This window comes from Streptomyces sp. NPDC056987, assembly GCF_042673865.1.
Lineage (GTDB): Bacteria > Actinomycetota > Actinomycetes > Streptomycetales > Streptomycetaceae > Streptomyces.
Genome location: NZ_JBHURV010000003.1, coordinates 138,998 through 251,000 on the forward strand (window position 1 = coordinate 138,998; position 112,003 = coordinate 251,000).

Genomic DNA, 112,003 nt, shown 5'->3' on the forward strand with positions numbered 1-112,003 from the left:
AGCCAGACCGGCGAGGAGAGCACGACACCGGCCATCAGGGAGACCTTGAGGGCGAGGGTGAAGGGCGTGATCAGGCCGTTGAGGACGATCCGCGCACAGGTGCCGTCCTCCCGCTGGGCGAGGTCGGCGAAGCTCGCGGAGCACCCGACGGACTGCAGCACCGGGTTCGTGAAGAACTCGATGATCTCCTTGTAGGAGAAAGCCGCGACGATGGTCACGATGACGATCCCGATGAGCGCCTTGACGAGCCGGTTACGCAGCTCGCGCAGATGCTCGACCAGAGGCATCCGCCCCTCGGGGTCCGTCTCCTTCTTGCGGGCGGACTTCAGCAACCCACGTCCTCATCTCGTGCGGCGGGCCGCCCCTCGTGGCAGTGCCCGCTAGGTACCAGACGGCAGGCCCTGGGGCCCAGGTGGTGTCAGCGCTTGGTCGAGTCCGTCGGCTCGTTCACCGGGCGCGCGCTCGTCACGTCGCCGGGGGAAGCCTGGATCGTGCGCGGCACGGTCTGGTCCTGCGGGGCGTCGTTCGGCGGATCGGCCGGGGCGGTCTGCTGTCCCTCGGACTTCATCGCCTTGGCCTCGCTCTTGAGGATGCGGGCCGACTTGCCCAGCGAACGCGCCATGTCGGGAAGCTTCTTCGCGCCGAACAGGAGGATGACGACGACGAGGATGAGGATGATCTCGGGGGCACCGATCTTTCCGAACAGCATAAGTCTTTACCTTCTCACCGAGGCGGCACGGAACGGGCCTGCGTGGATAGGCCGGACTTGTGTCCGACAAGTTGCCCAGCGATCGTAACGCGCGGGGGTGAACACAGAGCAATCCCCGTGCGTACTTCCAGCACGTGGCCCGCGCCTCGCTGCCCGGGCCACGTGGTGCAGCGTACCTCTCCGGAACCGCCCTGAGCAGGGGGCGTGTGAACGGGGGCCCGTCGCCGGGGGCCGTCTACCGCAGTGCGTCGCCGGTGGCGGCGAGCCGGGTCGCGGCCCGTTCCAGGTCCTCGGCGGCGAGGTTGATCCGCTCCGTGGTGACGGCGACCTGGCGGGCGAGCCGCTGGGCTTCGAGGAAGACCCGGACGGCCAGGACGCCGAGAACGGCGATCCCGAGGAACCCCAGGGCGACGGCGATCATGGGCCAGAGCATGTGACTAGACCGTCCCGGGGAGTTCCTGGAGCGTGGAGTGCAGGCGCATCGTCCGTACCCCGCCGCCCGTGAGGAGTTCGACGATGCGTTCACCGGCGGGCTTGCGGACCGGGGCCTCGCACTCGGGGCAGACGAAGGAGTAGAAGGTGGTGCGCCGGCTGGCCCCGATCGCCAGGCGCAGCGCGCCCGCCGACAGTTCGAAGGCGGCACGGCACTCGGGGCAGGCCGCCCTGAAGAGGACCGGGACCACCGCCGAAAAACCGGACGACCCAGACATTGCCGACATATTTCCGTTTCTCCTTGTCCTCGTTGCCGTTGCCGTTGCCGTTGCCATTGTGGTTGTCGTTGTAGTTGTTCTCAGTCCTGCGCTTCCGCCCGTTCGGTCGCCGGCCGGGCAGGGCTCAGTCGTGGAGGTCGTACGCCGCCAGCGCCTCGGCCGCGGCCCGCCGCGCGCTGTCCGCCAGCTCCGGCGGGGAGACGATCCGCCCGTCACCGCCGAGCCGGAGCGCGAGCCGTCGCAGCGAGGCGGGCACCGGGGTCCGCAGGGTGATGCGCAGTCCGCCGTCGGGCAGTTCCACCGCGCTGTCGTGCGGGTAGTACTCGGCGACCCACCGGCCGCCGGGGCCCACCTCGACGATCACCTCGGGATCCTCGGCCGACGGCTGTACGAGCCCCTCGGAGAGGTCCCGCAGCTCCAGCTCCGGCGGCGCGGCCGGGGCGTCGAGCAGCCGGATCTCGGCCACCCGGTCGAGCCGGAACGTACGCCGCGCCTCGGAGAGCCGGCACCAGGCCTCCATGTAGGTGTGGCCCACGGCGAAGAGCCGGATCGGGTCGACCTCGCGCTCCGTCAGCTCGTCACGGGCCGGTGAGTAGTAGCGCAGCCAGAGCCGGCGCCGCTCGGAGATGGCCCGGTCGACCTCCGCGAAGACCCCGCCCTCGGACTCGAAGGTCACCGAGAGCCGGGAGCTGGCGCCCGCCGCCTCACCGGCCGCGGCCTCCAGCTTGGCGGTGGCGCGCAGCAGCGCCTGCCGGTCGCCCTCGCGCAGCCCCGGCAGGGTGGCGACCGCGCGGGCCGCGACGAGCAGCGCGGTCGCCTCGTCGGCGGCGAGCCGCAGCGGCTCGGCGACATCGTCCGGGTTGTGCCACCAGATGCGGTCGCCGTCGGTGTCGATGTCCAGCAGGTCCCCGCCGCGGAAGCTCGTCCCGCACATGGGCAGGACGTCGAGATCGGAGATCAGCTCATCCTCGCTGATCCCGAACGCGCGGGCCACGTCCCCGACATGGGCGCCGGGGCGCTCCCGCAGGTAGGTCACCAGCGAGAGCATCCGCCGGGTCTGGTCGATCGCGTTGGCTGCCACGGTGTGTCCCCCTCAGTCCTTGGCCACGGCGCGCAGCCGGTCCAGGACGTCGGCCCGCAGATCCGCGGGCTCCAGTACGACCACGTCCGGACCGAACTCCACCAGCCAGGCGTCCAGGCCGTGTCCGTACGGGATCTCCAGCTCGTCCCAGCCGTCGGCCAGCCGCCGGGTGGCCAGGGCCCGGGAGCGCAGCGGGTATCCGCACCCGGCGCGCAGTCTGATCAGCGCGGAGCGGGTCGCGGTCTCCCCCGCCCAGCTCTCCACGGTCTCGCGGACGGTGACCGCGTCGGGTACGGGCGCGGTGAACGTGCCGACGCGCGAGCGGACCCGGCCGGTGATCCGGGAGAGCCGGAAGACCCGCTCGGCGCCGCGGTCGCGGTCCCAGCCGGCCAGGTACCAGTGACCGCGCCAGCACTCCAGCGTCCAGGGCTCGACCTGGCGCTGTTCGGCGCGGGCGGCGTTGGCCTTGCGGTAGTCGAAGGAGACGGGGCGCCGGTCGCGGCAGGCGAGCATCAGCGGCTCGAAGGCGGCCTCGTGGACGGGGATACGGGGTTCGAGGGCGCCGTGGTGGGCCTCGTAGCTGTCCTCGGCCTCGGGCATCCCGGCGGCGCGCAGCTTCTGGAGGGCGCCGCTCGCCGCGCCGGCGAGGCGCGCCTGCTGCCAGACCTTGGCGGCGAGCCCGAGGGCCGCGGCCTCCTCGGCGTCGAGGGTGATCGGGGGCAGCCGGTTGCTGTCGCGGCGGGCCAGGTAACCGGTCTCGCCGTCGAGGTTCTCCACCGTCTCGATGACCAGGCCGAGTTCGCGGAGGTCGTCCTTGTCCCGCTCGAACATCCGGTTGAAGGCGTCGTCCGTGCCGGCTTCCAGGTACGCCTCGATGGAGCCGCGCAGCTCGCGCTTGCTCAGCGGCCGCCGGGTCCCGAGCAGACACAGCGCCAGATTCATCAGCCGCTCGGCCTTGGCAATGGCCATCGACGCCTCGCACCCCTCGTTGATCGTGCCGCCTCCGCCCGCTGACCGTACCGTCCCGGGGTGTCGCGGCAAAGCCGAGGGTCCGTGCCGTACGGCACGGACCCTCGGTGGTACGCCTCGGAGCGGGACGTCAGACGGAGACGAGGTCGCAGACGAAGATCAGCGTCTCGCCCGGGCCGATGCGGCCGCCCGCGCCGCGGTCACCGTACGCGAGGTGCGGCGGGATGGTGAGCTGGCGGCGTCCGCCGACCTTCATGCCCTGCACACCCTGGTCCCAGCCGGCGATGACCTGACCGGCACCGAGCGTGAACGGAAGCGGACCGCCGCGGTTCCAGGAGGAGTCGAACTCCTCGCCGGTGGAGAAGGCCACACCGACGTAGTGGACCTGGACGTTGGCGCCTGCCGCCGCGACCGGCCCGTCACCCTCCCAGATGTCCTTGATCTCCAGGTCGGCCGGCGGCTCGCCGCCCGGGAAGTCGATCTCGGGCTTCTCGATGCTCACGTGAAACTGCTCCTCAAAATGATGAACGGTGCAACCGGGACAGTCTTACACCTTCGCGAGGATGTCCACGGCGAAGACCAGTGTGGAGTTCTTCGGGATCCCCTGCTGCTCCTGGTCCCCGAATGCCTCGGCCGGCGGGATCACGATCAGGACCCTGCTGCCCACCTTCTTGTCGACGATGCCCGTCTTGAGACCCTTCAGCGTGAGCTGCGGCAGCGGGAAGGTCGTGGTGCGGCCGGTCTTGTACGTGCTGTCGAACTGCTTGGCGTCCTTCCAGAGGTACGCCGAGTAGTTGAGCACGACGGTGTCGCTCTCCTTGACGACGTCGCCCGTGCTCTCCAGCACATAGTTGGAGACGAGCTTCTTCGGCGGGTCGGTCCCCTTCGGGATGGTGACCTTCGGCTCCTTGCCGTCGTCGTTGGTGCCGACCTGCGGCAGCGCCTTGTCGTCCTGCGGGACCACGGTGCCCTTGGCGGAGGCGGGGACCTTGGTGGCCTTCACGATGTCGACGACGAAGACCAGCGTGGAGTTGGGCTTGATCTCGCCCTGGCCCTGGGCTCCGTAACCCAGCTCCGGGGGGATCCCCAACTCGACGCGGCTGCCGACCTTCTGGCCTTCGAGGCCCTGGTCCCAGCCCTTGATGACCATGCCGGCGCCGAGGGTCAGGTCGAACGGCTGCTTCCGGTCGAAGCTGTTGTCGAAGGGCTTGGTCGAGTCCCAGCTCTGCCCCAGGTAGTTGACCTGGATCGCGTCGCCCTTCTCGACCTTCGCGCCGTCGCCCTCGCTGAGGACGTCGACCGTGAGCTTCTTCGGCGGGTCCCCCTCCCCCTTGTCGAGGGTCGGCTTCTCCCCGAACTTGGCGCCCTCGGTGACGGCGGGGAGCCCGTTCTTGGACGAGGTGGATTCGGAGCCTCCGTCGCCACCGCAGGCCACTGTCGACAACAGCAGCAAGGGGACGACGATCAGGCCGGCAAGTCGGCGCACGTGTTCCTCAGATCTCAGACGGCACAGTAGCTGCCCACTGTAGGGCGTGAGAGGGGCCCCGTACGCGCTACGTACGGGGCCCCTGGCCGCATTCCACCTATGCGTGTCAGCTACCGGTTGACTTGGGCGCTCACATACCGGCGATGAGCTTTTCCACCCGTTCGTCCACCGAACGGAACGGGTCTTTGCAGAGCACCGTGCGCTGCGCCTGGTCATTGAGCTTGAGATGGACCCAGTCGACCGTGAAGTCCCTGCGCTGCTCCTGTGCGCGGCGGATGAAATCGCCGCGCAGCCGGGCCCTGGTGGTCTGCGGAGGCACGGACTTGCCTTCGAAGATCTTCATGTCGTTGCAGATCCGGGCGGCCTGGCCCTTCTTCTCCAGCAGGTAGTAGAGCCCGCGGCGACGGTGGATGTCGTGGTAGGCGAGGTCTATCTGCGCGACCCGGGGATGCGACATGGTCATGTTGTGCTTGGCCCGGTACCTCTCGATGAGCTGGTACTTCATGACCCAGTCGATCTCCGTGGCGATCCGGTCGAGGTCCTCGGCCTCGATCGCGTCGAGCGTACGGCCCCACAGTTCGAGGACCTGTTCCACGGTGCCGGTGCGGATGCCGCGGCGGTCCACGAAGTCCACGGCCTTCTCGTAGTACTCCCGCTGGACCTCCAGGGCGGAGGCCTCCCGGCCGCTCGCCAGGCGCACCTTGCGCTGGCCGGTGAGGTCATGGCTGACCTCGCGGATCGCCCGGATCGGGTTCTCCAGGGTGAGGTCGCGCATCACCGTGCCCGCCTCGATCATGCGCAGGACGAGATCGGTGGCGCCGACCTTGAGCAGCATGGTCGTCTCGGACATGTTGGAGTCGCCGACGATGACGTGGAGCCTGCGGTAGCGCTCCGCGTCGGCGTGCGGCTCGTCCCGGGTATTGATGATCGGACGGGAGCGGGTCGTCGCGGAGCTGACGCCCTCCCAGATGTGCTCCGCGCGCTGGCTGACGCAGTAGACGGCACCCCGCGGGGTCTGGAGCACCTTGCCCGCGCCGCACAGGAGCTGCCGGGTGACGAGGAAGGGGATGAGAATGTCCGCGAGCCGGGAGAACTCCCCGTGGCGGGCTACGAGGTAATTCTCGTGGCAACCGTAGGAGTTTCCCGCCGAGTCGGTGTTGTTCTTGAAGAGATAGACGTCGCCCGCGATTCCCTCCTCGTGCAGGCGGCGTTCGGCGTCGACGAGCAGGCCCTCGAGAATGCGCTCGCCGGCCTTGTCATGCGTGACCAGTTCGGTCACGTTGTCGCATTCGGGTGTCGCGTATTCCGGATGCGATCCCACGTCGAGGTAGAGGCGGGCGCCGTTCCGCAGGAAGACATTGCTGCTGCGGCCCCATGACACAACACGGCGGAAGAGGTAGCGCGCCACTTCGTCAGGTGACAGTCGGCGCTGTCCCCTGAACGTGCACGTGACGCCGTACTCGTTCTCCAGCCCGAAAATGCGGCGGTCCATGTCTGAACATTACGCCTGATGACCTGAGCTGAAACCGGGTTCGACCGCACCGCTCGGATCATTTTCCGTCCGTACGGCGTCCTCGGGCGCACCGCCGGGAACTGCGAGGACCCGCCCTGTGGCCAGCAGGACCAGCAGGGCGCAGGCTCCGGCGGCCCCCGCCACCCCGAAGCTCGCGGACGTACCGCCGATCTCGACGACCGGGCCCGCCGCGGCCGTTCCGAGCGCGGCGCCGACGCCGAAGGTCGTCACGAGCCAGGAGAACGCCTCGGTGACGGTGCCGCGCGGCGCGTGCCGGTCCACGACGACGAAGGCGCAGGCGAGCGCGGGCGCGAGGAAGACACCGGCGAGGGCGGCGAGCGCGGTCATCGCGAGGATGCCCGGGGTGAGCATCAGCGGCAGGTAGCAGAGGGCCAGCAGGGCGGTGATGGCGAGCAGCCGGCGCTCGGGGGTGCCGGTCCACCGCCGGGCGCCGTACGCGAGTCCGCCCACCAGCGCGCCCAGGCCCAGGGCGGCCATGAGCCAGCCGTAGACGGACTCGCGGCCCTGGTCGTCGGCGTACGCGACCCCCGCGACCGTGATGGAGCCGAGGGCCATCCCGATGAAGAGGAACGCGCCCAGCAGGGCGAGCAGCCCCGGGGAGCGCAGGGCGCCGAGCCAGTGCGCCTCGCGGGGCACGGAGCGCCAGGCCCGGGAGGGCGCGGACAGGACGACGGAGAGCGCGCCGAGCACCCCGATCGCGTTGATGACGAGCAGCGCGACGGCCGGGGACCAGAGCGCGACCAGCAGGGTGACGAGCAGCGGGCCGACCGTGAACATGACCTCCTGGGCGACCGCGTCCATCGCGTACGCCCGGCGCACCCGCTCCTCGCCGCCCAGGACGCTGGGCCACAGCGCCCGCAGCCCGCCCTCCAGGGGCGGGGTGAACAGCCCGGCGACCGCCACGGCGGTGTACGCGAGGACCGAACCGCCGTCACTGATGTCCGCGACGACGAGGAGGACGGCCCCCAGGGCCGACACGAGGGCGGCGGGGAGCTGGATGCGGGGCTGGCCGTGGAGGTCCACGGCGCGCCCGAGGAGGGGCTGCCCCACGGCGTTGCCGATGGCGTAGACGGCCGCGAGGGCCCCGGCGAGGCTGTAGCTGCCGCCGCCCGCCCGGACGAGCAGGACGATCGCGAGGGGGGCCGTGGCGTTCGGCAGCCGTCCCACGAGTGTGCCGGTGAGCAGCCGCGCGGCGTGCGGCGCCCTGATGATGTCTGCGTACCCGGTGGCTCCCGCGGCCATGGCCCGCCTCTCTCTCCGAGTTTCACGTGTTACGTATAACTGGCTGGCTCATAAGTAGCATGTGCGCAGTGCGCGGGTCTACCGCGATTCCCGCCCGCGTCGGAGAACGGCTGTCATGACAGAGCACTCGGCCAGGCCCACGAGCAGGGACGTGGCCCGGGCAGCGGGCGTCTCCCAGGCCACCGTCTCGCTGGTCCTCGGCGACAAGTGGCGGGGCAGGGTCTCGGAGCGGACCGCCGGGCTTGTCAGGGACGCCGCCCGCACGCTCGGCTACCGCCCCAACCTCGCCGCCCGCAATCTGCGGCTGGGGACGACCAGGACGGCGCTCCTGGTGGTACCCGCGCTGACCGACGAGTTCTTCGCCCGGGTCTACACCGGCGCGGCCGAGATCGCCGCCGAGCACGGCTTCGGGGTGGTCCTGTACCCGTCGCCCGAGGGGGTGGGACCGGCCAGGGACCCGTTCGCCTCGGCGCGGGCCGCGCTGGACGGGGTGATCGCCTCGTCGATGGCGACCGCCGCGCTCGACGCGATCAGCGGCACGGACGGCGCGGATCTGCCACTGGTGATGCTCGACAGCGATCCGGCGGCGCCGGGAGCCGCCGCCCGGGTGAACGTGGACATCGCGGGGGGCATGCGCGGGGTGACGGAGCACCTCCTCGGCCTCGGCCACCGGCGGCTGCTCCATCTCGCCTCGGCAGTCGACTCCTGGACCTTCCGGGTACGGGCCGAGGCCGTGGCGGCTGCGGTGCGGAAGGTCCCGGGCGCGGCCGTACGGTCGGTTCACGCGCCCCTGGAGGTCGACGCGGGGCGGGCGGCCGCGGAGCGCGCCCTCGCGGCGCCGGGGGCCCGTCCCACGGCCCTGGTCTGCGACGGCGACGTGCTGGCCGCGGGGGCCTGCAAGGCGGTACGGCGGCTGGGGCTGCGCGTCCCCGAGGACATCTCCGTCACCGGTTTCGACGATCTGGCCCTGGCGCGGGCGGTGGAGCCGGAGCTGACCACCGTACGGCTGCCCGCGGAGCAGGTGGGGCGGCGCGGCATGGCGGCGCTGCTGAGCGTCCTGGAGGGGCGGCGGCCGGAGACCGGCGAGCTGCCGGTCACGCTGATCGTCCGGGACTCCACGGCCCCTCCGCCACCGGCCGCCGGCGGAGGCTGAGACCGCCGCGGGCGGCGGCGAAGCCTGCGACGCACCCGTGCCCCGGAGCGCGCGGGCGGTCCGGGGCACGGGCGGTGCGGCTACTTCTTGCCGGTGTCCTTCGGCTTGCCGGAGGCGTCCGGCTTGTCCGGGGCATCCGGCTTGCCGGAGGCGTCCGTGGCCGGTGTCCCGGTGTCCGCGGCGTCGTCCGCCGGGACCGGGGTCGCACCGTCGGGCTCCTCGGTGTCGGACGGCGCGTCCGTCGGGGTGGAGGCCGCTCCGTCCGCCTCCAGCAGGCGGGCGAGCTGCCGGCCGACGATCCGCTTGAACTTGCGCTGCTGCGGTCTCGTACGGTCCAGGACGGCCACTTCCAGCCGCTCGGCGGGGATCTCCCGCTCGCCGCCGTTGGTGTCCCGGGACAGCGCCTGTACGGCGAGCTTCAGCGCCTCCGCGAGCGACATGCCGTCGCGGTGCCGCTGGTCGAGGAAGGTGCTGATCTGCTCGGAGCTGCCGCCGACCGCGACCGAGCCGTGCTCGTCCACGATCGAGCCGTCGTGCGGCAGCCGGTAGATCTGGTCCCCGTCCGCCGTGGCGCCCACCTCGGCGACGACCAGCTCGACCTCGTAGGGCTTCTCGGCGGAGCTGGAGAAGATGGTGCCGAGCGTCTGGGCGTAGACGTTGGCGAGACCACGTGCCGTCACATCGTCACGGTCGTAGGTGTATCCGCGCAGGTCGGCGTAGCGGACGCCGCCGATGCGCAGGTTCTCGTACTCGTTGTACTTGCCGGCGGCGGCGAAACCGATCCGGTCGTAGATCTCGCTGAACTTGTGGAGCGCGCGGGACGGGTTCTCACCGACGAAGACAATGCCGTCGGCGTACTGGAGCACTACCAGGCTGCGACCGCGGGCGATGCCCTTGCGGGCGTACTCCGCCCGGTCGGCCATGGCCTGCTGGGGTGAGACATAGAACGGCGTCGACACCGGCTATCCGTCCCTTTCTGTCAGAGGCGTTGTGGTTCGGGAGGGCGGCGTCAGAGCAGCGCGGCACGCGGGCCGTCGGGCTGTTCGAGCCGGCGCTCCAGGATCGACCGGGCGATGTCGGCGGACTCGCCGTCGTCCAGCTTCCGGAAGCCCTCCTCGGTGATGACGGTGACGATCGGATAGATCCGGCGGGCCATGTCGGGACCGCCCGTGGCCGAGTCGTCGTCCGCCGCGTCGTACAGCGCCTGGACGACCAGGGTGCACGCCTGCTGCTCCGTCAGGTCCTCGTGGTAGAGCTTCTTCATCGCCCCGCGCGCGAACACGGAGCCGGAGCCCGTGGACGCGTAACCCGGCTCCTCGGAACGCCCGCCCGTCACGTCGTACGAGAAGATGCGGCCCTTCCCGCGGTCCACGTCCCACCCCGCGAAGAGCGGGACGACGGCCAGGCCCTGCATCGCCATCGCCAGATTGCTGCGGATCATCGTGGAGAGCCGGTTGGCCTTGCCCTCCAGCGAGAGCTGCGCCCCCTCGACCTTCTCGAAGTGCTCCAGTTCGAGCTGGAAGAGCTTGACCATCTCCACGGCGAGCCCGGCGGTGCCCGCGATGCCCACGGCCGAGTACTCGTCGGCCGGGAAGACCTTCTCGATGTCACGCTGCGCGATCATGTTGCCCATGGTCGCCCGCCGGTCACCGGCGAGGACCACACCGCCGGGGAAGCTCACCGCGACGATCGTCGTGCCGTGCGGTGCCTCGACCGTGCCCTGCAAGGGCGGCAGGACGCGCTTGCCGGGCAGCATCTCCGGCGACTGGTGGGAGAGGAAATCCATGAACGAGGACGAGCCGGGCGTCAGGAAGGCTGCCGGCAGACGCCCGGTGTTACGAGGGTTGGCTTCCACACGTTTCCTTCCGGATGGGCGGCGGCCCGCTCGGGCCGGGCCGATCTTAGATCTGTGCACGGACCTTACCCGCGCCGTCGCCGGTCATCCGCCCCGGTGCGCCCGGCTTTCGCCGGTGGCACCGGGGACGGACAACGGCGCCTACTGGCCGCCCTTTTGCACGAAGGACCGCACGAAGTCCTCGGCGTTCTCCTCCAGCACGTCGTCGATCTCGTCGAGGACGGAGTCCACGTCGTCCGACAACTTCTCCTGGCGCTCCTTGAGGTCCTCGGATGCCTGCGCTTCCTGCGCCTGCTCCTCGGTCTCCTCCGTGGAACGCGTCGCCTTCTGCTGTCCGCCGCCGGTGTCCTTGGTCGCCATAACCCTCACCCCGCTCGGTTCGCCCCGCTGGATGTGACCTTCAAGATCCGACCCTACAAGGAGGGCCGGACATCGGCCCCGCACTTTCCACAACGTCCGGGGGCCACCCTGATCATTCCCACGCCGGAACTGTTTCAGCCTCCGGACAGCACCCGGACCAGCTCCTCCGCGGTGCGGCAGCGGTCCAGCAGCTCCTTGACGTGGTTGCGCGTGCCCCGCAGCGGCTCCAGTGTGGGGACCCGCTGGAGCGAGTCACGGCCCGGCAGGTCGAAGATGACCGAATCCCACGAGGCGGCGGCCACGTCGTCCGCGTACTGCTCCAGGCAGCGGCCCCGGAAATACGCCCTGGTGTCCTCAGGAGGCTCGGTCCTGGCCCGCTCGACATCCCGGTCGTCCAGCAGGCGCCGCATCTTCCCGCGGGCCGCCAGACGGTTGTACAGGCCCTTCTCGGGACGTACGTCGGCGTACTGGAGGTCGACGAGGTGCAGCCGCGCCGCGTCCCAGTCCAGGCCGTCCCTGCGGCGGTAGCCCTCCAGGACCTCACGCTTGGTGATCCAGTCCAGCTCGCCGGAGAGGCTCATCGGATCGTTCTCCAGCCGGTTGAGCGTGTCCTCCCACCGGCCCAGGACGTCCTTGGTCTGCTCGTCGGCGTCGGCCCCGTACCGCTCCTCGACGTACTTTCTCGCCAGCTCGTAGTACTCCATCTGGAGCTGGACGGCGGTGAGTGTCCGGCCGCTGCGGAGCGTGACCAGCCGGCCGAGCGTCGGGTCGTGCGAGACCTGGTGCAGTGTACGGACCGGCTGGTCCACGGCCAGGTCGACGTTGATGAAGCCGTCCTCGATCATGGAGAGGACCAGCGCGGTGGTGCCGAGCTTGAGATAGGTGGAAATCTCCGAGAGGTTCGCGTCGCCGATGATCACATGCAGCCGGCGGTACTTCTCCGCGTCCGCGTGCGGCTCGTCCCGGGTGTTGATGATGGGGCGCTTGAGGGTCGTCTCCAGCCCCACCTCGACCTCGAAGTAGTCGGCGCGCTGGCTGATCTGGAAGCCGTGCTCGTGGCCGTCCTGGCCGATCCCGACCCGGCCGGCTCCCGTGACGACCTGCCGGGAGACGAAGAACGGCGTCAGATGGCGCACGATGTCCGAGAAGGGGGTCTCCCGCTTCATCAGGTAGTTCTCGTGCGTGCCGTAGGACGCGCCCTTGTTGTCGGTGTTGTTCTTGTACAGGTGGATGGGCTGGGCGCCGGGCAGCAGCGCCGCCCGTTCGGCGGCCTCCGCCATGATCCGCTCGCCGGCCTTGTCCCACAGGACGGCGTCCCTCGGATTGGTGATCTCGGGAGAGCTGTACTCCGGGTGGGCGTGGTCCACGTAGAGCCGGGCACCGTTCGTGAGGATCACATTGGCCAGACCGATGTCCTCGTCGGTGAGCTGGCTGGAGTCCGCCGTCTCGCGGGCGAGGTCGAAGCCACGGGCGTCCCGGAGCGGATTCTCCTCCTCGAAGTCCCAGCGGGCGCGCCGCGCCCGGTGCATCGCCGCCGCGTAGGCGTTGACGATCTGGGACGAGGTGAGCATGGCATTGGCGTTCGGGTGGCCCGGGACGGAGATGCCGTACTCCGTCTCGATGCCCATTACTCGCCGTACGGTCATGCGGCCCTCCTTGCCCGGCGGCGCTCCCCTCCGGGAGCGGCGCTCAAGTACCGCGGTCTCTCCGGTGCGTGTGCGGTGCCCGGTCCCGCACTGCGCGACGTGGCGGTACGAACGAGCCTAGAGCCCCTCCGCGCCGACGGGGAGATCATTTTCGTCATTGGCCTGGTGTGGTGGTTGGCCCGGTGTGCGGGTGTGGTGGGAGGTGCGGGGAAAGCAGCCGGCTGCGGATGCCCTCCGAGGCATCCGCAGCCGGTCCGCGCTCTACAGGTACTGACCGGTGTTCGCCACCGTGTCGATCGAGCGTCCGGTGTCCGCGCCCTGCTTTCCGGTCACCAGGGTGCGGATGAAGACGATCCGCTCGCCCTTCTTGCCGGAGATACGGGCCCAGTCGTCCGGGTTGGTGGTGTTCGGCAGGTCCTCGTTCTCCTTGAACTCGTCCACGCACGCCTGGAGGAGATGGGAGACCCGGAGGCCCTTCTGGTTGTGGTCGAGGAAGGCCTTGATCGCCATCTTCTTGGCCCGGTCCACGATGTTCTGGATCATCGCGCCGGAGTTGAAGTCCTTGAAATAGAGGACTTCCTTGTCACCGTTGGCGTACGTGACCTCCAGGAAGCGGTTCTCCTCGGACTCCGCGTACATCTGCTCCACGACGGACTGGATCATCCCGTGGGCCGCGGCCTCCTTGGAGCCGTTGTGCTCCGAGATGTCGTCCACGTGCAGCGGCAGGGTAGCTGTCAGGTACTTGGCGAAGATGTCCTTCGCCGCCTCCGCGTCCGGACGCTCGATCTTGATCTTCACATCGAGCCGGCCGGGCCGCAGGATCGCGGGGTCGATCATGTCCTCACGGTTGGAGGCGCCGATGACGATGACGTTCTCCAGGCCCTCCACCCCGTCGATCTCGGCGAGGAGCTGCGGGACGATGGTGTTCTCCACGTCCGAGCTGACACCGGAGCCGCGGGTGCGGAAGAGGGACTCCATCTCGTCGAAGAAGACGATGACGGGGGTGCCCTCGCTCGCCTTCTCCCGGGCACGCTGGAAGACCAGGCGGATGTGGCGCTCGGTCTCACCGACGTACTTGTTGAGCAGCTCGGGACCCTTGATGTTGAGGAAATAGCTCTTCCCCGCCGGACGCCCGGTCACCTCGGCGACCTTCTTGGCGAGGGAATTGGCCACCGCCTTGGCGATCAGCGTCTTGCCGCAGCCGGGCGGGCCGTAGAGCAGGATGCCCTTCGGCGGCCTCAGCTCGTGTTCCTTGAAGAGGTCCGGGTGGAGGTAAGGAAGCTCGACGGCGTCCCTGATCATCTCGATCTGGCCGCCGAGGCCGCCGATCTTGTCGTAATCGACGTCCGGGACCTCTTCGAGGACCAGCTCCTCGACCTCGCTCTTGGGAACCACTTCATAGACATAGCCGGAGCGCGGTTCGAGCAGCAGGGCGTCGCCGGGGCGGATGGTGATGTCCAGGAGTGGCTCCGCGAGCCGCACCACCCGTTCCTCGTCGGTGTGCCCGATGACCAGGGCACGCTCGCCGTCCTCAAGGATCTCCTTGAGGGTGACGATGTCCCCGGCACGCTCGAATTCCATGGCCTCGACCACATTGAGCGCCTCGTTGAGCATGACTTCCTGGCCGCGCCGGAGCTCGTCGAGCTCGACGCCGGGACTGACATTCACCCGGAGCTTGCGGCCCCCGGTGAAAATGTCGGCCGTACCGTCCTCATTGGACTGCAGGAAGACACCGAAGCCGGCCGGCGGCTGGGCGAGCCGGTCGACCTCTTCCTTGAGGGCCACGATCTGGTCGCGGGCCTCACGCAGCGTATTGGCGAGCCGCTCGTTCTGCGCGGATACACCCGCCAGGTTCGTCTGCAACTCGACGATCCGCTCTTCGAGAATTCTCGTGTGCCGCGGAGAGTCGGCGAGCTTACGTCGCAGGACGGCGATTTCCTGCTCGAGATAGGCAACCTGGCCGGCTGGGTCTTCGGACCCCCGCCCGGGCCGGATGCCGCGGTTGATGTCGTCGTCGTGGGCTGCCACGGTCCTCACCTCCTCCAAGGGGAGCTGGACGCTTCCTGACCCTACCTGGGTGGGTGATGATTGAAACCCCTAGATCACAAAGACGGTCGGGGTGTGACCGATCTTCACCCTTGCGCTCTCCCTCACGCCAGGGGAATACCCACCCAGGAACATCGGAAAGCTGCCGGTTGTATCGTCGAAGTGTTCAACACCCGTCAGGGCTGGCGCGACTTACCCCGTCACGCGCCGTCCGGCGCGGACAAACGGCAGGAGAGATGAGCGTGCAGCAGGAGGCTCCCACCGAAGGCGTCACCGGGACCGGTGAACCGCTGGAGGTCTGGATCGACCAGGACCTGTGCACCGGCGACGGAATCTGCGCCCAGTACGCGCCGGACGTCTTCGAGCTGGACATCGACGGCCTGGCCTATGTGAAGAGCGCCGACGACGAACTGCTCCAGTCACCCGGCGCGACCACCCGCGTACCGCTGCCGCTGCTGACCGACGTGGTGGATTCGGCCAGGGAGTGTCCCGGTGACTGCATCCATGTACGCAGGGTGGCGGACCAGGTCGAGGTGTACGGCCCGGACGCGGCCTGACCGGCTCCGTCCGCCGCGGCTCCGTCCGCCGCGTCGCCGGGCGCCGCGTCGCCGGGCGCCCGGAGCGAGCGGTCAGCTACGGCGCGCTTCGGGCAGCTCGGTGCGGACGAAGGCGCCGTTCCTCCACTGCCAGGAGACCCGGTCCTCCTGGTCCGGGCAGCAGCTCGGCACGGAGGGCCCCGAGTAGCCGAAGAGCGTGGCCAGGATCACACCGTCGTGCACGGTGAGCTCGGGCCCGACGGTCCGCTTGTCCGCGGGGTCCACGAGAGTGGCCACGACGCGGGGCGCGCCCCCCTCCGCCGTACGCGTCAGCACGTACACCCCGCTCGGCGGGGTCCCCGAGCCGGCGTCGCAGCGGACCACCGCGACGGTCTCCGGGGTGCCGTCCCCGTCGAGATCCCCGGTGGCCTTCTGCGTGACCACCGTGCCCGCCGGCCCGCACTCCAGCGGGAAGTCGGCGCCTTCGGGGTCGGGGGCGGGCAGCGGTTCCGCCTTGGCGGGCCCAGCCGCCTTTCTCAGACCGTCCGGGCCGGTCTGGGACGCGGTGGCCGGCCCCGGCTGGAGCAGCCCCGCCAGCGCCATGACAGCGGCCATGGCGGTCGCCGTCGCGAGCCAGTGGATGGGGCGGGGCCGGGTGTGCGCGAGGTCCGGAGCGTCGGAGAGCTGCACGCGGGGTGTCTCCTGTGAGGCCGGTGCCGGTGAGTAACCAACGATGTGGGAGGGAGTCAGCATCGTGCCACACGTCACACGGCGACGGAACAGTGGGGTGCGCAAGAGCTCGCAGCCCAATGTGAAGATGCCGCCGCCCAGTTCCCCGTACGGAGCGGGAACCGGGCGGCGGCGGTAGGCGATTGACGGCCCGTGGCGGTCAGCGGGCGGCTCCGCCGCTCGCGCTGCCCGGACCGCTGTAGTCCTCGCCGTACGCCCCCTTGGCGGGACGGCGGCGGCGCAGCGGCGGCTCGACACCGTCCGCGAGGCGGCGCGCGGTCACCAGGAAGCCGGTATGCCCGATCATCCGGTGGTCCGGCCGCACGGCCAGCCCCTCCACGTGCCAGTTGCGGATCATCGACTCCCAGGCGGCAGGCTCGTTGAACGTGCCGAACTCCCTGATCGTCTCGACCGTACGGGCCAGTTGCGTCGTCGTCGCGACATAGGCGCACAGGATGCCGCCGGGAACGAGCGCCTTGGAGACCGCCTCCACGCACTCCCACGGAGCCAGCATGTCCAGAATGACGCGGTCGACGTCCGTGTCCGACAGATTGTCCTGAAGGTCACCGACCGTCAGCGTCCAGGCGGGGTGCGGCTCCCCGAAGTAGCGCTCCACGTTCTGCCGCGCGATATCCGCGAAGTCCTCGCGGCGCTCGTACGAGTGCAGCATGCCCTGATCGCCGATGACCCGCAGCAGAAAACTGCTGAGCGAGCCGGAACCCACACCCGCCTCGACGACACGGGCGCCGGGGAAGATGTCGGCGAAGGCCAGGATCTGGCCGGCGTCCTTCGGATAGACCACGGCGGCACCGCGGGGCATGGACAGGACATAGTCGGGGAGCAGGGGGCGCAGCGCGAGATAGGCGACGTTCCCCGTGGTACGGACAACACTGCCCTCGGGAGCACCGATCAGCTCGTCGTGCGGGAAGGACCCTTTGTGGGTGTGGAAATTCTTCCCGGCTTCGAGCGTGAACGTGTAGTGGCGTCCCTTGGGGTCGGTGAGCTGGACCTGGTCCCCGACCTTGAAGGGGCCGCGTCGTCGGGCGGCACCGGTCGGTTCGGACATGTTCGAAGCTTAGCTGTATTTTTTCGGGGCTCGGTTCGCCTCTCGGCGAAGACCGAGCCCCGAGAACCACCGCCTACTGCGGCCGGGCCATGGCGGAGACGAAGGCCCGTTCCACGTCGGCCGTCGACAGGACGCCGTAGATCTCGCCCGTCTCCTCCAGCACCAGGTACTCCGTCGCCGGGCTCGCCCTGAGGCGTTCCAGGAGCGCCTCCCCCGCGAGGTCCGCCGGGACCTTCATGCCCTCCGTGAGGTCCTGGGCGAGGCCGCTCACCGCGACCCAGGGGCGGCGGTGCTGCGGGACGCCGACGATCGCGGACTCCCGTACGAGGGCCGTCGGGGCGCCCTGGCCGTCCACGACCACCAGGGCGCGGGCGCCCGCCTCGTTGGCGCGGCGGAGCGCCTCGGAGAGGGGGGTGGCGGACTCGACGGGGACCGCGCGGCGGGTGAGGGCGCGGGCCTGGAGCTCGGGGAGGTGTTCGCGGAGCCGGGCCATCCGCAGGCTGTTGCCGGCGCCGGTCCAGATGATCGCGGCGAGGATCGCGGCGAGCAGCGCGTCCGTGACGGTCTCCATGCCGCCGACGTTCGCGGCGGAGGTGCCGAGTGCACCCGTACGGGTGAGGAGCGGGAGGCCGATGAGGACGGTGACCGCGAGCGCGCGGCCGACCCAGGCGGCGGCGACGGTGCCGCTCATGGGCTTGCCGGTGATCTTCCAGACGACCGCGCGCAGCATCCGGCCGCCGTCCAGCGGGAGGCCGGGCAGCAGGTTGAAGACGGCGACGATCAGGTTGGAGATCATCAGTCCCGCGAGCAGGACGCCGGGGACCGTGCGGGGCTCGACGGCGAACAGGCCGAGGTAGAAGACGCCCGCGAGGACCAGGGAGAGGAGCGGTCCGACGAACGCGAGGACGAACTCGCGGCCCGGCGTCTCGGACTCCTTCTCGATCTCGGAGACCCCGCCGAAGAACTGGAGCTGGATCCGGCGCACGGGCAGCTTGAAGCGGAGCGCCGCGACGGTGTGGGCCAGCTCGTGGACGAGTACGGAGGCGTAGAAGGCGACCGCGAAGAACAGGGAGACCAGGTACCTCAGGTTCCCCAGCTCCGGGAGGACGCGTTCGAGCTGGCCGCCGAAGATCCAGGTGATGAGCGCGGCCACCAGGAACCAGCTCGGGGCGACGTAAACAGGCACGCCGAAGGGGCGGCCCATGAGAATGCCACCGCCGGGGTCTTCACGGCGCGGCGGCTTGCCACCGGGGCCCGTGTCCCCCTTGCCGGGCTGCGGCAGCCTGCCTTCGCCGCTCTCGTCGTCCTCTTTCACGGGTTCCCTTCGTCGGCGGCGTCGCTCGCTCCATGTGGTGCGAGTGGCTCTGTAGTCGATGGTATTCGGCTTGCTGTCGGTGGCGGGCCGTAGGGTCTGCGTCATGAGGACGAGCAAGCCGCCCACTTCGCTGTCGCCGTCGCGTGCGAGCGACTTCATGCAGTGCCCGCTGCTGTACAGATTCCGGGTGATCGACAAGCTGCCGGAGAAGCCGAGCGAGGCGGCGACGCGCGGCACCCTGGTGCACGCGGTGCTGGAGCGGCTCTTCGACGCCCCGGCCGGGGAGCGCACGGCGTCGCGGGCCAAGGCGCTGGTGCCGGGTCAGTGGGACCGGCTGCTGACCGCCCGGCCCGAGCTGGGCGAACTGTTCGCGGAGTCCGCCGAGGGCACTGCGGACACTGCGGGCACTGAGGACACTGCGGGCGCCGCAGGCGCCGAGGGCGCCGCGGGAGAGCGGCTGGCGGCGTGGCTGGAGCAGGCGGAGCGGCTGGTGGAGCGCTGGTTCTCGCTGGAGGACCCGACGCGTCTGGAGCCCGCGGAGCGTGAGTTCTTCGTCGAGACGGAGCTGGAGTCGGGGCTGCGGCTGCGCGGGGTGATCGACCGGGTGGACGTCGCGCCCACGGGCGAGGTGCGGATCGTCGACTACAAGACGGGCAAGGCCCCGCGTCCGGAGTACGCGGAGGGCGCGCGGTTCCAGATGACGTTCTACGCCCTGGTGGTGCGGCGGCTGAAGGGCGTGCTGCCGCGCCGGCTCCAGCTGGTCTACCTGGGCAGCGGCGAGATCGTGACGTACGACCCGGTGGAGGCGGATCTGGAGCGGGTGGAGCGCAAGCTGCTGGCGCTCTGGCAGGCGATCCAGCTGGCCACGGAGACCGGCGACTGGCGGCCCCGGCCCTCGAAGCTCTGCGGCTGGTGCGACCACCAGGCGGTATGTCCGGAGTTCGGCGGCACGCCACCGCCCTATCCGCTGACCGTGCCGGCGCCGGCGGTCCCGGTCGAGGCTCCCGCGCCCGGCTGACCCGGGGCGGGGGGCTCAGGGCAGAATGGGGCTGTCTATTGAAGGAGTTCACCCGTGACAGTCCGCGTCCTACTGGTCGACGACCAGCCACTGCTGCGCACCGGCTTCCGGATGATCCTGGAGGCCGAGCAGGACATCGCGGTCGTCGGCGAGGCCGGGGACGGCCTCCAGGCCATCGACCAGGTGCGCGCGCTCCAGCCCGATGTGGTCCTGATGGACATCCGGATGCCGCGGATGGACGGGGTGGAGGCCACCCGCCAGATCACCGGCCCGGGCCGGGACGGTCCGGCGAAGGTGCTGGTGCTGACCACCTTCGACCTCGACGAGTACGTGGTGGAGGCGCTGCGCGCGGGGGCCAGCGGCTTCCTGCTGAAGGACGCGCCCGCCAATGAACTGGTGCAGGCCATCCGGGTGGTGGCGGCGGGCGAGGCGATGCTCGCGCCGAGCATCACGCGCCGGCTGCTCGACAAGTACGCGGACCACCTCCCTTCGGGCGAGGAGCCGGTCCCCGACACGCTGCACACCCTCACCGACCGTGAGGTCGAGGTGCTGAAGCTGGTGGCGCGCGGGCTGTCCAACGCGGAGATCGCGGCGGACCTGTTCGTCAGCGAGACGACCGTCAAGACCCATGTGGGGCACGTGCTGACGAAGCTGAGCCTGCGCGACCGGGTCCAGGCGGCGGTGTACGCGTACGAGAGCGGGCTGGTGCGCCCCGGCGCCCAGTAGCCCGGCAGCGGCCGTGGAGGCGCCTGTCGCGCGCCTCCTGACGGGTGCTTACGACGCAGGAGGGCCCCCGGGGTGTCCCGGGGGCCCTCCTGCGTACGACGTGGTGCGGGTGGATCAGTTTCCGTGGCCGAGCTCCCACAGGTGCAGTTCGGCGGACGAGTTGACCGCCCACTCCACACCGGAGATCTCGCTCTTGGACGCCACGTACTGCTTGCCCTGCCAGAGCGGCAGCACGGGGACGTCCTCGGCGACGAGGTTCTGGATGTCACCGAACGTCTTGGTGGCCGCGCTGCGGTCGGCCTGCTTCCGCGACTCCGGGATGAGTTCGGTGCGGATCTTCAGGTTGTCGTACGGGCTGTTCAGGAAGTTGGGCTTGTCGAAGAAGGGACCGACGTAGGTGTCCGGGTCCGGGAAGTCGGGGAACCAGCCCATCCCGTAGACGGTGTACTCGCCCTTCTGCCCGTTCGGCCGGAACTCGGACCACTCGGTGCCCTTGATGTCGACGTCGAAGAGCTTGCTGGCGTTGAGCTGGTCCCGGAGGGTCTCGAACTCCTTCTGCGTGGCCGAGCCGTAGTGGTCGCTGGTGTAGTCCAGCGTCAGCTTCACCGGCGTGGTGATGCCCGCCTCCTCCAGGAGCTGCGCCGCCTTGGTGACGTCCCCGTCGCCGTACTTGTTGAAGAACGGGTTCGTGTGGGTCGCCACGGTCGACGGGACGAGCGAGTACAGCGGCTCGGCCATGGCGCCGTACGCCTCGGTGATGATCTGACCGCGGTTGACGGTGTACGCCATCGCCTGGCGTACCGCCTTGTTCTTGACGAGCGGCGCCTCGGTGTCGAACACGAGGTAGCGGATCTCCAGCCCGGGCATCTCGGTGAGCTGGATGTCGTCCCGGGGCTTCTCGATCAGCGACTCGACCTGCTCGGGCGACATGGCGCGGGTCATCATGTCGATGTCCCCGGCGTCGAGTGCCTTGCCCATGGCGTCGGGGGTCTTGAAGGGCCGCAGCTCGACCTTGTCGTTCTGGATCTTGACGCTGCCCTTGTAGTCCGGGTTCCTGGTGAAGACGGCCTTGACGACCGCGTTGTCCTTGACCTCGGTCTTCAGGGTGTACGGGCCCGATCCGCTGAGGTCGAAGCCGGTCCTGACCTTCTTCGCCTGGTAGTCCTTGGCGCTGAGGATGCCGGCCACCGGGGTGGTGAGCTTGTACGGGAAGGTCGCGTCCGGCGACTTGAGGTGGAAGACGATCTGGCGGGCGCCGTCGGACTCCATCGTGTCGATGTTGCCCACCAGGGTGGCCACACCGCTCTCGTCCTGGATGTCCAGGGCGCGCTGGATGGAGAACTTCACGTCGTCGGCGGTGATGGGGTCGCCCCCGGGGAACTTCAGCCCCTCGCGCAGCGTGCAGCGGTAGCTCTCGTTCGCGCGGTCCGTGAAGCCGCACTCGGACGCCGCGTCGGGCACCGGCTTGCCGCCGCCGCGCGGGACGGAGACCAGCGTCTGGACGACCTGCCGCAGCACGTTCCAGGTACCGGTGTCGTACGCGAACGCCGGATCCAGGGGTGCGGGGCCGTCCTTCGTGGCGATGTACTGGTCCGTCGTGCCCACGACAATGGCGTCACCGTCGCCGGAGCCACCGTCCGAGCCGCCGCAGCCGGCGAGCACGGGCACAAGCAGGCCGAGCGCGGCCGACAGCGCCAAAGTCTTGCGGTTCATCCTGGACGTACTCCCTCATCCGGCACTGAGATACAGCGGTGTTGACGAGACTCCGCCTCCACCCGGTCGGGGCAGTGCGATCGGGCCGGGATACAGGGCGATCGGTCCTGTGTACATGGCGACTTGGCGGCCGTCGCGGACACGCTCGTTGATACGGCGAAGTGCTCGCGACGAGATTAGTCGGACGCGCCGGTAATGCCGGAACCGGCCTGATCGGCATCGCAATCGGACAGTGATCAGAAATAGCGGCGCGTCGATATCCGGGTGGGGCGGCCTTTCCTCCGGGCCTCCCCAAAGCGGGACACATGGGCACAGGCAGCCCCACCCGTGTCACCCATGGATCAGCACCGGCCGCCCCTGTCGATGAGCACACAGGTGATAAAGGTCACTCCGTCACCCTTTTACGGGGATCATGAATGCGCCAAGTGAAGTGACGGAAAATATCCAGGCCAATGCCGAGAGTTCCCGTCGCGTATTTCGTCGCGACGCTCAGTGCACGGAGCGGTTCCCGTGCGTCATCAGACCGCGCAGGAATACCAGGTCCACCTCTTCGAGGGAGCCCACCACCGTCCGTCCGTCCGCCGGGGCGATCGGTGCCACCGACGGTACCGCGACGACCCGGCACCCGGCCGCCTCGGCGGCGGCCACACCGGTGGCGGTGTCCTCGATGACCGCGCACCGCGCCGGATCGGCGCCCAGACCGCGCGCGGCCAGCAGATACGGGTCCGGGTGCGGCTTCGTACGGGGCACCTCGTCGCCCGCGACGGTGAGCGCGAAGAACTCCGGCCCCAGGGAGGTCAGGACGCGGTCGATGATGCGCCGGTGCGAGGCGGAGACCAGCGCGGTGGGCACCTCGTGCGCGGCCAGCTCGGTGAGCAGCCGGCGCGCCCCGGGCATCAGGGGGACGCCCCGTCCGATCAGGTCCTCGAAGGCGTCGTTGAGCCGGACGGTCAGCTCGGCGAGGGCGATGTCGGCGCCGGTGGCCTCGATGAGGAAGCCCGCGCTGCGGCTCATGGGCCCGCCGACCACCACGTCGCGCCAGGCCTCGTCGAGGACATGACCGAGGTCCTTGAAGACCTCGACCTCCGCGTCCCACCAGAACCCCTCGGTGTCGACCAGAGTGCCGTCCATGTCGAGCAGGACGGCCTGAAGGGCGGACCCTTCGGCCGTTCGGGTCAAGGACGCGGGGACCGTACTGGTCATCCGGCACACCTCCGTGAGGGACGAGAAGGCCGGTCATCCGCCCCACGGGGGATCCCCGCCGGGACAGGCGACCGGCCTGCGCTGGACCGATAAGTGTACGACCCGACCGCGCCCCGCGCCGCCCGGTTTCCTCCGGGTGGGGCGGGGCGCGGCGAACCGGGGGCCGGCCCGTGCGGGCGCGGGCCGGCCCCCGGTCTCAGCGTGCGTTGAAGTACTTCGCCTCGGGGTGGTGGATGACGATGGCGTCGGTGGACTGCTCGGGGTGGAGCTGGAACTCCTCCGAGAGCTGTACGCCGATCCGCTCGGGCTCCAGCAGCTCCGCGATCTTCGCGCGGTCCTCCAGGTCGGGGCAGGCGCCGTAACCGAGCGAGAAGCGCGCGCCCCGGTACTTCAGGGCGAACATGTCTTCGACGTCGGAGGGGTCCTCACCGGCGAAGCCCAGCTCGGAGCGGACCCGGGCGTGCCAGTACTCGGCGAGCGCCTCCGCGAGCTGGACGGAGAGCCCGTGCAGTTCGAGGTAGTCGCGGTAGGAGTTGGCCTCGAACAGCTCCGCGGTCGCCTCGCCGATCTTCGAGCCGACGGTGACGACCTGGAGGCCGACGACGTCCGTCTCGCCGGACTCCTCCGGGCGGAAGAAGTCCGCCAGGCAGAGGCGCCGGCCGCGGCGCTGGCGCGGGAAGGTGAAGCGGGTGCGCTCGGAGCCGTCCTCACCGAGCAGGATGAGGTCGTCGCCCTTGGAGACGCAGGGGAAGTAGCCGTAGACGACGGCCGCCTCCAGCAGGTTCCTGGTCTGCAACTGGTCGAGCCAGCCGCGCAGATGGGGCCGGCCCTCGCTCTCGACCAGTTCCTCGTAGCTGGGGCCGCCCTTGCGGGACTCCTTCAGCCCCCACTGGCCCTTGAAGAGCGCGCCCTCGTCCAGCCAGGAGGCGTACTCCTTGAGCTGGATGCCCTTGACGACGCGGGTGCCCCAGAACGGCGGGGTGGGCACGGGGTTGTCGACGGAGACGTCGGAGCGGGCCGCGCCCTCCACGGGGCGCTCCTCCACCGCGGCGTTCGCGGTCGCCTTGACGCGGCGCTGCTTCAGCTCCGGGAGGGTGGCGCCGGGGACCCCGCGCTTGACGGCGATCAGCGCGTCCATCAGGCGCAGGCCCTCGAACGCGTCGCGGGCGTAGCGGACCTCGCCCTCGTAGATCTCGTGCAGGTCCTGCTCGACATAGGCCCGGGTGAGCGCCGCGCCGCCGAGGATGACCGGGTAGTCGGCGGCCATGCTGCGCTGGTTCAGCTCCTCCAGGTTCTCCTTCATGATCACGGTCGACTTCACGAGCAGCCCGGACATGCCGATGACGTCGGCCCGGTGCTCCTCGGCGGCGTCCAGGATCGCGGCGACGGGCTGCTTGATGCCCAGGTTGACCACGTTGTAGCCGTTGTTGGAGAGGATGATGTCGACGAGGTTCTTGCCGATGTCGTGGACGTCGCCGCGGACGGTGGCGAGCACGATGGTGCCCTTGCCCTCGGCGTCGGACTTCTCCATGTGCGGCTCCAGATAGGCCACCGCGGTCTTCATGACCTCGGCGGACTGGAGGACGAACGGCAGCTGCATCTGGCCGGAGCCGAACAGCTCACCGACGACCTTCATGCCTTCCAGCAGCGTGTCGTTGACGATGTCGAGCGCGGGCCGCGTCTCCAGCGCCGCGTCGAGGTCCGCCTCCAGGCCGTTCTTCTCGCCGTCGATGATGCGGCGCTGGAGGCGCTCCTCCAGCGGCAGCGCGAGGAGTTCCTCGGCGCGGCCGTCCTTCATGGACTTGGTGTTGACGCCCTCGAACAGCTCCATGAGCCGCTGGAGCGGGTCGTACCCCTCGGAGCGCCGGTCGTGGATCAGGTCGTGGGCGACCTTGACCTGCTCCTCGTCCAGCCGGGCGATGGGCAGGATCTTCGAGGCGTGGACGATCGCGGAGTCCAGTCCCGCCTTGACGCACTCGTCCAGGAAGACGGAGTTGAGCACGATACGGGCGGCCGGGTTGAGGCCGAAGGAGATGTTGGACAGGCCCAGGGTGGTCTGGACGTCGGGGTGACGGCTCTTCAGTTCGCGGATGGCCTCGATGGTGGCGATGCCGTCGCGCCGCGACTCCTCCTGCCCGGTGCAGATGGTGAAGGTGAGGCAGTCGATGAGGATGTCCGACTCGTGCACGCCCCAGTTGGTGGTGAGGTCGGTGATCAGGCGCTCGGCGACGGCGACCTTGTGCTCGACGGTACGGGCCTGGCCCTCCTCGTCGATGGTGAGCGCGATCAGCGCGGCGCCGTGCTCGACCGCCAGCTCGGTGACCTGGGTGAAGCGCGACTCGGGGCCGTCGCCGTCCTCGTAGTTGACCGAGTTGATGACGGCGCGCCCGCCGAGCTTCTCCAGGCCGGCCCGGAGCACGGGCAGCTCGGTGGAGTCCAGCACGATCGGCAGGGTGGAGGCGGTGGCGAACCGGCCGGCCAGCTCGGCCATGTCGGCGACGCCGTCCCGGCCGACGTAGTCGACGCAGAGGTCCAGCAGGTGGGCGCCCTCGCGGATCTGGTCGCGGGCCATCTCCACGCAGTCGTCCCAGCGGCCCTCCAGCATGGCCTCGCGGAACTTCTTCGACCCGTTGGCGTTGGTCCGCTCGCCGATGGCGAGGTACGAGGTGTCCTGGCGGAACGGGACGCTCTGGTAGAGCGAGGCGGCGCCCGGCTCGGGGTGCGGGGTGCGCTCGGTGAGGGCGGCGCCCCGTACCCGCTCGACGACCTGGCGCAGGTGCTCCGGTGTCGTACCGCAGCAGCCGCCGACCAGGGACATCCCGTACTCGCGGACGAAGGTCTCCTGCGCGTCGGCCAGCTCCGACGGGGACAGCGGGTAGTGCGCGCCGTCCTTGCCGAGGACCGGGAGGCCCGCGTTGGGCATGCAGGAGAGCGGGATCCGGGAGTGCCGGGCGAGGTAGCGCAGGTGCTCGCTCATCTCGGCGGGGCCGGTGGCGCAGTTCAGGCCGATCATGTCGATACCGAGCGGTTCCAGCGCGGTCAGGGCCGCGCCGATCTCGGAGCCGAGCAGCATCGTGCCGGTCGTCTCCACCGTCACGGAGCAGATGACCGGCAGGTCGGCGCCGGTGGCCTTCAGGGCGCGGCGGGCGCCGAGGACGGCGGCCTTGGTCTGCAGCAGGTCCTGCGTGGTCTCCACGAGCAGGGCGTCGGCGCCGCCGGCGATCAGCCCCTCGGCGTTCTGCTGGTAGGCGTCGCGGAGCGTGAGGTACGGGGCGTGGCCGAGCGTGGGGAGCTTGGTGCCGGGGCCCATGGAGCCGAGGACCCAGCGCTGCTGTCCGGTGGAGGCGGTGAACTCGTCGGCCACCTCGCGGGCGATCCGCGCACCCGCCTCGGCCAGCTCGTGGACCCGCTCGGGGATGTCGTACTCCGCCAGCGCGGCGAAGTTCGTACCGAAGGTGTTCGTCTCGACGCAGTCGACGCCGACCGCGAAGTACTCCTCGTGGACGGAGCGGACGATGTCCGGGCGTGTCACGTTGAGGATCTCGTTGCAGCCTTCCAGATCCTGGAAGTCCTCCATCGTCGGATCCTGCGCCTGGAGCATCGTGCCCATCGCGCCGTCGGCCACCACCACACGGGTGGCGAGCGCCTCTCTCAGGGCTGCGATACGGGTCCGGCTGTCGGTGATGGGGGTCGGCGACGAGGCCATGTAAGTACTCCCGGGGCTGCGACGGCTGTCGGCTTCTGCGTGTCCTGATGGCAGGCACACGGGGCCAGCGTAGCCGGGCGGGCGCCGTCACGGTGCGTCGTCCCAGCGGGCGGACGGCATCCTGTTCCTTTGCGACATTCGGTGCGCCGGGACTTGACAGATCCTCTCGACAGAGAGAGAAGGTCGGCATCGACCGATAGTGTTCAGCATTGTCGAACGTGGAGGAAGGGGAGGTCTGGGGGCCCATGGCGAAGAACATCCAGTCGCTGGAACGGGCGGCGGCGATGCTCAGGCTGCTCGCGGGCGGCGAGCGGCGGCTCGGCCTTTCCGACATCGCCGCCTCGGTGGGTCTGGCCAAGGGGACGGCGCACGGGATTCTGCGCACGCTGCAGGCGGAAGGGTTCGTCGAGCAGGACGCCGCGTCGGGCCGCTACCAGCTCGGCGCCGAGCTGCTGCGGCTCGGGAACAGCTATCTGGACGTGCACGAGCTGCGCTCCCGCGCCCTGGTCTGGACGGACGACCTGGCCCGCTCCAGCGGCGAGAGCGTCCATCTCGGGGTGGTGCACCAGCAGGGCGTGCTCATCGTCCACCATGTCTTCCGCCCGGACGACAGCCGGCAGGTCCTGGAGGTGGGGGCCATGCAGCCGATGCACTCCACGGCGCTGGGCAAGGTGCTCTCGGCGTACGACCCGGTGGCCCACAGCGAGGCCGTCGAGAGCGAGCGGACGGCTTTCACGCCCAGGACGATCACCGGTTTGGCGGAGTTCGAGGCGGTGCTCGATCTGACCAGGGCGCGCGGCTGGGCCGCCGACGTCGAGGAGACCTGGGAGGGCGTGGCCGCGGTGGCGGCGCCCATCCACGACCGGCGGAAGATGCCGGTCGGGGCGATCGCGATCACCGGCGCGGTGGAACGGATCTGCCCCTCGGGAGAGGTGCGGTCCGAGCTGGTGGCGGCCGTACGGGAATGCGCCCGCGCGGTGTCCCGGGACATCGGCGCCGGGCGGTTCTGAGCGGAATGCCCGATCATCGGCAGTGAGCGGGACGAAGAGCGAGGTTTCGACCACAGCACCCTTGACGGCGCGACACCCCACGGACAAAACTGCCGTTCAACGGTCGGCATTGTCGAACACGTACCGGTAATACGAGTTAGTGTGTGACAACGCGACCGGCGGGTAACGCCCTCATCTGAAGGCGCGGACCACTGGTGTGAGCCGGAGGTTTGCCTCCCCCTGGACGAAGGAGTCTCGGGTGTCCAACTTCGACATCTTCATAGGCGAGGTCACAGGTACCGCCCTGTTGATCCTGCTCGGTGGCGGCGTGGTCGCCGCCGTCACTCTCAAGCGCTCCAAGGCGCGGAACGCGGGATGGGTCGCCATCAGCTTCGGCTGGGGCTTCGCCGTCATGGTCGGCGCGTATCTCTCCGCACCGATCTCCGGGGCCGTGCTCAACCCGGCGCTCACCATCGGCCTCGCGGTCGAGGGCGGCGTCAAGTGGGGCGACGTGCCGCTCTACATCGGCTCCCAGATGCTGGGCGCCATGATCGGCGCCTTCCTCGTCTGGGTGGCGTACCTGGGCCAGTTCAAGGCCCACCTCACCGACCCGGAGATCCTCGCGGCACAGCCCTCGACCGAAGGGCTCGTCGACCAGAAGACGGCCCCCCAGGCCGGGCCCGTGCTCGGCGTCTTCTCCACCGGTCCCGAGGTCCGCAACGTCGCGCAGAACATGCTGACGGAGATCATCGCCACCTTCGTGCTGGTCATCGCGGTGCTCACCCAGGGCCTCAACGACTCGGGCAACGGGCTCGGCACGCTCGGCGTGCTGATCACCTCGTTCGTCGTGGTCGCCATCGGTCTCTCGCTCGGCGGCCCGACGGGGTACGCCATCAACCCGGCCCGTGACCTCGGTCCCCGTATCGTGCACGCGCTCCTGCCCCTGCCCAACAAGGGCGGCTCGGACTGGAGCTACGCCTGGATACCGGTCGTCGCCCCGCTGATCGGCGCCGCGCTGGCCGGCGGGTACTACAACTTGGCCCTCGCGTAAGCCACCCTTCTTCGATCCGAGCAGGAGCACCCCGTGAGCGACACGAACACCACCTCCTCCCACGGCACAGGACCGTTCATCGCGGCCATCGACCAGGGCACCACGTCGAGCCGGTGCATCGTCTTCGACCGGGACGGCCGGATCGTCGCCGTCGACCAGAAGGAACACGAGCAGATCTTCCCGAAGCCGGGCTGGGTGGAGCACAACGCCACCGAGATCTGGACCAACGTCCAGGAGGTCGTGGCCCGCGCCGTCGAGAAGGCCGGGATCACCTCGGCCGACGTCAAGGCCATCGGCATCACCAACCAGCGCGAGACGACGCTGCTGTGGGACAAGAACACCGGCGAGCCCGTCCACAACGCCATCGTGTGGCAGGACACCCGCACCGACGCGCTCTGCCGTGAGCTGGGCCGCAACGTCGGCCAGGACCGCTTCCGCCGCGAGACCGGGCTGCCGCTGGCCAGCTACTTCGCCGGGCCGAAGGCGCGCTGGCTGCTGGACAACGTGGAGGGGCTGCGCGAGCGCGCCGAGCGGGGCGACATCCTCTTCGGCACCATGGACTCCTGGGTCATCTGGAACCTGACCGGCGGCACCGACGGCGGTGTGCACGTCACCGACGTCACCAACGCCTCCCGCACGATGCTGATGAACCTGCACACCCTCCAGTGGGACACCAAGATCCTGGACTCGATGCAGGTCCCGGCCGAGATCCTGCCGGAGATCCGCTCCTCCGCCGAGGTGTACGGCACCGCCAAGGGCGGCGTCCTGGACGGCATCCCGGTCGCCTCCGCGCTCGGGGACCAGCAGGCGGCCCTCTTCGGCCAGACCTGTTTCGCCGAGGGCGAGGCCAAGTCCACGTACGGCACCGGCACCTTCATGCTGATGAACACCGCCGGCAAGCCCGTCAACTCGTACAACGGCCTGCTGACCACGGTCGGCTACCGCATCGGGGACGAGCCCGCGGTGTACGCCCTGGAGGGCTCCATCGCGGTCACCGGCTCGCTGGTGCAGTGGATGCGCGACCAGATGGGCCTGATCAACTCCGCGGCCGAGATCGAGACCCTGGCCTCCTCGGTCGAGGACAACGGCGGCGCGTACTTCGTGCCCGCCTTCTCCGGCCTCTTCGCGCCGCACTGGCGCCCCGACGCCCGCGGGGTCATCGCCGGTCTGACCGGTTACGTCACCAAGGCGCACATCGCCCGCGCGGTGCTGGAGGCCACGGCGTGGCAGACGCGGGAGATCAGCGACGCCATGACCAAGGACTCCGGTGTCGAGCTGACCTCGCTCAAGGTCGACGGCGGCATGACCTCCAACAACCTGCTGATGCAGACGCTCTCCGACGTCCTGGACGCGCCCGTGGTCCGCCCGATGGTCGCCGAGACCACCTGCCTCGGCGCCGCCTACGCCGCCGGTCTGGCCGTGGGCTTCTGGCCGGACACCGACGCGCTGCGCGCCAACTGGCGGCGGGCCGCCGAGTGGACCCCCCGGATGGACGCGGCCACCCGTGACCGCGAGTACAAGAGCTGGCTCAAGGCCGTCGAGCGGACCAAGGGCTGGCTCGACGTCGACGCAAGCTGACCGAACACAGCCACCGGCGGGCGAGCCGGGATGAGCTGAAGAGGAGTTACGCATGAGCACCCCGCACAGCGTCCCCGCCCTGGGGACGCACCCGGCCGGCGGTTCCCTGCCGAGCCGTGCCGAAACCCGGGAACAACTGTCCAACGCGACGTACGACCTCCTGGTGATAGGCGGCGGCATTCTGGGCATCTCCACCGCCTGGCATGCCTCCCAGTCGGGACTGCGGGTGGCCCTGGTGGACGGCGGCGACTTCGCCGGCGCCACCTCCTCCGCCTCCTCCAAGCTCCTCCACGGCGGTCTGCGCTACCTCCAGACCGGCGCGGTGAAGCTGGTCGCGGAGAACCACTTCGAGCGGCGGGCGGTGTCCCGGCAGGTGGCACCGCACCTGGCCAACCCGCTCACCTTCTATCTGCCCGTCTACAAGGGCGGCCCGCACGGCGCGGCCAAGCTCGGCGCGGGCGTCTTCGCCTACTCCGCGCTCTCCGCGTTCGGCGACGGCATCGGCCATGTGATCAGCCCGGCCAGGGCCCGCCAGGCCGTGCCCGAGCTGCGTACGGACAACCTCAAGGCCGTGGCCGTCTACGGCGACGACCAGATGAACGACGCGCGGATGGCGCTGATGACCGTCCGCGCCGCGGTCGACTCCGGCGCCACCGTCCTCAACCACGCCACGGTCACCGGGCTGCGCTTCACCCAGGGCCGGGTCACCGGCGCCGAGCTGCGCGACCGGATCGACGGTACGGAGTTCGGTGTCGACGCCCGGCTGGTCCTCAACGCGACCGGCCCCTGGGTCGACCACCTGCGGCGGATGGAGAACCCGGACGCGGCGCCCTCCATCCGGCTCTCCAAGGGCGCGCACCTGGTCCTCAAGCGCACCTCCCCCTGGAAGGCCGCGCTGGCGACCCCGATCGACAAGTACCGCATCACCTTCGCCCTCCCCTGGGAGGACATGCTGCTGCTCGGCACCACGGACGAGGAGTACGAGGGCGAGCCGGCGGATGTCTCGGTCAATGAGAAGGACATCCACCAGATCCTCGACGAGGCGGCGTTCTCCGTCCGTGACCAGCAGCTCTCGCGCGATCTGATCACGTACTCCTTCGCCGGGCTGCGGGTACTGCCCGGCGGCCCCGGCGACACCTCCAAGGCCAAGCGCGAGACGGTCGTGACCGAGGGCCGCGGCGGCATGCTCTCGGTCGCGGGCGGCAAGTGGACGACCTTCCGCCACATCGGCCGTACGGTCATGCACAAGCTGGCGACCCTGCCGGGCCATCCGCTCGGCGAGGGCATGGAGCCGGTCTCGCACCTGCCGAAGAAGCTCCCGCTGCCCGGAATCGCCAGCCCGAACGCGGTCGCGCACCGGCTGCTGATCGACGGCGGCGGTACGGGCCCGTCCATGGCCGTGGACACCGCGCGCCATCTCGCCACCCACTACGGCTCGCTCGCCTTCGACATCGTGCGCCTCGCGAACGAGTACCCGGAGCTGGCCGAGCGGATCCACCCGGACGCGCCGGAGATCTGGGCCCAGGTCGTCTACGCGCGCGACCACGAGTGGGCCGAGACGGTCGACGACGTGCTGCGGCGGCGTACGACGCTGACGATCCGCGGCCTGGACACGGACGAGGTCCGGGCCCGGGTGGAGGACCTGCTGGGCAAGCGCGACTGAGCCGTACATCAGCACATCTGTGCGGCGCCTGACGCCCACCGTGTGCGGCGCGTGAGCGGGGAGAGGGGCGCATCCTTCCGGATGCGTCCCTCTTCGTGCGCCGTTCGGGCGGTTCGGGACGCATAATGGGGGCCGATACATCGGATGTCTGGAGGGGTACCCATGGCTGTCACCGACGAGGCCATCGAGCGGATCAAGGGGATGATCGTCTCGGGCGCGCTGCGCCCGGGCGACCGGCTGCCCAAGGAGAGCGAGCTCGCCGCCGAGCTGGGGCTCTCCCGCAACTCGCTGCGCGAGGCGGTGCGCGCCCTGTCGCTCATCCGCATCCTCGACGTGCGGCAGGGCGACGGCACGTACGTGACCAGCCTGGCCCCCCAGCTCCTGCTGGAGGCGCTCAGCTTCGTGGTGGACTTCCACCGGGACGACACCGTGCTGGAGTTCCTCGCCGTACGCCGGATACTCGAACCGGCCGCCACGGCGCTGGCGAGCTCCCGGATCACCGAGGAGGAGCTGGACGCGCTCGACGCCCAGCTCGACGCGCTCGGCCCGGAGCCCTCGGTGGAGGAACTGGTCGCCGCCGACCTGGAATTCCACCACGGGATCGTGCGGCAGTCCGGCAACGCGGTGCTCTGCTCCCTGCTGGACGGGCTCTCCGGGCCCACCACCCGGGCCAGGATCTGGCGCGGGCTGACCCAGGAGGACGCCGTCAGCCGTACGCTCCACGAACACCGGGCGATCCTCGCGGCGCTGCGCGCCCGGGACGCCGAGGCGGCCAGGTCCTGGGCCACGGTCCACATCGCGAGCGTGGAGATGTGGCTCAGGTCCACGCTCTGAGGCCGTCCCCGGTGTCCGTGGAGGGGCAGCACACGCGCGCGGTGGTCAGTCCTGCTTCTCGCCGCTCGCGAAGCGGGAGATGACCAGGGCGACGATGATGATGGCGCCGTTCAGGAACTGGTTCCAGAGCGCGGGCACCCCGCCCAGCGTCATCACGTTGACCACCAGCTGAAGGGTGAGCACCCCGGTCAGCGCGCCGAAGAGCGTGCCGCGCCCGCCCTTCAGGCTGATGCCTCCGATGACCGCGGCCGCGAAGACCTGGAAGATCCAGCCGTTGCCCTGGGTGGCCGCGACCGAACCGTAGTGACCGGTGTAGAGGATGCCGGCGAACGCCGCCAGCAGTCCGCCGATCGCCAGCACGATCCAGGTGACGCGGTCCACCCGGATCCCGGCGGCGCGGGCCGCCTCCGGGTTGCCGCCGATGGCGTACAGCGCCCGTCCGTGGCGCAGCCAGGCCAGCGCGGCGCCGCCCAGCGCGAAGAGCACCAGGCAGATCCAGACGGCGGCCGGGGCGCCCAGCCAGTCGGTCTTGCCGAGGTAGCGGAAGGACTCCGGCACATCGGTGATCGACTTGCCCTCGGTGATGCCGATGTGGAGGCCGCGCAGCATGGTGAGCATGCCGAGCGTGGCGATGAAGCCGTTGACGCGCAGCTTCAGCATGAGGAAGCCGTTGATCCCGCCGATGGCCATCCCGACGAGCAGGCAGACCGGGATGGCCGCCCAGACGGGCAGCAGCCCGAGCCCGAGGAACCGGCCGCCCTCCGAGGGGAGCACCAGCCACATGGCGATGACGGGCGCGATCCCGATCGTCGACTCCAGCGACAGGTCCATCCGGCCGCAGATCAGGATCAGCGCCTGGCCGAGGACGAGCAGGCTCAGCTCCGAGGACTGCTGGACGACGCTGATCAGATTGCCGGAGGTGAGGAAGACCGGCGAGACGATGAAGCCGATCACCATCAGCACCAGGATCACCGGCACGAGCGAGAAGTCGCTCCACCGGATCAGCCGGAGCCGGTGCAGCGGGCTCGTCTCCTCGGGGCCGGCCGCCACCCGCGGCCGCAAAGTCTCCGTCATCGCCGCTCTCCCGCGTCGTCCGTGCCCGCCATGCCGTCCGTGCCCTCCGTGACCCGTGTGCCGTCCGTACCGTCGGCGCCGTCGTAACCCCGCGCGCCGTCCGTACGTTCCGTGCCGTCCGTACGTTCCGTGCCGCCCACGCCTTCCATGGCCGCCACCAGTTCCCGGTCGGTCCAGTCGCTCCCGAACGAGGCCACCACCCGCCCGTGGAAGAGGGCGAGCACCCGGTCGCACACCCTCAGATCGTCCAGCTCATCGGAGATGATCATGGCCGCGCGGCCCTCGTCGGCCACCCTGCGCACCACACCGAGGAGCGCGTCCTTGGACTTGATGTCGACCCCCGCCGTGGGCCGTACGGCGATGAGCGCGCCGGGTTCGCGCGCCAGGGCGCGGGCGACCACGACCTTCTGCTGATTGCCGCCCGACAGGCCGGAGACCGGCTGCCCGGGGCCGCGCGTCCTGATGTCCAGTGAGTCGATCATGGACTGGGCGAACTCCCTGGTCCTCCCGGGCAGTACGGTCCCCCACGGGCCGAGCTGGCCGGTGACCGTGAGCGTGGCGTTCTCCGCGACGCTGCGGTCGGGGATCAGGCCCTGGCGGTGCCGGTCCTCGGGGATGTAGCCGATGCCCGCGTCCAGCGCGTCCGGGACGCTGCCCGGCCGTACCGTACGGCCGTGCACCGCGATCCGGCCCGCGGTCGCCGCCCGCATCCCCGCCAGGGTCTCGCCGAACGCGGTGGTGCCGGCGGCCGTGGCGCCGGCCAGGCCGAGCACCTCGCCGGGGTGCACGGCGAGGTCCAGCGGCCCGAACTCCCCGGCGAGGGCGAGTCCTTCGACCTCCAGTACGGGCGGCTCACCCGCCGGGTCCGGCAGGTCCGCGCGGCGGGTGCCCCGGGTGGCGGCCGTCCGCGCGGCGTCCCCGGTCATCGCTGCTACCAGTTCCGTACGGGGGAGCGAGTCGACCGGGGCGGTCAGGACATGGCGCGCGTCACGGTAGACGGTGACGGTGGTGCACAGGTCGTACACCTCCTGGAGATGGTGGGAGATGAAGAGGAACGCCACACCCTGGCCGCGCAGTTCCTGGAGTTTGACGAAGAGCCGCTGGATGCCGCGGGCGTCGAGCTGCGCGGTGGGCTCGTCGAGGATGATCAGCCGGGCGCCGAAGGAGAGGGCCCGCGCGATCTCGACGAACTGCCGCTGCTCGACCGGGAGATCCTTGGCGCGGGCGTCCGGGTCGGCCTCGACGCCGTACTCCGCGAGCAGGTCACGGGCGCGGCGGCGCAGTCCGCGCCAGTCGATGAGACGGCCCCCGCCGGAGCGGGAGCCGGGGCCCGTCAGGCCGTAGTGGTTGAGGAACAGGTTCTCGGCGACGGTCAGATCGGGCACGATCATCGGCTTCTGGTAGACGCAGGCGACCTTGGTCCGCCAGGCCGCGGTGTCCCCGGCGGCGGGCGCGGGCGCGCCGCCGAAGCGCACCTCTCCCGCGTCGGGCCGGTGCAGCCCGGTCAGGACGCCGACCAGGGTGGACTTGCCCGCGCCGTTGCGGCCGACGAGGGCGTGCGACTCGCCGGGGCCGACGGTGATGCCGACCCCGGAGAGCGCGACGGTGGGCCCGAAGCGTTTGACGATGCCCTCGGCCCGTACGGCGGGCGGCGGGACGGACCCACCGCCCGCCGCCGTGGCCTCGGGGGAGGTGCTGGGCGGTGCCACGGCTACTCCCCCGCGTCGAGCTGGTTGGCCCACAGCTTCGGGTCGTCCACGTTCTCCTTGGTCACCAGCGGCGCGGGGAGCTGGTCCTCGAAACCGCCCGGGATCTTGATGACCGTGGAGCCGTGGTCGGTCGGCCCGGCCGCGGGCTTCTTGCCCTCCAGCGCCTGCTTCGCCCAGTACAGCGCGTACGTCGCGTACAGGTCGGCCGGCTGCGAGACGGTGGCGTCGATCTTCCCGGCCCGGATGGCGTCGAGTTCCTCGGGGATGCCGTCGTTGGAGACGATCGCGATGTGCCCGGGCTCGTCCGGCGCCTTGAGCAGCTTCTTCTGCTCCAGCAGCGCCAGGGTGGGCTGGAGGAAGACACCGCCCGCCTGCATGTAGATGCCGCCCAGGTCGGGGTGGGCGGCGAGGGTGGACTGGAGCTTGGCGGAGGCGACGTCGCCCTTCCATTCGGTGGCCAGCTCGAAGACCTTGATGCCGGGGAACTTCTCGGTCATACAGCTCTTGAACGCCTCGGAGCGGTCCCGGCCGTTGATCGAGGCGAGGTCGCCCTGGAACTCGGCGACCTTGCCCTTGCCCTTCAGCCGCTCGCCCAGGAACTGGCAGGCCTTCTCGCCGTACGCGCGGTTGTCGGCCCGTACGACCATGTACACGTCGCCCTGGTCGGGGCGGGTGTCCACGCTGATGACGGGGATCTTCTTCTCGGCGAGCGTGCTCAGCGTCTCGGCGATCGCCCCGGTGTCCTGCGGGGCCATGACGACGGCCTTGGCGCCCTGGTCGGTGAAGACCTGGACGTTCGAGACGAGCTTTCCGATGTCGTTCTGCGAGTTGGTCAGCGGAAGCGCGCGGACCTCGCCGGCCTTCACGCCCTTCTCGATGTACTGCTGGTAGGAGTTCCAGAAGTCGCTGTCGCTGCGCGGCAGATCGATGCCGACCGCGCCGCCGTCGCTCCCCTTTCCGCCTTCCTGATCACGATTGCAGCCCGTCAGGGCCGCCACCGCGACAAGTAAGAGGGCGCAGGCCGAGGTGGCGGTCGTACGAGGTCTGCGGAGTGGGGAGCGCCCCACGGTGTGTCCCGGCATGGAAGTCACGTTCCTTGTCACTTCGGTGTGAGTGCGGGGTGCGCTGTTCTCAGGGGGCAGGGTTTCAAGGGGGTTTCAGGGGGCGGGGCGCAGGCGGAGTCCCTGCATTCCGCCGTCGACGGCGAGCGCCGTTCCGGTGACGGCCGCGGCGGCCGGCCCGGCGAGGTAGGCGACCGCCGCGGCGACCTCGGCCGCGGTGACCAGCCGTCCCGTGGGCTGGCGCGCCTCCAGGGCGGCGCGCTCGGCCGCGGGGTCCTGGGCCTGGTCGAGCAGCCGGCCGACCCACGGCGTGTCGGCGGTGCCCGGGTTGACGCAGTTGACGCGGATGCCCTCCCGTACGTGGTCGGCGGCCATCGCCATGGTCAGCGAGAGGACCGCGCCCTTGCTCGCCGAGTACAGGGCGCGCTGCGGCAGCCCGGCGGTGGCGGCGATGGAGCAGGTGTGGGTGATGGAGACGGCGCCCGGTCGGGCGAGGGCCGCGTGGCGCAGATGGGGCAGGGCGTGCCGGGCCGTACGGACCATGCCGAGGACGTTGATGTCGAGGACGCGGCTCCACTCGTCGTCCGGGTTGTCCTCGACGGTGCCGATGGCGCCGATCCCCGCGTTGGAGACGAGGGTGTGCAGGGCGCCGAACTCCGCCGCCGCCGCGTCGACCGCGGCCTTCACGGCGGCGTCGTCGGTGACGTCTGCCGCCAGGGGCAGGGTCCCGGCGGGCGCCCCCGTGGTGTCCCGGTCCAGTACGGCGACCCAGGCGCCGCGCTCCAGGAGCAGGGTCGCGATGGCCGCGCCGATGCCCGAAGCGCCGCCGGTCACCAGGGCGCAGAGCCCGTCGAAGTCGCGTGCGGCGGTCATGAAGTGATCTCCTCGGTGGTGCGGCGGGCCTGCCAGACGGGCCCTTCCGGGTAGCGGTGCGCGGCGATCGACTCGGGGAGCATCCGGGCGGAGAAGCCCGGCGCGCCGGGGGCGGCGTACCGTCCCGAGACGATCACCACGGGGTCGGCGAAGTGTTCGTGGAGGTGGTCGACGTACTCGATGACCCGGCCCTCCCGGGTGCCGGAGACGGCGACGTAGTCGAACATCGCGAGGTGCTGGACGAGTTCGCAGAGGCCGACGCCGCCGGCGTGCGGGCAGACGGGCACGCCGTACTTGGCGGCGAGCAGCAGGATCGCCAGGTTCTCGTTGACGCCGGCGACACGGGCCGCGTCGATCTGGACGTAGTCGACGGCGCCGGCCTGGAGGAGCTGCTTGAAGACGACCCGGTTGGCGACGTGCTCGCCGGTGGCCACCTTGACCGGCTGGCCGGCCCGTACGGCGGCGTGGCCGAGGATGTCGTCGGGGCTGGTGGGCTCCTCGATCCAGTGCGGGTCGTACGGGGCGAGGGCGGCCAGCCGGTGCAGCGCCTCGGGCACGTCCCAGCGCTGGTTGGCGTCGACGGCGATCCGCACGGCGGGGCCGACGGCGGCGCGGGCCAGTTTCATCCGCCGGATGTCGTCGTCGAGATCGCCGCCGACCTTGAGCTTGATCTGCTCGAACCCGTCGGCGACGGCCTGTTCCGCGAGGGCGACCAGCTTGCTGTCGGAGTAGCCGAGCCAGCCGGGCGAGGTGGTGTACGCGGGGTAGCCCTCGGCGCGCAGCAGGGCGGACCGCTCGGCGCGGCCGGGTTCGGCGGCGCGCAGGATGGCCAGCGCGTCGTCCGGGGTGAGGACGTCGGTGAGGTAGCGGAAGTCGACGAGCGAGACCAGTTCCTCGGGCGTCATGGTGGCGAGGTACTCCCAGACGGGCAGTCCCGCGCTCCTGGCGGCCAGGTCCCAGGCGGCGTTGACGACGGCGCCCGCGGCCATGTGCATGACGCCCTTCTCGGGGCCGAGCCAGCGCAGTTGGGAGTCGTGGGTCAGCTCGAAGTAGAGCGCGCCGAGATCGGCCGCGGTGAGCGGTGCCGGTCTTCCGACGACGTAGGGGCGCAGCGCCTCGATGGCGGCGGCGGTGATGTCGTTGCCGCGCCCGATGGTGAAGCAGAAGCCGTGTCCCTCGGTGCCGTCCTGGGTACGCAGCACCACGTAGGCGGCCGAGTAGTCGGGGTCGGGGTTCATGGCGTCGGAGCCGTCGAGCTGTTCCGAGGTGGGGAACCGGATGTCGTGTACCTCGAACCCCGTCACGGTCTGGCTCATGCACGCCCCTTGTGAGAAGAACTTCTTCAAGAACGGAGAAGAACATCGGATCTCTTCAGTCATCCGATGTATAGCGCCATTGACGTGCGGACGTCCAGAGCCCGACGTCAATTCACGGCCACAGCTCGGATGAATCGATGGGAGGGTCGGCGAGAAATGGCTACGCTCCCTGGCCCATGACCCGGTGCGGAAAAGTGCACGGAGCGTGTGCGGAGCGTGCACGGGGCTGCGGGCGGGCAGCGGTGAAGCCGTAAGGTTGGTGCGTACAAGAGAGAACTTCGGAAGGAGGCACTGGGTGATCGAGCTCGAGGGGGTTCCCGAGCTGATCGACCCGGTCATGGTGGCCGCGTTCGAGGGCTGGAACGACGCGGGCGACGCCGCCTCCACAGCGGTGGGTCATCTGGACCGGGAGTGGAAGGGCGAGGTGTTCGCGGCGCTCGACGCCGAGGACTACTACGACTTCCAGGTCAACCGGCCGACGGTCTTCATGGAGGGCGGCCTGCGCAAGATCACCTGGCCGACCACCCGGCTCTCCGTGGTGCGGGTCGGCGGCGAGAAGCCCCGTGACCTGGTACTGGTCCGCGGCATCGAGCCGTCCATGCGCTGGCGCTCGTTCTGCAACGAGCTGCTGGGCTTCGCCCATGAGCTGGGCGTGGAGATGGTGGTCATCCTGGGCGCGCTGCTCGGCGACACCCCGCACACCCGGCCGGTGCCGGTCAGCGGGGTCACCTCGGACACGGACCTGGCCAGGACGATGGATCTGGAGGAGACGCGGTACGAGGGGCCGACCGGCATCGTCGGCATCCTCCAGGAGGCGTGTACGCACGCGGGCGTGCCCGCGGTGAGCCTGTGGGCCGCCGTACCGCACTACGTGTCGCAGCCGCCCAACCCGAAGGCGACGCTGGCGCTGCTCAACCGCCTGGAGGACCTGATCGGTCTGCGGATCCCGCTGGGCGAACTGGCCGAGGACGCCCGGGCCTGGCAGCTCGGGGTGGACCAACTGGCCGCCGAGGACAGCGAGGTGGCGGAGTACGTCCAGTCGCTGGAGGAGGCGCGGGACACCGCGGAGCTTCCCGAGGCGTCCGGCGAGGCCATCGCCCGGGAGTTCGAGCGGTATCTGCGGCGCCGGGACGGCGGCCCAGGCCAGGCGCCGGGCAGCCACGCCACGGAGGGCGGTGACGGGCCGTCGTTCCTGCGCGACACGCCGGGCGGCCGGGACACCCCCGGTGGCCGCGCCCGTCCGCCGCGAGCGCCGCGCGGCGGCGCCGGTACGGACAAGGGCCCCGGCCCGTCCGGGCCTTCGGGTCCCCCGGGGTCCTCCGCGCAGGAGAAGGACCAGGGCCCGGGTCAGGACCGCGAGCAGGACCGGGAGCGCGAGCAGGGCGACGACGGAGATCCGTCCGAGGACTGATCGCGGCCGCTGTGCACCAGCGGCGGAGCGGTGGAGGACACGGAGGGGCGGCGCCGGCCGGCGCCGCCCCTCCCTCTGTCCCTCACGACTGCCGTACGGCTTCCGTACGCCGTGTCAGATGTCCGTACGACGTGTCAGAGCGCGACACCGAGCAGCGCGTCGACCGTACGGGACACCACGCCGGGCGCCCCCTCGTCCGTGCCGCCCGCGCTCTCCTGGAGCGCCGCCCAGCGGTCGACGGCCGCGAGCGCCGCGGGGGCGTCGAGGTCGTCGGCGAGCGCCTCACGGACCGCCTCGACCAGCGCCTCCGCCGACGGCCCGTCGGGCCGCGACACCGCGGCCCGCCAGCGCGCCAGGCGGTCCACGGCGTCCTGGAGGACCTGGTCCGTCCACTCCCAGTCGGAGCGGTAGTGGTGCGCGAGCAGCGCGAGCCGGATCGCCGCCGGGTCCACGCCGTCGCGGCGCAGCGCCGAGACGAAGACCAGGTTCCCCTTGGACTTGGACATCTTCTCGCCGTCGAGGGCGACCATGCCGGCATGCACATAGGCCCGGGCGAACGGGTGCTCCCCGGTGAGGGCCTGCGCGTGCGAGGCGCCCATCTCGTGGTGCGGGAAGGCGAGATCGCTGCCGCCGCCCTGGACGTCGAAGCCCATGCCGAGGTGGTCGAGGGCGATGGCCACGCATTCGATGTGCCAGCCGGGCCGGCCGCGGCCCAGCGAGCCGCCGTCCCAGCTCGGCTCGCCGGGGCGGGCCGCCAGCCAGAGGATCGGGTCCAGGGGGTTCTTCTTGCCCGGCCGGTCCGGGTCCCCGCCGCGCTCGGCCGAAAGGAGCCGCATCGCCTCGGCGTCCAGCCGGGAGACCTCTCCGAAGTGCGGATCGGCCGCCACGGAGAAGTAGACGTCGCCTTCGAGTTCGTACGCGGCACCGGCGTCGCGCAGCCGTTCCACCAGCGGCACGATGCCGGGTATCGCCTCGACGGCGCCGATGAAGTGCTGGGGCGGCAGCATCCGCAGGGCGGTCATGTCCTCCCGGAAGAGCGCCGTCTCGCGCTCCGCGAGCCCGACCCAGTCCTCCCCGTCGCGCTGCGCCCGCTCCAGCAGCGGATCGTCGACATCGGTCACGTTCTGGACGTAGTGGACCTGCCGCTTCGTGTCGAGCCATACGCGCTGCACGAGGTCGAACGCGTTGTAGGTCGCCGCGTGACCCATGTGGGTCGCGTCGTACGGCGTGATGCCGCAGACGTAGATACGGGCGACGGGACCGGGCGCGAGGGTCACTCGGCCATCGGTCGACGTGTCATGGATCCTGAGGTCGCGGCCCTTGCCAGGCAGGGCGGGGACCTCGGAAGCGGGCCAGGCATGCATGTCATGAGCCTAACCGGACGGAACTTCCGGATACGAACCGGATACGCGCCATTGGCCGGTTGGGCGCCCTTGCGCGATCCGCCCCCGGGTGCTCCACGGGGACGGGCGCGGGCCCTCCCGGGGAACCCTCCCCGGTGTCACACGGGCGGCCAGGGGATCGCGGGCCACTGCCCCGACGGCTCGGGGTGACGGCCCGTGTGGCGGAGGTCACGGACCCGGGAGCGTACGGCGTCGGTCTCGGCCGGGGTGATGAGTTCGGCCAGTCGGGTGGCGAGGGGCGCGCCGTCCGCGAGGGCGTCCGCCAGCCGGGCCAGCACGCCGAGCGCCTCCTCGGTCAGCGGCTCACCGGCCCAGCCCCACAGCAGGGTGCGCAGTTTGTCGTCGACGTTGAAGGTGACGCCGTGGTCGATGGCGTAGAGCCGGCCGCCGGGCGCGGGCAGCAGATGGCCGCCCTTGCGGTCGCCGTTGTTGATGACCGCGTCGAGCACGGCGAGGCGCCGCAGCCGTGCGTCGTCGGCGTGCACCAGCAGGGCGGTCCTGCCCTCGCCCACCTCGGCGAACCCGACGGCCTTCCAGCCGTCGCCGGGCTCGTCGTCCTCGACGAGGGCGAGCAGCGGGGCCACCGCGAGGGCGTCGGCATCGGCGCCGCCCGCGTCGTCATCGCCCTCGCCGTCGCTCCCCGCGCTCGCGGCGGTCTCCGCCGGCTCGATCCACAGCTGGCACATGCCCTCGCCGTACGGCCCCTCGCGCAGCACCGTGGGCGGGACGAGCCCCCACCCGGTCGCCTCGGAGACCTCGTACGCCGCCACCTCGCGCTGCGCGAGCGTCCCGTCGGGGAAGTCCCACAGGGGCCGCTCCCCCGCGACGGGCTTGTAGACGCAGTGCGCCGTGTGCCCGTCGTAGGAGACGGAGCAGTACAGCACGGCGTTGGACGCCTCCCGGATCCGGCCGCGCACGGTCAGCTCGCCGTGGGTGATCAGTTCCTTGACGTCAGGACCCGCGTCGGTCCGGACTCCGTCGGCCGGTCCCTGGGCGGCCGGACCGGCCGTGGGCGTGGTCACGCGCCCCGCCGGTATCCGTTCTGGCGCGGGCATACGTGTCCTTCCGGGTCGAGCGGCAGGCTGCACAGCGGACACGGCGGCCGGCCCGCGTTGACCACGTCCAGGGCGCGCTTGGCGAAGGCCCTGGCCTGGGCGCCGGAGAGCCGCACCCGGAGCATCGGCGGGCCGTTCTCCTCGTCCTGGAGCAGCCGCTCCTCGGCCTCGGCCAGATCCTCGTCGGTGTCGGCGTCCAGCTCGACGAGCGCCTGGGCCTCGACGATCATGCGCTGTTCGTCTCCGTCCCAGGCCAGCGCCATCGTGCCGACCCGGAACTCCTCCTCGACGGGGGCGTCGAGCGGGGCGGAGTCGGTGATCTCCGAGGGCGCCATGGCCGGTACGGGGGCGTTGCCGCCGGTGCGGCGGACCACCTCGTCCAGCAGTTCGTCGATCCGCTCGGCGAGCGCGGCCACCTGTGTCTTCTCCAGGGCGACGCTGGTCACACGCCCCGCGGCGGACGCCTGGAGGAAGAACGTACGGCGCCCAGGCAGCCCGACCGTACCGGCCACGAAGCGGTCCGGCGGGTCGTAGAGGAACACCTGACGGGACACGTCCTGTCTCCCTTGGAAATCGTCGTGGAACATCGGAAAGGTCATGCGGAAAGGCATGGAGCGGACCGGAGGTCCGGGCTGGCCGCCCGGTCACGCGGACGGCGCGTCCACCCTACTGCGCGGAGCGATCACGGTGCTCCCGCGCCGCCTCCCACGACGCCGTCGCCGCCACCGGCGCTCTCGCGCGGCGCCAGTCCGGCGAGATCGCCGGTGTCGCCGAGGCGCAGCACGAACGGGCGCAGCCGGGTGTAGCGGACGGCGGTGAGCGAGCACGGGTCCACATGGATCCGCTGGAAGAGGTCGAGGTGCATCCCGAGGGCGTCCGCGACGAGCGCCTTGATGATGTCGCCGTGCGAGCACATCAGAACGACGGCATCCTCGCCGTGCTGCTCGTCGATCCGCGCGTTCCACTCGCGGACCGCCTCGACGGCGCGCGCCTGCATCGCGGCCATCGACTCGCCGCCGGGGAACACGGCGGCCGAAGGGTGCTGCTGCACGACCTTCATCAGCGGCTCGTCGGCCAGTTCGGCCAGTTTGCGCCCCGACCAGTCGCCGTAATGGCACTCGCCGATCCGGTCGTCGGTCCGGAGGGCGAGCCCGGGACGGGCGTCCAGCAGCGGCTGGAGCGTCTCCCTGCACCGTTGCAGCGGGCTGCTGACGACGGCGGCGAGCGGGATGTCCGCGAGCCGCCCGGGCAGCGCGGCGGCCTGCGCGGCGCCCCGCTCGTCCAGGGCGATACCGGGCGTCCAGCCGGCGAGCAGCCCCGCGGTGTTGGCGGTGGACCGCCCATGACGTACGAGGATCAACGTGGCCATGCCCGCAAGGGTAGGCGCTCGGCAGGGGTGCGCAGCGGGCGCGGGACGGCCGGGGGATGCGTCCGGCGCCGGGAAAGGGAAGAATGCCCGCCGTGATCGTGGACTGCGCCATCTACCGCGGCGGGCGCCGCACCGACGGGCCCGCCGACTTCTCCGACGCCCTCGCCGCGGCGCGTGCCGAAGGGGACGCGTTCCTCTGGCTCGGGCTGCACGAGGCCACGGAGCACGAGTTCGCCCTCGTGAGCAGCGAGTTCGGGCTGCATCCGCTGGCCGTGGAGGACGCGCTCCACGCCCATCAGCGCCCCAAGCTGGAGGTCTACGACGACTCGCTCTTCGTGGTGCTCAAGCCGGTGGTGTACGAGCCGCGGGGGGACACCGTCTCCACCGGTGAACTGATGGTCTTCATAGGCGACTCCTTCGTGGTGACCGTCCGGCACGGCGAGGGCGCTCCGCTGACGGCCGTACGCAGGCGGCTCGAAGCCGAGCCGGAGGTCCTCAGGCACGGCCCCACCTCGGTGCTGTACGCGGTGAGCGACGCGATCGTCGACCACTACGTCGAGGTCGCCGACGAACTCCAGCTGGACCTGGAGGAGCTGGAGGCGGAGGTCTTCTCCCCGGACGCGGGCTCCTCGACGCCGACCGCGGCGCGGATCTACGACTTCAAGCGGCAGGTCCTGGAGTTCCGCCGGGCCACCGGGCCGCTGGCGGCCCCCATGGCGCGGCTGGCGGGCGCGGGCGTGCCGTTCGTGCACGAGCACGCGCAGCCGTTCTTCCGGGACGTCAACGACCATCTGCTGCACGTCAACGAGCAGGTGGAGGGGTTGGACCGGCTGCTCACCGACATCCTGTCCGCGCATCTCGCGCAGATGGGCGTACGGCAGAACGACGACATGCGGAAGATCTCGGCATGGGCGGCGATGGCGGCCGTACCGACGATGGTCGCGGGCATCTACGGCATGAACTTCCGGCACATGCCCGAGCTGACGTACGTGTGGGCCTACCCCACCGTGATCGCCCTGATGGCGGTGGTGGTGTTCGGGCTGCACCGGCAGTTCAAGCGGCGCGGCTGGCTCTGAGCCCGCACGCGGCGGCCGTACGGGACCACAGGGGCCTCAGAGGGCGGGCGCGGGGGTCGCGGGGCCGCCCAGCGGATCCCGGCGCTCGGGCATCGTGAGGCCGACCATCCGGTGCCAGCCGGCGAACCGTTCGTACCCGTACACGGCGTGGATGCCCGCCGCGAGCAGCGCGGCCTTCGGCGCCGGCCAGCCCAGCAGCCGTCCCATCCGGTCCATCACCGCGAGGCTCACCTCGCGGTAGACCTGGATCTCCGCGAGGGCGCACTCGCGCAGGGCGCGCTGGACGGCGCGGCCGTGGCCCCGCCGGGCCAGCAGGAGCAGTTCCTCGTGGCAGTAGGCGAGATGGTTGTCCTCGTCGGCGCTGATCATCCTGATCGCCCTGCCGACCTCGGGGTGGTCGCCGAAGTACCTGACCAGCATCTCCATCTGGTCCGCGGCCCGCTGTTCGGTGATCCGGCTGTGGGCGAGATACACGAGGATGTCGTCCTCGGTCAGCGTCTCGTCGCGGCGCAGTTTCGTGTGGGTGAGTCCGATGCCGCGCCGCTCCAGGAGCATGGTGTAGTCGGCCTCGGGCGGGACCTCGGCCGGTTCGAGGCCGCGCTTGCGCAGGAGGGCGCGGAAGATCCTCCCGTGCTTGTCCTCGTCGGAACCGTGGCGGGTGATCTTCGGGGCGAGGTACCGCAGGGACTCGGGCACCAGGGCGGCGATCCGGCCGTTCTCCCAGCCGCCCTGGGCCTCGCCGCTGGCCGCGATGGAACAGAACAGCCGGAAGGACCGGTCGTCGTCCAGGATCTCCTGGAACAGGCTTCGGGCCGAGAGCATCACCGCCACCTCCTTGCAGTCGTCCGCGCTACGAGTCAACGGGCGCGGACGGCACGCGGCAACAGCAGCGGCACCCGACTGAGCCGAAAGGAGGAGCGCGACGCCGCGCCCGGCGCGTAACCGCGTACGCGTGGCGGCGTTGTAGTAGGAGGTCGCGCGGATAGGTGGGGCGGAGGAAGTCCGGCAAGGCGGAGGAGGGAGGCGACGCGGAGTGTCGTCGACTGACGACAACGCCGCCAGGCGCCGCCCATCGGCACGCGACGCCGCCCCACCTATCCGCGCGACCTCTAGGCGACGGCCGTGGTGGGGAAGACCCCCCGAGCCCCCACCGCGGCCGCGGACCTCTCTCCCCCGCGGTCGCGTGTCTGCCGTACGGGTCTACGAGACGAGACCGGCGCGCTCCAGGGCCTCGGAGCCGACCCGCAGCGCGGTGATCCGCTCGTCGAGGGTGAAGCCGGCCGGGGCGAGGGTCAGGGTGGTGACGCCCGCGGCGGCGTAGGCGCTCATCCGGTCGGCGATCCGCTCGACGCGGCCGAGCAGTGTGGTCGAGTCGATCAGCTCGTGCGGTACGGACGCCGCCGCGCCGTCCTTGTCGCCGGAGAGGTACTTGTCCTGGATCTCGATGGCCGCCTTCTCGTACCCCATGCGCCGGGCGAGCTGGTTGTAGAAGTTCTGCTTCCGGCTGCCCATGCCGCCCACGTAGAGGGCGGTGTACGGGCGGAAGGTGTCGGCCAGGGCGCCGACGTCGTCGCCGACCGCGATGGGCACGGTGGGGCAGACGTCGAAGCCGTCCATGGTGAGACCGGCCTTCTCGCGGCCCGCCCGGAGCGGGCGGATCGCCGTGTCCTCCAGGTGCTCGGCGGAGGGGAAGATCAGCAGCGCGCCGTCGGCGATCTCGCCGGTCTGCTCCAGGTTCCTCGGGCCGATCGCGGCGATGTAGAGCGGGATGTGCTCACGCTCCGGGTGGACGGTCAGCTTGAGGGGCTTGCCGGGGCCGCCGGGCAGCGGCAGCGTCCAGTGCTCGCCCTCGTACACCAGCCGTTCGCGGGTCATGGCCCTGCGGACGATCTCGACGTACTCCCGGGTGCGGGCGAGCGGCTTGTCGAACGTGACGCCGTACCAGCCCTCGGAGACCTGCGGCCCCGACACGCCGAGGCCGAGCCGGAACCGGCCCCCGGAGAGCGAGTCGAGGGTGGCCGCCGTCATCGCGGTCATCGCGGGCTGCCGCGCGGGGATCTGGAGGATGGCGGAGCCGACGTCGATGGACTCCGTCTGCGCGGCGACCCAGCTCAGCACGGTCGGCGCGTCGGATCCGTACGCCTCGGCGGCCCAGCAGACGTCGTAGCCGAGCCGGTCGGCCTCCTGCGCGACCGCGAGGTTGTCGCCGTCCATCCCCGCGCCCCAGTACCCGAGGTTGATGCCGAGCCGCATGACCACTCCTTGACTACCGATGAGTAACGTCCCTGTGCCGGGGACTCTAGCGCGCGACACGGGGATCCGTCAGGGGGCGGGTTGTCCACAGGCTCTCTCCGCGTGGGGCCATGGCCAGTAATCTCAAGCCGCATGGAGCAGAGGCATCTCGGCCGTACCGGCCTGCGTGTGTCCCGGATCGGGCTCGGCACCCTGACCTGGGGCCGGGACACCGACGAGCATGACGCCGCCGATCAGTTGAAGGTCTTCTGGGAAGCGGGCGGGACGCTGATCGACACGGCGGACGTGTACGGCGGCGGGGAGGCCGAGTATCTGCTGGGGCAGCTCGTCGAGCGGCTGGTGCCGCGCCGGGATCTGATCATCGCGACGAAGGCCGGCAGCGTGCCCGATCCGTACCGCCGCTTCGACGGCTCGCGGGGACATCTGCTCACCGCGCTGGACGCGTCGCTGGAGCGGCTCGGCACGGACTACGTGGACCTCTGGCAGATCCACGCCTTCGACAGCGACACCCCGCTGGAGGAGACCCTGCACGCGCTGGACATCGCCGTCAGCACGGGCCGCGCACGGTACGCGGGGGTGTCGAACTTCTGCGGCTGGCAGCTCGCCAAGGCCGCGACCTGGCAGATCGCCTCGCCCACGACGCGGACCAGGCTGGCCAGCACCCAGATGGAGTACTCGCTGCTCCAGCGCGGCGTGGAGCGCGAGGTGCTGCCCGCCGCGGTCGATCTGGGGGTGGGGCTGCTGCCCTCGTCGCCGCTCGGCCGCGGGGTGCTCACGGGCAAGTACCGGTACGGCACGCCGGGCGATTCGCGGGGCGCCTCCGAGCAGATGGCGCCGTTCGTCGAGCCCTATCTCGACGAGGCGGCGAGCCGGATCGTGGACGCGGTCGCGACGGCCGCGGAAGGACTCGCGACGACGACGCTGGAGGTGGCGCTGGCGTGGGTGAGGGACCGTCCCGGCGTGGTGGCGCCGATCATCGGCGCGCGCAACGCGCACCAGCTCACGGCGGCTCTGTCAGTGGAGAGCCTTAGTCTTCCTGACGAGATCTGCCAGGCGCTCGACGACGTGTCGGCGCCCGTGCACCGCTATCCCGACCAGGACTGGAGCACGCTGTGAGTACGGAGCGCGACCCCGCCGCCGAGGAGGCCGGGCCCATGGCCGACGCCGCTGCCGCCGCCGAGGGCGCCACGGCCCCGGAGGGCGAGGCCACCGAGGACGGCACGGGGGCCGGCGCCGCGACCGGGACCGGCACCACCGGGGAGACGCCCGAACTCTCCGAGGCACAGGCCGAGCTGGCCGCCCAGCGGGAGCTGCGGGAGCGGATCGAGCAGCGGAAGGCGGAGAAGGCCGGGCCCATCGCCGCCGGGGCGAAGCTGAGCGGGCAGGCCGCCGACCTGCTCGCGGCCGTACGGGCCATGGAGAGCGGCGAGCCGGTCGACCCGGCGCTGCTCCGTCCCGCGGCCCCCGCCCCCACTCCCTCCCCCGACCGGGACCGGGATCGGGCCGCTGCGACGGCACCGCCGCAGCGGCCCCCGGCCGGGCCACGGTCCGTGGAGGCGCGGTCCGAGGCCCCGGAGACCGTGTCCGCCGTGCGGGCGGTGCTCGTGGCGGGCGGCGCGCCGGAGACGCTCGCGGGGCAGGTCGCCGAGGCGCTCGGGGAGCAGGCGCCCGCGCTGCTGCGGGAGAACCCCTGGCAGTTGCTCGCCGTGCCCGGGGTGCGGCCGGAGCAGGCCGACGGATTCGCGCGGGCGCTCCTGGGGTCCGGCTGCGGCCCCGGAGACGAGCGCCGGGCCACCGCGCTGGTGGGGTGGCTGCTGGAGCGGGCCGCGCTCCAGGGCCACACCGCGCTGGAGGCGTCGGCGGTGGTGAGCGCGCTCGCCGGGCACTCCGTGCCCGACCCGGAGAGCGCCGTACAGCACGCGGTGGAGGAGTCCGTGGTGCTGGAGTTCCAGGAAGGCGTGGACGGGACCCTGAGCTCCGCGGATTTCGAGGACTCCGATGAGGCTGCGGAGGCCGAGGAGGCGGCGGAGAGCGGGGCCGGGGACGGCGGGGAGCCGGCCACGGCGCCCGCCCCCGTGCTGCTGGGTCTCGACCGGTACGCACTGGCCGAGGAGAGCCTCGCCGACGGGCTCGCCAGGCTGGTGAAGACCGCGCGGCCCGCCTCGTGGGAGGAGGCCGCGGCGGGCGCCCCGTCGCCGTCGGCGGCCGAGCTGATCCGCGCGGTGGCGGGACATGGTCTGGTCCTCCACTCGGGCGGGGAGGCGGCGCGCGCCGAGCCGGTCGCGCTGGCCGGGGCGGCCCGCGCGCTCGGGGAGCGCGCGGTGGTCGCGGTCCACAGCGAGAACGGCCGCGACCGGCTCGGGGCCGACGACGCCGCGGACACCGACGCGGTCACGGTGGCCGGGCTGCTCGCCGGTACGGAGGGCCCGGGGCGGGACGCGGAGGGGCTGTTCGCGCTCGATCTCCTGGTGGTCCTCGACGCGCCGCAGCTCGACGTGGAGACGGCCGCGATGCTGGTGGAGTCGCTGGCGGACGGCGGGCGTCTGGTGCTCAGCGGTGATCCCGGCGTGCTCGGGTCGGCCGGCGCGGGCCAGGTCTTCGCCGATCTCCTGGCGGCCGGGGTGTGCCCACGGATCAGCTCCCGTACACCTGACCCGGGACCGATCGGCGAGCTGGTCTCGGGGATCGGCATCGGCGAGCTGAACCAGGTGGCGGCGCCCGGCAAGGAGGTCGTGATCGTGCCCGTGCGGGACGCGGGCGAGGCGGTGCACCGTACGGTCCAGCTCGTCGCGGAATCCGTGCCGCGGGCCTTCGGCACGGAGGCGGGGCAGACCCAGGTGATCACGGTGGGCCACGGCGGCTCGGCGGGCACCCGCGCGCTGAACGCGGCGCTCAAGGAGCGCCTCAACCCGGGCCCCGGCCGGTTCGGCGGCTTCGACCCGGGGGACCGCGTCGCGTATGTCCCCTCCCCCGGCAGGACGCTCCAGGGCGCGGTGGTCTCCGCCGACGCGGAGGGGCTGCGGCTGGAGTGCGGGGGAACCGCGGTCGTCGTGCCCAGGGACCGGGTGGAGCACGCGGTCCGCCACGGCTGGGCGCTCACCGCGCACCAGGCGGCGGGGATGCGCTGGCCCGCGGTGGTCGTGGTGCTCCCCGGCGACGCGGCGCGGGGGCTGAGCCGCCCCTGGGTCTACACGGCCTTCAGCCGCGGGGACCGTCATCTCTCCGTGGTCCACGGTGTCGACCAGGCGCTCCAGAGGGCGGTGTCGGACATCCCCTCCCAGGACCGCACCACCCGGCTGCGCGCCCAGCTGGAAACGCTCCTGGCTCCGGCGTCACAGCCGGGCTGACGCCCCCCGGGTGCCGCCGCCCCTGCCGCCGTGCGGTGGCAGGGGCGGCGGTCGGCAAGGGCAGCGGACCGAGCAGGGGCCGGCGGCTCAGGCGTCCTGTTCCTCCAGGTCGTCCAGGGCCGCGTCCAGGTCGTCCTCGTCGAAGACCGCGCTGACGTCGAAGCGGCAGACCACCTGCTGGGGGTCGGCCTGGTCGAAGGGGGCGGCGAGCCACTCCCCCGGTTCCGGGAGATCGTCCGCGGCCGACACCCACAGGGTGGAGTCGCCCTCCTCCAGGCCGAACTCCTTGTGCCGGGAGGCGATCTCGTCGGGTTCGTACTCGCCGAAGAGCACCCCGAGCGCCGCGTGCACACTGCCGCCCACGACCCCTCCGGTGCCGGTGTCGCCCTCGGCGTCGGCGATGCGCTGTGCCTGTGCGAGCAGCCGCTGCGGCTCCACCACCGCGTAGTCGCGCCGGATCAGCACACTGAGGGCGTTCGGCTCCTCGGGGCCGTTGTACGGGGGCAGGGAGTCGTCCGGGTCCGGGATCTCGAACGGGGTGACCTCGTCGTACCGGTGGTAGAGCCGCTCGTCGTAGACCTCGGCCGCCACGGCGAGGGCGTTGAACGCTTCGGAGACGGCCGGGTCATCCTCACCCGTGCGATGTTCGACCGCCGCGAGGTGGCGGTCCAGGGCGACCTTCACCGCCTCGGCGGCGGCGCGTACCTCGGCAGCGGTGGGCTGCGCAGCATCAGACATAGTGCAGACGCTATCCGTACCGGGGCTCTGCCCGCACAATAGATGCGATGCCGGAATACGAATTTGTCGACGTGTACGTGCCGCGCGGGGTCTCCCGCAAGGATGCGGCCCGTCTGCTCACCGATCATGCCGAGTACGGGCACTGGGAGCTGGACCGACTGAGCCTGCACCGGGACGGCAGCCGCAGGGTGCGGCTGCGCCGGCGCATCATCCGTCAGGTCCGCGCCACCTGGTGAACGCGACGGAGCGGGCCCCGCTGCTGCGAGGCCCGCCCCGGCTTGCCCTGGCCCGGGCCCGGCCGCGTGACTACGCGGCGGAGCGGGCCCGGCGGTAGAGGATCGTGCCCGCGAGCAGCAGCCCGGCGCCCGCCGGGAGTGCGATCCCGAGCCCGCCGGCACCGGTCGACGCGAGGACATCCGTGCCGTCGGCCTGCTCGGCCCCCGGTTCCGCCCCGTGCGTCCCCGGGTTGACGGAGACCGCCCGTACCTCGGTCGGGTTGCCCGGCGTACCGGGCGTGCCCGGGTTACCCGGGTTACCGGGGTTACCCGGGTTGCCAGGCGTACCCGGCGTACCCGGCGTACCCGGTGTTCCGGGTGTGCCCGGGGTGCCCGGGTTACCCGGGTTACCCGGCTCCTCGGGGTGCTCGGCGGGACCCGGCGGGGTGGGCACGGGGCCGTTGCCGCAGTGGTTGCCGAAGGCCGGGTTGAGCACCCCGACGAGGTCGACGCTGTTCCCGCACACGTTCACGGGGACGTCGACCGGCACCTCGACGGAGTTGCCCGAGCCGACCCCGGGAGAGTTGACCGCGCCGCCTCCGGCGTGCGAGCCGCCGGACCCGGTGTGGGGGGATCCGCCGTATCCGCCGTCGTGCCCGCCGCTGTGGCCGCCGCCGCCCCCGTGTCCGCCGTCGTGGCCGCCGGACGGTTTGCCGGAGAAGTTGCCGCATTTGTTGCCGAAGGCCGGATTGAGCACCCCGACGACATCCACGGTGTTGCCGCAGACGTTGACCGGCACATGCACCGGAACCTGGACGTTGTTCCCCGACAGCACGCCCGGGGAGTTGGCGGCGGTACCGCCGGCCCCCGCGTCCGCCTGCGCGTAGCCACCGCCGAGCGCGAGCACGCCGCCCGCCGCCGCCACGGTGATCAGGCCCTTGCGCGTGACCTGTCTCATAGCTTCGTTCCCTGTCTTCTGCCTACCGGGACTGCCCCTGGGCATCGGTGCCGGGGCAGGATGCCCAGCGGCCCCGGAGCGCATGGCACGCGCTCCGGGGCCGCTCGGCCGTGCGGGAGAAGTCCCGCCCGGCTCCCTCTGGGGGGCGGGCGGCGCCGCTTCTCGCGCAGGGCCTCGGGCTCAGACCCTCACGGGTGAGAGTGACGACGTCACTTGTTGATGCAGGTGTTGCCGAAGGTGGGGTTCAGCAGCCCGATCACGTTGACCGTGTTACCGCACACGTTCACCGGAACGTGGATCGGAACCTGCACCACGTTGCCCGAAAGGACACCGGGGGAACCGATGGCGGCACCCTGCGCGCCCGCGTCGGCGACGGCCACGCCCGCACCCGCGAGCACCAGACCACCAGTGACTGCCGCAGCAGCGACGACCTTCTTGATCATTCTTCCTCCTTGTTGGCAAAACGCGGTCCCAGCCGCGGACCGCACACCTGTAACGAAGGGGAAGTAATGAGGCTACGAGCCTATGAGCGCATTCACTCTTCTCAGTCGATGCCGTACGTGTGGCCGATTCCCGGTACGGCCGGTCAGCTCTCGTCGATGAACCGGTCGAGGACGCGCACACCGAATTTCAGACCGTCCACCGGTACCCGCTCGTCCACCCCGTGGAACATCCCTGCGAAGTCCAGCTCCGGCGGCAGCTTGAGCGGCGCGAAGCCGAAGCCGCGGATCCCGAGGTCGTCGAAGGACTTCGCGTCGGTGCCGCCGGAGAGCATGTACGGGACGGCCCGCGCGATGGGGTCCTCCGCCGAGAGCGCCGTCTGCATGGCGTCCACCAGCCGGCCGTCGAAGCTGGTCTCCAGCGCCTTGTCGCCGTGCACGTCCTCGCGCCGGACGCGCGGCCCGAGGATCCGGTCGAGATCCGCCAGGAACTCCTCCTCGTACCCGGGCAGGAACCGGCCGTCGACATGGGCGGTGGCCTGACCGGGGATGACGTTCACCTTGTAGCCGGCGCCGAGCATGGTGGGGGCCGCGGAGTTGCGCAGCGTGGCGCCGATCATCTTCGCGATGCCGCCGAGCTTGGCGAGCGTGGCGTCCATGTCCTCCGGGTCGAGCGGGGTGCCGAGCGCGTCGGACAGCTCGTCCAGGAAGGACCGTACGGTCTTGGTCACCCGTACCGGCCACTGGTGGTTGCCGAGCCGGCCCACGGCCTCGCACAGCTCGGTGATCGCGTTGTCGTTGTTGGTCATCGAGCCGTGGCCCGCGGTGCCGTCCACCGTCAGCCGCATCCAGTGCATGCCCTTCTGGGCCGTCTCGACGAGGTAGAGGCGCAGGTTCTCGTTGACGGTGAAGGAGAAGCCGCCGACCTCGCTGATCGCCTCCGTGACGCCCTCGAAGAGGCCGGGGTGGTGGTCGACGAGGTACCGCGCGCCGTACGTGCCGCCGGCCTCCTCGTCGGCGAGGAAGGCCAGCACGATGTCGCGCGGGGGCTTGCGCCCGCTGCGCATCCGGTCGCGGACGACCGCGAGGGTCATCGCGTCCATGTCCTTCATGTCGACGGCGCCCCGGCCCCACACACAGCCGTCGGCGATCTCGCCCGCGAACGGGTCGTACGTCCAGTCCTCGGCGTTGGCCGGCACGACGTCGGTGTGGCCGTGGATGAGCAGGGCGGGCCGGGAGGGGTCCTCGCCCTCGATCCTGGCCACGGTGGAGGCGCGGCCCGGGTGGGACTCGAAGATCTCCGGTTCCAGCCCCACCTCGGCGAGCTTCTCCGCGACGTACTCGGCGGCGGCCCGCTCCCCCGGACCCGAGTGGTCCCCGTAGTTGCTGGTGTCGATCCGGATCAGATCCCGGCAGAGGTCGACGACCTCGTCCTCGCCCGATACGGTCCTGCCCGCGCTCGGCTCGCTCACGCTGCTCACTCCCACGGTCGTTGCTGGTGGTCCTCGCTGGTGGTCCTCCCATCCTGCCGCCCCGGGCCCCTTCACCCAAGGGCGGACCCCGCCTGTCACACGCCCGTCATACGGATCGGGGCGTGATCGGGCACCCCTGAATGTTTGCTATGGTTTTCCACGTCGGAACGGCCGAGAGCCGACCGGCGGACACCTTGTCCGGGTGGCGGAATGGCAGACGCGCTAGCTTGAGGTGCTAGTGCCCTTTATCGGGCGTGGGGGTTCAAGTCCCCCCTCGGACACCGGCGAAGACCCCTGATACGTCAGGGGTCTTCCGCGTTTTCCGGAACGTTCCCGTCCGACGAGGTCCGGGGAGTTGAACGGTTCCGGTCCGGCGACCCCTTCCGAGCCACAACAATGTGTGCATGTCTGATGACTGGAAGCGACAGTTGGACCGGCTCCACGCGGGACTGGTGGAGCGCGACGATCCCGCCGCCTGGGTGGCCGAGGCCGACGCCATCGACGCGTCCCTCCGGTACCCGTATCTCGCGGTCCGCGGGCCTGTCTTCGGTGTGGCGGCGTGTGATCCCGGGAGCGGGCCCCACTGGCGGCTGCTGCTGCGGGTGACCGACGCGACGCCGCAGCAGGCGCGGGACGGGCTCCACTCCCATCTCTGGTTCAAGGCCAAGGACGACACCGACGACCGGGCCGCGCGCCGCGAGTTGCTGGCCGCGGTCGCGGTGCTCGAACGCGAGCCGGTCGACGAGCTGGAGGTCCTCGGGGTGCGCTACCGGGTCGTACGGGGCGACGAGTTCGCCCGGAGCGGGGAGGACGGGCTGGAGCCGCCGCGGCCCACCGACCGGGAGCCGGCCGAGCTGTCCTGGACCGGCGCGCACACCGCCCCGTCGCCGGACACCGGCTTCGTCCTGGACCCCGGGCACGCCGACACCGGTCCGGCGGCGGCCGCCCTGCGGCTGGGGCTGGGGCAGTTCGCGTACTCCGGTCCGCGCTTCCCCGACGACGTACGCGGGCATTCGGAGCGCGCGGTCACCACGCACCCCGGAGTCGTCCTGCTGCCCGTCGGCTTCGGGGTGACCGAGCAGGGCGAGAACGGCTGGCGGCCACGGGGCGGCCTCATGCCCACCCCGCACGACGCGCGGCGGGCGCTGTACAGCGGCATGGTCAGGAGCTGGCCCGACGCCTACGGGTTCGACGACGGCGAGAAGGCCACGTACGCGCGGGCCGCCGAGGAGTTCAGGGCCGCCGGCCGCGCCAACGAGGCACGCGTGGGCGAACTGCTCTTCCGCGTCTGCCGGATCGAGCGCCTGCTGCGCACCGGCCCCGACGGGCCGGAGCCGCCCCGCCCCTCGGACCAGGACGCCTACGGGCCGATGAAGATGCACCCGACCATGGACGAGGACGGAACACTGCACTACGACGACTGACCGGGCGACGACAGGTGTCAGTCTCTCGGCGCGGGCGGGGTGGCCGGGGCTGCGGCCACCAGGGCGCGCGGCGCGGCGGCGGACCGGGCAGCCGCGGGGCGGCGGTCCCGGCCGGTCCGCCGCAGCCCGACGATGTCACGGGCGAAGGACCAGGTCAGCAGCGCCAGCGCCAGCAGGACCACGGCGAGCTCGGCCAGGTGCGGAAGGACTCCGGCGGTCGCCACCAGGAGGCCGACGCCCTGGAACGCGGCCACCGTCTTGCGGGCCATGCTGGGCGGGAGCGCGCCGTTCAGCCACGGCAGGACCCGGGCCGCCGCGACGAAGGCGTACCGCATCGCGCCGATCAGCAGCACCCACGGGCCCAGCGAGAGGGCGACGTAGGCGCTGAGCACCAGGATCAGGAAGGCGTCGACCTCCATGTCGAAGCGCGCCCCGAGGGAGGAGACGCAGCCGGTGCGCCGGGCCACCTGGCCGTCGACCGCGTCCAGGACCAGCGCCACCGTGGTGAGCGCGGCCAGGAGCGTGACGGGGACCGGGCGGGTGAAGGAGTCCGCGACCAGCGCGGTCACACCGCCGACCAGCGTCGCCCGCGCGAGGGTGACGCCGTTGGCCGGGCCGAAGGACGCGGGCCGGGTCCGGGAGAGCGCGTGGGTGAGCGCGGCCCAGGTGCCCGCCGTGAACACCAGCCCCGTCAGCCACCCGGCCGCGCCGAGCCCGGTCACCGCGCCGAGCAGGGCCAGCAGGACGATCTGGGCGCCCGCGCCCGCGGCCGTCTCCTGCCGGAGCAGCCCCGTGCGGCGCGCCGGCCGGGTGGTGCGGGTCTCGTTCAGGTCGTACAGGTCGTACGTGTGGTTCAGGTGGTACTTGTTCAGGTGGTACGTGTCGTTCAGGGCCACCGTTGCACCCTCCGGCCGTGTGACAGAGTCGATTGGCGCCGCGTACCGTGCGCGGCCTCGTGAACTAAGAACGTGATCCGTCACCCCAGCGTTCAGGAGGACATGGATGAAGCGCGCCGCACGCGCCTTCTGGCTCCGCTCACCCGGCCACGGCGAGATACGGGAGGTCGCCCTGCCGGAGCCCGGCGAGGACGACGTCCTGGTGCGTACCCTCTGCTCCGGGGTGAGCCGGGGTACGGAGACCCTGGTCTTCCGCGGCGGAGTGCCGCACAGTCAGCACACCGCGATGCGGGCGCCGTTCCAGGACGGCGAGTTCCCCGGGCCCGTCAAGTACGGCTATCTCAACGTGGGCCTGGTCGAGGAGGGCCCGCCCGAGCTGCGGGGACGTACGGTCTTCTGCCTCTACCCGCACCAGACGCGGTACGTCGTGCCGGCGAGCGCGGTGACCCCGGTCCCGGACGGCGTGCCCGCCGCGCGGGCCATTCTCGCCGGGACGGTGGAGACCGCGGTGAACGCCCTGTGGGACGCGGCGCCGCTGATCGGGGACCGGATCGCCGTGGTCGGCGGCGGCATGATCGGCTGCTCCGTCGCCGCGCTGCTCGCCCGTTACCCGGGCGTCCGCGTCCAGTTGGTCGACGCCGAGCCCGCGCGGGCGGGGATCGCCGAGGCGCTCGGGGCCGGTTTCGCGCTCCCCGGGGAGGCACTGGGCGACTGCGATCTGGTCGTCCACGCGAGCGCCACCGAGGCGGGGCTCGCGCGCTCGCTGGAACTGCTCGCCCCGGAGGGCACGGTGGTGGAGCTGAGCTGGTACGGCGACCGGGGGGTCACACTGCCGCTCGGCGAGGCGTTCCACTCGCGGCGGTTGACCCTGCGCGGCAGCCAGGTCGGCACGGTGTCCCCGGCGCGCAGCGCCCGCCGGAGCTTCGCCGACCGGCTCGGGCTCGCCCTGGACCTGCTGGCGGAGCCCGCCTTCGACGCGCTGATCACCGGTGAGTGCGGCTTCGAGGAATTGCCGCGGGTGCTGCCGGGGATCGCCGCCGGTGAACTGCCGGGGCTCTGCCACCGGGTGGTGTACGAGCCGGACCCGGCGGGCGCGGCGAGCCGCTGACGGGGCGGCCCCGGGTGGCCGGATGTGGCCGTAGGCGGGGGCGGGGGTGGCTTGAATTCGTCTGAACAGGACGAGTGGATCGGCCGTACTACACAACATGCCCCGGCCTTCTATGCCGGGGGCGAGGCCAGACGTGCCGTATCTGGAGGGTCATCCGTTGTTCAGCATCACCGTCCGCGACCACATCATGATCGCCCACAGCCTGCGCGGGGAGGTCTTCGGACCCGCGCAGCGCCTGCACGGGGCGACGTTCCTCGTGGACGCCACCTTCCGCCGCGCCGAGCTGGACGCCGACAGCATCGTCGTCGACATCGGCCTGGCCACCCGGGAACTGGGCGGTGTGGTCGGGGAGCTGACCTACCGCAACCTCGACGAGGAGCCCGACCTGGCCGGGATCAACACCTCCACCGAGGTCCTGGCGAAGATCATCGCGGACCGGCTCGCGGACCGGGTGCACGCCGGGGCGCTCGGCGAGGGGGCCCGCGGGCTGGCCGCGATCCAGGTCACGCTGCACGAGTCGCATGTCGCGTGGGCGAGTTACGAGCGCGCCCTGTGAGCGGCGCCGCCGCCCCGTCCGCGCGGGCCGTGCATCTCGTCATGCCCGGTGGCATCGACGACCCGGCCGCGCCGAGCGGCGGCAACACCTATGACCGCCGGCTCTGCCGGGAGCTGCCCGGCACGGGGTGGCGGGTCCACGAACACACCGTCGCGGGCGGCTGGCCGCGGCCCGACGGGACGGCCCGTACCGAACTGGCCCGGCTGCTGGCGACGTTCGCGGACGGCGCGGTCGTCCTGCTCGACGGGATCGTCGCCTGCGGGGTGCCCGGGGTCGTTGCCCCGGAGGCCGCGCGGCTGCGGCTGGCGGTGCTGGTGCATCTGCCGCTGGCCGACGAGACGGGGCTCGCGCCCGCCGTGGCGGCGGAGCTGGACGACCGCGAGCGCCGGACGCTGCGCGCCGTGCCCGCGGTCGTGGCCACCAGCGACTGGGCGGCGCGCCGGCTGGTGCGTCACCACGGGCTCGCCCCCGAGCGGGTCCATGTCGCGGCGCCGGGCGCCGACATCGCGCCCCTGGCGACCGGGTCCGGGGACGGCTCGCGGCTGCTGTGCGTGGCGGCGGTCACCCCGCGCAAGGGACAGCACCGGCTGGTGGAGGCCCTGGCGGCCCTCGCCGAGCTGCCGTGGAGCTGTGTCTGCGCGGGCGGCCTCGACCAGGACCCCGGGTATGTCACCGGGCTGCGGGAGCTGATCGCGGAGCACGGGCTGGGTGACCGGGTGCGGCTGGTCGGGCCGCTGGCCGGCGGGGAGCTGGCCGGGCGGTACGCCGCCGCCGATCTGCTGGTGCTCGCCTCGGACGCCGAGACGTACGGCATGGCGGTGACCGAGGCGCTGGCGCGCGGTGTGCCCGTACTGGCGACGGACGTGGGCGGGCTCCCCGAGGCCGTCGGGCGGGCGCCGGACGGCACCGTTCCCGGTGTGCTGGTGCCGCCGGACGACCCGGCGGCGCTCACGGCGGCGCTGCGCGGCTGGCTCGGGGAGCCGGGCAGGCGGCGGGCGCTGACGGCCGCCGCGCGGGGGCGGCGCACCGCGCTGGACGGGTGGGGGACGACATCACGGAGGCTGGCCGGTGCGCTGGAACAGCTCCGTCAGGAAACCGGGAGGGCCGCGTGACCACCTCAGAAGCTCCGCGTTCGGAAGCGACCCGCTACGCCCCGGCGTGGCTGGAGTTGCGCGAGGGACCCGACGGGGCCGCGCGCGCGACGGAACTCCTCGACGCGCTGCGCGGCCGGCTGGCCGGCGCCGCCGCCTCCCCGGACGACGGTGAACGGCCTCTGGTCGTCCACGATCTGGGGTGCGGTACCGGCTCCATGGGGCGCTGGCTGGCTCCCCGGCTGGCCGGACCGCAGCACTGGGTCCTGCACGACCACGACCCGGACCTGCTGGAGCTGGCCGCGGTCCGGACGCCCCGTACCTCCGCCGACGGGAGCCGGGTGACGGTCGCCACCGAGCGCCGCGACCTCGCGGAGCTGACGGCGGACGGGCTGGCGGGGGCCTCGCTGGTGACGGCCTCGGCGCTGCTGGACGTGCTCACCCGCGAGGAGGTGGACGCGCTCGCCGCCGCGTGTGCCGGGGCCGGCTGCCCGGCGCTGTTCGCGCTCTCCGTGGTGGGGCGGGTCGAGCTGAACCCGGCCGAGCCGCTCGACACGGAGCTGGCCGAGGCGTTCAACGCCCACCAGCGGCGGGCGGATCACGGCCGGAGCCTGCTGGGGCCGGACGCCGTCGCGGTGGCCGCGGCGGCCTTCGCGCGGGTCGGGGCGACCGTACGGGTGCACGCCAGCCCGTGGCGGCTCGGCGCCGCCGACCGGGCGCTGACGGCCGAGTGGCTGCGGGGCTGGGTCGGTGCGGCCTGTGAGCAGCGGCCGGAGCTCGCGCCGCGTGCCGAGGAGTATCTGCGGCGCCGTCTGGAGCAGTGCGAGGCGGGCGCGTTGCGGGTGGTCGTGCACCACAGCGATCTGCTGGCACTCCCCCGGACGGGCGGCGCCGCGTGACGGCGCCCGCGCCGGCGCGGGAGGGCCGGCGCGGCGGGGCGGGGCGGACCCTGGGGATGGTCGCCGGGGCGGCCATCCTCGGGGTGCTGGTCTGGCAGCTCGGCACGGGGCCGCTGCTGGACGGGGTGCGCGGGATCGACGGGCCCACGCTGCTCGCGGCGCTCGGCCTCGGCCTGCTCACCACCGTGTTCAGCGCCTGGCGCTGGTGCCTGGTCGCCCGCGGTCTGGGCATCCGGCTGCCGCTGCGCCGGGCCGTCGCGGACTACTACCGGGCGCTGTTCCTGAACGCGGCGCTGCCCGGCGGGATCCTCGGCGATGTGCACCGTGCGGTACGGCACGGGCGGAGCACCGGCGATGTCGGCCGGGGTGTCCGCGCGGTCGTCCTCGAACGGGTCGCGGGCCAGGTCGTGCTGGTCACGGTCGGTGTGACGCTGCTGTTGGTGTGGCCGTCCGAGGCCCCGGCGGCGGCCCGCCGGGCCGTCCTGGAGACGCTCGCGACACCCGGCGCCCTGGCGGTACTGGCCTCGGTCGCCGCGCTGGTGGCGGTGGCCGCCTGGCGGCTGCGCGCGGCGCCCGCCGTCTCCCGGCGGCGCCGCGCGGCGCGGACGGCGCTCGCCGAGATACGGCTCGGGCTGCTGGCGCGGCGGAGCTGGCCGGGGGTGGCGCTGGCGTCGGTCGTGGTGCCGGCCGGGTTCCTCGCCACGTTTCTGCTGGCCGCCCGGGCCGCGGGGGTGACGGCGCCCGCGGCCGAGCTGCTGCCCCTGATGGTGCTGGCGCTGCTGGCGATGGCGCTACCGCTGAACGTCGGCGGCTGGGGTCCCCGGGAGGGCGCCACCGCCTGGGCCTTCGGGGCCGCCGGGCTCGGCGCGGCCCAGGGGCTGGCTGTCGCCGTGGTGTACGGGATCCTCTCGCTCGCGGCGAGCCTGCCCGGCCTCGGGGTGCTCGCCGTCCAGTGGTGGGCCGGGGTGCGGCGTCCCCAGGTCGAGTTCGAAGAGGGTGTCCTCGCCGAGGGCGGCGCGCCGGACCGGGGGGCGCAGCGCGTCGCGCATCACGGGCGTACCGGCGAAGCGGAGCCCGGGGACGCCGTCGCCGAGCAGCACCGGCGCGACGGTGACGTAGAGCCGGTGCAGCGCCCGTTCGCTCAGGAAGCGGGAGACGGTGACGCCGCCGCCCTCGACCAGCACCCGGCCCAGGCCGCGGCGCGCCAGTACGCGCACCAGGTTGCCGGGGGCGAACGCGGCGAGGTCGGGAAGGGTCAGCACGTCAACAACACCTGCGCCGCCGGAGCCGCCGGAGCCGTCGGAGCCGTCGGCGCCGTCGGAGCCGTCGGAGCCGTCGATGGTGTCGTCCGCGCGGGTGTGCCCGCGCTCGCCGCCGGCGCACACCACCCACAGGGTGGGGGCTGACCCGTCGGTGAACACCTTGCGACGCGGCGGCACCCGGCGGTGCGGATCGAGGACGACCCGTACGGGGTGGGCCCCGGTGCAGGCGCGCACCGTGAGCTGGGGGTCGTCCGCGACGGCCGTCCCCGCCCCGACGACCACCGCGTCGGCGAGCGCGCGCAGGCGGTGGAGATGACGGCGGTCCTCCTCGCCGGTGACGTAGTCGGCGTCTCCCGTGCGGGTCGCGATGAACCCGTCGAGGCTCTGGCCGAGCTGGGCGAAGGTGAGGCGCGGTCCGGCCAGGCACAGCGGCAGGTAACGGTCGGTCAGTTCGCGCGCTCCGGGTGTGGTGTCCCGGTTCCAGCGCCATACGCCGTCGGGGTCCTCGCGGAGGCCGACGGCCTCGGCGTCCGCCCCGGTCCTGACGGTACGGAGCAGTTCCCACGCCTCGTCGGTGTCCAGCTCCGCCGGGAGCGGCGGCGGTGCGGACGGCTCGGTCCGACGGGGGCCGGTCATCGGGACTCCTGGCGGGTGAGGAGGGAGAGATAGTCGCCGAAGGAATCGGCCAGTCCGGCCAGCAGTTCCTTTCCCTTCGCGGCGGACGCCCGCGAAGGGCGGCCTATGACACCGGACTCCGTATAGGCGGCCATGCCGAGGGTGAGGAGATGCTTCCGGTCGTCGGCGACGCAATCGGAGGTCTCATAGCCGGGCCGTACGAGTTCGGGATGCGCGTGCAAGAGGATGGACGTCTCGACTTCACCCGCGTGCATATCGCTGTGCGAAGACGTCTCGATCCCCGCTCTGGTCCTTGCCGCGTCCCAGTCGGCCGATCCGGGGAAAAGCGCCATGCGCGTTCCGCTGCCGGCGGATTCCTGAACGACGTTGCGCAGTACGTAATTTCCGCCGTGCGCGTTCACCAGAATCAGGGATTTTATTCCGGACCGGTGGAGGGAGCCCGCAATGTCACGGACGACGGCATGGAGCGTGGCGGCGGAAATACTCACGGTCCCGGGCCAGTCGGCGTGTTCGTGCGAGCAGGAGACGGTGATCGGCGGGAGCGCGTGCACGGGGTGCGCGGCGGCTATCTCCCGGGCGATGGCGCACGCCACGACCGTATCGGTCACCAGCGGGAGATACGCGCCGTGTTGCTCGAAGCTGCCGACGGGAAGGACGGCGACCGCGGGCCGCGCGGCCCGTACGTCCTCCGTGGTCTCCCGGGGCAGCGGACCGGCCGTCACCGGTGGCGTTCCCGAACCGTTCATGTTTTCCGGCCCTCTCTTTCCGTGTGCGTATCGTCGGGAGCAGACTACGCGGCAATGGCTCGGTGATCGTCCTAACGTGATGAAGGCGACCGTCGGCTGACGCCCTTTTACCTTTCTTCCCGTACCCGGCGAGCCGTTCAGCAGATATGATTGAGGCATGACAGACAGTGATGGCGTGTGCCTCGAAAGTACTCGTTCATCAGGTGTCGAACGAGCGGCGAAAGTACGGCTGTCCACCGTGCACGGAGACTTTCTCGCAGTCGGCTACCTGGACCGTAATCGCGGGGATGAACAAATAGCCCTGATATACGGCGATGTCGCGGGGGACGGAGCCCTCACCCGTGTGCATTCGGAGTGTCTGACCGGGGACGCCTTCGGCTCCAAGCACTGCGAGTGCGGGGAACAGCTCGGTGCGGCGCTGGACGCCATCGTGCGCGAGGGGCGGGGCGTTCTCCTCTATCTCCAGGGCCACGAGGGGCGCGGGATCGGCCTGTTGGCGAAGTTGCGGGCGATGCAGCTCCAGTCGGAGGGCCTGGACACCGTGGAGGCGAACCTCGCCCTCGGACTGCCCGCCGATGCCCGGGACTACCGGGTGGCGGCGGACATGCTGCACGACCTGGGGGTGCTCTCGGTACGGCTGCTCTCGAACAACCCGCGCAAGACAGAGGCGTTGCTGCGGCACGGCATCAAGGTCGCCGAGCAGGTTCCGCTGCTGATACCGCCGCGGGAGGAGAACCTCTCGTATCTGCGGACCAAGCGGGAGCGGATGGACCATCATCTGCCGCATCTGGACGGCCTCATGCGCGAAGGGGTCCCGGCCGAGGCGGCAACCCCCGTGAACGGCGCGCATGCGGTGAACGGCGTGAACGCCGCGGCCGAGGTGTCCGGCTGAGCGGCACCGTCCGCGCGCAGCCTCCCCGCCGCCTCCGCCCCCGCGCCACCGTCCCCGTCAGCGGACGCGGCGCGGGGGCGGCGGCGCTCCCCCGGCCAGCGGGGAGCGGGCCAGTGCGACGCAGCCCGCGGCGATCAGGCCGATCGCGGCGAGTTCGGGCAGCAGCCACCAGCCGGTGCGCACGCTCTCGCCGAAGAGGGTGACACCGTACGCGATGGAGATCAGCGCGTCGCCGAGCGTGAGCATCGGCTGGGAGGCGGCGAGCGAGCCCGCCTGAAGGGCGTTCTGGAGCAGGAACAGCGCGCCCACCCCGGCGACGGCCATGCCGTAGAGCTGCCAGGAGGCGAAGAGCGCGCCCGCGCCGCCGCTGTCGAGGCGCGCCACGGCGTCCTTCATCAGGGCCGCGGTCAGCGCGTAGCCGCAGGCGGCGGCGAGCCCGAGCAGCGCGGCGCGCGGGTTGCCGCGCAGCCGCAGCGCCCAGAGGATCACCAGCGCCTCGAAGAGGCCGGTGAGCAGCAGCGCCAGGATCCAGGCGGTTCCGTGGACGGTCTCGGACCCGCCACCGGGGTCCGCGGAGGCCAGGCCCAGGGCGAGACCGCCGGTGACCGCGGCGGCCCCGTGCCAGACGGAGCGCGGCAGCCGGACCTTGAAGAGCCGGCCGGCGATCAGCAGGGTGGCGGGCAGTTCGATGACGAAGATCGGCTGGACCACGGCGATCGGGCCGGTCGCGAGCGCCACCGCCTGGCAGACGGCGGCGACCAGCACCAGCCCGATCCCCGCCAGCCAGACCGGCTTGCGCAGCAGCCGGCCGATCAGTGACAGACGCATCGCCTGGGAGTCGGGGACGGTGGCCGCGGCGCGGCGCTGGAGCACCGAGGCGGAGCCGTTGCTGAGCGCGGTCAGCACGGCGAACAGGACACTGATCACCGGCCCATCATGCGGGCGCCGCCCGCCGGATCCGTTCTCATCCCGGCGCTGCGCCGCAGGTCCGGGGGCCGAACGAGGGACACCGCCGCGCCGCCGGCCCCGGTACGCTGTCGGCCCGTGCCCCGCAGACACCCCGCCCCGCCGCCCTCGCCCCTCCCGCAGCGGGACGGCGTCGACCCCGTACGGCTGCGGCTGCCGCCGGATCCCCAGGGGCGGTGGGCGACCGTCCGGGACCATCTCGTCGCGCGGTACGGGGACGCCGTCGGCGCGGCGCGGGTCGAGGAGATGGTGCGGGCGGGGCGGTTCGCCGGGGAGGACGGCGCGGTCGGGGCCGACGAGCCGTACACCGCGGGGCGGTATGTCTGGTTCCACCGGGATCTCGCCCCCGAGGAGCGGGTGCCGTTCGAGGTCGGGATCGTCCACCGGGACGAGCGGATCGTCGTCGCCGACAAGCCGCACTTCCTGGCCACCACCCCGCGCGGAAGCCATGTCACCGAGACCGCCCAGGCACGGCTGCGGCGGGAGCTGGGGCTGCCGGAGCTCCAGCCCGCGCACCGGCTCGACCGGCTGACGGCGGGGCTGGTGCTCTTCGTCGTACGGCCCGGGGACCGGGGCGCGTACCAGACGCTGTTCCGGGACCGGCTGGTGCGCAAGGAGTACGAGGCGGTGGCGCCGTACGATCCCGCGGTGGCGCTGCCCGTCACGGTGCGGGACCGGATCGAGAAGGAGCGCGGGGAGATCGCCGCGCGGCGGGTGCCGGGCGAACCCAACGCCGAGAGCCGGATCGAGCTGCTGGAGCACCGGGGCGGGTACGGCCGCTACCGGCTGGTGCCGGTCACCGGCCGGACCCATCAGCTCCGGGTCCACATGTACGGCCTCCGGCTGCCGCTCCTGGACGACCCGGTCTATCCGGTCGTCCAGGAGCCGGCCGCGGGCGACTACGGCCGGCCGCTGCAACTCCTCGCCCGGGTGCTGGAGTTCACCGATCCGGTGACGGGCGAGCCGTACCGGTTCGAGAGCCGGCTGCGGCTGCGCCCGCTCTGAGCGCGCCCGACCCGAACGGAAGACCCTAGTGGCCGCGCCGGATCCACTCGGCCAGGTGGGGCGATTCGGCGCCGATGGTCGTGGGGTCGCCGTGGCCCGTCCGTACGACCGTCTCCGGCGGCAGGGCGAGGAGCCGGTCGCGGATCGAGTCGATGATGGTCGGGAAGTGCGAGAACGACCGTCCGGTGGCGCCCGGTCCGCCCTGGAAGAGCGTGTCGCCGGTGAAGACCGTCGCCAGCTCGGGGGCGTACAGGCAGACCGCGCCCGGCGCGTGCCCGGGGGTGTGGAGCACGGTCAGGGTGGTGCCGGCGACGGTGACGGTCCCGCCGTCGGTCAGCTCGCCGTCCGGCAGCCGCTCCGGGTGGGTCTGCTTCCAGAGCGGCAAGTCGTCGGGGTGCAGCAGGACGGGCGCGCCGGTGGCGGCGGCCAGCGCGGGGGCGGCGTCGATGTGGTCGTTGTGCGCGTGGGTGCAGACGATCGCGCGCAGGGTACGGCCGTTCAGCGCGGCCTCGATGGCGGCGGCGTCATGGGCGGCGTCGATGACGATCGCCTCGGAGTCGTCGCCGACGATCCAGACGTTGTTGTCGACGTCCCACGTGCCGCCGTCGAGCGAGAAGGTGCCGGAGGTGACGAGGTGGTCCACGCGTACGGTCATCAGAAGACCACCACCGAGCGCAGGACGTCACCCTCGTGCATCCGCTCGAACGCCTTCTCCACGTCGGCGAGACCGATGGTCTCGGTGACGAACGCGCCGAGGTCGATCCGGCCCTGCTGGTGGAGGTCGACGAGCATCGGGAAGTCACGGGACGGCAGGCAGTCGCCGTACCAGGACGACTTGAGGGCGCCGCCGCGGCCGAACACGTCGAGCAGCGGCAGTTCCAGCTTCATCTCCGGCGTGGGGACACCGACCAGGACGACGGTGCCGGCCAGGTCACGGGCGTAGAACGCCTGCCGGTACGTCTCCGGGCGGCCGACCGCCTCGATGACGACGTCCGCGCCGTTGCCGCCGGTCAGCTCACGGATCGCCTCGACGGCGTCGCGGGAGCGGGAGTTGACGGTGTGGGTGGCGCCCATCGAGGCCGCCGTCGCCAGCTTGCGGTCGTCGATGTCGACGGCGATGATCCGGGCCGCGCCCGCGAGCCGCGCGCCGACGATCGCCGCGTCACCGACGCCGCCGCAGCCGATGACCGCGACGGAGTCGCCGCGCCCGACCTGCCCGGTGTTGATCGCCGCGCCGATGCCCGCCATCACACCGCAGCCGAGGAGGCCCGCGACGGCCGGGGAGACGGCCGGGTCGACCTTGGTGCACTGGCCGGCCGCGACCAGCGTCTTCTCGGCGAAGGCGCCGATACCGAGGGCCGGGGAGAGCTCCGTGCCGTCGGTCAGCGTCATCTTCTGCGTGGCGTTGTGCGTGTCGAAGCAGTACTGGGGGCGGCCGCGCCGGCATGCCCGGCAGGTGCCGCACACCGCGCGCCAGTTGAGGATCACGAAGTCACCGGGGGCGACCTCCGTGACACCGTCGCCGACCGACTCCACCACGCCCGCGGCCTCGTGGCCGAGGAGGAAGGGGAACTCGTCGTTGATCCCGCCCTGCTTGTAGTGCAGGTCGGTGTGACAGACACCGCACGCCTGCACCTTCACCACGGCCTCGCCGGGGCCGGGGTCGGGTACGACGATCGTCTCGACCCGTACCGGCTCGTTCCTGCCGGGGGCGATGACCCCTTGCACCTGCTGCGCCATGCCAGGACCTGCCTTTCGTCATACCTGATGACATACCTGGGAATTTGACCGCCCGGGAGGTCCGGGTGAGCGGAGACGTCCCGGGCGTCACCCCGTTCCTCCCCACTATCTCGTGTGACGGCCCGTCCGCGTGACGGCAGGGCCCGTTGTGGCTCGTCAGGGCGCCAGAACGTCCAGTTCCTCCAGGGCGCCGACGGCGATCTCCCTGGTCAGCTCCTCGGCGCGGGCGAAGTCGCCCTCCCGTACGGCCTGCGCGACGCGTACGTGCAGGGTGACGGCGGCCGGGTCGGGGTCGTCGAACATCACCTGGTGGTGGGTGCGCCCGGTGAGGACCTCGGCGACCACGTCGCCGAGCCGGGCGAACATCTCGTTGCCCGAGGCGTTGAGCACCACCCGGTGGAAGGCGATGTCGTGGACGAGGTACTCCTCCAGCCGGCCGCCGCGCGAGGTGGCGACCATGCCGAGCGCCTGCTCGGTGAGGGCCGCGCACTGCTCGGCCGTGGCGTGCCGGGCGGCGAGACCGGCGGCGACCGGTTCGATCGCGGAGCGCAGCGTGGTCAGGGAGCGGAGCTGGCGCGGGCGGTCGGGGCCGGCGAGGCGCCAGCGGATGACCCGCGGGTCGTAGACGTTCCACTCCTCGGTGGGCCGTACGGTCACGCCGACCCGGCGCCGGGACTCCACGAGGTGCATGGATTCGAGGACGCGGACCACTTCGCGGACGACGGTCCGCGAGACGTCGAAGCGCTGGGCGACCTCGTCCGTACGGACGACGGCGCCCTCGGGGTACTCGCCCGCCGTGATCGCGAGACCGAGGGTGTCCAGCACACGGGTATGCAGGCCCCGGCCTTCTGTGGTCATGGGGCAAGCCTACGGGGCGGGGGCCGACCGTAAAAAGTACGACGTTTACATCACAGCCTCTTGAATATGTCGTACCTAATGGGTTTCAGTAGCGCGACAGACCCATGTCGAAGAAGACAGCGAGGCATGAGATGAAGACCCCCCACGTCGTCGTGGTGATGGGCGTGGCAGGGACCGGCAAGACCACGGTCGGCCCCCTGCTCGCCGCCGAACTCGGCGTCCCGTACGCCGAGGGCGACGAGTTCCACTCGCCGGAGAACATCGCCAAGATGTCCGCCGGCATCCCGCTGGAGGACGCCGACCGGTGGCCCTGGCTGGACGCCATCGGGGAGTGGGCCCACCGCCGCAACGGACTCGGCGGGGTGGTCAGCAGCTCCGCGCTCAAGCGCGCCTACCGCGACCGGCTGCGGGCCGCCGCGCCCGGCGCCCTCTTCCTCCACCTCGACGGTGAGCGCGCGCTCGTCGAGCGGCGGATGTCGGAACGCAAGGGTCACTACATGCCCACCGCCCTGCTCGACTCGCAGTACGCGGCGCTGGAGAAGCTGGGGGCCGACGAGACGGGTGTCACCGTCGACGTGTCGGGCACCCCCGAGGAAATCACCGAACGGGCCGTCGCCGCGCTGCGCCGGCTCGAAAGCTGAAGGAAGTTCCCGTGATCCCCGTGACCAGTCTCAGTGTCGAGACGCTGGCAGCGGATGCCGCAGAGCCGATCACCTCGGCGGGCAACGCACAGTTGGGCATAGCCGTCCTCGCCGGCATAGCCGTCATCGTCCTGCTCATCACCCTCTTCAAACTGCACGCGTTCCTGGCCCTGACCATCGGCTCCCTGGCGCTCGGCGCCTTCGCGGGCGCGCCGCTGGACAAGGTCATCACCAGCTTCTCCGCCGGTCTCGGCTCCACGGTCGCCGGGGTGGGCGTGCTGATCGCGCTCGGCGCGATCCTCGGCAAACTGCTCGCGGACTCCGGTGGCGCGGACCAGATCGTCGACACGATCCTCGCCAGGGCGAGCGGGCGCGCCATGCCGTGGGCGATGGTGCTGATCGCCTCGGTGATCGGGCTGCCGCTCTTCTTCGAGGTCGGCATCGTGCTGCTGATCCCGGTGGTGCTGCTCGTCGCCAAGCGCGGCAACTACTCCCTGATGCGGATCGGCATCCCCGCGCTGGCCGGGCTCTCCGTGATGCACGGGCTGATCCCGCCGCACCCGGGGCCGCTGGTCGCGATCGACGCGATCGGCGCCGACCTCGGGGTCACGCTGGCGCTGGGTGTGGTCGTCTCGATCCCGACCGTGATCATCGCGGGCCCGCTCTTCTCCCGGTACGCGGCGCGCTGGGTGGACCTTCCGGCGCCCGAGGCGATGGTGCCGCAGCGCACCTCGGACGATCTGGCGAAGCGGCCCAGCTTCGGCGCGACCGTCACCACCGTGCTGCTGCCCGTGGTGATGATGCTGGCCAAGGCGCTCGTCGACATCGTCGTGGACGACCCGGAGAACACCGTCCAGCGGGTCGCGGACGTGGTCGGCTCCCCGCTGATCGCGCTGCTGACCGCCGTGCTGGTGGGGCTCTTCACGCTGGGCCGCGCGGCCGGTTTCACCAAGGACCGGATCTCCACCACAGTGGAGAAGTCGCTCGCCCCGATCGCGGGTGTGCTGCTCATCGTCGGCGCGGGCGGCGGCTTCAAGCAGACGCTGATCGACTCCGGGGTGGGCCAGATGGTCCTGGACATCTCCAAGGACTGGTCGATCCCGGCGCTGCTGCTGGCCTGGCTGATCGCCGTGGTGATCCGGCTGGCCACCGGCTCGGCGACGGTGGCGACGATCTCGGCCGCGGGCCTGGTGGCGCCGCTGGCCGCGGACATGTCCACCACGCACGCGGCGCTCCTGGTGCTGGCGATCGGCGCGGGCTCGCTCTTCTTCAGCCATGTGAACGACGCCGGGTTCTGGCTGGTGAAGGAGTACTTCGGGATGAGCGTGGGACAGACGCTGAAGACCTGGTCGGTGATGGAGACCATCATCTCCGTGGTCGGCCTCGGCTCCGTGCTGCTGCTGTCGCTGATCCTCTAGAGCCGCCGGTAGGCGGCTCCGTACGGGCGGGGCGGGTCACTCCTCTTTCCAGTGGGGGTGTTCCCGCTCCGCCCATCGGCGTTCCACCGACCCGGTGCGCATGCCGCGCCGGGCCTCCGGATCCCCGTACGCCATCACGATGTGCCCGACGAGCACGGCGCCGACGGCCAGGGCCAGCCAGTCGTGGACGAAGGTGGCGCTCGTCCGCCACACGAGCGGGACGAGCCCGGTGTTCCACATGAGCAGCCCCGTGCCGAGCATCACCAGCACGGCGCCCGCGATCCACCCCGCGTAGAGCTTCTGCCCTGCGTTGAACTTGCCCGCCGGGCGCGCCCCGGGGCGCGCGTCGCGGCGCCGTACCGCGCGCAGCCACTCCCTGTCGTACGGCAGGAAACGGTTGAGCCGGCCCAGGTCGGCGCGGAGGGCCCGGGAGGCGAGGCCGAGGAGTACGGGCACCGGGAGCAGCAGCCCGGACCACTCGTGGAGGGTGACCACGAGCAGCCGCCGGCCGACGAGTTCGGCGAGCTGCGGTACGTAGAGACAGGCCGCGGTCGCCACGCACACCAGCATCAGCGCGCCGGTGGTGCGGTGCACCCAGCGTTCGGCCGGGGTGAAGCGCCGCCGGTCCGGCCCCGTGGGACCGCCGGGTCCGGGCGGCGGGGGCACGGTCACGGGCTCGGACGGCGGGGGCGCGGTCACGGGGTCAGACGGTGGGGGCGTCGTCGCGGCCGTTCGACCGGCCGACCCAGGCGTCGACGTCATAGCCGCGCTCCTCCCAGTAGCCGGGCCGGACGTCGGAGGTGACGGAGATCCCGGAGAGCCATTTCGCCGACTTGTAGAAGTACATCGGCGCCACGTAGAGCCGGACCGGGCCGCCGTGCGCGTGCCCGATCGGCTCGTCCCGCATCGAGAGGGCGACCAGCACATCGGCGCGGCGGGCCTGCTGGAGCGTCAGGCTCTCGCTGTACGTGCCGTCGAAGCAGGTGAAGCGGACCGCCCCGGCCTCGGGGCGCACCCCGGCCGCGTCGAGGAGGTGCGCCAGCCGTACGCCGCCGAACGGGGTGTTCGGGACGCGCCAGCCGGTGACGCACTGCACGTCGCGGACGATCCGGGTCTGCGGCAGCGCGCGCAGCCCGTCGAGGGTGTACGTGCCGGGCCGGTCGACCAGTCCGTCGACCGTCAGCCGGTAGGTGTCCGGGCCCTTGCGGGGAACGGAGGCCGTGACGGAGTAGTAGCGGAAGCCGCCGCCGTTGGGCAGCAGTCCGGTCAGCCCGGTCGGGTCCTTGCCGGATGCGGCGCCGAGGAACGATTCGAGGCCGCTCTGGAGGTAGGGCGCGGTGACGAGGCCGGCGGCGCCCAGGCCGAGCATGGAGAGCACCAGACGCCGGCCGACCGGCGTGCCCTCCGGTGTGTGCGGTTGTTCGGTCACTCTCAGAGGAGACCACCCGCGGCCCCGGGAAACCAGGGCCGGGGGCGTTCCTCACACTTTTCGTCCGGATCTTGCGGGACCCCTCGGTCCCGACGGAGCGCGGGACGACTCCGTTTGCTACGTGGCGGAGTCAACTGCGCACAGTGGAGCGGCGGTTGGTTCAGCCGACCGCGCGGGCCGCCGCCCGGCCCGCCGTACGCCCGGAGAAGATGCAGCCGCCGAGGAAGGTGCCTTCCAGCGAGCGGTAGCCGTGCACCCCGCCTCCGCCGAAGCCGGCCGCCTCGCCCGCCGCGTAGACGCCGGGGAGCGGATCGCCGCCCGCGGTGAGCACGCGCGAGGACAGGTCGGTCTCCAGGCCGCCGAGCGACTTGCGGGTCAGGATGTTCAGCCGTACGGCGATCAGCGGGCCCGCCGCGGGGTCGAGGATGCGGTGCGGGGCGGCCGTACGGATCAGCTTGTCGCCGAGGTACTTCCGGGCCCCGCGGACCGCCATGACCTGGAGGTCCTTGGTGAACGGATTGGCGATCTCACGGTCGCGCGCCGTGATCTCCCTGCGCAGCGCGGCCTCGTCGATCAGCGGCTCCTCGGTGAGCGCGTTCATGCCGCGCACCAGGGCGCCCAGGTCCTTCTCGACGACGAAGTCGGCGCCCTGGTCCATGAACGCCTGGACCGGGCCCGGTACGTCGGCGCGCGCACGCCCGAGCACGTCGCGGACCGACTTTCCGGTGAGGTCCGGGTTCTGCTCGGAGCCGGAGAGCGCGAACTCCTTGCCGATGATGCGCCGGTCGAGGACGAACCATGTGTAGTCATGGCCGGAGCGCATGATGTGCTCCAGCGTGCCGAGCGTGTCGAAGCCGGGGAAGAGCGGTACGGGCAGCCGTCTGCCACGCGCGTCCAGCCAGAGTGAGGAGGGGCCCGGGAGGATCCGGATGCCGTGCCGGGCCCAGACCGGGTTCCAGTTCTCGATGCCCTCGGTGTAGTGCCACATCCGGTCGCGGTTGATGTGGTGGGCGCCCGCCGCCTCCGCGATGCCGAGCATCAGCCCGTCGACGTGGGCGGGCACCCCGGAGAGCATCTTCCGCGGCGGGGTGCCGAGCCGCTCCGGCCACTGGGCGCGGACCAGGTCGTGGTTGCCGCCGATGCCGCCCGAGGTGACGATCACGGCCTGGGCCCGCAGCTCGAAGGAGCCGGTGACCGTACGGCTGCTGGCGGTGCCGCGGGCGGCGTCGCTCGGCTCCAGGGTCTCGCCGGTCACGGTGTCCACGGCGCCGGCGGTGGCGCCGAGTCCGGTGACGCGGTGGCGGAAGCGGAAGGTCACCAGGCCCTTGGCGACGCCTTCGCGCACCCGCCGCTCGAAGGGGGCCACGACACCGGGCCCGGTGCCCCAGGTGATGTGGAAGCGCGGCACGGAGTTGCCGTGGCCGTTCGCGTCGTACCCGCCGCGCTCCGCCCAGCCGACCACCGGGAAGAACCGGATGCCCTGGCCGTGCAGCCAGGCGCGCTTCTCGCCCGCCGCGAAGTCGACGTACGCCTCGGCCCACTTGCGCGGCCAGTGGTCCTCGGGGCGGTCGAACCCGGCCGTGCCGAGCCAGTCCTGGAGGGCGAGGTCTCGGCTGTCCTTGACGCGGAGCCTGCGCTGTTCGGGCGAGTCGACGAGGAACAGTCCGCCGAAGGACCAGTGCGCCTGTCCGCCGATGGACCGCTCGGGCTCCTGGTCGAGCACGATCACCGAGCGGCCCGCGTCGACCAGTTCGGCGGCGGCGACCAGGCCCGCGAGGCCGGCCCCGATCACGATCACATCGGCGTCGTACGCCATGGTGTCCATCCTTCGCAGGCTCTGTCACGGGCGGGGCGGGTGAGCTGTCCGACCGATCTTCCGTACGCGCGAGTAACGAGTCAACTGGTTGGATGGACGGCATGAGAGCCGCGGACGAGATACTGGACATCGTCGACGAGAACGACCACGTCATCGCGCAGGTGCCGCGCGGTGAGGCGTATGTGAAGGGCCTGCGTCATCGCAGCGTCTTCGTGTTCGTGCGCGACCCCGGGGGCCGGGTCTTCATCCATCGCCGAACGCCGGACAAGCTCGCCTTCCCCTCGATGTACGACATGTTCGTGGGCGGGGTCGTCGGCGCGGGCGAGGAGTACGACGAGGCGGCGCTGCGCGAGGCGGAGGAGGAGCTGGGGGTCTCGGGGCTCGACCGTCCCGTACCGCTCTTCTCCCTCCGCTACGAGTCCGAGGAGGTCGGGTTCCGCGCGTGGTCGCGGGTGTACGAGGTGGTCTGCGCGCTGCCGGTGAACCCCCAGGCGGAGGAGGTGGCCTGGTACGCGTTCGTCCCGGAGGAGGAGCTGGAGCGGCGGCTGGCCGAGGAACCGGGCGGGCCCGGCGTGTGGGAGTGGGTGCCGGACGGGCGCGCGGCGTACGAACGGCTCAGGACGATCCGCGCGGCGGGCGGACAGGGCGCGTCGGGCGGGGCGGGTGCGGGGCGCGCGGGGCCGCCGCCGCCCGCGTAGGGTGCGGCACGTGATCGACTTTGCACGGAGCCTCCGGCTGTGGTTCTCGCCCCGGCGGATCGGCGAGGAGGGCACGACCCCGGACTACCGCTTCTCGCTGGCCAACGAGCGGACGTTCCTGGCCTGGATCCGGACGGCGCTCGCGCTGGTCGGCGGCGGGTTCGCGGTGGACCAGTTCCTTCCCGACCTGCGGTGGGGCGTACGGGCCGGGCTCGCGGTGGCGCTGCTCGCCGCGGGGGCGCTGTGCGCGTTGCGGGCGGTCAACCACTGGGTGCGGTGCGAACGGGCGATGCGGCGCGGCGAGGACCTGCCGGTCTCCGGCTTCCCGACGCTGCTGAGCCTGGCGGTGGGGCTGGTCGCGGTGGCGATGCTGGTGATCGTCCTCACGGGCCGGGCCGGATGACGGCCCCGGCGCCCGCCGGGGAGCGGGACCCGGGGCTCCAGCCGGAACGCACCCGGCTGGCCTGGCGCCGTACGACGCTCTCCTGCACGGTGGTCGCGATCCTCGCCGCCCGCCAGGCCGTCCACGGCGGCGCCACGGCGGCGGCCCTGACCGGCGCGGCCCTGAGCGCGCTGGTCTGGCTCGCCTTCCTGGGCGTGGCGCACCGGCGTCTGAGATCCCTGGAAGCGGCGAGACCGCCCCGCCTCTCGGAACGGGCCGCGCTGACGGCGACGGCCTGCACGCTGCTGCTGGCGGCGTTCGCGGTGACGGTGCTGGTGTGACCGTGGTCCGGGGGTGACGGCTCACCCCATGGTGACGACCACCTTGCCGCCCGCCCCACCCGCCTCCGCGAACTGGAACGCGTCCGCGGTCTGTTCCAGGGGGTATGTCCGCGCCACCCCCACGGTCAGCGCGCCCTGCTCCGCGAGGCCCGCGAGCTCCGTCAGGTCGGCGGTGTCGGCGCGGGCGAAGCCGTACGAGCCGCCCAGTTCACCGACCGCGCTGTCCGCGATCGAGGCCAGCCGGCCGCCGGGGGCGAGGAGTCCGGGCGTCATGCGGAGGATGTCGCCGCCGATGCTGTCGAGCGCCGCGTCCACCCCGTCGGGGGCCAGCGCCCGTACCTGAGCGCCCAGATCGTCCCCGTACGTGACCGCCTCGCCGCCCAGCGCCCGGATGTGTTCCTGGCCGGACGCGCGGGCGGCGCCGATGACACGGGCCCCGTGGTGGCGGGCGAGCTGGACGGCGAGGGAGCCGACCGCGCCCGCCGCCGCGTGGACGAGCACGGTCTCACCGGGCCGTACCCGCAGCACCCGGTGGAGCACCTGGTGCGCGGTGAGGCCGGCCAGCGGCAGCCCGGCCGCCTCGGGGAACCCGAGCGAGCGGGGCTTGTGCGCGAGGGTCCTGACCGGGGCGGCCACGTACTGCGCGAAGGTGCCCCGGGAGAGGAAGTCCTCGCGGACGTACCCGATGACCTCGTCCCCGGCGGCGAACTCGGTGACCGCCGCGCCGGGCCGGAGGACGACTCCGGCGACGTCCCACCCGGGGATCACCGGGAAGACGGTGTCGAGCACTCCGTCGAGATAGCCCTCGCGGCACTTCCAGTCGACGGGGTTCACGGCCGCGGCCCGCACCTCGACCAGTACGGAGTCGGGGCCGACCTTCGGCTCGGGACGGTCGCCGTACTCCAGGACGCCGGGTCCGCCGTGGCGGCGGTAGCTGATGGCCTTCATGATCCGCAGCCTCCGCCCCGCCCACGCCCCGCGCAAGCCGGACGGGCCTGTTGCCGTAACGGCGGGCGGGGAAGCGCGGCGGCGTCGGGGCGCCGGGCGGTCGCTACCGGCCGCCGGGCAGGGCCGCTTTTCCGAGGGCTCCGTCAACTGTCAGGCTCTGAGGGAACTTTCCCCCCCACCCCCAGGAGTTCCGATGCCCGCCACCGATCCGTACACCGTCCGCCTCGCCCCCGGAGTCCACGCCTATGTCCAGCCCGACGGCGGCTGGTGTCTGAACAACGCCGGGTTCATCAGTGACGGCGGCACGACGCTCCTCGTCGACACCACGGCCACCGAGCGCCGGGCCCGGCTGCTGCGCGAGGCGATCCTGCTGGCCGGGGCGGAGCTGCCCCGTACCATCGTCACCACGCACCACCACGGCGATCACACCTACGGCAACGGGGTGTTCCTGCCGGAGGCCACGGTGGTCGGTCACGAGGCGTGCCGGAGCGAGCAGCTCGCGGCGGGCCATCAGCTCCATCTGATCTGGCCGGAGACCGACTTCGGGGACATCAGCATCATCGCCCCGAGCGTGACCTACAGCGACCGGCTCACCGTGCACGTGGGCGGGACCGAGGTCCGGGTGATCCACCCGGGCGTGGCGCACACCGTCGGGGACTCGGTCGTGCATCTGCCGGAGCACGGCGTCGTCTTCACCGGGGACCTGGTCTTCCAGGGCGGCACGCCGTTCCTCGCGATGGGCTCGCTGCGCGGCTCCCTGCGGGCGCTGGAGCTGCTGCGCTCGCTGGACGCGTCCGTCGTCGTACCGGGCCACGGGCCGCTCACCGACCCGACGGCGTACGACGCGACGGAGCGCTACCTCCGGTACGTCGCCGAACTGGCCGGGACGAGCCGCGCCGGGGGACTCACCCCGCTGGAGGCCGCGCAGAAGGCCGATCTCGGAGAGTTCGGGGAGCTGCGCGAGAGCGAGCGGCTGGTGGCCAATCTGCACCGCGCCTACGCCGAGCTGGCCGGGGAACCGGAGGGCTCGCCGCTGGATCTGCCCACCGTCCTGTCCGACATGGCGACGATGAACGGCGGCGTGCCGGTGGCCTGCCACGCCTGACCCGCCGTGCGCCGGCCGGCCCGGGGCGCTCCGATCCCCGGGGCGGCCTGGGCGTGGCCGGGGGCCTGGGAGCCGGCCGGGGGGCTCCGGTCCGGTCCGGGAGCGCCAGGCACTGGACGACATACCGACTGGTCGGCATCATGGGAGCGACCGTCCGCCTGTCCGCACGCACGTCCACGGAGGTACGCCCGATGAGCCCAGCCCCCACGCCAGGACTCGATCCCGAGCGGCTCCGTGACCATCTCGACCGCGTGCTCCCCGGTCTGGTGGGCGGGCGGCTCGACGCGCGGCTCATCGAGGGCGGCCGGTCGAACCTGACGTACACCGTCACCGACGGCACCGGCCGCTGGGTGGTCCGCAGACCCCCGCTGGGCCATGTGCTGGCCACCGCGCACGACATGAAGCGCGAGTACCGGGTGATCGCGGCGCTGCACCCGACCGCCGTGCCCGTCCCCGAGGCGCTGCTGCTCTGTGAGGACGAGTCGGTGCTCGGCGCGCCGTTCTACGTCATGGAGCAGGTGACGGGCACGCCGTACCGCACCGCCGAACAGCTCGCCCCGCTCGGTCCCGAGCGCACCCGCGCCGCCGTGCTCTCCCTGGTCGACACCCTGGTGGAGCTGCACGCCGTCGATCCCGGGGCCGTAGGTCTCGGGGACTTCGGCCGGCCCGAGGGCTTTCTCGACCGGCAGCTCCGCCGCTGGGGCAAGCAGCTCGACGCCTCCCGGAACCGTGAACTGCCCGGTATCGACGAACTCCAGGCGGGGCTCGGCCGGTCCCTGCCCGTCTCCCCCGCGCCCACCGTGATCCACGGCGACTACCGGCTGGACAACGTCCTGCTCGGCGCGGACGACCGGATCAACGCCGTGCTCGACTGGGAGATGTCGACACTCGGCGACCCGCTCACCGATCTGGGGCTGCTGGCGATGTACAGCGCGCCCCTGGCGGTGACCGGCTCGCCGATCAGTACGACGGCCGGGGCGGCCGGCCATCCCACGCCGGGCGAGCTGATCGAGCGGTACGCGGCGGGCTCGGGGCGGGACACCACCGGCATCTCCTGGTACACGGCGTTCGCCTGGTTCAAACTCGCCGTGATCCTGGAGGGCATCCACTACCGCTACACCCTCAACCAGACCGTAGGACCGGGCTTCGACCGGATCGGCGCCCTCGTCCCCGTCTTCATCGAGCACGGCCTCACCACCCTCCAGGAAGGCTGAGTACCCCTGATGGACTTCGCATTCGACGCCCGCACCGAAGAGCTGCGGACCAGGCTGCTCACCTTCATGGACGAGCACATCTATCCGTCCGAGGAGATCGCCCGGGAGCAGCGCTCCCTGCTGGCCGACCCGTGGGGCACCCCCGCGGTGGTCGAGGAACTGAAGGCCGAGGCGCGCAGGCAGGGCCTGTGGAACCTGTTCTTCGTGGACGACCCGAACCTCCCCGGCGCCGGATACGGGGCCGGGCTGAGCAATCTGCAGTACGCGCCGCTCGCCGAGCTCACCGGCCGCTCACCGGAGCTGGCCCCCACCGCGCTGAACTGCGCGGCCCCCGACACCGGAAACATGGAGGTGCTCGCCCAGTTCGGCTCGGAGGAGCAGCGCAAGCAGTGGCTGGAACCGCTGCTCGCGGGGGAGATCCGGTCCGCGTTCGCGATGACGGAGCCGGAGGTCGCCTCGTCCGACGCGACGAACATCCGGACCAGCATCCGGCGCGAGGGCGACGAGTACGTCATCAACGGCCGTAAGTGGTACATCTCCGGTGCGATGAATCCGGCGTGCGCCGTCTTCATCGTGATGGGCAAGACCGACCCGGACGGCGCCGACCCGCGCCGCCAGCAGTCGATGGTCCTGGTCCCCCGTGACACCCCGGGCGTCGAGGTGCGCCGCGCGATGCGGGTGTACGGCTACGAGGACCACTCCCACGGCGGCCATGCCGAGGTCGTCTTCGACAACATACGGGTGCCCGTCTCGCACCTCATCGGCGAGGAGGGCGGTGGGTTCGCCATCGCGCAGGCCCGGCTGGGGCCCGGCCGGATCCACCACTGCATGCGGCTGATCGGGATGGCCGAGCGGGCCATCGAGCTGATGTGCCGCCGGGCCGTGGGGCGGGCGACGTTCGGGAAGCCTCTCGCCGAGCAGGGCGTCGTGCAGAACTGGATCGCGGACGCCCGGGTGACGGTCGAACAGCTGCGGCTCCTCGTGCTCAAGACGGCCTGGCTGATGGACACCGTCGGCAACCGCGGGGCGCACACGGAGATCCAGGCCATCAAGATCGCCACACCGCGCGCGGTCGTGGACATCATCGACTCGGCCGTCCAGTTGTACGGCGCGGGCGGCATCAGCCAGGACTTCCCGCTGGCGGAGCTGTGGGCCTCGGCGCGGACGCTGCGGCTGGCGGACGGTCCCGACGAGGTGCACCAGCGGTCACTGGCCCGGCGGGAGCTGAAGAAGTATCGCTGAGTCCTCCCTTCTCTGCTCGATCCTTCCCTGCTCGCCCCTTCCCTGCTCGCCCCTTCCCTGCTCGACGTCCAGTGCTCGGCGTTCAGTGCTCGACGGGTTCCGGCAGGGGCAGCAGACCCATGGACTGGGCGCGCATGACGGTCGAGAGCCGGTCGCAGGTCCCCAGCCTGCGGTAGATGCCCTCGATGTGCTTGTGGGCGGTGCGCGGTGAGATATGGAGCCGGTGGGCGATGGCGGTGGCGGGCAGGGCCTTGGCGAGCAGCGTGAGCACGGCGTGCTGACGCGGCGTGAGCCCCGCCTCCACCGCCCGCTCGGCCGACGCGGCCCCGGCCCCGGTTCCGGCGGGTACGGGCGCCGGCTCCGCGGGCTGCCCCGGGGCCGCCCGCCAGCGGGCCAGGGCGCGGTAGTGGCAGTCGATGCCGACGAGGAGAGGCTGCACCCGGGCCGCGTACGCGCGCTCCTCCGGTGTGAAGTCGTCGCGCTCGTGGTGGAGAACGAAACCGCGGGCGACTCCGGCGGGGGCGGGCAGCGGGATGGCGAGCATATGGGCGCCGAGCGTCCCCCGGGCCAGCCGGTGGCTCCGGCTGCGCAGCCAGGAACGCTCCCCCATCAGCTCGCTCGCGGTACGGGGTGTGCGGTCGGGCGTGGACGCGTAGTGCGCCACCAGCGGGTTGCCCGCCCGCAGTTGGCGGGCCATCAGCGAGTCGAGCAAGCCAGGGGAGACCGGACGCGCCGTCCGCCACGCCTCCACCCGACCCGTCCGCTCCGCGTAGCGCGCCTGGGCGAGGGAGGCGGCCGGGGAGTGCAGCTCCCGGGTGAGCTCCGCCAGGACCAGCGGCCAGGGCGGCTCCGGATCGGCGCGCTCCAGCACGGCCACGGCCAGGCTCAGCATCTGCGCGTACTCATGCCACAGGGCGGTGCCCATCGATATCCCCCGTGCCCGCACGACCGACAATGACCGTACGTACTCTTTCCACTACTCTCCGCCCCCACACGCCGCCCGCCGCGCGATCCCGGTGCGCCCCGACCGGCCCCTCACCCCTCGCGACCGGGGACCGTCAGCAGGGCACCACGTAGTAGACGGGACTCCAGCTCGCGGTGCCGGTGTCGGGCGCCACATTGCTCCAGCGCTCCGAGCGGTTGGAGTTCAGGAAGCGCGCCCTCGTCCCCCTGGTCTGGTTGTTGTTGAAGGTGCCGTCGCCGGTCCACGACAGGTTGTAAGTGCCGCACCGGTAGTAGTCGAGCGTGTCCCCGCCCCGGTACAGACAGAGATGCCCGGAACCGCAGGCGGCGGGCAGCCGGTTGCTCACCGGTGGCTGGGCGAGGTCACGGGCGGACCGCTGGCCGGGCGCCGCGACCGTGACATCACCGCCCGGCATGGTGATCCTGTTGGCGGAGACCTGCCTGCTGCCCGCCAGCTCGCTCAGATACCCCTCCACCCGCTCCTGGAGACCGGCGGCCTGATCAGAGGTCAGACCGGCCCGGTCGGTCTGGGCGGCATAGGTCTGGTGGGCCTGGTCCGGGACGGCCTGCGCCCCCGCCGGCGCCGTCATCACACTCGTGGCGAGCGCCCCCGCGGCAACCGCGCCGACCGTGGCCTTCAGCATGAACGCACGGATCCTGTTCATCGATCCCCCTTGTTTCCCTGTTTCCCTGCCCGGAACCCTGACGTTCCGTAGCGTCGACACAACTCATCGTGACGAACGCGCTCGGCGGGCCGCAATGCGTACAAGTACGTATGGCGAAGGCGTGACCGGTGATGCAGGGTGTGCCAGAAGAAGGGCGGTGCCGGAAGAAGAGGGGTCCCGGAAGAAGTGGGGGGGGCGCGGAAGAGGAGGGAGCGCGGCGCCGACCGGTCAGGGGCGCAGCGCCCGCAGCAGCAAATCGGCCAGGTGGTCCGCGACCTGCTGCGGGGTGAGCGGGCCGTCGGGCCGGTACCACGTGGAGAGGTGGTGGACGGAGCCGAAGTGGTAGTCGACCACCAGGTCGGCCGGGGTGGCGGTGGAGAAGACCCCGGTGCGCTGGCCCTCCTCGATCAGCGCGCGGAACCGTTCGTGGTAGCGGCGCCGTTCCGTCCGTACCTGTCTGTTCTTCTCCGGGCTGAGCTGGTGCATGGAGCGGAAGAAGATCGCGGCGTCGTCGAGGTTCTCGATGGTCGTCACCACGACATCGGCGGCGGCGTCCCGCAGCCGGCGCTCGACCGGCCCCCCGGCGTCCGCGAAGCCGTCGAGCCGTTCCTGCTGAAGGCGGAGCACCCGGGCGTAGACCTCGTGGAGAAGGTCCTCCTTGGAGCCGAAGTAGTGGTACAGCGCGCCCTTGGTGACGCCCGCGGCCTCGACGATCTCCTGGACGGACGTCCGGTCGTAGCCGTGCACGGCGAAGAGCCGGGTGGCGGCGGCCAGCAGCCGCCGCGGGACGGGCTCGCCGCTTCCGTCCGTCGTCCTGGCCATCTGCCGCCACCCGCCTTCCGCTCCGTGTCACCCCCGGGGAACCCCTACGGGTCCGGTGGGGGGCTGTCCCCGCCTGGGACGCTCATGAGCGGGAACGCAGTTCCCGCCTGAGGATCTTCCCACTCGTGGTCTTGGGCAGCTCGGGCAGGATCTCGGCCTCCCGCGGGCACTTGTAGGTGGCGAGCCGCTCCCGGCAGTACGCGGTCAGCTCGGCGGGCTCCACCGTGGCACCGGGACGCGCGCTCACGTACGCCTTGACGCTCTCGCCCCGGTAGGCGTCGGGGACACCGATCACGGCCGCCTCGCGCACCGCCGGATGGGTGTAGAGCACGTCCTCGACCTCGCGCGGCCAGACCTTGAGGCCCGACACGTTGATCATGTCCTTCTTCCGGTCGACGACATAGAGCCAGCCGTCCGGGTCCATGAAGCCGATGTCGCCGGTGCGCAGTTCGCCGTCCGGGAACGTCTCCTCGGTCGCCACCGGGTCGTTCCAGTAGCCGGCGGCGACCTGGGGGCCGCGCACGGCGATCTCCCCGTGTTCCCCGAAGGGCAGCTCCCCGCCCTCCTCGTCGACGATCCGTACGACCGTGTCGGGGCCGGGCACCCCGACCGAGAGCGTCCCGGAGACCGGGTCCACCGGAGCCTCCGTCTGGGGCGGTACGGAGGCGCAGCCCGCGGTGGACTCCGTAAGGCCGTAGCCGTTGCGGAGATACGGTCCGAGCCGCGCGCGGAACTTCTCGACCAGCGCGGGCGGCAGGGGCGCGCCGCCCGACGAGACCATCCGGAAGGAGCTGAAGTGGCCGGGGGTCACGTCGGGGTGGGCGGCGAGAGCCATGAACGCGGTGGCGGGGCCGACGGTGTACGCGGGCCGGTGCTCGGTGAACGCGTCGAGGACGACGCCGGGCTGGAAGTGGTGGGCGAGGGCCAGGGTGCCCGCGCTGGCGACGCACGCCGCGAGTTCGCAGACCATGCCGGTGATGTGGAAGAGCGGGGCGAGCGCGAAGTAGCAGGCGCCGTCGGCGATGGGCCGGCCGGCGCGCTGCCGCTCGGCGTTCACCATGATGTTGGCGTGGGAGTTCATGACGCCCTTCGGGCTGCCGCAGGTGCCGGAGGTGTAGCTGATGAGCGCGGTGTCGCCGGCGGCCGGGTCGCGGCCGGCCGGCGCGGCGAGTCCGCCGCGGGCCACGGTCAGCAGATCGGCGGCGTCGCCGTCGGGTGACGGCAGCCGGGTGAGGCCGAGGACCCGGGGGTCGTCGCGGCTCTGGAAGTCGAAGTCGCAGGCGGTGAGCACGATCCGTACGGCCGAGGCCTCGACGGTCTCGCGCAGATACGCCTCCCAGGCGCTGTCGGCGCAGATCACCGCCGTGGCCTCGGCGTCCGCGAGGATGTGGGCGACCTCGGCGGACTTGTACGAGGGGTTGAGCGGTACGACGGTCGCGCCCGCCTTCCAGGCGCCGAGCAGCGCCAGGACGAAGTGCGGGGTGTTCTGGAGCATGAGCGCGACCCGGTCGCCGCGCGCCAGGCCCCGCGCGGCGAGATGGCCGGCGACCGCGTCGGAGAGCGCGTCGGTCGCGCGGTAGTCGAGCCGGCCGTCGAAATAGGCGAGCGCGGTGCGCTCCGGGGCGAGCGCGACGGCTGCGCGCAGGGCGTGCACGAGCGAGACGGCCGGGTCGACGGCGGCCCGCTGGGCCTCGTTGAGCCGGCCGAGCCAGGGTTGGGCGGAGTAGATGGACACGGTGGTCACCCGGTGCCTCTCTCCCACTTCTGCTGGATGTGGTTCATGGTGGAGAGCCAGCGCTCGGGGTCACCGGCGCGGGCCTGGTAGAAGCCCGCCACCTCGGGGTGCGGGAGTACGAGGAAACGGTCCTCCGCCATGGCGTCGAAGAGCGCGTCGGCGACCGCCTCCGGTTCGATCGCGGTGGCGGTGAGGACGAGCTCGCCGGCGCTCCCGGTGGCGGCGAGCATGTCCGTACGGACGCCCTGCGGGCAGATGGCGTGGACCTGGAGCCCGCGGTGGCGGTAGGTCAGCGAGAGCCACTCGGCGTAGGCGAGCGCGCCGTGCTTGGTGACGCTGTACGGGGCCGCGCCGATCATGGTGAGCAGTCCGGCGGCGGAGACCGTGGAGACGAACCGGCCCGCGCCGCGCTCCAGCCAGTCGGGGAGCAGGGCGCGGCTCGCCCGGACGTGTGCCATGACGTTGACGTCCCAGGCGGACGACCAGACGTCCTCCTCGGCGAACGCGTCGCCGCCGGTGCCGACGCCGGCGTTGGCGCAGTAGATGTCGACGTGGCCGCCGAGGGCGGCGCGGGCCTCGGCCACGACATGGGAGGCGTCGCCGGGCAGGGCGGTGGCGCCGATCTCGTCGGCGACGGCGGTGGCCTTCGCCGCGTCGAGGTCGTTGACCACGACGCGGGCCCCCTCGGCGGCGAACCTGCGGGCGAGGGCGGCGCCGATGCCGCCGCCGGCCCCTGTGACCACAACCCCTGCACCGTGCACCGCGCTCATCGGGCCTGCCTTTCGGGCGTTCCGGTTTCCGTCATGGGCTTCCCTGACTTGCCTGTCTTCCCTCTAACAGACTAACCAGTCGGTATGTCAGGGGGAAGCGGAACGGAAAACCTCGGGAACGGGCCGGGGCGGCCTCGTTCCCCCGGCGGGCCCGGGACGCTAGCGTGCGTGGCCATGACAGACGGCAGCCGGCGGCACACCGCCGCGGACCGCCGGCCGATCACGGAGGTAGCGCGATGAGCCTGTCCAGACGGGGACTGCTGGCCGCCACGGGTGCGGTCGGCGCGGCCGGTGCCACGGGCGCTCTTCCGGACCCCGCCGCGGCGGGGTCCGGAAGAGACAGCGGGAGCGCGAGCGGCCGGAGCCGTACGCGCGTACGGACCGGCTTCGACCGGCTGGCCGCCGACGGCTACCGGCCGCTCGCCGGCCAGAAGGTCGGCGTCGTCACCAACCCGACCGGGATCACGGCGGACGCACGCCACATCGTCGACGTGATGCACGCGGACGACCGGGTGCGGCTGACCGCCGTCTTCGGACCGGAGCACGGCTTCCGGGGCACCGCGCAGGCGGGCGGCTCCGAGGGGCGGTACGACGACCCGGCGACCGGGCTGCCGGTCTACGACACGTACCTCAAGAGCGGGCAGCCGCTGGCGGACGTCTTCACCGCCTCCGGGGTCGACACCGTCGTCTTCGACATCCAGGACGCGGGCGCCCGCTTCTACACGTACATCTGGACGCTGTACGACTGCATGGAGGCGGCGGCGCTCGCGGGCAAGCGGTTCGTCGTACTGGACCGGCCCAACCCGGTCACCGGCCGCGCGGCCCTCGGCCCGGTCCTGCACCCGGAGTTCGCGACGTTCGTCGGGCGCCGGCCGATCGCGCAGGCGCACGGCATGACGGTCACCGAGCTGGCGCGGCTCTTCAACGGCGAGTTCCTGGAGCGGCCCGTACCGCTGGAGACCGTACGGATGTCGGGGTGGGCGAGGGACGACTTCTTCGACGCGACGGGGCTGCCGTGGGTGCCGCCGAGCCCCAACATGCCCACGCCCGACACGGCCCTGGTGTACGCGGGGACCTGCCTCTTCGAGGGCACGAACCTGTCGGAGGGGCGCGGCACCACACGCCCCTTCGAGCTGCTGGGCGCGGAGGGCGTCGACCGGAGCTGGGCCGAGGCGGCGAACGCGCTGGAGCTGCCGGGGGTGCGCTTCCGCGAGGCGTACTTCGCGCCGACGTTCTCCAAGTTCCAGGGGAAGACGGTCGGCGGTGTCCAGCTCCACGTCCACGACCGCGCGTCGTTCGATCCGGTACGCACCGGGATCGGGCTGCTGGTGACGGCGAAACGGTCATGGAGCGGGTTCACCTGGCGCCCCGACCACTGGATCGACAAGCTCACCGGGTCGGCGGCGGTCCGGACCATGATCGACGCGGGCGCGGAGCCGGACGAGGTGGCCGCCGCCTGGCGGGACGACCTGGCCGCGTTCCGTGCCGTGCGGCGGAGGTACCTGACCTACCGCTGAGGCCCGGCCGGCGCGCGCGGGCCACGTGGCCCCGTCCGGCCGACGACAATCCGGCCGATAACAGTTGGTGACCCGCCGGTATCCGAGCGTGCTCAACAGGCGGCGTTGACCGCGTCGTTCACCGGCCGTGAGAGTGCCTGTCGTGATCGACGAGACACTGTCCCCCACGTCCTCCTCCCCACCCGCGGAACCGGCCGCGGACTCGCCGGAGAGCCCGGAGAGTCCGCGCCGGGTGGCCGTCGCCAGCTTCATCGGCAACACCATCGAGCTCTACGACTTCTTCATCTACGGCATGGCGGCGGCGCTCGTCCTCGACGACGCCTTCTTCCCCAACCTCTCCCCCCTCAACGCCACACTCGCCTCCTTCTCCACGTACGCGGTCGCCTTTCTGGCCCGCCCGATCGGCTCAATCGTCTTCGGCCATTTCGGCGACCGGGTCGGCCGCAAGACGGTGCTGGTGGCCTCGCTGCTGCTGATGGGGCTCTCCACCGCGCTGGTGGGGCTGCTGCCCGGCTACGCCACCCTGGGGGTCTGGGCGCCCCTGCTGCTGGTCCTGCTCCGCTTCCTCCAGGGCATCGGGATCGGCGGGGAATGGGGCGGCGCCGTACTGCTCGCCGTGGAGCACGCGCCGCACGGCCGGCGCGGGATGTACGCGGCGTTCCCCCAACTCGGCCCGCCCGTCGGCTTCGCCGCCGCCACCGGCGTCTTCTGGCTGGTGTCCGCGACGCTCGACGAGGCGGCCTTCGCGAGCTGGGGCTGGCGCATTCCGTTCCTGCTGTCCTTCGCGCTGGTCGCGGTCGGGCTGGTGGTACGGCTGAAGATCAGCGAGACCCCGGTGTTCACCCGGGCCGTGGCCCGCCAGGAGGCGAGCCGGGCGCCCATGGTGGAGCTGCTGCGGCGCCACACCCGGGACCTGCTGCTCGGGGCGGGCGCGATGGCCGTCGTGTACGCCCTCTTCTACACGTCGATGACCTACAGCCTGTCGTACGCCACGACGACCCTGGGGGTGCCGCGCGACACCATGCTCGCCCTCTCCCTGATCACCTGCCTCTTCCTCGCGGCCGGCATCTGGCTCGCCGCCACCCGCTCCGACACGGCGGGCCGGCGCCGCCCGGCGCTCCTGGGCTGCGGACTCGCCGCGGTCTGGGGGCAGTTGCTGTTCCCGCTGCTCGACACGGGGCGGCCGGCGCTGATGGCGCTGGGCCTCGGGGTCGCCATGCTCTGCGTGGGCGTGGCCTCCGGGTCGATGGGCGCGTACCTGTCCGAGCTGTTCCCCGCCCGCGTCCGCTACTCGGGCGCGTCCCTCGCGTACAACCTGGGCGGTGTCCTCGGCGGCGCGGTCTCCCCGCTGGTCGTCCCGCGCCTCCAGCCCGCCTTCGGTTCGGCGTCGGTGGGCTGGTACGTCAGCGCGATGGCCGTGGTGTCGCTGCTGTGCGTACGGGCGCTGCCGGAGACGCGGGAGCGGGAGCTGGGCTGAGAGCCGAAAGCTGAAAGCTGAGAGTTGCGATCTGAGGCTGCGACCAGACCGGCCCCGGGTCCCGTAACCCCCCGGCGCTCGCAGCGGGTTACGGGACATCGGAGGACTCCTCCGGTGGCGCGTCAGTGCCGCTTGCGCCGGGGGATCTCCAGGTTGGCGAGGTACTTGCGGCCGGTCCAGGCCGTGTTGGCCGAGCCCGCGGGGTTGAGCGGGCGGGGCGAGTTCTCGTCGGCGGTCTCGTCGTTGCCCGCGTCGTCGTGCTCGACCAGGAAGTGGTGGTGGGCGGGGTTCTTCAGCGCCGAGAAGATCCTCGGATAGTCGACGTCGCCCTTGCCGGGGTCGGTGAAGAAGAACCGCTTTCCGGCATTGGCGGTGCCGGGCTGCGCCTCGCGGTTGCCGTTGGGGTCCCAGCGGATGTCCTTGACGTGGAAGAGCGGGAAGCGCTCCGGGTCGCGGCTGATGTACTCGTACGCGCTCTGGCCGGAGATCTCGATCCATCCGAGGTCCAGCTCGAACTTCACGTACCGCGGGTCGGTCTCCTCCAGCAGGATGTCGTACAGCGGCACGCCGTCGACCAGCGTGAACTCCACGTCGTGGTTGTGGAAGTAGAAGTAGTCGAAGCCGTTGCGGACGGCTTCCCGGCCCCACACGTTGAAGGCCGCGGCCATCCTCTTGTAGCCGTCGACCGTGCGCGGCGCGGTGTACGAGTGACCGGTGCCGACCGCCTTGAGCCCGAGCGCGTGCGCCTCCTCGTAGATGCGGGCGCGCTCCTTGGGGTCGTACCAGATGTTCTCGACCATGCCCCGGGGGCCGAAGTGGTTGCCCGCGACCTTGAGGCCGTGGGCGTCGGCCAGCTTGCGGAGCTGGGCCGGGGTGCGTCCGTCGTAGTCGCCGCCGATCTCGAACTCGGCGTAGCCGGCGTCGGCGAGCATCTCGAACGTACGGGACAGGTCGAGCTCGTTGTCGGCGAGCAGGTCGCGGACGGTGAAGAGCTGGATGCCGATGCGGTCGAGCGGGAGGTCGCCGCCCTTGCCGAAGCCGTAGTCCTCGTTCCGGCCGCCCTGGGGGTGACGGGCGGAGTCGGCCGCCGCGACGCCGGAGAACGGGCCGAGGGCGCCGGCCACCGCGGCTCCGCCGGCCGCGCCGAGGAGTCCCCGCCGGGAGGTCATCAGGGGACTGCGCGCCGCCGGGGATCCCGGGGGCATCTGAGGCGCGTGGGAGGTCTGAGAGATCTGAGTGCCCTGGGGGATCTGAGGGCTCTGGGGGATCTGGGGATTCGTGTGTCTGCCGTTCATGTCAGTGTCCTCCTTGCCCAGGGGGCATCGCGATGCCCGGCTCGCCTGGGCCCGTGCTCGGTGCCAGGGGGTGTGCTGAATGTCCGGCTGGAGCCTAAGTCTCGCCGGCGCCAAGGGAAAGACTCAGTTCGACAGAACTTTTATCGTTATCGACAGAACTTTGTCTTCACCTGAGCAGTTTGGCGGCGATCGTGAGCAGGTCCGGGGGCCCGCACGGCCGTGGGCCGGACCCGATACCGGGTCCGGCCCACGGATCACTCCGAGCGGTAGGTGTCCCCGCCCTCAGCGGTGCGAGGGGAACTCCACCACCTGCTGGTACGTCGGCCTGTTCTGCCAGTTGACCTTCGGGTGGGTGATCCCGCCGAGTGCCCGGTGGATGATCGTGTCCGTGCACCACTGGTCGCCCGCCGAGCAGTTGTCGTCCCCGGGGTAGACCGTGTTCGCCGGGACAGCCGCCGCCGTCTTCAGGGTCGTCAGCAGGACGTCACGGCAGGCGGTGAGTGAGCCGCCGCCGCAGTAGGTCTTCGGCGAGGCGCTCTGGACCGGCTCGCCGAGGACCTGCCTGAGGTCCTTGTCGACATAGCCCCACCAGCCGTACTGGAACGACGAACCGCTGTGCGCGCCGGTCGGGCCGTGGCTGGAGGCCGGGGACTCGTCGATCGGCAGCGAGGCCGTGAGCGCGGTGTAGAGACCGTCGCCGAGGCCGGGCTTGAACTGCCCCTCCACCAGCCGCGGCCACCACGCGTCCATGGTGCGGACCGCCGCCGCATTGGCGTACGTGTGCGAGCCCCGCGCGGTCTCCTTGCGGAGCGCGCCGGCCGCCTGCCAGGTCTCCAGCTGCTGGACGACCGTGTTCAGCGCGGAGTCGGTGACGGGCGCCGAGCGGATCACCTTCAGCAGTCCGGGCAGGACCTGTTCGCCCCTGAGGTCCGCCAGGGCCGCGTTCGCCATCGCGCGGGTGAGCGAGGCGCGGGTGACGCCGCCCGCCCGGACCAGTTTCTTCACCCGGTCGTCGAGCAGATCGCCCCGGTGCACGGCGCCGTAGCCGAATCCGGCCGCGTCGTAGTCCTTGGCCTGCCGGTTGTTCCAGGAGATGTAGTAGTCCTGCCCGACCGACTGCGGATGCTGGGCGAAGGGGGTGTACGCGGACTCGTTGTACACCGGGTCGAAGCCCTGCCACTCGTACGCCCGCTCCGCCTTCACCGGCAGCGACGCGTCCACGCCGGTCGCCCGCACCGGGTTGAGGCCGCTGTTGTAGTAGGCGGCGGTGCGCGCGTCCGCGTAGAACCAGTTGAAGGCGTAGCCGACCTTGTGCGCGGCCTGCTGGAAGGCCGCCGCGCCCGTCATGAACGCCGGGTCGTTGAACATCTGGAAGCCGATGATCGAATCGGCCTCGTGGCGGTACGTGGTGCGCAGCGAGGTGTACGCGACGGGCTTGCCGCCGACCGTCGCGCGGTGCGTGACCATCCCGTACTTGGTGCGCCAGACCTGGAGCCGGTACGAGCCCTCGGCGGTGGAGTCGGCGGTGGTGGGCTTCCAGGCGTTCCTGCGCTCCATCTTCTCCATCGGGGTGCAGACGGAGCGGAAGAGGTACGAGGTGGACGCCTTGGTCGGGGCCGAGCCGTTCGGCTCGCAGAGCTCGACCGCGTAGGTGTCGGTGATGTCCTGCTGCGAGGAGGTCGCGCTCCACGCGTAGTCAGGGCCGCGCCCCATCTGCACGTACATGCCGACGCCCGCGAAGGAGACGCCCCGGGCGCTGATGCCGGGACCCTGGAGTTCCTGGAGCATCATCAGCTGTGGCGCGAAGTAGCCGGTCTGCGGGCCGAAGACCGCGACCGGGTTCCCGCTCTTCGTGTGCGCGCCGGAGACCAGCAGGGCGTTGGACATGCCGCGCTTGGCGGAGAGAGATCCGGCCGGGACGACGCCGTCGTCGAAGATGCCCTGGAGCGGCTTGAGTTCCTCGGGGGTGTCGACGGGAGCCGTGGCGTAGGTGACGGCCGAGCCGGTCCTGTCGTACACGAGGGGTTCGGCGGTGACGGAGCCCGTGTCGGGCAGGGCGGTGCCGCGCGGCTGGTCGGGCTTCTGGGCGTACGGGAAGCTGGTGCCGTCGTGGACGGTGAGGACGGCCTCGGGGTCGTTGCGCTGCCGGAAGGACTCCCAGACGGCCGTGCCCTCGGCCACGCCGTACTTCTGCTGGGCCGCGAGGAGGGAGAGCGCGGCCTGCACCTCGCCACCGCCTCCGCCGCCGAACTGGCCGCCGACGACCGAGGCGATGGAGATCAGGTCGGTGAGCTTGAAGGGCTGGATCTCCCCGACGTTGGTGATCGAGTCGATCTTCCCGGTGAGGACGTACTCACCGGGGAAGTAGCGGCCGTCCTTGGCCTTCTGGCGGTAGGCGTTGATGCCGTCGACATACGCCTGCGCGTCCGCCATGGCCTGCTCGCCGCGCGCGCCCTCGGTGGCCCGGATCCGCTCGATCTGGGCCTCGTACTCGGCCTCCGTGTACGGGGCCGCCGGCCAGAACTGCTGTTCAAGACCCTGGTTGGCGAGGGCGCCGCCGGCGAAGGAGGTCAGCTCGCCGCGGCCGATGTGGCGGAAGAGGTCCATCATCCAGAGCCGGTCCTGGCCCGCGGCGTAGCCGGCGCCGAACTCGGTGCCGTAGCGGGTGGTGCCCTTGATGTGCGGGACGCCGGTCTTCTTGTCGCGGGTGATGGTGACGTCGGAGCGGGGCGAGGTGACGGACTCGACCTGGTCGGACGGTACGCCGAAGGAGGCGTCGTTGAAGAAGTCGGTGACCTTGGCGTCGGTGAGACCGTCCTGTCCGGCCACCAGGGAGTCGTAGCGGCTCAGCTGGTCGGAGGCGTGGGCGGGGAACGTCCCGAACAGCCGGTTGCCGAGGATGTCGGCGAGGGTGGCGTTGCCGTTCTGGCCGGGCGGCAGGATGTCGGCGCACTGGCCCTGGCAGTAGTCGGGGTCGGCGGCGGCGGTCTGTGCGGGCGGTGCGGCGGGGGCGGCGGCCTGCGCATGGGGGGTCAGCAGGGCCGCGCCCAGCGCGAACACCGCGGCGGCGGTGAGGGTGGCGCGGTGGGGTCTTCCGGTGCGTCGTCGCATGGAGTGCTCCTCGGGGAGGCCGGTGCGCCGGAGGTTACCGGCGGTATGACTCGCCGGTAAGATGAACATCAGTCACCTTTTCCGGATCCCCACACCCGAACTCCGCACGGTTCCTGTGAATCGGGTTCGAAAACTGCTCGATATGAACCGGAATGCCAGGATCCATGGCTGCCATCTGTTTTTTGATGGAGCCGAACGGGGCAGGCGTACGTCCATTCCTCAACGCCGAACAGCGACGGAGGTGGCAGGCGATGGCCGGATTCCGGAGTCTCGCGAGACAGGTGCGCGATCCGCGGTGCGACCTGGCCTTGCGACGGTATTCCCTGCGCAAGTGCCTGGAGCGGTTCGCTCCTTACGGACACCGGGCTACCTGGGACCATCTGTGCGCGAGGCACAGCATGGAGCCGGAGGACAGGGCGCCCGACCCGGCGCGGCTGACGGCCGCGCTGGAAGAACTGGAAGAGGCGCGGGCCGTCTGGCTCGCGTACGAGTGGGAGTTCGCCGAGCGGCGCAGGCGCGAGAAGCACGACGGGCTGAGGCAGCCCGGGAGTTGCGACGACTGGCACCGGCGGGCCTGGGGAGGCAACGGCGTCGCGCGGTGCGACGATCCGGCGGTCCATCCGTCGGAGTCGCTCGCCGAGGTGCTGCGCCGGCTGGTCTCGGGGCTGAAGAGCGGCCCCGGCGCCACCTGTCCCGTCTGCGCGGAGCGCGGGTTCGTCTGGCGGCCCGACCTGTCGGGCGAGCCGTGGTCGGGACCGGTCTGCACGGGCTGCGGCATCGTCGTACCGCCGCCCCTCCTCACGTCCGAGGCGCTGGCCCGGGCGAAGCGGATGCGGATGAAGGATCTGGCGTCGGTGGCGTAGGACCTGTGGGGGCGAGTCCGCAAGACGGCACGCCCCCACGGAGTCAGGGCCGGGGCCCGGGCCGGGGCGGCACGCTCAGGGCGCCCGGAGCGCCCGGGATCAACGCGGGCCCGGGGCAGGGTCCTTCGCGGACCGCCGCTCCTCGGGAGCACGGCGCTCCGGCAGCAGGCGCGAACCCGTCAGGCGGTCGCCGAAGATGTCGTCGGGGTTGGACAGGACACAGGTCTCCAGGGAGAGACAGCCGCAGCCGATACAGTCCGTGAGATGGTCGCGCAGCCGGCCGAGCTGCTTGATGCGCTCGTCCAGCTCCGCGCGCCACGCCTCCGACAGCCTGGCCCAGTCGTCCCGCGTCGGCGTGCGCTCCTCGGGGAGTTCCGCCAGGGCGTTCCTGATCGTCGCCAGCGGGATGCCGACCCGCTGCGCCGCCCGCACGAAGGCCACCCGGCGCAGTGCGTCACGGGAGTAGCGGCGCTGGTTGCCACTGGTCCTGCGGCTGGAGATCAGCCCTTTGGACTCGTAGAAGTGCAGGGCCGAGACGGCGGCGCCGCTGCGCGCCGACAACTGTCCGACCGTGAGTTCACTGATGGTCTCCGGAATCTGTGGCACCCCCCGGAGCCTACTGCGCCTACTGCCCTCGTTGACATCCGGGCGATCGCGCAACATGCTCAAGCTGAGCAAGCGCTTGGACAGGTGCGGGCGGACAGACGGATACGGGCGGACAACGGAGAGGCGGCACCAGGGACATGACCGAGCCGAGGATCTTCACCTCAGCCGAGGAGCTGCGCGCCGGGATCGGCGAGCAGCTGGGACACAGCGAGTGGCTGGAGGTCGACCAGAAACGGATCGACCTCTTCGCCGAGGCCACCGGCGATCACCAGTGGATCCACGTGGACCCGGAGCGCGCCGCGCGGGGCCCGTTCGGGACGACGATCGCGCACGGCTATCTGACGCTGTCGCTGCTGCCCGCGCTGGTACCGGAGGTCGTGCGCGTCGAGAACGTGAAGATGGGCATCAACTACGGCACGAACAAGGTCCGTTTCCCCTCCCCCGTGCCGGTCGGCTCGCGGCTGCGCGCGACCGCCGTCCTGAAGGACGTCACGGAGGCGGGCGGCGGCGTCCAGATCACCACCCTCGTCACGATCGAGCGCGAGGGCGGCGACAAGCCGGCCTGCGTGGCGGAGTCGGTGTCGCGCTACTTCTTCTGACCGGCGGAGCCTTCGGTCCCCGGCGCGGCCACCATGCGCAGGACGAGATCGGCGTAGAGCGCGCCGACCTCGTCGGGCGTGCGGGGGCCCGCCGCGTTGAACCAGCGCGCCACGTCGATGCAGAGGGAGAGCACCGCGAGCGTCGTCCCCGGCACGTCGGGGACGTCGAACTCCCCGTCCCGTACGCCGTCGACGAGGATCCGGCGGATCGCCGCGCTGCAGCCGCGCCGCAGCTCGACGATCTCCGCGCGGTGCCCGGCGCCGAGCGCGTCCAGTTCGTACTGGACGACCCGCGCCGTGGTGTGCCGCTCCGCGTGCCAGCGGACGAAGCCGCGCACGGCGTCGGAGAGCCGCTCCGCCGCCGTGCCCCCGCCGTCCGCGGCCGTTGTCAGCAGCGCCAGGGCGCTGCCGTGGCCGATCCGGCTGATGCGGTGGAGCAGCTCTTCCTTCGTCTTGTAGTGGATGTAGAGCGCCGCCGGGCTCATCCCCGCGCGTCCCGCGATGTCCCGGGTGGTGGTCGCGTGGTAGCCGCGCTCGGCGAACGCCTCGACGGCGGCGACCAGCAGCTTTCTGGCCGCCTCCGGGGTGACCTCACCCCACGGCGTGTGCTCGCCGTCGGCCGCCTGCTCCGCCGTGCGCATCGCGCGCCCCTTCCGTTCGGTCGTCCATTCGACAGGGACGCACACCATACCCCGGCAGTGAGCAAGCGCTTAGAGCTTCTGGAAAGGGTCGTGCTCGGCCAGGATCTTCTCCAGCCTGGCCTGGTCCACCCGGCTGGTGATCTGCCCGGCCTCCTGGCGGTCCCTGATCACCTTGGCGAGGGTGAACGCCGAGGTCGTGAGGTAGAGGACGGCGATACCGAGGAACCCCCGCACCCAGGCGTCGGCGTCGAGCCTGACGATGCCGACGGTCATCGCCACGAGGGCGAGCCCGAAGGAGGCGACGGCCTGCGCGTAGTAGGCCGGGCTGATCTGCTGCTTGACGGGTGTGTCGGTCATGCGGGACAGCTTCCGCCGCTGTGGCGGGCGCCACATCCGTACGCGTACTCAGGGCGTACTCAGAGCCGCCCCCGCCGGGCCGGAACGCGTCAGGCGTCGAGCCCCGGCTGGTCCCTCGGTGCGGGGCAGATCCGCCGGCCGAAGTCGTCGAAGACGTAGAGGTGGGCCAGATCGACCAGGAGCGGCACCTGCGCGCCCGTCCGCAGCCGCATGTCGGGGCCGGTGCGGACCACCAGGTCGCTCGCGGCGATGACGGCGCGTTCGGGGCTGCGGGCGGCGGGCTCCTGGCGCGTCGGCGGCTCGTCGACGGCCACACCGGGAGCGGAGCCGTTGCCACCCGAGCCGTTGCCGCCGGGGCCGTCGCCGCCCGGGGCGGAGCCGTTGCGCGCGGCCGGCCGGCCGCGCAGCCGGTCCAGGAGACCGGGGCCGTTCTTGCGGCGGCGTACGGCGGACTTCGGGCGGGGCGATTCGAGATCGGCCACCACCGCGGGCCGGGAGCCGATGTTCAGATGGACGAGCGCCTCGTGTCCCTGGTACTCCATGTGCTCGACGATGCCGCTCAGCGCCACCTCCCCCGAACGGGCCTGGCTGGGCGGGGCGATCCTGGCCGCCTCCGAGCGCAGGCCGACGATGATCTGCCGGCCCTGCTGGATCCGGAGCAACTGGTGGTCGGAGCTGAGGGGTTCGGGCAGCCGCAGCCGCTGGCGGCCGAGGTCGATCGACATCCGGCCGTCGAGCGGCGCGTGGACGACGGCCTGGAGCAGGTTGATGCGCGGGGTGCCGATGAACGCGGCGACGAACACGTTCTCCGGCAGGGCGTAGACCTCGCGCGGCGCGCTGACCTGCTGGAGGACCCCACCGCGCATCACCGCGACCCGGTCGCCCAGGGACATCGCCTCCGCCTGGTCGTGCGTCACATAGATGGTCGTGACGCCGAGTTCGGCGGTGAGATGGGCGATCTCGGCGCGCAGATGGCTGCGGAGCTTGGCGTCGAGGTTGGAGAGCGGTTCGTCCATCAGGAAGGCCGAGGGGCGCCGGGAGATGGCGCGTCCCATCGCGACGCGCTGGCGCTCGCCGCCGGAGAGCTGGTTCGGGTAGCGGTCGAGGACGCTCTCGATGCCGAGCATCCTCGCGGTGGCCTCGACGCGCTCGGTGCGGTCCTCGCGCGGATTCTCCAGCTTGAGCGGGAAACCGATGTTCTCGCGGTTGGTCATGGACGGATAGAGCGCGAAGTTCTGGAACACCATGGCCATTCCGCGTTCCCGCGGCGGCATGTTGTTGGCATATTCACCGTCGAGGAAAAGATCTCCCTCGGTGATGTCCTCCAGACCCGCGATCATGCGGAGTACGGTCGATTTCCCGCACCCCGACGGGCCGAGGAGCACCAGGAATTCACCGGGTGCGATATCGAGCGAGAACCGGTCGACCGCGCGGGCCGACCGTCCGTATGCCTTGCTGACGCTGTGCAGGGATATGGCGCGAGTCATGAATGGTTCCGCCCGGAAGAGGAAGATGGAGCGGGTGCGAGGGTGGAGCGGCCGCGGACGCCTGAAGTTAGCCGACTACGCGCGGTCAGGGAATGATTCGCGCGAAGGTTCCACGCCGCTCGCACTCTCCCTGCCCGTACTCCCGCTCGCGCCCCCGCTCGCGCCCGTACTTCCGCTCACGCGCCCGCGCTTGCCGCCGCCCGCGCTCCCGTCGGGTGTCGCGCCCGGCTTCCGGGGCCCGAGGGCCGCCGCGCCCACCAGCAGCGCGCCGAGCATCAGGAACGGCGCGCCCGTGCCCGCGACGCCCGCGACCAGACCGGCGGAGGCCGGAGCGGCGACCTGCCCGAGGCGGTTGCCGGTGAGGCGCAGCGCGAGCGCGGTGGAGCGCGCCCCGTCGGGGGCGGCCCGCACGACGGTCGTCATCGACAGCGGCTGGCCCACACCGAGGCAGAAGCCGAGCGCGGCGAGCATCAGCGCGAGCCCCCAGACCGGTACGGGCAGGGCGATGCCCGCGCACAGCAGCCCGCCGAGCAGACAGGTGGCGGTGAGCAGGACCGTACGGCCGACCAGGCGGAGCATCGGGGTCATCACCAGACGGCAGGCGATGGTGGCGGCGGCCCGCAGGCTGAGCAGGGCGCCGATCACGGCGGGGGCGATGCCCCGTTCCTCGCCGACGACCGGCAGATAGGCGGTGAGGATGTCGGTGGTGGAGAGCACGGCCAGGCTGATGAGGATCCCGGCGGGCACGCCCCGGGTACGCAGGATGCGGTGGACGGGGACCCGTCCCGCGCTACGGTCCCGGGCGGCGACGGGGGTACGGGGCTCGACGCGCCACAGCGCGGTGAAGGAGACCGCGGCGACGGTGGCGGCGACGAGCAGGGCGAGCGCGCTCGTACGGGCCATCGCGCCGCCCTGGCCGGAGACGACCAGCCCGGCCGCGGCGGGGCCCGCGAGCTGGCCGAGCGAGGCGCCGATGGTGAAGTGGCCGAAGTTGCGGTCCTGTTCGGCGGGTGCGCTGCGGCGGGCCACGATCGACTGGGCGCCGATGACGAAGCAGAGGTGGCCGAGTCCCATCACCCCGCTCCAGGCGGCGAGTTCGACGAGGGAGCCGGCGAGGCCGCTGAGGGCGCAGCCCGCGGAGATGAGGACGACGCCCGTGACGAGCAGGGGGACACAGCGTCCGTGGTCGGTCCTGCGGCCGAGCGGTACGGCCGCGAAGAGCGGCAACAGCGCGTACACGGCGGTGATCACGCCGATGGCCCGCTCGTCGGCGCCGACCGAGAGCGCCCGGTAGGAGACCGCCGGCCGCGCCATCGACACCGCGCCCTGGGCGAACCCGAAGGCGATGACGAGGCGCAGGAGCCAGCTTCTCCCACCGGGCGGCACATCGTGTCCTGGGGTTTCGTTCATCAGATAATGCCGAAGAGTACCCCGGCCGCGAGGACGACGAGCGCGGTGAGCGCGGCCCATTTGACGGTGAAGCGGGTGTGGTCGCCGAACTCGACCTTCGCCATGCCGACGAGGACGTAGACGGCGGGGACCAGCGGGGACGACATGTGGAGCGGCTGGCCGACGAGGGAGGCGCGGGCGATCTCCAGCGGGGAGACACCGTGCGCGGCGCCGGCCTCGGCGAGGACGGGCAGGACGCCGAAGTAGAAGCCGTCGTTGGACATGAAGTACGTGAGCGGCACGCTCAGCAGACCGGTGACGATCGCCATGTGCGGGCCCATGCCCTCCGGGATGGCGCCCACGAGCCAGTCGGCCATGTGCTGGACCATTCCGGTGCCGGTGAGGACCCCCGTGAAGACGGCGGCGGCGAAGACCATGCCCGAGACGTTGAGGACGTTGTCGGCGTGGGCGGCGATACGGGCCTTCTGCTCGGCCATGTTGGGGTAGTTGACGGTGAGGGCGAGGGCCGCGCCGAGGAGGAAGAGCACCGGGATCGGCATCAGTTCCATGATCATGGCGGTGAGGAGCGCGACGGTCAGCCCGGCGTTGAACCAGTAGAGGCGGGGGCGCAGGGTGGGGCGGTTGGGGTCGAGCCCCTGGAAGCCCTCGTCGTCGGCGTCGTCGGCGGCGTCGTCATGGGCGGAGTCGCCCGCGTGGCCCGCGTGTCCGGGGCCGTCCGCCGTGGCGGTCGCCGTACCGGCACCGGAGCCGCCGGTGCCCGCACCGGCGCCGTTGCCCTTGCCGCCACCGGTCTTCACGAGAAGCTGCTCGATCTTCGTCGTGGACGATCCGGACGCCCCGGACGCTCCCGACTCCGTCTCGGTGACCGTGTCCGTGTCCGTCTTCAGCGCCTCGTCCAGCGTCAGCACGCCGAGCCGCTTGCGCTCCCGGAGGCCGAGCACGTACGCGAGGATCAGCACGCAGAGCAGTCCGACGGCGAGCGCCGGGATCATCGGGACGAACACCTCGCCCGCGTCCACCTTGAGCGCGGTGGCGGCCCGGGCGGTCGGGCCGCCCCACGGCAGGGTGTTCATCACACCGTTGGCGGTGGCGGCGACGCCGGTCATGACGACCCGGCTCATCCCGAGCCGCTTGTACAGCGGGTACATCGCGGAGACGGTGATCATGAAGGTGGTGGAGCCGTCGCCGTCCAGCGAGACGATCGAGGCGAGCACCGCGGTACCGACCACGATCCGCATCGGGTCCGCCTTGCAGAAGCGCAGGATGCCCCGGACGATCGGGTCGAAGAGTCCGACATCGATCATCACACCGAAGTAGACGATGGCGAACATCAGCATCGCGGCGGTGGGCGCGAGGTCGCCGACGCCCTTGATGACGTAGTCGCCCAACTGCGCGCCCTGTCCGACAAGGACGCAGAAGAGTGCTGGTATGAGCACCAGTGCCGCGATCGGCGACATCTTCTTCATCATGATCAGCACCAGGAAGGTGGCGATCATGACGAAGCCGAGGATGGTCAGCATGGGAAAGGCCCCTCACGTTCACCTTTGAACTGCCGCCGGGGGCGGCGGTGCGGATGACGTTAAGGCGGTGTTCCACGCGTTAACAAGATGTTGACATGCGAGCAATACGAGCAAAACCCCAGGTCACAGCGGTACGGGCGCGGGTCGGCGGGTCAGTCGAGCGACTTCGCGAGATAGCCGCGCAGCAGTTCCCGGGTCTCCGCGACGATCCCCGGCTCACCCGCGGCGTCCGTGCGGAAGGCGAGCTGGAGGAGCGCGTCGGTGGCCTCGACGGCGACCAGCACCGTACGGTGCAGCGCCGCGTCCGGGGTCCGGCCGAGGTGTCCGGCGAGCAGTCCGGTGAGGCGGCGCGCGACACGGTGGTTGGGATCGTCGTCCGGGGCCGAATCCGGGGCGGAGTCCCGGGCGGGCGCTCGGCGGCCGACTCCGAGCGGGAGCTGGGCCCCGAAGTCGACGAGGGAGAAGCCGGGCACGGTGCGCTTCATGGCCAGGTACTCGTCCAGCAGCGCGTCGACCGCGCCGCGCCAGTCCCGCGCGTCGAGCCGGGCGAGCCGGTCGGTGACCCGCGCGGCGTAGCGGTCCAGGTTCCGGACGGCGAGGGCGTCCGCCATGGCGCGCTTGTTGCCGAAGAAGCGGTAGACGGAGCCGATGGGGACGCCCGCGCGGGCGGCGACGGCGCGGGTGGTGAGCTGTTCGTACCCCGTCTCGTCGAGGAGTACGGCGCAGGCGTCGAGGATCCGGGCGAGCCGTTCCGTGCTGCGGCGCTGGACGGGGACCCTGCGCAGGGGCTGTGCGGAGCTCCGCCGCGGCGGAGCGGCGGGCGGCGCGACTCCCGGGCCGCTCGGGGCACCCGGAACGTTCGGAGCACCCGGAGCACCCGGGGCGCTCGCTAAGGCGGAGGGGGCGGCGGACTGTTCGTTCGTACGGTCGTGTGACACGGGGTCCATGATGCCGCGCGGCCCCGTTGACGTGCCGGGCGCTCAATCCTACGGTTGTCCATAGGATTGGACCGGAGCCCCACCAGGGCCCGGTCCCGCCGGACCGACGGGAACCCCCTCGACCAGGGAGCGGACGATGAGCGGCATCGAACAGGCACGGAAGGCGGCCACGGACCTCGGCCACTCCCCCGGCTTCGGCAACGAGCACAGCTCGGAGGCGGTGCCCGGCGCGCTGCCGCACGGCCGCAACTCACCGCAGCGCGCGCCGCTCGGGCTCTACGCGGAGCAGCTCAGCGGCAGCGCCTTCACCGAGCCCCGGAGCCACAACCGCCGCTCGTGGCTGTACCGCATCCGCCCCTCGGCGGCGCACCCGCCGTTCGCACGGATCGACAACGGCGCGGTGCGCGGCGCCCCGTTCACCGAGTCCGTCCCCGACCCCAACCGGCTGCGCTGGAACCCGCTGCCGGAGCCGCCGCCAGGCACCGACTTCCTGGCCGGCCTCTGGACGCTGGGCGGCAACGGGGACGCGGGGCAGCGCTCGGGCATGGCGGTGCACCTCTACCACGCCAACGCGCCCATGACGGACCGGGTGTTCAGCGACGCGGACGGCGAACTGCTGATCGTCCCCGAGCGCGGCGGGCTGCTGATCCGTACGGAGCTGGGCCTGCTCGCCGCCCGCCCCGGCGAGGTGGCGCTGATCCCGCGCGGGGTGCGGTTCCGGGTCGAGCCGCTGGACGACACGGTGCGCGGGTACGTCTGCGAGAACTACGGGCGGCCGTTCGTCCTGCCCGACCTCGGCCCGATCGGGGCCAACGGCCTGGCCAACGCCCGGGACTTCCACGCACCCGTCGCCGCGTACGAGGACATCGAGCGGCCGACGCAGGTGATCAGCAAGTACTGCGGCAACCTGTGGTCCGCCACCTACGGCCACTCGCCGCTCGATGTCGTCGCCTGGCACGGCAGCCATGTGCCGTACGTCTACGACCTGCGGCGCTTCAACGTGATGGGCTCCATCAGCTACGACCACCCCGACCCCTCGATCTTCACCGTGCTGACCTCGCCGTCCGACACCCCGGGGCTCGCGGGCGTCGACTTCGTGGTCTTCGCGCCGCGCTGGCTGGTCGGGGAGGACACGTTCCGGCCGCCGTACTTCCACCGCAACGTGATGAGCGAGTACATGGGCCTGATCCAGGGCGCGTACGACGCGAAGACCGCGGGCGAGGGCGGGTTCGTGCCGGGCGGCGGCTCGCTGCACAACATGATGTCGGCGCACGGCCCGGACCGGGAGACCTTCGACCGGGCGAGCGCCGCCGAGCTGCGGCCGCAGAAGATCGACGAAGCGCTGGCGTTCATGTTCGAGACGCGCTGGCCGGTGACCCTGGCCGGCCAGGCGGCGCGGGCCGCGCATCTCCAGCCGGGTTACGACGAGGTGTGGCAGGGTCTTGAACGCCACTTCAGGCCCTGACCCGCTGGGAGTTCACCGGTGACCGCCTTCGCCCCCGACTCACTGGTCCTGAACCGCAAGCTGCCGCTGTGGTACCAGGTCTCGCAGTCCCTGCGCGCCTCGATACTGGGCCGCCGTCCGCACGATCCGCTGCGGCTGCCCACGGAGGAGCAGCTCGCCGCGCACTACGGGGTCAGTGTGCTGACGATGCGCCAGGCGCTGAAGGAGCTGGAGGAGGAGGGGCTGATCAGCCGGCACCGGCGGCGCGGCACCTTCATCGAGCCGGGCGCGCGGCGGGGCGCCCCGCGCCGGCTCCTCGGTTCGGTCGACGCCATCGTGGCACAGCAGTCGGGCGAGCTGACCACGGTCCTGGACCACGGCCCGGTCCCGGTGCCGGGTGAACTCGCCGAGTACTTCCCCGGGCTGGACGAGGTGGTCGCGTACCGCAGGCTGCGCCGCGACGGCGAGAGCGGGGAGCCGGTCAACTGGGCGGAGAACGCGGTGCGTCCGGAGGTCGCGGCGGGGCTCGACGTCGCGGACCTGGAGCGCTGGCCGATGACGAAGGTGCTGCGCGACACCCGGGGGATACGGATCAGCCGGATCACCGACACGGTCGAGGCGCGGCTGGCGGATCCGGTCACGGCGGAGCTGCTGGGGGTGCCGCTGCTGAGCCCGATCCTGCACTACACGGGGGTCACGTACGACGAGGGCGGCCGGGTGGTGGACGTCGCCAGGATCCGCTACCGGGGCGACCGGTTCTCCTTCTCGGTCACCGTGGAGACGGACACCGGTCCTACGGGTGAACCTCCGGCGCGCTGATCCGGCCGTCACCGGCGCCGGTTACGCTTTCGCGGACGGCACACGGGAGAGAGGCGACGGGGAGGGTCCGGGGATGGCTGCGACGCGGGCCGACGCGGCGTTCGGGGATGCCCCGCTGCTCGGTGAGCTGATGCCGTGGTCGACGCCGCCGTTGCGGCTGGGGCGGCCGTGGGTGCTCGCGCCGGACTCCGGTTCGCTGACGGCCCGCTGGGACCGGCTGGTACGGGCCGAGGGCGCCGAGCGGGAGGCGCTGTTCGGGGTGACCCGGGCCCGTACACCGCGGAGCGCGGTGGCCGCGCTGCCCGGGCAGGCCACCGGCACCGGGCGGTTCGCGCGGGAGACGGGGCGCTGTCCGGAGCCGCTGCGGGTGGCGCACGGACCGTTCGACGAGCAGTGGCTGATCCCCGACCACCGGCTGATCGACGCGGCGCGCCCCGAGCTGTGGCGCGTCGCCGACGCCCGGCAGCTCTTCGCCGTGGAGCAGGGGTACGTCCCCCAGGGCGACCCGGGACCGGCGCTGCTGGTCAGCGCGGTCCTCCCGGACGGCCACTCCCCCGCCGGGCGGCCGGGCCGGATCCGGCCGCTCTACCGGCGCCCCGGCGGCGGGGAGCCCAATCTCGCCCCCGGGCTGACGGAGCTGCTGGCGGCGCGTCTCGGCCGGGAGGCCGGTGCCGAGGACGTGCTGGCGTGGGCCGTGGCCACCGCCGTCCCCTCGCCCGCCGGGTGCGTGGTGCCGCTGACGGCCGATCCCGGTGTCTGGGACTCCGGGGTGGAGCTGGGGCGGCGGATGACCGGGATCCAGCTCCGCGGGGCGCGTGGCGGCGAACGGCCCCGGCTGCCCGGCGGGCGCCGCCCGTACGTACGCGCCGCGCTGCCGGACCGGCCCGGGTCCCTGACGTACGACGCGGCGGACGAGGCACTGTGTGTCGGCACCACCGGCCGCATCTCGCCCGTACCGGCCGGGGCCTGGGACTTCACGGTCGGCGGGGTGCGGGTGCTGGAGCTGTGGTTCGAGCGCCGCGCCCGGCCCACGGATCCGCCGGAGCCGGGCACGCTGGAGGCGATCCGGCCGGCCGGCTGGCCCCGGGAGTGGACCTCGGAGCTGCTGGAGCTGATCACGGTCCTGGCGCTGCTCGCGGAAGTACGGCCGCTCCGGCGGACGTTGCTCGCCGAAGCCGAGGCCGGAGCCCGGGCCGGAGCGGCCATCGGGCGGGCCGAGCTGCGGACGGCCGGTGTCCTGCCGGTCCGGGCGGCGGCCCGCCGCCCGGCGTCGGTGCTCGACCACCACGAGGAGGGCCCGGAGGGGCAGTTCGCCCTCGTCTAACGTCCCTCGTCGGGACCTCAAGCCGTCAAGCCAGTCAAGCCCTCACCCTTTCGAGCCGACCGGCTCGCAAGCCCTCAAGCCCTCAAGCCCTCAGGACCGGCGGCCGCCCTTCCGCTCCGCCGCCGGTGCGAAGGAGTCGAGCACCCGGCTCAGCGCCCGGTCGAAGACCGCGTCCAGGTCGACGGGGCCCGAGTCCTCGGCGAGCGCCGCCGACAGCCGCGGGTAGCGGCCCGACGACAGCTCGCTCGCCATGTACGCGATCCGGATCTCGTGTTCGCGCTCCGCGGACCAGGGCAGTGCCCGCACCCGCTCCGCCGTGTGCAGCTCGTTGGCCACGTAGGTGGTCACCACCCCGTTGACCATCGCGACCAGCTCCATCTTCTCGCCGTACGAGAGGTCGAGCCCGTCCAGGCAGTGCAGGCTGTACTCCAGGAAGCCGATCACGTTCGGGCTGAATCCGTAGGCGCTCGACATCAGCCCCGCCATCCAGGGGTGGTCCCGCATCATCGTGCGCGCGCGGTACGCGAGGTGGGTCAGATCGGCGCGCCAGTCGCCGGACGGCTCCTCGGGCAGGGGGTAGGCGCCCGCGACCGCGTCGACCATCAGCTCGTGCAGGTCCTCCTTGCGCGGGATGTAGTTGTAGAGCGACATCGTGCCGCAGCCCAGCTCGGCCGCCACATGCCGCATGGTCACGGCACCGATGCCGCCGGCGTCGGCGATCCGGACGGCGGCGGACGCGATGTCGGCGCGGCTGTAGGCCGCCTTCGGCCCGCGCCCGGCCCGCTCGGGGCGGGCCCAGATCACTTCGGGTTCAGCAGGTCGCCCCGCCATGGATCATCACCTCGCCCACCATCCTAGTTACGTACACCGTACGTAGTGCGCTATGGTGGGCCACATGACAACTACGTACGCTGTACTTAGTGAGGGTCTGGAGAAGCGCTACGGCGGCGCCGGTGGCGTGCCCGCCCTGCGCGGGCTGGATCTGGCGGTCGCCGAGGGCACCGTCTGCGGGGTGCTCGGGCCGAACGGCGCGGGCAAGACGACCGCCGTGCGGGTGCTGACCACGCTCACCGCGCCCGACGCGGGGACCGCGCGAGTGGCGGGGCACGACGTCGTGCGCGACCCGGGCGCGGTGCGCCGCGCGATCGGGGTCACCGGTCAGTACGCCAGTGTCGACGGTGAGTTGACGGGCCGGGAGAACCTCCGGCTCTTCGCCAGACTGCTCGGCATCAGGGGCGCGGCGGGCCGGGCGCGCGCCGACGAGTTGCTGGAGCGCTTCGAGCTGACGGACGCCGCGGCCCGGGTCGCACGGACCTACTCCGGCGGGATGCGGCGCCGCCTCGACCTGGCGGTGAGCCTGCTGACCCGCCCCCGGGTGCTCTTCCTCGACGAGCCGACCACCGGGCTCGACCCGCACAGCCGCAACCAGATCTGGGCCGCCGTGCGCGCGCTCACCGCCGAGGGCACCACCGTCCTGCTGACCACGCAGTATCTGGAGGAGGCCGACCAGCTCGCCGACCGCGTCGTGCTGATCGACCGGGGCAGGGCCGCCCACCACGGCACACCCGCCGAACTGAAGGCGAGCATCGGCTCGTACGCGGAGGTCGTCCTCGCGCAGCCGACCGCGGCGGACACGGAAGGCACGGCCGAAGCGGCGCTGGTCGCCGCGGCGAGGGTGCTCGACCAGCTCACCGGCGCCGAGCCCGTCCTCGACCGCGAGCTCCGTACGGTCGGCGCCGTGGCCATGAACCCCGCGCTGACCGTGCCCCGGATCGTCCGGGAACTGGACGCGGCGGGCGTGCCGGTGGTCGACGTGAGCCTGCGGCCGCCCACGCTGGACCAGGTCTTCCTCCGTCTGACCGACCGCACCCGCGATTCCGTCACCCCCTCCACGCGCCCCGCGTCCGGCACGTCCGACGCGTCCGGCACGTCCGCCCCGAAGGAGCACGCCGCATGAGCACGCTCGCCTACGACAGCGGCGCCGTCCTGGGCCGCCACCTCCAGCGGATCAGGCACGCCCCGGGCATCGTGATCCTCACCCAGACCATGCCCATCAACATGCTGCTCTTCTTCGGCTACGTCTTCGGCAGCGCGCTGGCGATGCCGGGCGAGGAGTACCGCGCGTACCTCGTGCCCGGACTGCTCGCGGCGACGGCCGCGGGCGGCCTGATGACGGGCATGTTCCAGGCGTCGCACGACGCCCAGCGCGGCGTCATGGACCGGTTCCTGACGCTGCCGATGAGCCGGGTCGCGGTACCGCTGGGACAGACCCTGGCGGATCTGCTGACCACGGTCGCCGGGATGGTGCCGCTGCTGCTGGTGGGGCTGGCGGTGGGATGGCGGATCGAGGGCGGCGTGCCGGGCGCGCTCGGCGCGGTGGGGCTGCTGCTGCTCTTCCGGTTCGCGACCGCGTGGATCGGCACGTACATCGGGCTGCTCGTCCGCAACGAGGAGATCGCGGGGCAGCTCGGCGCCGCGACGTTCGTGCTGCCGCTGCTGTCGAACGCGTACATCCCGGCGGAGGGACTGCCCGGCTGGCTGCGTACGGTCGCCGAGTGGAACCCGATCAGCGCGGTCGCCGCGGCGGTCAGGGATCTGTGCGGGAACGCCGCCCCGGTGCCGGACGCCGCCTGGCCCGCCGCGCATCCGGTGGCCGGATCCTTGCTGTGGTCACTGGCGCTGCTGGTCCTGTTCGTACCGCTGGTGGTACGGCGGTACGCGAGGGGCGGGGAGTGAGTCGGCGGCACGAGCCGCCTTCAGGGCCGCGGCCGGCCAGGGCCGGTGTCGGGGAGTGGACTCACCGGCCGGGCCGCCGCGGAGGGGACGGAGGAGGAGACAGGAAGGCGGCAGCCTGCACCCGGCCGGCCCACCGAACGGTCGCGGGTGGTCCGAGCGCGGGGATACCGCGAGCAGTCTGAACCGTGAAGGTCAGCGGCGGCTGCCGAAGAGCGTGCGGCGCAGCCGCCGCAGCGGCGCGAAGAGTGAGACCCGCGCGCCCTTCCTCGTGTGTGTCTCCGACCTGTCCCGTGCGGTCAGCTCACGCATCAGCAGCGTCGCCTCGACCGTCTCCCGCTGCGGCACGGCAGGACCGCCGAGCACCGCGAGATGGCGGTCGAGGCGCGAACTGCTCGCGCTGCTCCCGCAGGTGATCGCAGGGATTCGTGCCCTGCTGTGCACCGTTATCTGTTTCATTCCACTCCCCACCCGTACGAGGGCACCCGGTCCGGGCAGGTTAACCCTATCGTCCCTTCAGGACACCCGTGTATCCCGCCTTCGGGCGGAACCACACTCGTACGGGGAGGAATAGACACGGCCCGACACGGCCCGATCCGTGTTAATTCAGGGCGAGTTGGACAGTTCGCCCGGTCGCGGGAGACCCGTGTGGGGGACCCTCGCGAGGGCCTCCCCGAGGGCCTTGCGGAAGGGGCTCACGGGAGGGGCTACGCGGCCGAGGTGAAGACCGGCAGGTAGCCCATGGACTGGCCGGCGGCCGTGGGGTGGTAGGACTCGCCGATGTCCAGCACGTTCAGGCTGTTCAGCCACGAGGCGCTGGAGCAGATCTCGTGGCCGGTGAAGGCCGCGGAGACACTGGCGAAGGTGAAGCCGTGGTCGGCGGCGCGCTTCTCGGTCGCGGCGTTCAGATAATCGGCCGCACTGTTGATCGCGGCCCGCTTCGCCTCGCTCAGCCCCGCGATACAGGTCCCCTTGAGCTGGTAGAAGCGGGGATAGCCGAGGACCACGACTCTCGCCGACGGGGCCTTGGATCTGATCGCCGTGTAGACCGTGTCGAGGTTGCCGGGGAGCGTGGCGTCGACGAACGCGCGGGCCTGCGCGATCCGGTTGAGGCAGGCACTCTCCGACTGGAGGACGCAGACCGTCATGACGTCGGAGAATCCGGCGTCGTTGCCGCCTGCGCTGATGCTGACGAGGTCGGTGGAGGAGTTGAGCGGCCCGAGCTGACTGGCGGTCACATCGCCCGTACGGGCGCCCGAGCACGCGGTGAACGCGAACGAGGCGGGTGAGTTCGCGGCGGCCCAGAGGGCCGGATAAGCCCTGGGGGTGCGCTTGCAGGCACCACTGGCGCTGTCGTACCCACCGGAGCCGACCCCCGAGGAGTACGAGTCGCCGAGCGCCACGTAGTCGACGGCGGCGGCCGACTCGGCGGCCGAGGCCGCCGATGCCCCGGTGAGGGCGAGGACGGCGCCGAGGAGGAGCGAGGATGAGAATGCCGTGATTCGGGCCAGTTTCATAGAACCTCTCCTTAGCAGGATTTCTGCCACAACTGTCGTACCAGCAGGGACACTTCACTGGAAGTGTCCATGCCAAGAACGCACGGTGAGAGTTTCCCTTGGATCGTTATGAGTACACGGAGCGTGAAGAATTGAGCGGAACCGATCAGGGATGTTCCGGATGTGACCGGCGAAGTACGGCCAAAGAAGCAAAAACCCGCGCCGAGGTTCCAGCTCTTGCCATACAGTCCCAATCATCAATACCGTCGTACATCCACCCGCATCGGTCCATCATGCAAGCGGCTCCTGGGGAGGGCTTCAAGCGTCGCGATGGCTTCCGGTGCGGGGCGCGGTAGGGGGGTACCGCGCTCGGTGACCGCGCTCCGCGCTGCCGAGTCGCGGGCCGCGCGACCAGTTCCACAGCTCACCCGTCCAGCACGGAGTGCCATGTGCCATGCCGTCATGGCGGAGTGAGAACCCCCCTTTCGAACCGGAACCACAGCGGGACCGCCCGGGGGTGGGCGGTCCACCGGACGAGAGGGAAAGTCTTGTGAGCGCGTTTCTGCGCCCGGCGATACCGGGTGACGATCCGTTGGACATTCCGGCCCGGCTCCCGAGCGAACAGCGGAGCCAGGCCGAGGGGCATATCCAGGCCGAGGGACATATCCAGCTCGAACAGCAGGGCGGGCGGATGGACCGGCTCGCGTACCGGCCGATCTCCTCGCATCTCGCGATCACTCCGCCGGTGAGCGTCGTCATACCGGCCATGAACGAGGCGGAGAACCTTCCGTACGTCTTCAAGACCCTGCCCGAGTGGATCCACGAAGTCGTCCTGGTGGACGGCGACTCCACCGACGGGACGATCGAGGTGGCCCGCGCGTTACGGCCGGACGTCAAGGTCGTCGCCCAGCGCGGCAAGGGCAAGGGGGACGCCCTGATCAGCGGCTTCGCCGCGTGCACCGGCGACATCATCGTGATGGTCGACGCGGACGGCTCGGCCGACGGCCAGGAGATCGTCTCCTATGTCTCGGCCCTGGTCTCCGGCGCCGACTTCGCCAAGGGCTCGCGGTTCGCCAACGGCGGCGGCACGGACGACATGACGGCGATCCGCAAGCTCGGCAACCGGGTGCTCTGCGCCGTCGTCAACGCCAAGTTCGGCGCCCGCTACACCGATCTCTGCTACGGCTACAACGCCTTCTGGCGCCACTGCCTGGACGAGATCACCCTGGACTGCACCGGCTTCGAGGTCGAGACCCTGATGAACATCCGGGTCGTCAAGGCCGGACTGAAGGTGCAGGAGATCCCGAGCCACGAGTACGACCGGATCCACGGGGTCAGCAATCTGAGAGCCGTCCGGGACGGCCTGCGCGTCCTGAAGGTGATACTCCGCGAGCGGGGCGTGCCCCGCTCGAACCGCCGCCGCCCGGTCGCCCTGCGGATCAGCGTCCCCGCGGCGCCGCGCGGGGAGGCGTCGTGAGCGTCGTGACCGGAGGTCCGGCGCACGGGGGCGGCGCGGCGGCCTCGCGGCACCGGCCGTTCACGGTCGTCGTCTGCGTCTACACCGAGGACCGCTGGCCGGACATCCTCGCGGCGGTCGACTCGGTGGCCGGGCAGTCGCTGCCGGCCCTGGAGACCCTGCTCGTCGTCGACCACAACCCGGCCCTGCTGGCGCGGCTCACCGCGCACTACGCGGAGCCGGCCGCGCGCGGCGAGGTTCGGGTGCTCGCCAACGCGGGGCCGCGGGGCCTCTCGGCGGGCCGCAACACCGGGATCGCCGCGGCCCGCGGCGCGTTCGTGGCGTTCCTCGACGACGACGCCGTGGCCGAACGGGACTGGCTGCGCCGCTTCGACGAGGCGTACGGGGACGATCCGCGGATCCTCGCCGTGGGCGGGCGGACGATGCCCGCGTGGGCCTCGGGGCGCAGGCCCGCCTGGTTCCCCGAGGAGTTCGACTGGGTCGTGGGCTGTACGTACCGGGGGCTGCCGGAGGGTGTGGTCCGGGTACGCAACGTCCTCGGCGGCAACGCGTCGTTCCGGCGTACCGCGTTCGACACGGCGGGCGGCTTCGCGACGGGCATCGGGCGCGACGGCGACCGGCGCCCGCTCGGCTGCGAGGAGACGGAGCTGTGCATCCGGCTCACCGAGGCCGTACCGGACGCGGTGCTGCTGATCGACGACCGCGCCGTCATCCACCACCGGGTCCCCGCGGCCCGCGAGCGCTTCGGCTACTTCCGTACGCGGACGTACGCCGAAGGGCTCTCCAAGGCGCTGGTCGCCAGGAGCGTGGGAGCGGACAAGGGGCTCGCGTCGGAGCGCCGTTACACCACCCGCGTGCTTCCGGCGGGTATCGCGCGCGGTCTGCGCGACGCGGTGCGGGGGCGGCCCGGCGGTCTGGGCCGCGCCGGGGCGATCGTGGCGGGGGTGGCCACCACGGCGGCCGGCTATCTGGTGGGCCGCTACCGCACCCGGGGCGGGGACGTGGCGTTCACGTCGGGGCCCATCGAACGGCGGGGGCCCGGCGCCGCCGAGGAGCTGCGCGGCCGGTGGGAGGCGGCCGTATGACCACGGGGAGGAGGGGCTCCGCGCCGCGCCGCGCGCCGGGCCCCTCCGGCCCCGCGCCCGCGCCGCCGCGGCCTCCCGCCGTCGGTACCGGCGGCGTACCGATCCTCATGTACCACGCCGTCACGGAGCGGCCCGCGCCTGCCACCCGCGCGCTCTCCGTCCCGCCCGGGGCGTTCGCCGCGCAGATGGCGCTGCTCGGCGCGCGCGGCTTCACCCCGGTCACCACGGCGCGGCTCGCCGACGCCTGGCGCACCGGGAAGCCGCTGCCGGAGCGCCCGGTGCTGATCACGTTCGACGACGGTTACGAGGGGGTGCACCGGCACGCGCTCCCCGTTCTCGTGGAGCATTCCTTCGCCGCGAGCCTCTTCGTGTCGACGGCGTGGCTGCGCGGCGGGTCCTCCGACCGCCGGGCCGGCGGCGCCCCGGACACCATGCTCGACTGGGACCAGGTACGGGAACTGGCCGCCGCCGGCACGGAGATCGGCGGCCACAGCCACACCCATCCGCAGCTCGACCAGACCGATGACCGGCGGCTGCGCTTCGAGACCGAGCGCTGCCGGGAGATCCTCGCCGAGGAGCTGGGCACGGAGCCCGTCTCCTTCGCCTATCCGTACGGCTACTCCAGCCGGCGGGTGCGCCACGCCGTCCGCGCGGCCGGGTTCACCCAGTCGCTGGCCGTCGGCAACGCGCTGGCGCGCCGGGGCCAGGGCCCGTACGCGCTGGAGCGGGTGACCGTACGGCGCACCACCGGGATCGAGGAGTTCGGCCGGCTCGTCGAGGGCCGGGCGCTCAGCCGCGCCTTCGCCGGGGACCGGGCGCTGACCAAGGGGTACGCGCTGGTACGGCGG

104 protein-coding genes, 1 tRNA gene and 2 pseudogenes (2 of these 107 cut by a window edge) are annotated in these 112,003 nt (G+C 71.8%); 43 read left to right on the plus strand and 64 right to left on the minus strand.

Going from position 1 to position 112,003, the window contains the following annotated elements:
- From tatC to ACFTZC_RS05130, 10 genes are all read right to left on the minus strand, one after another.
- Positions 1-332, minus strand: partial view of a twin-arginine translocase subunit TatC gene (tatC, locus tag ACFTZC_RS05085; RefSeq protein WP_382886942.1) — the beginning only. It extends 622 nt beyond the left edge of the window; the window shows 332 of its 954 coding nt (coding positions 1-332); it begins with the start codon at positions 330-332; the stop codon falls past the left edge of the window.
- Between the two features lie 86 nt (positions 333-418).
- The gene (gene tatA / locus ACFTZC_RS05090) at positions 419-706 is read right to left on the minus strand and encodes a Sec-independent protein translocase subunit TatA (protein WP_382887258.1); all 288 of its coding nucleotides are present in this window, start codon (positions 704-706) and stop codon (positions 419-421) included.
- A 238-nt stretch (positions 707-944) separates the two neighbouring features.
- Complete coding sequence (locus ACFTZC_RS05095) at positions 945-1,142, minus strand: hypothetical protein (protein ID WP_382886944.1); 198 nt, start codon at positions 1,140-1,142, stop codon at positions 945-947.
- A 4-nt stretch (positions 1,143-1,146) separates the two neighbouring features.
- The gene (locus ACFTZC_RS05100) at positions 1,147-1,428 is read right to left on the minus strand and encodes a hypothetical protein (RefSeq protein ID WP_382886946.1); all 282 of its coding nucleotides are present in this window, start codon (positions 1,426-1,428) and stop codon (positions 1,147-1,149) included.
- Positions 1,429-1,543: 115 nt separating this feature from the next.
- Positions 1,544-2,500, minus strand: a complete 957-nt coding sequence (locus ACFTZC_RS05105; protein ID WP_382886948.1) for a helix-turn-helix transcriptional regulator — start codon at positions 2,498-2,500, stop codon at positions 1,544-1,546.
- 12 nt (positions 2,501-2,512) lie between these two features.
- Positions 2,513-3,469, minus strand: coding sequence for a helix-turn-helix transcriptional regulator (locus ACFTZC_RS05110; protein ID WP_382886950.1), 957 nt, complete (start codon positions 3,467-3,469; stop codon positions 2,513-2,515).
- A 130-nt stretch (positions 3,470-3,599) separates the two neighbouring features.
- Positions 3,600-3,971: an FKBP-type peptidyl-prolyl cis-trans isomerase gene (locus ACFTZC_RS05115; protein WP_382886952.1), complete on the minus strand. Its 372-nt coding sequence runs from the start codon at positions 3,969-3,971 to the stop codon at positions 3,600-3,602.
- A gap of 45 nt (positions 3,972-4,016) precedes the next feature.
- Positions 4,017-4,955 (minus strand): FKBP-type peptidyl-prolyl cis-trans isomerase, encoded by a 939-nt coding sequence (locus tag ACFTZC_RS05120; protein ID WP_382886953.1) that lies wholly within the window; start codon positions 4,953-4,955, stop codon positions 4,017-4,019.
- 130 nt (positions 4,956-5,085) lie between these two features.
- Entirely contained in the window at positions 5,086-6,447 is a 1,362-nt protein-coding gene (pafA, locus tag ACFTZC_RS05125) for a Pup--protein ligase (protein ID WP_382886954.1), read from the minus strand.
- Positions 6,448-6,456: 9 nt separating this feature from the next.
- Positions 6,457-7,731: an MFS transporter gene (locus ACFTZC_RS05130; RefSeq protein ID WP_382886956.1), complete on the minus strand. Its 1,275-nt coding sequence runs from the start codon at positions 7,729-7,731 to the stop codon at positions 6,457-6,459.
- Between the two features lie 115 nt (positions 7,732-7,846).
- On the opposite strand from ACFTZC_RS05130, the gene ACFTZC_RS05135 reads away from it, so the two are divergent.
- Positions 7,847-8,884, plus strand: coding sequence for a LacI family DNA-binding transcriptional regulator (locus ACFTZC_RS05135; RefSeq protein WP_382886958.1), 1,038 nt, complete (start codon positions 7,847-7,849; stop codon positions 8,882-8,884).
- Positions 8,885-8,964: 80 nt separating this feature from the next.
- Here the strand turns inward: ACFTZC_RS05135 and prcA are convergent, their stop codons facing one another.
- From prcA to arc, 5 genes are all read right to left on the minus strand, one after another.
- On the minus strand, positions 8,965-9,843 hold the full coding sequence (prcA, locus tag ACFTZC_RS05140) for a proteasome subunit alpha (RefSeq protein ID WP_382886960.1): 879 nt from the start codon (positions 9,841-9,843) through the stop codon (positions 8,965-8,967).
- A gap of 50 nt (positions 9,844-9,893) precedes the next feature.
- Complete coding sequence (prcB, locus tag ACFTZC_RS05145) at positions 9,894-10,739, minus strand: proteasome subunit beta (RefSeq protein WP_382886962.1); 846 nt, start codon at positions 10,737-10,739, stop codon at positions 9,894-9,896.
- 141 nt (positions 10,740-10,880) lie between these two features.
- Positions 10,881-11,099 carry a ubiquitin-like protein Pup gene (locus ACFTZC_RS05150; protein ID WP_030754525.1) on the minus strand — a complete coding sequence of 73 codons (219 nt, stop codon included), beginning with the start codon at positions 11,097-11,099 and terminating at the stop codon, positions 10,881-10,883.
- 134 nt (positions 11,100-11,233) lie between these two features.
- Positions 11,234-12,745 (minus strand): depupylase/deamidase Dop, encoded by a 1,512-nt coding sequence (gene dop / locus ACFTZC_RS05155; RefSeq protein WP_382886964.1) that lies wholly within the window; start codon positions 12,743-12,745, stop codon positions 11,234-11,236.
- Positions 12,746-13,006: 261 nt separating this feature from the next.
- Complete coding sequence (arc, locus tag ACFTZC_RS05160) at positions 13,007-14,773, minus strand: proteasome ATPase (RefSeq protein WP_382886966.1); 1,767 nt, start codon at positions 14,771-14,773, stop codon at positions 13,007-13,009.
- Positions 14,774-15,027: 254 nt separating this feature from the next.
- Here arc and ACFTZC_RS05165 point away from each other — a divergent pair, with 254 nt between their 5' ends.
- Positions 15,028-15,348, plus strand: coding sequence for a ferredoxin (locus ACFTZC_RS05165; RefSeq protein ID WP_365819525.1), 321 nt, complete (start codon positions 15,028-15,030; stop codon positions 15,346-15,348).
- A gap of 72 nt (positions 15,349-15,420) precedes the next feature.
- Here ACFTZC_RS05165 and ACFTZC_RS05170 read toward each other — a convergent pair whose 3' ends face one another.
- The 3 genes from ACFTZC_RS05170 to ACFTZC_RS05180 form a co-directional block, all read right to left on the minus strand.
- Positions 15,421-16,017, minus strand: a complete 597-nt coding sequence (locus tag ACFTZC_RS05170) for a hypothetical protein (RefSeq protein WP_382886969.1) — start codon at positions 16,015-16,017, stop codon at positions 15,421-15,423.
- 199 nt (positions 16,018-16,216) lie between these two features.
- A complete protein-coding gene (locus ACFTZC_RS05175) occupies positions 16,217-17,122 on the minus strand; it encodes a tRNA (adenine-N1)-methyltransferase (RefSeq protein ID WP_365819529.1) in 906 nt (301 codons plus the stop codon).
- Between the two features lie 73 nt (positions 17,123-17,195).
- A complete protein-coding gene (locus tag ACFTZC_RS05180) occupies positions 17,196-18,437 on the minus strand; it encodes a site-2 protease family protein (protein ID WP_382886971.1) in 1,242 nt (413 codons plus the stop codon).
- Between the two features lie 58 nt (positions 18,438-18,495).
- Here ACFTZC_RS05180 and ACFTZC_RS05185 point away from each other — a divergent pair, with 58 nt between their 5' ends.
- Together ACFTZC_RS05185 and ACFTZC_RS05190 are read left to right on the plus strand one after the other, a co-directional pair.
- Positions 18,496-19,455, plus strand: coding sequence for a RecB family exonuclease (locus tag ACFTZC_RS05185; protein WP_382886973.1), 960 nt, complete (start codon positions 18,496-18,498; stop codon positions 19,453-19,455).
- Positions 19,456-19,509: 54 nt separating this feature from the next.
- Positions 19,510-20,181, plus strand: a complete 672-nt coding sequence (locus ACFTZC_RS05190; RefSeq protein WP_365819535.1) for a response regulator transcription factor — start codon at positions 19,510-19,512, stop codon at positions 20,179-20,181.
- Positions 20,182-20,295: 114 nt separating this feature from the next.
- Here the strand turns inward: ACFTZC_RS05190 and ACFTZC_RS05195 are convergent, their stop codons facing one another.
- From ACFTZC_RS05195 to metH, 3 genes are all read right to left on the minus strand, one after another.
- Entirely contained in the window at positions 20,296-21,894 is a 1,599-nt protein-coding gene (locus ACFTZC_RS05195; RefSeq protein WP_382886975.1) for an ABC transporter substrate-binding protein, read from the minus strand.
- Positions 21,895-22,383: 489 nt separating this feature from the next.
- Positions 22,384-23,097, minus strand: coding sequence for an HAD family hydrolase (locus ACFTZC_RS05200; RefSeq protein ID WP_382886977.1), 714 nt, complete (start codon positions 23,095-23,097; stop codon positions 22,384-22,386).
- A gap of 196 nt (positions 23,098-23,293) precedes the next feature.
- On the minus strand, positions 23,294-26,803 hold the full coding sequence (metH, locus tag ACFTZC_RS05205; RefSeq protein ID WP_382886979.1) for a methionine synthase: 3,510 nt from the start codon (positions 26,801-26,803) through the stop codon (positions 23,294-23,296).
- Positions 26,804-27,048: 245 nt separating this feature from the next.
- On the opposite strand from metH, the gene ACFTZC_RS05210 reads away from it, so the two are divergent.
- From ACFTZC_RS05210 to ACFTZC_RS05230, 5 genes are all read left to right on the plus strand, one after another.
- Positions 27,049-27,813: an IclR family transcriptional regulator gene (locus tag ACFTZC_RS05210; protein ID WP_382886981.1), complete on the plus strand. Its 765-nt coding sequence runs from the start codon at positions 27,049-27,051 to the stop codon at positions 27,811-27,813.
- A gap of 238 nt (positions 27,814-28,051) precedes the next feature.
- A complete protein-coding gene (locus ACFTZC_RS05215) occupies positions 28,052-28,843 on the plus strand; it encodes an MIP/aquaporin family protein (RefSeq protein WP_382886983.1) in 792 nt (263 codons plus the stop codon).
- Positions 28,844-28,876: 33 nt separating this feature from the next.
- Positions 28,877-30,421 carry a glycerol kinase GlpK gene (glpK, locus tag ACFTZC_RS05220; protein WP_382886985.1) on the plus strand — a complete coding sequence of 515 codons (1,545 nt, stop codon included), beginning with the start codon at positions 28,877-28,879 and terminating at the stop codon, positions 30,419-30,421.
- Positions 30,422-30,473: 52 nt separating this feature from the next.
- Positions 30,474-32,084: an FAD-dependent oxidoreductase gene (locus ACFTZC_RS05225; RefSeq protein ID WP_382886987.1), complete on the plus strand. Its 1,611-nt coding sequence runs from the start codon at positions 30,474-30,476 to the stop codon at positions 32,082-32,084.
- Positions 32,085-32,246: 162 nt separating this feature from the next.
- Positions 32,247-32,918, plus strand: coding sequence for a FadR/GntR family transcriptional regulator (locus tag ACFTZC_RS05230; RefSeq protein WP_382886989.1), 672 nt, complete (start codon positions 32,247-32,249; stop codon positions 32,916-32,918).
- Positions 32,919-32,963: 45 nt separating this feature from the next.
- On the opposite strand, the gene ACFTZC_RS05235 is transcribed toward ACFTZC_RS05230, so the two are convergent.
- The 5 genes from ACFTZC_RS05235 to ACFTZC_RS05255 form a co-directional block, all read right to left on the minus strand.
- On the minus strand, positions 32,964-33,992 hold the full coding sequence (locus tag ACFTZC_RS05235; protein ID WP_382886990.1) for an ABC transporter permease: 1,029 nt from the start codon (positions 33,990-33,992) through the stop codon (positions 32,964-32,966).
- Positions 33,989-35,701 (minus strand): sugar ABC transporter ATP-binding protein, encoded by a 1,713-nt coding sequence (locus tag ACFTZC_RS05240; protein ID WP_382886992.1) that lies wholly within the window; start codon positions 35,699-35,701, stop codon positions 33,989-33,991. Before ACFTZC_RS05240 ends, ACFTZC_RS05235 begins: the two co-directional genes overlap by 4 nt.
- A gap of 2 nt (positions 35,702-35,703) precedes the next feature.
- Positions 35,704-36,783, minus strand: a complete 1,080-nt coding sequence (locus ACFTZC_RS05245) for a sugar ABC transporter substrate-binding protein (protein ID WP_382886994.1) — start codon at positions 36,781-36,783, stop codon at positions 35,704-35,706.
- A 75-nt stretch (positions 36,784-36,858) separates the two neighbouring features.
- On the minus strand, positions 36,859-37,635 hold the full coding sequence (locus ACFTZC_RS05250; protein ID WP_382886996.1) for an SDR family NAD(P)-dependent oxidoreductase: 777 nt from the start codon (positions 37,633-37,635) through the stop codon (positions 36,859-36,861).
- Positions 37,632-38,951: an enolase C-terminal domain-like protein gene (locus ACFTZC_RS05255; RefSeq protein WP_382886997.1), complete on the minus strand. Its 1,320-nt coding sequence runs from the start codon at positions 38,949-38,951 to the stop codon at positions 37,632-37,634. The genes ACFTZC_RS05250 and ACFTZC_RS05255 overlap by 4 nt, the downstream gene beginning before the upstream one ends.
- A 295-nt stretch (positions 38,952-39,246) precedes the next feature.
- On the opposite strand from ACFTZC_RS05255, the gene ACFTZC_RS05260 reads away from it, so the two are divergent.
- A complete protein-coding gene (locus tag ACFTZC_RS05260; RefSeq protein ID WP_382886999.1) occupies positions 39,247-40,362 on the plus strand; it encodes a PAC2 family protein in 1,116 nt (371 codons plus the stop codon).
- A gap of 134 nt (positions 40,363-40,496) precedes the next feature.
- Here the strand turns inward: ACFTZC_RS05260 and mshC are convergent, their stop codons facing one another.
- From mshC to ACFTZC_RS05280, 4 genes are all read right to left on the minus strand, one after another.
- Positions 40,497-41,726, minus strand: a complete 1,230-nt coding sequence (gene mshC, locus ACFTZC_RS05265) for a cysteine--1-D-myo-inosityl 2-amino-2-deoxy-alpha-D-glucopyranoside ligase (RefSeq protein WP_382887001.1) — start codon at positions 41,724-41,726, stop codon at positions 40,497-40,499.
- A gap of 137 nt (positions 41,727-41,863) precedes the next feature.
- Entirely contained in the window at positions 41,864-42,820 is a 957-nt protein-coding gene (locus tag ACFTZC_RS05270; RefSeq protein WP_382887003.1) for an SCO1664 family protein, read from the minus strand.
- Positions 42,784-43,374 (minus strand): DUF3090 domain-containing protein, encoded by a 591-nt coding sequence (locus ACFTZC_RS05275; protein ID WP_365810225.1) that lies wholly within the window; start codon positions 43,372-43,374, stop codon positions 42,784-42,786. The genes ACFTZC_RS05270 and ACFTZC_RS05275 overlap by 37 nt, the downstream gene beginning before the upstream one ends.
- Before the next feature lie 128 nt (positions 43,375-43,502).
- The gene (locus tag ACFTZC_RS05280) at positions 43,503-44,189 is read right to left on the minus strand and encodes a histidine phosphatase family protein (protein WP_382887005.1); all 687 of its coding nucleotides are present in this window, start codon (positions 44,187-44,189) and stop codon (positions 43,503-43,505) included.
- Positions 44,190-44,272: 83 nt separating this feature from the next.
- Between ACFTZC_RS05280 and ACFTZC_RS05285 the strand changes: the two genes are divergently transcribed.
- Positions 44,273-45,265 (plus strand): magnesium and cobalt transport protein CorA, encoded by a 993-nt coding sequence (locus ACFTZC_RS05285; protein WP_382887007.1) that lies wholly within the window; start codon positions 44,273-44,275, stop codon positions 45,263-45,265.
- Between the two features lie 36 nt (positions 45,266-45,301).
- Here the strand turns inward: ACFTZC_RS05285 and ACFTZC_RS05290 are convergent, their stop codons facing one another.
- Both ACFTZC_RS05290 and ACFTZC_RS05295 read right to left on the minus strand, forming a co-directional pair.
- On the minus strand, positions 45,302-46,087 hold the full coding sequence (locus ACFTZC_RS05290; RefSeq protein WP_382887009.1) for a ferritin-like domain-containing protein: 786 nt from the start codon (positions 46,085-46,087) through the stop codon (positions 45,302-45,304).
- Between the two features lie 378 nt (positions 46,088-46,465).
- Entirely contained in the window at positions 46,466-47,518 is a 1,053-nt protein-coding gene (locus tag ACFTZC_RS05295; protein WP_382887011.1) for an LLM class F420-dependent oxidoreductase, read from the minus strand.
- Between the two features lie 132 nt (positions 47,519-47,650).
- Here ACFTZC_RS05295 and ACFTZC_RS05300 point away from each other — a divergent pair, with 132 nt between their 5' ends.
- Both ACFTZC_RS05300 and ACFTZC_RS05305 read left to right on the plus strand, forming a co-directional pair.
- Positions 47,651-48,634, plus strand: coding sequence for an aldo/keto reductase (locus ACFTZC_RS05300; RefSeq protein ID WP_382887013.1), 984 nt, complete (start codon positions 47,651-47,653; stop codon positions 48,632-48,634).
- A gap of 38 nt (positions 48,635-48,672) precedes the next feature.
- Positions 48,673-50,865, plus strand: coding sequence for a helix-hairpin-helix domain-containing protein (locus ACFTZC_RS05305; RefSeq protein ID WP_382887260.1), 2,193 nt, complete (start codon positions 48,673-48,675; stop codon positions 50,863-50,865).
- A gap of 87 nt (positions 50,866-50,952) precedes the next feature.
- Here the strand turns inward: ACFTZC_RS05305 and ACFTZC_RS05310 are convergent, their stop codons facing one another.
- Positions 50,953-51,603, minus strand: coding sequence for a hypothetical protein (locus ACFTZC_RS05310; protein ID WP_382887015.1), 651 nt, complete (start codon positions 51,601-51,603; stop codon positions 50,953-50,955).
- A gap of 47 nt (positions 51,604-51,650) precedes the next feature.
- Here ACFTZC_RS05310 and ACFTZC_RS05315 point away from each other — a divergent pair, with 47 nt between their 5' ends.
- Positions 51,651-51,839, plus strand: coding sequence for a DUF5703 family protein (locus tag ACFTZC_RS05315; RefSeq protein WP_114625034.1), 189 nt, complete (start codon positions 51,651-51,653; stop codon positions 51,837-51,839).
- Positions 51,840-51,909: 70 nt separating this feature from the next.
- On the opposite strand, the gene ACFTZC_RS05320 is transcribed toward ACFTZC_RS05315, so the two are convergent.
- The 3 genes from ACFTZC_RS05320 to ACFTZC_RS05330 form a co-directional block, all read right to left on the minus strand.
- The gene (locus tag ACFTZC_RS05320) at positions 51,910-52,776 is read right to left on the minus strand and encodes a chaplin (RefSeq protein WP_382887017.1); all 867 of its coding nucleotides are present in this window, start codon (positions 52,774-52,776) and stop codon (positions 51,910-51,912) included.
- A gap of 209 nt (positions 52,777-52,985) precedes the next feature.
- Positions 52,986-53,219, minus strand: a complete 234-nt coding sequence (gene chpH / locus ACFTZC_RS05325; protein WP_382887019.1) for a chaplin ChpH — start codon at positions 53,217-53,219, stop codon at positions 52,986-52,988.
- Positions 53,220-53,362: 143 nt separating this feature from the next.
- Positions 53,363-54,688, minus strand: coding sequence for a M20/M25/M40 family metallo-hydrolase (locus ACFTZC_RS05330; RefSeq protein WP_382887021.1), 1,326 nt, complete (start codon positions 54,686-54,688; stop codon positions 53,363-53,365).
- 196 nt (positions 54,689-54,884) lie between these two features.
- Here ACFTZC_RS05330 and ACFTZC_RS05335 point away from each other — a divergent pair.
- Both ACFTZC_RS05335 and ACFTZC_RS05340 read left to right on the plus strand, forming a co-directional pair.
- Positions 54,885-54,969: transfer RNA gene (locus tag ACFTZC_RS05335), tRNA-Leu, on the plus strand.
- 123 nt (positions 54,970-55,092) lie between these two features.
- Positions 55,093-56,112: a DUF5954 family protein gene (locus ACFTZC_RS05340; RefSeq protein WP_382887023.1), complete on the plus strand. Its 1,020-nt coding sequence runs from the start codon at positions 55,093-55,095 to the stop codon at positions 56,110-56,112.
- 17 nt (positions 56,113-56,129) lie between these two features.
- Here the strand turns inward: ACFTZC_RS05340 and ACFTZC_RS05345 are convergent, their stop codons facing one another.
- Entirely contained in the window at positions 56,130-56,942 is an 813-nt protein-coding gene (locus ACFTZC_RS05345; protein WP_382887261.1) for a CDP-alcohol phosphatidyltransferase family protein, read from the minus strand.
- A gap of 172 nt (positions 56,943-57,114) precedes the next feature.
- Between ACFTZC_RS05345 and ACFTZC_RS05350 the strand changes: the two genes are divergently transcribed.
- From ACFTZC_RS05350 to ACFTZC_RS05370, 5 genes and pseudogenes are all read left to right on the plus strand, one after another.
- A complete protein-coding gene (locus tag ACFTZC_RS05350) occupies positions 57,115-58,116 on the plus strand; it encodes a zinc-binding alcohol dehydrogenase (protein WP_382887024.1) in 1,002 nt (333 codons plus the stop codon).
- A gap of 157 nt (positions 58,117-58,273) precedes the next feature.
- Positions 58,274-58,672, plus strand: a complete 399-nt coding sequence (locus ACFTZC_RS05355; RefSeq protein WP_382887026.1) for a 6-pyruvoyl tetrahydropterin synthase family protein — start codon at positions 58,274-58,276, stop codon at positions 58,670-58,672.
- A gap of 41 nt (positions 58,673-58,713) precedes the next feature.
- Positions 58,714-59,784 (plus strand): glycosyltransferase family 4 protein, encoded by a 1,071-nt coding sequence (locus ACFTZC_RS05360; protein WP_382887263.1) that lies wholly within the window; start codon positions 58,714-58,716, stop codon positions 59,782-59,784.
- Entirely contained in the window at positions 59,781-60,662 is an 882-nt protein-coding gene (locus tag ACFTZC_RS05365) for an SAM-dependent methyltransferase (RefSeq protein WP_382887028.1), read from the plus strand. Before ACFTZC_RS05360 ends, ACFTZC_RS05365 begins: the two co-directional genes overlap by 4 nt.
- 56 nt (positions 60,663-60,718) lie before the next feature.
- Positions 60,719-61,528: pseudogene (locus ACFTZC_RS05370) on the plus strand (lysylphosphatidylglycerol synthase transmembrane domain-containing protein); the annotation flags it as partial.
- Here ACFTZC_RS05370 and ACFTZC_RS05375 read toward each other — a convergent pair.
- Together ACFTZC_RS05375 and ACFTZC_RS05380 are read right to left on the minus strand one after the other, a co-directional pair.
- Positions 61,454-62,560: a RibD family protein gene (locus ACFTZC_RS05375; RefSeq protein ID WP_382887264.1), complete on the minus strand. Its 1,107-nt coding sequence runs from the start codon at positions 62,558-62,560 to the stop codon at positions 61,454-61,456. The pseudogene ACFTZC_RS05370 and the gene ACFTZC_RS05375 overlap by 75 nt on opposite strands.
- Positions 62,557-63,306, minus strand: coding sequence for a creatininase family protein (locus ACFTZC_RS05380; RefSeq protein ID WP_382887030.1), 750 nt, complete (start codon positions 63,304-63,306; stop codon positions 62,557-62,559). The genes ACFTZC_RS05375 and ACFTZC_RS05380 overlap by 4 nt, the downstream gene beginning before the upstream one ends.
- A 157-nt stretch (positions 63,307-63,463) precedes the next feature.
- On the opposite strand from ACFTZC_RS05380, the pseudogene ribA reads away from it, so the two are divergent.
- A pseudogene (gene ribA / locus ACFTZC_RS05385) lies at positions 63,464-64,105 on the plus strand (GTP cyclohydrolase II); the annotation flags it as partial.
- A gap of 150 nt (positions 64,106-64,255) precedes the next feature.
- Here ribA and ACFTZC_RS05390 read toward each other — a convergent pair.
- On the minus strand, positions 64,256-65,125 hold the full coding sequence (locus ACFTZC_RS05390; protein ID WP_382887032.1) for a DMT family transporter: 870 nt from the start codon (positions 65,123-65,125) through the stop codon (positions 64,256-64,258).
- A 117-nt stretch (positions 65,126-65,242) separates the two neighbouring features.
- Here ACFTZC_RS05390 and ACFTZC_RS05395 point away from each other — a divergent pair, with 117 nt between their 5' ends.
- Complete coding sequence (locus ACFTZC_RS05395) at positions 65,243-66,169, plus strand: pseudouridine synthase (RefSeq protein WP_382887033.1); 927 nt, start codon at positions 65,243-65,245, stop codon at positions 66,167-66,169.
- A 25-nt stretch (positions 66,170-66,194) separates the two neighbouring features.
- On the opposite strand, the gene ACFTZC_RS05400 is transcribed toward ACFTZC_RS05395, so the two are convergent.
- The 3 genes from ACFTZC_RS05400 to ACFTZC_RS05410 form a co-directional block, all read right to left on the minus strand.
- Positions 66,195-66,824 carry an MBL fold metallo-hydrolase gene (locus ACFTZC_RS05400; protein ID WP_382887035.1) on the minus strand — a complete coding sequence of 210 codons (630 nt, stop codon included), beginning with the start codon at positions 66,822-66,824 and terminating at the stop codon, positions 66,195-66,197.
- Complete coding sequence (locus ACFTZC_RS05405) at positions 66,824-67,909, minus strand: S-(hydroxymethyl)mycothiol dehydrogenase (protein ID WP_382887037.1); 1,086 nt, start codon at positions 67,907-67,909, stop codon at positions 66,824-66,826. The genes ACFTZC_RS05400 and ACFTZC_RS05405 overlap by 1 nt, the downstream gene beginning before the upstream one ends.
- 156 nt (positions 67,910-68,065) lie before the next feature.
- Positions 68,066-68,767: an FCD domain-containing protein gene (locus tag ACFTZC_RS05410; RefSeq protein WP_365810264.1), complete on the minus strand. Its 702-nt coding sequence runs from the start codon at positions 68,765-68,767 to the stop codon at positions 68,066-68,068.
- Between the two features lie 131 nt (positions 68,768-68,898).
- On the opposite strand from ACFTZC_RS05410, the gene ACFTZC_RS05415 reads away from it, so the two are divergent.
- Complete coding sequence (locus ACFTZC_RS05415) at positions 68,899-69,408, plus strand: gluconokinase (protein WP_382887040.1); 510 nt, start codon at positions 68,899-68,901, stop codon at positions 69,406-69,408.
- A gap of 20 nt (positions 69,409-69,428) precedes the next feature.
- Positions 69,429-70,826, plus strand: a complete 1,398-nt coding sequence (locus ACFTZC_RS05420) for a gluconate:H+ symporter (protein WP_382887042.1) — start codon at positions 69,429-69,431, stop codon at positions 70,824-70,826.
- Between the two features lie 36 nt (positions 70,827-70,862).
- On the opposite strand, the gene ACFTZC_RS05425 is transcribed toward ACFTZC_RS05420, so the two are convergent.
- The 3 genes from ACFTZC_RS05425 to ACFTZC_RS05435 form a co-directional block, all read right to left on the minus strand.
- A complete protein-coding gene (locus tag ACFTZC_RS05425) occupies positions 70,863-71,588 on the minus strand; it encodes a cytochrome b/b6 domain-containing protein (RefSeq protein WP_382887044.1) in 726 nt (241 codons plus the stop codon).
- Positions 71,530-72,195: a molybdopterin-dependent oxidoreductase gene (locus ACFTZC_RS05430; RefSeq protein ID WP_382887266.1), complete on the minus strand. Its 666-nt coding sequence runs from the start codon at positions 72,193-72,195 to the stop codon at positions 71,530-71,532. Before ACFTZC_RS05430 ends, ACFTZC_RS05425 begins: the two co-directional genes overlap by 59 nt.
- Positions 72,196-72,415: 220 nt before the next feature.
- The gene (locus tag ACFTZC_RS05435; RefSeq protein WP_382887267.1) at positions 72,416-74,071 is read right to left on the minus strand and encodes an FAD-binding dehydrogenase; all 1,656 of its coding nucleotides are present in this window, start codon (positions 74,069-74,071) and stop codon (positions 72,416-72,418) included.
- A 101-nt stretch (positions 74,072-74,172) separates the two neighbouring features.
- Between ACFTZC_RS05435 and ACFTZC_RS05440 the strand changes: the two genes are divergently transcribed.
- Genes ACFTZC_RS05440 through ACFTZC_RS05450 form a run of 3 tightly spaced genes read left to right on the plus strand, consistent with a single transcriptional unit; the run spans position 74,173 to position 75,492 of the window.
- On the plus strand, positions 74,173-74,769 hold the full coding sequence (locus ACFTZC_RS05440; RefSeq protein WP_382887268.1) for an NUDIX domain-containing protein: 597 nt from the start codon (positions 74,173-74,175) through the stop codon (positions 74,767-74,769).
- 10 nt (positions 74,770-74,779) lie between these two features.
- On the plus strand, positions 74,780-75,172 hold the full coding sequence (locus ACFTZC_RS05445) for a YidH family protein (protein WP_382887047.1): 393 nt from the start codon (positions 74,780-74,782) through the stop codon (positions 75,170-75,172).
- Positions 75,169-75,492 carry a DUF202 domain-containing protein gene (locus ACFTZC_RS05450; protein WP_382887049.1) on the plus strand — a complete coding sequence of 108 codons (324 nt, stop codon included), beginning with the start codon at positions 75,169-75,171 and terminating at the stop codon, positions 75,490-75,492. Before ACFTZC_RS05445 ends, ACFTZC_RS05450 begins: the two co-directional genes overlap by 4 nt.
- Before the next feature lie 21 nt (positions 75,493-75,513).
- On the opposite strand, the gene ACFTZC_RS05455 is transcribed toward ACFTZC_RS05450, so the two are convergent.
- Entirely contained in the window at positions 75,514-76,440 is a 927-nt protein-coding gene (locus ACFTZC_RS05455; protein WP_382887051.1) for an NADP-dependent oxidoreductase, read from the minus strand.
- Between the two features lie 193 nt (positions 76,441-76,633).
- On the opposite strand from ACFTZC_RS05455, the gene ACFTZC_RS05460 reads away from it, so the two are divergent.
- From ACFTZC_RS05460 to ACFTZC_RS05470, 3 genes are all read left to right on the plus strand, one after another.
- Positions 76,634-77,545 carry an MBL fold metallo-hydrolase gene (locus tag ACFTZC_RS05460; protein ID WP_382887053.1) on the plus strand — a complete coding sequence of 304 codons (912 nt, stop codon included), beginning with the start codon at positions 76,634-76,636 and terminating at the stop codon, positions 77,543-77,545.
- Positions 77,546-77,736: 191 nt separating this feature from the next.
- The gene (locus ACFTZC_RS05465) at positions 77,737-78,759 is read left to right on the plus strand and encodes a phosphotransferase family protein (RefSeq protein ID WP_382887055.1); all 1,023 of its coding nucleotides are present in this window, start codon (positions 77,737-77,739) and stop codon (positions 78,757-78,759) included.
- A gap of 9 nt (positions 78,760-78,768) precedes the next feature.
- The gene (locus ACFTZC_RS05470; RefSeq protein WP_382887057.1) at positions 78,769-80,001 is read left to right on the plus strand and encodes an acyl-CoA dehydrogenase family protein; all 1,233 of its coding nucleotides are present in this window, start codon (positions 78,769-78,771) and stop codon (positions 79,999-80,001) included.
- An 82-nt stretch (positions 80,002-80,083) separates the two neighbouring features.
- On the opposite strand, the gene ACFTZC_RS05475 is transcribed toward ACFTZC_RS05470, so the two are convergent.
- From ACFTZC_RS05475 to ACFTZC_RS05495, 5 genes are all read right to left on the minus strand, one after another.
- The gene (locus ACFTZC_RS05475; RefSeq protein ID WP_382887059.1) at positions 80,084-80,926 is read right to left on the minus strand and encodes a response regulator transcription factor; all 843 of its coding nucleotides are present in this window, start codon (positions 80,924-80,926) and stop codon (positions 80,084-80,086) included.
- Between the two features lie 133 nt (positions 80,927-81,059).
- Complete coding sequence (locus ACFTZC_RS05480) at positions 81,060-81,629, minus strand: hypothetical protein (protein WP_382887062.1); 570 nt, start codon at positions 81,627-81,629, stop codon at positions 81,060-81,062.
- A 228-nt stretch (positions 81,630-81,857) separates the two neighbouring features.
- Positions 81,858-82,451 (minus strand): TetR/AcrR family transcriptional regulator, encoded by a 594-nt coding sequence (locus tag ACFTZC_RS05485; protein ID WP_382887064.1) that lies wholly within the window; start codon positions 82,449-82,451, stop codon positions 81,858-81,860.
- Positions 82,452-82,533: 82 nt separating this feature from the next.
- Positions 82,534-84,195: a class I adenylate-forming enzyme family protein gene (locus ACFTZC_RS05490; RefSeq protein WP_382887066.1), complete on the minus strand. Its 1,662-nt coding sequence runs from the start codon at positions 84,193-84,195 to the stop codon at positions 82,534-82,536.
- Complete coding sequence (locus ACFTZC_RS05495) at positions 84,192-84,956, minus strand: SDR family oxidoreductase (protein WP_382887068.1); 765 nt, start codon at positions 84,954-84,956, stop codon at positions 84,192-84,194. The genes ACFTZC_RS05490 and ACFTZC_RS05495 overlap by 4 nt, the downstream gene beginning before the upstream one ends.
- 236 nt (positions 84,957-85,192) lie before the next feature.
- On the opposite strand from ACFTZC_RS05495, the gene ACFTZC_RS05500 reads away from it, so the two are divergent.
- Both ACFTZC_RS05500 and ACFTZC_RS05505 read left to right on the plus strand, forming a co-directional pair.
- Entirely contained in the window at positions 85,193-86,473 is a 1,281-nt protein-coding gene (locus ACFTZC_RS05500; protein ID WP_382887070.1) for an exo-beta-N-acetylmuramidase NamZ domain-containing protein, read from the plus strand.
- 157 nt (positions 86,474-86,630) lie between these two features.
- Positions 86,631-87,950, plus strand: coding sequence for an MFS transporter (locus ACFTZC_RS05505; protein WP_382887269.1), 1,320 nt, complete (start codon positions 86,631-86,633; stop codon positions 87,948-87,950).
- A 122-nt stretch (positions 87,951-88,072) separates the two neighbouring features.
- Here the strand turns inward: ACFTZC_RS05505 and ACFTZC_RS05510 are convergent, their stop codons facing one another.
- Together ACFTZC_RS05510 and ACFTZC_RS05515 are read right to left on the minus strand one after the other, a co-directional pair.
- On the minus strand, positions 88,073-89,119 hold the full coding sequence (locus ACFTZC_RS05510; protein ID WP_382887071.1) for a sugar phosphate isomerase/epimerase family protein: 1,047 nt from the start codon (positions 89,117-89,119) through the stop codon (positions 88,073-88,075).
- A 408-nt stretch (positions 89,120-89,527) separates the two neighbouring features.
- Complete coding sequence (locus tag ACFTZC_RS05515; protein ID WP_382887073.1) at positions 89,528-92,356, minus strand: penicillin acylase family protein; 2,829 nt, start codon at positions 92,354-92,356, stop codon at positions 89,528-89,530.
- Between the two features lie 251 nt (positions 92,357-92,607).
- On the opposite strand from ACFTZC_RS05515, the gene ACFTZC_RS05520 reads away from it, so the two are divergent.
- Positions 92,608-93,219: a hypothetical protein gene (locus tag ACFTZC_RS05520; RefSeq protein WP_382887075.1), complete on the plus strand. Its 612-nt coding sequence runs from the start codon at positions 92,608-92,610 to the stop codon at positions 93,217-93,219.
- A gap of 99 nt (positions 93,220-93,318) precedes the next feature.
- On the opposite strand, the gene soxR is transcribed toward ACFTZC_RS05520, so the two are convergent.
- A complete protein-coding gene (gene soxR / locus ACFTZC_RS05525; protein WP_382887077.1) occupies positions 93,319-93,825 on the minus strand; it encodes a redox-sensitive transcriptional activator SoxR in 507 nt (168 codons plus the stop codon).
- Between the two features lie 137 nt (positions 93,826-93,962).
- Between soxR and ACFTZC_RS05530 the strand changes: the two genes are divergently transcribed.
- The gene (locus tag ACFTZC_RS05530) at positions 93,963-94,424 is read left to right on the plus strand and encodes a MaoC family dehydratase (RefSeq protein ID WP_382887079.1); all 462 of its coding nucleotides are present in this window, start codon (positions 93,963-93,965) and stop codon (positions 94,422-94,424) included.
- Here the strand turns inward: ACFTZC_RS05530 and ACFTZC_RS05535 are convergent.
- From ACFTZC_RS05535 to ACFTZC_RS05560, 6 genes are all read right to left on the minus strand, one after another.
- Positions 94,412-95,065 (minus strand): TetR/AcrR family transcriptional regulator, encoded by a 654-nt coding sequence (locus tag ACFTZC_RS05535; protein ID WP_382887080.1) that lies wholly within the window; start codon positions 95,063-95,065, stop codon positions 94,412-94,414. The two genes, ACFTZC_RS05530 and ACFTZC_RS05535, sit on opposite strands and share 13 nt — an antisense overlap.
- Before the next feature lie 69 nt (positions 95,066-95,134).
- On the minus strand, positions 95,135-95,422 hold the full coding sequence (locus ACFTZC_RS05540; protein ID WP_382887082.1) for a YiaA/YiaB family inner membrane protein: 288 nt from the start codon (positions 95,420-95,422) through the stop codon (positions 95,135-95,137).
- Positions 95,423-95,511: 89 nt separating this feature from the next.
- Positions 95,512-96,909 (minus strand): ABC transporter ATP-binding protein, encoded by a 1,398-nt coding sequence (locus ACFTZC_RS05545; protein ID WP_382887084.1) that lies wholly within the window; start codon positions 96,907-96,909, stop codon positions 95,512-95,514.
- Between the two features lie 75 nt (positions 96,910-96,984).
- On the minus strand, positions 96,985-98,319 hold the full coding sequence (locus ACFTZC_RS05550) for an MFS transporter (protein ID WP_382887086.1): 1,335 nt from the start codon (positions 98,317-98,319) through the stop codon (positions 96,985-96,987).
- Complete coding sequence (locus ACFTZC_RS05555) at positions 98,319-99,839, minus strand: CitMHS family transporter (protein ID WP_382887088.1); 1,521 nt, start codon at positions 99,837-99,839, stop codon at positions 98,319-98,321. Before ACFTZC_RS05555 ends, ACFTZC_RS05550 begins: the two co-directional genes overlap by 1 nt.
- 152 nt (positions 99,840-99,991) lie before the next feature.
- Positions 99,992-100,786, minus strand: a complete 795-nt coding sequence (locus ACFTZC_RS05560) for a TetR family transcriptional regulator (protein ID WP_382887090.1) — start codon at positions 100,784-100,786, stop codon at positions 99,992-99,994.
- Positions 100,787-100,913: 127 nt separating this feature from the next.
- On the opposite strand from ACFTZC_RS05560, the gene hmgA reads away from it, so the two are divergent.
- The 3 genes from hmgA to ACFTZC_RS05575 all read left to right on the plus strand — a co-directional run bounded on the left by hmgA (position 100,914) and on the right by ACFTZC_RS05575 (position 104,364).
- Positions 100,914-102,242: a homogentisate 1,2-dioxygenase gene (hmgA, locus tag ACFTZC_RS05565; RefSeq protein ID WP_382887091.1), complete on the plus strand. Its 1,329-nt coding sequence runs from the start codon at positions 100,914-100,916 to the stop codon at positions 102,240-102,242.
- Between the two features lie 18 nt (positions 102,243-102,260).
- Positions 102,261-103,040 carry a GntR family transcriptional regulator gene (locus ACFTZC_RS05570; protein WP_382887093.1) on the plus strand — a complete coding sequence of 260 codons (780 nt, stop codon included), beginning with the start codon at positions 102,261-102,263 and terminating at the stop codon, positions 103,038-103,040.
- Between the two features lie 73 nt (positions 103,041-103,113).
- Positions 103,114-104,364 (plus strand): type ISP restriction/modification enzyme, encoded by a 1,251-nt coding sequence (locus ACFTZC_RS05575; protein ID WP_382887095.1) that lies wholly within the window; start codon positions 103,114-103,116, stop codon positions 104,362-104,364.
- A 90-nt stretch (positions 104,365-104,454) separates the two neighbouring features.
- Here ACFTZC_RS05575 and ACFTZC_RS05580 read toward each other — a convergent pair whose 3' ends face one another.
- The gene (locus ACFTZC_RS05580; protein WP_382887097.1) at positions 104,455-105,195 is read right to left on the minus strand and encodes a TetR/AcrR family transcriptional regulator; all 741 of its coding nucleotides are present in this window, start codon (positions 105,193-105,195) and stop codon (positions 104,455-104,457) included.
- 64 nt (positions 105,196-105,259) lie between these two features.
- On the opposite strand from ACFTZC_RS05580, the gene ACFTZC_RS05585 reads away from it, so the two are divergent.
- On the plus strand, positions 105,260-106,321 hold the full coding sequence (locus ACFTZC_RS05585) for an ATP-binding cassette domain-containing protein (protein WP_382887099.1): 1,062 nt from the start codon (positions 105,260-105,262) through the stop codon (positions 106,319-106,321).
- Entirely contained in the window at positions 106,318-107,100 is a 783-nt protein-coding gene (locus ACFTZC_RS05590) for an ABC transporter permease (protein ID WP_382887101.1), read from the plus strand. Before ACFTZC_RS05585 ends, ACFTZC_RS05590 begins: the two co-directional genes overlap by 4 nt.
- A gap of 192 nt (positions 107,101-107,292) precedes the next feature.
- Here ACFTZC_RS05590 and ACFTZC_RS05595 read toward each other — a convergent pair whose 3' ends face one another.
- Both ACFTZC_RS05595 and ACFTZC_RS05600 read right to left on the minus strand, forming a co-directional pair.
- Positions 107,293-107,556 (minus strand): hypothetical protein, encoded by a 264-nt coding sequence (locus ACFTZC_RS05595; protein WP_365810325.1) that lies wholly within the window; start codon positions 107,554-107,556, stop codon positions 107,293-107,295.
- 248 nt (positions 107,557-107,804) lie between these two features.
- Positions 107,805-108,614 carry an SGNH/GDSL hydrolase family protein gene (locus ACFTZC_RS05600; RefSeq protein ID WP_382887103.1) on the minus strand — a complete coding sequence of 270 codons (810 nt, stop codon included), beginning with the start codon at positions 108,612-108,614 and terminating at the stop codon, positions 107,805-107,807.
- A 670-nt stretch (positions 108,615-109,284) separates the two neighbouring features.
- Here ACFTZC_RS05600 and ACFTZC_RS05605 point away from each other — a divergent pair.
- The 3 genes from ACFTZC_RS05605 to ACFTZC_RS05615 form a co-directional block, all read left to right on the plus strand.
- The gene (locus ACFTZC_RS05605; protein WP_382887271.1) at positions 109,285-110,070 is read left to right on the plus strand and encodes a glycosyltransferase family 2 protein; all 786 of its coding nucleotides are present in this window, start codon (positions 109,285-109,287) and stop codon (positions 110,068-110,070) included.
- Positions 110,071-110,075: 5 nt separating this feature from the next.
- Positions 110,076-111,155, plus strand: a complete 1,080-nt coding sequence (locus ACFTZC_RS05610) for a glycosyltransferase family 2 protein (RefSeq protein WP_382887273.1) — start codon at positions 110,076-110,078, stop codon at positions 111,153-111,155.
- A gap of 107 nt (positions 111,156-111,262) precedes the next feature.
- A protein-coding gene (locus tag ACFTZC_RS05615; RefSeq protein ID WP_382887274.1) for a polysaccharide deacetylase family protein crosses the window boundary here: on the plus strand, positions 111,263-112,003 show its 5' portion. 72 nt of this gene lie beyond the right edge of the window; only the first 741 of its 813 coding nucleotides appear in the window; its start codon is at positions 111,263-111,265; its stop codon lies beyond the right edge, outside the window.

Bases quoted from the DNA above. Each gene is read 5' to 3' on its own strand.
- ACFTZC_RS05095 (WP_382886944.1), bottom strand. From the start codon at position 1,142: ATGCTCTGGCCCATGATCGCCGTCGCCCTGGGGTTCCTCGGGATCGCC.
- ACFTZC_RS05100 (WP_382886946.1), bottom strand. From the start codon at position 1,428: ATGTCGGCAATGTCTGGGTCGTCCGGTTTTTCGGCGGTGGTCCCGGTC.
- ACFTZC_RS05110 (WP_382886950.1), bottom strand. From the start codon at position 3,469: ATGGCCATTGCCAAGGCCGAGCGGCTGATGAATCTGGCGCTGTGTCTG.
- pafA (WP_382886954.1), bottom strand. From the start codon at position 6,447: ATGGACCGCCGCATTTTCGGGCTGGAGAACGAGTACGGCGTCACGTGC.
- ACFTZC_RS05130 (WP_382886956.1), bottom strand. From the start codon at position 7,731: ATGGCCGCGGGAGCCACCGGGTACGCAGACATCATCAGGGCGCCGCAC.
- ACFTZC_RS05135 (WP_382886958.1), top strand. From the start codon at position 7,847: ATGACAGAGCACTCGGCCAGGCCCACGAGCAGGGACGTGGCCCGGGCA.
- ACFTZC_RS05150 (WP_030754525.1), bottom strand. From the start codon at position 11,099: ATGGCGACCAAGGACACCGGCGGCGGACAGCAGAAGGCGACGCGTTCC.
- dop (WP_382886964.1), bottom strand. From the start codon at position 12,745: ATGACCGTACGGCGAGTAATGGGCATCGAGACGGAGTACGGCATCTCC.
- ACFTZC_RS05165 (WP_365819525.1), top strand. From the start codon at position 15,028: ATGAGCGTGCAGCAGGAGGCTCCCACCGAAGGCGTCACCGGGACCGGT.
- ACFTZC_RS05175 (WP_365819529.1), bottom strand. From the start codon at position 17,122: ATGTCCGAACCGACCGGTGCCGCCCGACGACGCGGCCCCTTCAAGGTC.
- ACFTZC_RS05185 (WP_382886973.1), top strand. From the start codon at position 18,496: ATGGTATTCGGCTTGCTGTCGGTGGCGGGCCGTAGGGTCTGCGTCATG.
- ACFTZC_RS05195 (WP_382886975.1), bottom strand. From the start codon at position 21,894: ATGAACCGCAAGACTTTGGCGCTGTCGGCCGCGCTCGGCCTGCTTGTG.
- ACFTZC_RS05200 (WP_382886977.1), bottom strand. From the start codon at position 23,097: ATGACCAGTACGGTCCCCGCGTCCTTGACCCGAACGGCCGAAGGGTCC.
- metH (WP_382886979.1), bottom strand. From the start codon at position 26,803: ATGGCCTCGTCGCCGACCCCCATCACCGACAGCCGGACCCGTATCGCA.
- ACFTZC_RS05210 (WP_382886981.1), top strand. From the start codon at position 27,049: ATGGCGAAGAACATCCAGTCGCTGGAACGGGCGGCGGCGATGCTCAGG.
- ACFTZC_RS05225 (WP_382886987.1), top strand. From the start codon at position 30,474: ATGAGCACCCCGCACAGCGTCCCCGCCCTGGGGACGCACCCGGCCGGC.
- ACFTZC_RS05230 (WP_382886989.1), top strand. From the start codon at position 32,247: ATGGCTGTCACCGACGAGGCCATCGAGCGGATCAAGGGGATGATCGTC.
- ACFTZC_RS05235 (WP_382886990.1), bottom strand. From the start codon at position 33,992: ATGACGGAGACTTTGCGGCCGCGGGTGGCGGCCGGCCCCGAGGAGACG.
- ACFTZC_RS05245 (WP_382886994.1), bottom strand. From the start codon at position 36,783: ATGCCGGGACACACCGTGGGGCGCTCCCCACTCCGCAGACCTCGTACG.
- ACFTZC_RS05250 (WP_382886996.1), bottom strand. From the start codon at position 37,635: ATGACCGCCGCACGCGACTTCGACGGGCTCTGCGCCCTGGTGACCGGC.
- ACFTZC_RS05255 (WP_382886997.1), bottom strand. From the start codon at position 38,951: ATGAGCCAGACCGTGACGGGGTTCGAGGTACACGACATCCGGTTCCCC.
- mshC (WP_382887001.1), bottom strand. From the start codon at position 41,726: ATGCATGCCTGGCCCGCTTCCGAGGTCCCCGCCCTGCCTGGCAAGGGC.
- ACFTZC_RS05270 (WP_382887003.1), bottom strand. From the start codon at position 42,820: ATGCCCGCGCCAGAACGGATACCGGCGGGGCGCGTGACCACGCCCACG.
- ACFTZC_RS05280 (WP_382887005.1), bottom strand. From the start codon at position 44,189: ATGGCCACGTTGATCCTCGTACGTCATGGGCGGTCCACCGCCAACACC.
- ACFTZC_RS05285 (WP_382887007.1), top strand. From the start codon at position 44,273: ATGCCCGCCGTGATCGTGGACTGCGCCATCTACCGCGGCGGGCGCCGC.
- ACFTZC_RS05290 (WP_382887009.1), bottom strand. From the start codon at position 46,087: ATGCTCTCGGCCCGAAGCCTGTTCCAGGAGATCCTGGACGACGACCGG.
- ACFTZC_RS05295 (WP_382887011.1), bottom strand. From the start codon at position 47,518: ATGCGGCTCGGCATCAACCTCGGGTACTGGGGCGCGGGGATGGACGGC.
- ACFTZC_RS05300 (WP_382887013.1), top strand. From the start codon at position 47,651: ATGGAGCAGAGGCATCTCGGCCGTACCGGCCTGCGTGTGTCCCGGATC.
- ACFTZC_RS05305 (WP_382887260.1), top strand. From the start codon at position 48,673: ATGGCCGACGCCGCTGCCGCCGCCGAGGGCGCCACGGCCCCGGAGGGC.
- ACFTZC_RS05310 (WP_382887015.1), bottom strand. From the start codon at position 51,603: ATGTCTGATGCTGCGCAGCCCACCGCTGCCGAGGTACGCGCCGCCGCC.
- ACFTZC_RS05315 (WP_114625034.1), top strand. From the start codon at position 51,651: ATGCCGGAATACGAATTTGTCGACGTGTACGTGCCGCGCGGGGTCTCC.
- ACFTZC_RS05320 (WP_382887017.1), bottom strand. From the start codon at position 52,776: ATGAGACAGGTCACGCGCAAGGGCCTGATCACCGTGGCGGCGGCGGGC.
- chpH (WP_382887019.1), bottom strand. From the start codon at position 53,219: ATGATCAAGAAGGTCGTCGCTGCTGCGGCAGTCACTGGTGGTCTGGTG.
- ACFTZC_RS05340 (WP_382887023.1), top strand. From the start codon at position 55,093: ATGTCTGATGACTGGAAGCGACAGTTGGACCGGCTCCACGCGGGACTG.
- ACFTZC_RS05350 (WP_382887024.1), top strand. From the start codon at position 57,115: ATGAAGCGCGCCGCACGCGCCTTCTGGCTCCGCTCACCCGGCCACGGC.
- ACFTZC_RS05360 (WP_382887263.1), top strand. From the start codon at position 58,714: ATGCCCGGTGGCATCGACGACCCGGCCGCGCCGAGCGGCGGCAACACC.
- ACFTZC_RS05375 (WP_382887264.1), bottom strand. From the start codon at position 62,560: ATGACCGGCCCCCGTCGGACCGAGCCGTCCGCACCGCCGCCGCTCCCG.
- ACFTZC_RS05380 (WP_382887030.1), bottom strand. From the start codon at position 63,306: ATGAACGGTTCGGGAACGCCACCGGTGACGGCCGGTCCGCTGCCCCGG.
- ACFTZC_RS05400 (WP_382887035.1), bottom strand. From the start codon at position 66,824: ATGACCGTACGCGTGGACCACCTCGTCACCTCCGGCACCTTCTCGCTC.
- ACFTZC_RS05405 (WP_382887037.1), bottom strand. From the start codon at position 67,909: ATGGCGCAGCAGGTGCAAGGGGTCATCGCCCCCGGCAGGAACGAGCCG.
- ACFTZC_RS05410 (WP_365810264.1), bottom strand. From the start codon at position 68,767: ATGACCACAGAAGGCCGGGGCCTGCATACCCGTGTGCTGGACACCCTC.
- ACFTZC_RS05415 (WP_382887040.1), top strand. From the start codon at position 68,899: ATGAAGACCCCCCACGTCGTCGTGGTGATGGGCGTGGCAGGGACCGGC.
- ACFTZC_RS05425 (WP_382887044.1), bottom strand. From the start codon at position 71,588: ATGACGTCGACGCCTGGGTCGGCCGGTCGAACGGCCGCGACGACGCCC.
- ACFTZC_RS05430 (WP_382887266.1), bottom strand. From the start codon at position 72,195: ATGCTCGGCCTGGGCGCCGCCGGCCTCGTCACCGCGCCCTACCTCCAG.
- ACFTZC_RS05435 (WP_382887267.1), bottom strand. From the start codon at position 74,071: ATGGCGTACGACGCCGATGTGATCGTGATCGGGGCCGGCCTCGCGGGC.
- ACFTZC_RS05440 (WP_382887268.1), top strand. From the start codon at position 74,173: ATGAGAGCCGCGGACGAGATACTGGACATCGTCGACGAGAACGACCAC.
- ACFTZC_RS05450 (WP_382887049.1), top strand. From the start codon at position 75,169: ATGACGGCCCCGGCGCCCGCCGGGGAGCGGGACCCGGGGCTCCAGCCG.
- ACFTZC_RS05455 (WP_382887051.1), bottom strand. From the start codon at position 76,440: ATGAAGGCCATCAGCTACCGCCGCCACGGCGGACCCGGCGTCCTGGAG.
- ACFTZC_RS05460 (WP_382887053.1), top strand. From the start codon at position 76,634: ATGCCCGCCACCGATCCGTACACCGTCCGCCTCGCCCCCGGAGTCCAC.
- ACFTZC_RS05465 (WP_382887055.1), top strand. From the start codon at position 77,737: ATGAGCCCAGCCCCCACGCCAGGACTCGATCCCGAGCGGCTCCGTGAC.
- ACFTZC_RS05470 (WP_382887057.1), top strand. From the start codon at position 78,769: ATGGACTTCGCATTCGACGCCCGCACCGAAGAGCTGCGGACCAGGCTG.
- ACFTZC_RS05475 (WP_382887059.1), bottom strand. From the start codon at position 80,926: ATGGGCACCGCCCTGTGGCATGAGTACGCGCAGATGCTGAGCCTGGCC.
- ACFTZC_RS05480 (WP_382887062.1), bottom strand. From the start codon at position 81,629: ATGAACAGGATCCGTGCGTTCATGCTGAAGGCCACGGTCGGCGCGGTT.
- ACFTZC_RS05485 (WP_382887064.1), bottom strand. From the start codon at position 82,451: ATGGCCAGGACGACGGACGGAAGCGGCGAGCCCGTCCCGCGGCGGCTG.
- ACFTZC_RS05495 (WP_382887068.1), bottom strand. From the start codon at position 84,956: ATGAGCGCGGTGCACGGTGCAGGGGTTGTGGTCACAGGGGCCGGCGGC.
- ACFTZC_RS05500 (WP_382887070.1), top strand. From the start codon at position 85,193: ATGAGCCTGTCCAGACGGGGACTGCTGGCCGCCACGGGTGCGGTCGGC.
- ACFTZC_RS05510 (WP_382887071.1), bottom strand. From the start codon at position 89,119: ATGACCTCCCGGCGGGGACTCCTCGGCGCGGCCGGCGGAGCCGCGGTG.
- ACFTZC_RS05515 (WP_382887073.1), bottom strand. From the start codon at position 92,356: ATGCGACGACGCACCGGAAGACCCCACCGCGCCACCCTCACCGCCGCC.
- ACFTZC_RS05520 (WP_382887075.1), top strand. From the start codon at position 92,608: ATGGCCGGATTCCGGAGTCTCGCGAGACAGGTGCGCGATCCGCGGTGC.
- ACFTZC_RS05530 (WP_382887079.1), top strand. From the start codon at position 93,963: ATGACCGAGCCGAGGATCTTCACCTCAGCCGAGGAGCTGCGCGCCGGG.
- ACFTZC_RS05535 (WP_382887080.1), bottom strand. From the start codon at position 95,065: ATGCGCACGGCGGAGCAGGCGGCCGACGGCGAGCACACGCCGTGGGGT.
- ACFTZC_RS05540 (WP_382887082.1), bottom strand. From the start codon at position 95,422: ATGACCGACACACCCGTCAAGCAGCAGATCAGCCCGGCCTACTACGCG.
- ACFTZC_RS05545 (WP_382887084.1), bottom strand. From the start codon at position 96,909: ATGACTCGCGCCATATCCCTGCACAGCGTCAGCAAGGCATACGGACGG.
- ACFTZC_RS05550 (WP_382887086.1), bottom strand. From the start codon at position 98,319: ATGAACGAAACCCCAGGACACGATGTGCCGCCCGGTGGGAGAAGCTGG.
- ACFTZC_RS05555 (WP_382887088.1), bottom strand. From the start codon at position 99,839: ATGCTGACCATCCTCGGCTTCGTCATGATCGCCACCTTCCTGGTGCTG.
- ACFTZC_RS05560 (WP_382887090.1), bottom strand. From the start codon at position 100,786: ATGGACCCCGTGTCACACGACCGTACGAACGAACAGTCCGCCGCCCCC.
- hmgA (WP_382887091.1), top strand. From the start codon at position 100,914: ATGAGCGGCATCGAACAGGCACGGAAGGCGGCCACGGACCTCGGCCAC.
- ACFTZC_RS05575 (WP_382887095.1), top strand. From the start codon at position 103,114: ATGGCTGCGACGCGGGCCGACGCGGCGTTCGGGGATGCCCCGCTGCTC.
- ACFTZC_RS05580 (WP_382887097.1), bottom strand. From the start codon at position 105,195: ATGGCGGGGCGACCTGCTGAACCCGAAGTGATCTGGGCCCGCCCCGAG.
- ACFTZC_RS05585 (WP_382887099.1), top strand. From the start codon at position 105,260: ATGACAACTACGTACGCTGTACTTAGTGAGGGTCTGGAGAAGCGCTAC.
- ACFTZC_RS05590 (WP_382887101.1), top strand. From the start codon at position 106,318: ATGAGCACGCTCGCCTACGACAGCGGCGCCGTCCTGGGCCGCCACCTC.
- ACFTZC_RS05595 (WP_365810325.1), bottom strand. From the start codon at position 107,556: ATGAAACAGATAACGGTGCACAGCAGGGCACGAATCCCTGCGATCACC.
- ACFTZC_RS05600 (WP_382887103.1), bottom strand. From the start codon at position 108,614: ATGAAACTGGCCCGAATCACGGCATTCTCATCCTCGCTCCTCCTCGGC.
- ACFTZC_RS05605 (WP_382887271.1), top strand. From the start codon at position 109,285: ATGGACCGGCTCGCGTACCGGCCGATCTCCTCGCATCTCGCGATCACT.